The organism is Candidatus Borrelia fainii, assembly GCF_027925085.1.
Classification (GTDB): Bacteria; Spirochaetota; Spirochaetia; order Borreliales; family Borreliaceae; genus Borrelia; species Borrelia turicatae.
This window is the reverse complement of sequence record NZ_AP027070.1, coordinates 288,357-403,699: the sequence shown is the minus strand read 5'-3', so window position 1 is coordinate 403,699 and position 115,343 is coordinate 288,357. Positions and strand designations below refer to the sequence as shown.

89 protein-coding genes, 11 tRNA genes and 3 pseudogenes (2 of these 103 cut by a window edge) are annotated in these 115,343 nt (G+C 28.3%); 62 read left to right on the top strand and 41 right to left on the bottom strand.

Annotated features, from left to right (window positions below; genetic code table 11):
* Nucleotides 1-2,159: the 3' portion of a M16 family metallopeptidase gene (locus QMG63_RS01770; RefSeq protein ID WP_281861157.1), read on the top strand. It extends 664 nt beyond the left edge of the window; 2,159 of the gene's 2,823 nt are visible here — the last part of the coding sequence; its start codon lies beyond the left edge, outside the window; the stop codon is at nt 2,157-2,159.
* Nucleotides 2,160-2,181: 22 nt separating this feature from the next.
* Here QMG63_RS01770 and QMG63_RS01765 read toward each other — a convergent pair whose 3' ends face one another.
* From QMG63_RS01765 to fusA, 8 genes are all read right to left on the bottom strand, one after another.
* On the bottom strand, nt 2,182-3,615 hold the full coding sequence (locus QMG63_RS01765; RefSeq protein ID WP_281861156.1) for a hypothetical protein: 1,434 nt from the start codon (nt 3,613-3,615) through the stop codon (nt 2,182-2,184).
* A 79-nt stretch (nt 3,616-3,694) separates the two neighbouring features.
* Nucleotides 3,695-3,767: transfer RNA gene (locus tag QMG63_RS01760), tRNA-Glu, on the bottom strand.
* Nucleotides 3,768-3,774: 7 nt separating this feature from the next.
* A tRNA-Lys gene (locus QMG63_RS01755) sits at nt 3,775-3,847 on the bottom strand.
* Nucleotides 3,848-3,943: 96 nt separating this feature from the next.
* A tRNA-Lys gene (locus tag QMG63_RS01750) sits at nt 3,944-4,017 on the bottom strand.
* Between the two features lie 51 nt (nt 4,018-4,068).
* Complete coding sequence (locus QMG63_RS01745; protein WP_281861154.1) at nt 4,069-4,704, bottom strand: tetratricopeptide repeat protein; 636 nt, start codon at nt 4,702-4,704, stop codon at nt 4,069-4,071.
* On the bottom strand, nt 4,694-5,053 hold the full coding sequence (locus QMG63_RS01740) for a bactofilin family protein (protein WP_281861152.1): 360 nt from the start codon (nt 5,051-5,053) through the stop codon (nt 4,694-4,696). Before QMG63_RS01740 ends, QMG63_RS01745 begins: the two co-directional genes overlap by 11 nt.
* A gap of 79 nt (nt 5,054-5,132) precedes the next feature.
* Nucleotides 5,133-5,828, bottom strand: coding sequence for a Bax inhibitor-1/YccA family protein (locus QMG63_RS01735; protein ID WP_281861150.1), 696 nt, complete (start codon nt 5,826-5,828; stop codon nt 5,133-5,135).
* A gap of 12 nt (nt 5,829-5,840) precedes the next feature.
* Nucleotides 5,841-7,916 carry an elongation factor G gene (gene fusA / locus QMG63_RS01730; protein WP_281861148.1) on the bottom strand — a complete coding sequence of 692 codons (2,076 nt, stop codon included), beginning with the start codon at nt 7,914-7,916 and terminating at the stop codon, nt 5,841-5,843.
* Between the two features lie 440 nt (nt 7,917-8,356).
* Between fusA and QMG63_RS01725 the strand changes: the two genes are divergently transcribed.
* From QMG63_RS01725 to QMG63_RS01700, 6 genes are all read left to right on the top strand, one after another.
* Nucleotides 8,357-8,584 carry a KTSC domain-containing protein gene (locus QMG63_RS01725; RefSeq protein WP_025375539.1) on the top strand — a complete coding sequence of 76 codons (228 nt, stop codon included), beginning with the start codon at nt 8,357-8,359 and terminating at the stop codon, nt 8,582-8,584.
* 189 nt (nt 8,585-8,773) lie between these two features.
* Nucleotides 8,774-9,853, top strand: a complete 1,080-nt coding sequence (locus QMG63_RS01720) for a hypothetical protein (protein ID WP_281861142.1) — start codon at nt 8,774-8,776, stop codon at nt 9,851-9,853.
* A 62-nt stretch (nt 9,854-9,915) separates the two neighbouring features.
* On the top strand, nt 9,916-10,449 hold the full coding sequence (locus QMG63_RS01715; protein WP_281861140.1) for a tetratricopeptide repeat protein: 534 nt from the start codon (nt 9,916-9,918) through the stop codon (nt 10,447-10,449).
* A 93-nt stretch (nt 10,450-10,542) separates the two neighbouring features.
* Complete coding sequence (locus tag QMG63_RS01710; protein WP_281861138.1) at nt 10,543-11,175, top strand: hypothetical protein; 633 nt, start codon at nt 10,543-10,545, stop codon at nt 11,173-11,175.
* A 177-nt stretch (nt 11,176-11,352) separates the two neighbouring features.
* The gene (locus QMG63_RS01705; RefSeq protein ID WP_281861136.1) at nt 11,353-12,573 is read left to right on the top strand and encodes a ribose-phosphate pyrophosphokinase; all 1,221 of its coding nucleotides are present in this window, start codon (nt 11,353-11,355) and stop codon (nt 12,571-12,573) included.
* Between the two features lie 4 nt (nt 12,574-12,577).
* A complete protein-coding gene (locus tag QMG63_RS01700; protein WP_281861134.1) occupies nt 12,578-13,942 on the top strand; it encodes a xylulokinase in 1,365 nt (454 codons plus the stop codon).
* Here the strand turns inward: QMG63_RS01700 and QMG63_RS01695 are convergent.
* The 6 genes from QMG63_RS01695 to QMG63_RS01670 are packed head-to-tail and all read right to left on the bottom strand — an operon-like array spanning nt 13,925 to nt 19,144.
* On the bottom strand, nt 13,925-14,614 hold the full coding sequence (locus tag QMG63_RS01695) for an SPOR domain-containing protein (protein WP_281861132.1): 690 nt from the start codon (nt 14,612-14,614) through the stop codon (nt 13,925-13,927). The two genes, QMG63_RS01700 and QMG63_RS01695, sit on opposite strands and share 18 nt — an antisense overlap.
* A complete protein-coding gene (gene coaE, locus QMG63_RS01690; protein ID WP_281861131.1) occupies nt 14,615-15,211 on the bottom strand; it encodes a dephospho-CoA kinase in 597 nt (198 codons plus the stop codon).
* Nucleotides 15,190-17,949, bottom strand: a complete 2,760-nt coding sequence (polA, locus tag QMG63_RS01685) for a DNA polymerase I (protein WP_281861129.1) — start codon at nt 17,947-17,949, stop codon at nt 15,190-15,192. Before polA ends, coaE begins: the two co-directional genes overlap by 22 nt.
* Nucleotides 17,946-18,344, bottom strand: coding sequence for a hypothetical protein (locus QMG63_RS01680; protein ID WP_281861127.1), 399 nt, complete (start codon nt 18,342-18,344; stop codon nt 17,946-17,948). The genes polA and QMG63_RS01680 overlap by 4 nt, the downstream gene beginning before the upstream one ends.
* A complete protein-coding gene (fliS, locus tag QMG63_RS01675; RefSeq protein ID WP_281861125.1) occupies nt 18,334-18,753 on the bottom strand; it encodes a flagellar export chaperone FliS in 420 nt (139 codons plus the stop codon). The genes QMG63_RS01680 and fliS overlap by 11 nt, the downstream gene beginning before the upstream one ends.
* Before the next feature lie 10 nt (nt 18,754-18,763).
* Nucleotides 18,764-19,144, bottom strand: coding sequence for a response regulator (locus QMG63_RS01670; protein WP_281861123.1), 381 nt, complete (start codon nt 19,142-19,144; stop codon nt 18,764-18,766).
* 215 nt (nt 19,145-19,359) lie between these two features.
* On the opposite strand from QMG63_RS01670, the gene ligA reads away from it, so the two are divergent.
* Entirely contained in the window at nt 19,360-21,366 is a 2,007-nt protein-coding gene (gene ligA, locus QMG63_RS01665) for an NAD-dependent DNA ligase LigA (RefSeq protein ID WP_281861121.1), read from the top strand.
* Nucleotides 21,367-21,368: 2 nt separating this feature from the next.
* Here the strand turns inward: ligA and QMG63_RS01660 are convergent, their stop codons facing one another.
* The gene (locus QMG63_RS01660; RefSeq protein WP_281861120.1) at nt 21,369-23,504 is read right to left on the bottom strand and encodes a coiled-coil domain-containing protein; all 2,136 of its coding nucleotides are present in this window, start codon (nt 23,502-23,504) and stop codon (nt 21,369-21,371) included.
* 266 nt (nt 23,505-23,770) lie between these two features.
* On the opposite strand from QMG63_RS01660, the gene QMG63_RS01655 reads away from it, so the two are divergent.
* From QMG63_RS01655 to crr, 6 genes are all read left to right on the top strand, one after another.
* Nucleotides 23,771-25,636: a hypothetical protein gene (locus tag QMG63_RS01655; protein ID WP_281861119.1), complete on the top strand. Its 1,866-nt coding sequence runs from the start codon at nt 23,771-23,773 to the stop codon at nt 25,634-25,636.
* On the top strand, nt 25,623-26,093 hold the full coding sequence (locus QMG63_RS01650; RefSeq protein WP_281861117.1) for a hypothetical protein: 471 nt from the start codon (nt 25,623-25,625) through the stop codon (nt 26,091-26,093). The genes QMG63_RS01655 and QMG63_RS01650 overlap by 14 nt, the downstream gene beginning before the upstream one ends.
* Nucleotides 26,090-26,944 (top strand): xanthine dehydrogenase family protein subunit M, encoded by an 855-nt coding sequence (locus QMG63_RS01645; protein ID WP_281861116.1) that lies wholly within the window; start codon nt 26,090-26,092, stop codon nt 26,942-26,944. Before QMG63_RS01650 ends, QMG63_RS01645 begins: the two co-directional genes overlap by 4 nt.
* 160 nt (nt 26,945-27,104) lie before the next feature.
* On the top strand, nt 27,105-27,365 hold the full coding sequence (locus QMG63_RS01640) for an HPr family phosphocarrier protein (protein ID WP_281861114.1): 261 nt from the start codon (nt 27,105-27,107) through the stop codon (nt 27,363-27,365).
* 15 nt (nt 27,366-27,380) lie between these two features.
* Nucleotides 27,381-29,102 carry a phosphoenolpyruvate--protein phosphotransferase gene (ptsP, locus tag QMG63_RS01635; protein WP_281861112.1) on the top strand — a complete coding sequence of 574 codons (1,722 nt, stop codon included), beginning with the start codon at nt 27,381-27,383 and terminating at the stop codon, nt 29,100-29,102.
* A gap of 3 nt (nt 29,103-29,105) precedes the next feature.
* Nucleotides 29,106-29,675 carry a PTS glucose transporter subunit IIA gene (crr, locus tag QMG63_RS01630; RefSeq protein ID WP_281861110.1) on the top strand — a complete coding sequence of 190 codons (570 nt, stop codon included), beginning with the start codon at nt 29,106-29,108 and terminating at the stop codon, nt 29,673-29,675.
* A gap of 33 nt (nt 29,676-29,708) precedes the next feature.
* Here the strand turns inward: crr and htpG are convergent, their stop codons facing one another.
* Entirely contained in the window at nt 29,709-31,556 is a 1,848-nt protein-coding gene (gene htpG, locus QMG63_RS01625) for a molecular chaperone HtpG (protein WP_281861108.1), read from the bottom strand.
* A 119-nt stretch (nt 31,557-31,675) separates the two neighbouring features.
* Between htpG and gnd the strand changes: the two genes are divergently transcribed.
* On the top strand, nt 31,676-33,070 hold the full coding sequence (gnd, locus tag QMG63_RS01620) for a decarboxylating NADP(+)-dependent phosphogluconate dehydrogenase (protein WP_281861107.1): 1,395 nt from the start codon (nt 31,676-31,678) through the stop codon (nt 33,068-33,070).
* Nucleotides 33,071-33,086: 16 nt separating this feature from the next.
* On the opposite strand, the gene QMG63_RS01615 is transcribed toward gnd, so the two are convergent.
* Complete coding sequence (locus QMG63_RS01615; RefSeq protein WP_281861105.1) at nt 33,087-33,626, bottom strand: BAPKO_0422 family outer member beta-barrel protein; 540 nt, start codon at nt 33,624-33,626, stop codon at nt 33,087-33,089.
* A 129-nt stretch (nt 33,627-33,755) separates the two neighbouring features.
* Nucleotides 33,756-34,217, bottom strand: coding sequence for a BAPKO_0422 family outer member beta-barrel protein (locus QMG63_RS01610; RefSeq protein ID WP_425592796.1), 462 nt, complete (start codon nt 34,215-34,217; stop codon nt 33,756-33,758).
* A 498-nt stretch (nt 34,218-34,715) separates the two neighbouring features.
* On the opposite strand from QMG63_RS01610, the gene QMG63_RS01605 reads away from it, so the two are divergent.
* Genes QMG63_RS01605 through QMG63_RS01575 form a run of 7 tightly spaced genes read left to right on the top strand, consistent with a single transcriptional unit; the run spans nt 34,716 to nt 42,516 of the window.
* Nucleotides 34,716-35,252 carry a chemotaxis protein CheW gene (locus QMG63_RS01605; protein ID WP_281861101.1) on the top strand — a complete coding sequence of 179 codons (537 nt, stop codon included), beginning with the start codon at nt 34,716-34,718 and terminating at the stop codon, nt 35,250-35,252.
* A 14-nt stretch (nt 35,253-35,266) separates the two neighbouring features.
* Complete coding sequence (locus QMG63_RS01600; protein WP_281861099.1) at nt 35,267-35,578, top strand: STAS domain-containing protein; 312 nt, start codon at nt 35,267-35,269, stop codon at nt 35,576-35,578.
* Between the two features lie 23 nt (nt 35,579-35,601).
* A complete protein-coding gene (locus QMG63_RS01595) occupies nt 35,602-37,755 on the top strand; it encodes a chemotaxis protein CheA (RefSeq protein WP_281861097.1) in 2,154 nt (717 codons plus the stop codon).
* A 35-nt stretch (nt 37,756-37,790) separates the two neighbouring features.
* A complete protein-coding gene (locus QMG63_RS01590; protein ID WP_281861096.1) occupies nt 37,791-38,942 on the top strand; it encodes a CheB methylesterase domain-containing protein in 1,152 nt (383 codons plus the stop codon).
* Nucleotides 38,942-40,714: a BB0569 family chemotaxis protein gene (locus QMG63_RS01585; RefSeq protein ID WP_281861095.1), complete on the top strand. Its 1,773-nt coding sequence runs from the start codon at nt 38,942-38,944 to the stop codon at nt 40,712-40,714. The genes QMG63_RS01590 and QMG63_RS01585 overlap by 1 nt, the downstream gene beginning before the upstream one ends.
* Nucleotides 40,715-40,751: 37 nt before the next feature.
* On the top strand, nt 40,752-41,126 hold the full coding sequence (locus QMG63_RS01580) for a response regulator (protein ID WP_281861094.1): 375 nt from the start codon (nt 40,752-40,754) through the stop codon (nt 41,124-41,126).
* A gap of 46 nt (nt 41,127-41,172) precedes the next feature.
* Entirely contained in the window at nt 41,173-42,516 is a 1,344-nt protein-coding gene (locus tag QMG63_RS01575; RefSeq protein ID WP_281861092.1) for a Sapep family Mn(2+)-dependent dipeptidase, read from the top strand.
* A gap of 133 nt (nt 42,517-42,649) precedes the next feature.
* Here QMG63_RS01575 and QMG63_RS01570 read toward each other — a convergent pair.
* A tRNA-Leu gene (locus tag QMG63_RS01570) sits at nt 42,650-42,733 on the bottom strand.
* An 8-nt stretch (nt 42,734-42,741) separates the two neighbouring features.
* Nucleotides 42,742-43,431 carry a UMP kinase gene (pyrH, locus tag QMG63_RS01565; protein WP_281861091.1) on the bottom strand — a complete coding sequence of 230 codons (690 nt, stop codon included), beginning with the start codon at nt 43,429-43,431 and terminating at the stop codon, nt 42,742-42,744.
* 229 nt (nt 43,432-43,660) lie between these two features.
* On the opposite strand from pyrH, the gene QMG63_RS01560 reads away from it, so the two are divergent.
* The 9 genes and pseudogenes from QMG63_RS01560 (at nt 43,661) to recG (ending at nt 56,346) form a co-directional block, all read left to right on the top strand.
* Complete coding sequence (locus QMG63_RS01560; protein ID WP_281861090.1) at nt 43,661-44,725, top strand: glycosyltransferase family 2 protein; 1,065 nt, start codon at nt 43,661-43,663, stop codon at nt 44,723-44,725.
* A gap of 61 nt (nt 44,726-44,786) precedes the next feature.
* Nucleotides 44,787-45,567 (top strand): annotated as a pseudogene (locus QMG63_RS05735) (ATP-binding cassette domain-containing protein).
* Between the two features lie 311 nt (nt 45,568-45,878).
* The gene (locus QMG63_RS01545) at nt 45,879-46,163 is read left to right on the top strand and encodes a hypothetical protein (RefSeq protein WP_281861089.1); all 285 of its coding nucleotides are present in this window, start codon (nt 45,879-45,881) and stop codon (nt 46,161-46,163) included.
* A 243-nt stretch (nt 46,164-46,406) separates the two neighbouring features.
* Nucleotides 46,407-48,017 carry a glutamine hydrolyzing CTP synthase gene (gene pyrG / locus QMG63_RS01540; RefSeq protein ID WP_281861088.1) on the top strand — a complete coding sequence of 537 codons (1,611 nt, stop codon included), beginning with the start codon at nt 46,407-46,409 and terminating at the stop codon, nt 48,015-48,017.
* A 101-nt stretch (nt 48,018-48,118) separates the two neighbouring features.
* Nucleotides 48,119-48,706 (top strand): hypothetical protein, encoded by a 588-nt coding sequence (locus QMG63_RS01535; protein WP_281861087.1) that lies wholly within the window; start codon nt 48,119-48,121, stop codon nt 48,704-48,706.
* A gap of 202 nt (nt 48,707-48,908) precedes the next feature.
* Nucleotides 48,909-50,090, top strand: coding sequence for a methyl-accepting chemotaxis protein (locus QMG63_RS01530; protein ID WP_281861086.1), 1,182 nt, complete (start codon nt 48,909-48,911; stop codon nt 50,088-50,090).
* A gap of 146 nt (nt 50,091-50,236) precedes the next feature.
* On the top strand, nt 50,237-53,689 hold the full coding sequence (dnaE, locus tag QMG63_RS01525) for a DNA polymerase III subunit alpha (protein WP_281861085.1): 3,453 nt from the start codon (nt 50,237-50,239) through the stop codon (nt 53,687-53,689).
* An 11-nt stretch (nt 53,690-53,700) separates the two neighbouring features.
* A complete protein-coding gene (locus QMG63_RS01520) occupies nt 53,701-54,273 on the top strand; it encodes a YggT family protein (RefSeq protein ID WP_281861084.1) in 573 nt (190 codons plus the stop codon).
* Between the two features lie 9 nt (nt 54,274-54,282).
* Nucleotides 54,283-56,346 (top strand): ATP-dependent DNA helicase RecG, encoded by a 2,064-nt coding sequence (gene recG / locus QMG63_RS01515; RefSeq protein WP_281861083.1) that lies wholly within the window; start codon nt 54,283-54,285, stop codon nt 56,344-56,346.
* Nucleotides 56,347-56,348: 2 nt separating this feature from the next.
* Here recG and QMG63_RS01510 read toward each other — a convergent pair whose 3' ends face one another.
* On the bottom strand, nt 56,349-57,143 hold the full coding sequence (locus QMG63_RS01510) for a M15 family metallopeptidase (RefSeq protein ID WP_281861082.1): 795 nt from the start codon (nt 57,141-57,143) through the stop codon (nt 56,349-56,351).
* 100 nt (nt 57,144-57,243) lie between these two features.
* Between QMG63_RS01510 and QMG63_RS05730 the strand changes: the two are divergent.
* The 3 genes and pseudogenes from QMG63_RS05730 to murD all read left to right on the top strand — a co-directional run bounded on the left by QMG63_RS05730 (nt 57,244) and on the right by murD (nt 61,527).
* Nucleotides 57,244-58,603 (top strand): annotated as a pseudogene (locus QMG63_RS05730) (MATE family efflux transporter).
* A gap of 200 nt (nt 58,604-58,803) precedes the next feature.
* Entirely contained in the window at nt 58,804-60,147 is a 1,344-nt protein-coding gene (locus QMG63_RS01495) for an MATE family efflux transporter (protein WP_281861079.1), read from the top strand.
* 24 nt (nt 60,148-60,171) lie between these two features.
* Nucleotides 60,172-61,527: a UDP-N-acetylmuramoyl-L-alanine--D-glutamate ligase gene (gene murD, locus QMG63_RS01490; protein WP_281861078.1), complete on the top strand. Its 1,356-nt coding sequence runs from the start codon at nt 60,172-60,174 to the stop codon at nt 61,525-61,527.
* Here murD and QMG63_RS01485 read toward each other — a convergent pair.
* Both QMG63_RS01485 and metG read right to left on the bottom strand, forming a co-directional pair.
* Nucleotides 61,524-62,573: a lipid II:glycine glycyltransferase FemX gene (locus QMG63_RS01485; RefSeq protein ID WP_281861077.1), complete on the bottom strand. Its 1,050-nt coding sequence runs from the start codon at nt 62,571-62,573 to the stop codon at nt 61,524-61,526. The genes murD and QMG63_RS01485 overlap by 4 nt on opposite strands.
* 21 nt (nt 62,574-62,594) lie before the next feature.
* Complete coding sequence (metG, locus tag QMG63_RS01480) at nt 62,595-64,784, bottom strand: methionine--tRNA ligase (RefSeq protein WP_345741254.1); 2,190 nt, start codon at nt 64,782-64,784, stop codon at nt 62,595-62,597.
* Between the two features lie 117 nt (nt 64,785-64,901).
* Here metG and pta point away from each other — a divergent pair, with 117 nt between their 5' ends.
* Nucleotides 64,902-65,948, top strand: a complete 1,047-nt coding sequence (gene pta, locus QMG63_RS01475) for a phosphate acetyltransferase (protein WP_281861076.1) — start codon at nt 64,902-64,904, stop codon at nt 65,946-65,948.
* Here pta and rsmA read toward each other — a convergent pair.
* Both rsmA and QMG63_RS01465 read right to left on the bottom strand, forming a co-directional pair.
* Nucleotides 65,919-66,755, bottom strand: coding sequence for a 16S rRNA (adenine(1518)-N(6)/adenine(1519)-N(6))-dimethyltransferase RsmA (gene rsmA, locus QMG63_RS01470; protein ID WP_281861075.1), 837 nt, complete (start codon nt 66,753-66,755; stop codon nt 65,919-65,921). The genes pta and rsmA overlap by 30 nt on opposite strands.
* A 27-nt stretch (nt 66,756-66,782) precedes the next feature.
* Nucleotides 66,783-68,060 (bottom strand): ComEC/Rec2 family competence protein, encoded by a 1,278-nt coding sequence (locus QMG63_RS01465; RefSeq protein ID WP_281861074.1) that lies wholly within the window; start codon nt 68,058-68,060, stop codon nt 66,783-66,785.
* A gap of 114 nt (nt 68,061-68,174) precedes the next feature.
* Here QMG63_RS01465 and QMG63_RS01460 point away from each other — a divergent pair, with 114 nt between their 5' ends.
* Both QMG63_RS01460 and QMG63_RS01455 read left to right on the top strand, forming a co-directional pair.
* Nucleotides 68,175-68,879, top strand: a complete 705-nt coding sequence (locus QMG63_RS01460; RefSeq protein ID WP_281861072.1) for a CPBP family intramembrane glutamic endopeptidase — start codon at nt 68,175-68,177, stop codon at nt 68,877-68,879.
* Nucleotides 68,880-68,892: 13 nt separating this feature from the next.
* Complete coding sequence (locus QMG63_RS01455) at nt 68,893-70,824, top strand: AMP-binding protein (RefSeq protein WP_281861070.1); 1,932 nt, start codon at nt 68,893-68,895, stop codon at nt 70,822-70,824.
* Between the two features lie 30 nt (nt 70,825-70,854).
* Here the strand turns inward: QMG63_RS01455 and argS are convergent, their stop codons facing one another.
* Genes argS through QMG63_RS01440 form a run of 3 tightly spaced genes read right to left on the bottom strand, consistent with a single transcriptional unit; the run spans nt 70,855 to nt 75,427 of the window.
* Complete coding sequence (gene argS / locus QMG63_RS01450) at nt 70,855-72,609, bottom strand: arginine--tRNA ligase (protein ID WP_281861068.1); 1,755 nt, start codon at nt 72,607-72,609, stop codon at nt 70,855-70,857.
* Nucleotides 72,599-73,192, bottom strand: a complete 594-nt coding sequence (locus QMG63_RS01445; protein WP_281861067.1) for a hypothetical protein — start codon at nt 73,190-73,192, stop codon at nt 72,599-72,601. Before QMG63_RS01445 ends, argS begins: the two co-directional genes overlap by 11 nt.
* Nucleotides 73,193-73,207: 15 nt before the next feature.
* Nucleotides 73,208-75,427: a methyl-accepting chemotaxis protein gene (locus tag QMG63_RS01440; protein ID WP_281861065.1), complete on the bottom strand. Its 2,220-nt coding sequence runs from the start codon at nt 75,425-75,427 to the stop codon at nt 73,208-73,210.
* A gap of 209 nt (nt 75,428-75,636) precedes the next feature.
* Here QMG63_RS01440 and QMG63_RS01435 point away from each other — a divergent pair, with 209 nt between their 5' ends.
* Nucleotides 75,637-77,835 (top strand): methyl-accepting chemotaxis protein, encoded by a 2,199-nt coding sequence (locus QMG63_RS01435; RefSeq protein ID WP_281861063.1) that lies wholly within the window; start codon nt 75,637-75,639, stop codon nt 77,833-77,835.
* A 1-nt stretch (nt 77,836) separates the two neighbouring features.
* On the opposite strand, the gene murB is transcribed toward QMG63_RS01435, so the two are convergent.
* On the bottom strand, nt 77,837-78,754 hold the full coding sequence (gene murB, locus QMG63_RS01430) for a UDP-N-acetylmuramate dehydrogenase (protein WP_281861062.1): 918 nt from the start codon (nt 78,752-78,754) through the stop codon (nt 77,837-77,839).
* 200 nt (nt 78,755-78,954) lie between these two features.
* Here murB and QMG63_RS01425 point away from each other — a divergent pair, with 200 nt between their 5' ends.
* The 4 genes from QMG63_RS01425 to QMG63_RS01410 are packed head-to-tail and all read left to right on the top strand — an operon-like array spanning nt 78,955 to nt 83,973.
* Nucleotides 78,955-80,400 carry a cysteine--tRNA ligase gene (locus QMG63_RS01425; protein ID WP_281861060.1) on the top strand — a complete coding sequence of 482 codons (1,446 nt, stop codon included), beginning with the start codon at nt 78,955-78,957 and terminating at the stop codon, nt 80,398-80,400.
* A gap of 3 nt (nt 80,401-80,403) precedes the next feature.
* Nucleotides 80,404-81,954 (top strand): IPT/TIG domain-containing protein, encoded by a 1,551-nt coding sequence (locus QMG63_RS01420; RefSeq protein WP_281861058.1) that lies wholly within the window; start codon nt 80,404-80,406, stop codon nt 81,952-81,954.
* A complete protein-coding gene (gene glyA, locus QMG63_RS01415) occupies nt 81,944-83,197 on the top strand; it encodes a serine hydroxymethyltransferase (RefSeq protein ID WP_281861056.1) in 1,254 nt (417 codons plus the stop codon). The genes QMG63_RS01420 and glyA overlap by 11 nt, the downstream gene beginning before the upstream one ends.
* 26 nt (nt 83,198-83,223) lie before the next feature.
* Nucleotides 83,224-83,973 (top strand): J domain-containing protein, encoded by a 750-nt coding sequence (locus tag QMG63_RS01410; RefSeq protein WP_281861054.1) that lies wholly within the window; start codon nt 83,224-83,226, stop codon nt 83,971-83,973.
* 103 nt (nt 83,974-84,076) lie between these two features.
* Here the strand turns inward: QMG63_RS01410 and QMG63_RS01405 are convergent, their stop codons facing one another.
* Both QMG63_RS01405 and QMG63_RS01400 read right to left on the bottom strand, forming a co-directional pair.
* Complete coding sequence (locus QMG63_RS01405) at nt 84,077-85,861, bottom strand: integrin-binding adhesin P66 family protein (protein WP_281861052.1); 1,785 nt, start codon at nt 85,859-85,861, stop codon at nt 84,077-84,079.
* Between the two features lie 203 nt (nt 85,862-86,064).
* Entirely contained in the window at nt 86,065-87,567 is a 1,503-nt protein-coding gene (locus QMG63_RS01400) for a lactate permease LctP family transporter (RefSeq protein ID WP_281861050.1), read from the bottom strand.
* 84 nt (nt 87,568-87,651) lie between these two features.
* Here QMG63_RS01400 and QMG63_RS01395 point away from each other — a divergent pair.
* The 12 genes and pseudogenes from QMG63_RS01395 to QMG63_RS01340 form a co-directional block, all read left to right on the top strand.
* A pseudogene (locus tag QMG63_RS01395) lies at nt 87,652-88,597 on the top strand (D-alanyl-D-alanine carboxypeptidase family protein); the annotation flags it as partial.
* 254 nt (nt 88,598-88,851) lie between these two features.
* Nucleotides 88,852-89,343: a chemotaxis protein CheD gene (locus QMG63_RS01390; RefSeq protein WP_281861046.1), complete on the top strand. Its 492-nt coding sequence runs from the start codon at nt 88,852-88,854 to the stop codon at nt 89,341-89,343.
* Between the two features lie 275 nt (nt 89,344-89,618).
* Entirely contained in the window at nt 89,619-91,040 is a 1,422-nt protein-coding gene (gene pepD, locus QMG63_RS01385) for a beta-Ala-His dipeptidase (protein ID WP_281861044.1), read from the top strand.
* A gap of 102 nt (nt 91,041-91,142) precedes the next feature.
* Nucleotides 91,143-91,216: transfer RNA gene (locus QMG63_RS01380), tRNA-His, on the top strand.
* A gap of 18 nt (nt 91,217-91,234) precedes the next feature.
* A tRNA-Arg gene (locus QMG63_RS01375) sits at nt 91,235-91,308 on the top strand.
* Between the two features lie 57 nt (nt 91,309-91,365).
* Nucleotides 91,366-91,446: transfer RNA gene (locus QMG63_RS01370), tRNA-Leu, on the top strand.
* A gap of 6 nt (nt 91,447-91,452) precedes the next feature.
* Nucleotides 91,453-91,524, top strand: a tRNA-Gly gene (locus QMG63_RS01365).
* A 48-nt stretch (nt 91,525-91,572) separates the two neighbouring features.
* Nucleotides 91,573-92,919: a trigger factor gene (tig, locus tag QMG63_RS01360; protein WP_281861041.1), complete on the top strand. Its 1,347-nt coding sequence runs from the start codon at nt 91,573-91,575 to the stop codon at nt 92,917-92,919.
* Between the two features lie 14 nt (nt 92,920-92,933).
* Entirely contained in the window at nt 92,934-93,518 is a 585-nt protein-coding gene (gene clpP, locus QMG63_RS01355) for an ATP-dependent Clp endopeptidase proteolytic subunit ClpP (protein WP_281862074.1), read from the top strand.
* 23 nt (nt 93,519-93,541) lie between these two features.
* Nucleotides 93,542-94,828 (top strand): ATP-dependent protease ATP-binding subunit ClpX, encoded by a 1,287-nt coding sequence (gene clpX / locus QMG63_RS01350; protein ID WP_281861039.1) that lies wholly within the window; start codon nt 93,542-93,544, stop codon nt 94,826-94,828.
* Nucleotides 94,803-97,208 (top strand): endopeptidase La, encoded by a 2,406-nt coding sequence (gene lon / locus QMG63_RS01345; protein ID WP_281862072.1) that lies wholly within the window; start codon nt 94,803-94,805, stop codon nt 97,206-97,208. The genes clpX and lon overlap by 26 nt, the downstream gene beginning before the upstream one ends.
* 34 nt (nt 97,209-97,242) lie before the next feature.
* Entirely contained in the window at nt 97,243-97,392 is a 150-nt protein-coding gene (locus QMG63_RS01340) for a hypothetical protein (protein WP_281861037.1), read from the top strand.
* A 38-nt stretch (nt 97,393-97,430) separates the two neighbouring features.
* On the opposite strand, the gene rpsD is transcribed toward QMG63_RS01340, so the two are convergent.
* The 3 genes from rpsD to QMG63_RS01325 all read right to left on the bottom strand — a co-directional run bounded on the left by rpsD (nt 97,431) and on the right by QMG63_RS01325 (nt 99,505).
* Nucleotides 97,431-98,057: a 30S ribosomal protein S4 gene (gene rpsD, locus QMG63_RS01335; protein ID WP_281861036.1), complete on the bottom strand. Its 627-nt coding sequence runs from the start codon at nt 98,055-98,057 to the stop codon at nt 97,431-97,433.
* Between the two features lie 20 nt (nt 98,058-98,077).
* Nucleotides 98,078-98,151 (bottom strand) — tRNA-Met (locus tag QMG63_RS01330).
* Nucleotides 98,152-98,206: 55 nt separating this feature from the next.
* Entirely contained in the window at nt 98,207-99,505 is a 1,299-nt protein-coding gene (locus QMG63_RS01325; RefSeq protein WP_281861033.1) for a cation diffusion facilitator family transporter, read from the bottom strand.
* Nucleotides 99,506-99,615: 110 nt separating this feature from the next.
* Here QMG63_RS01325 and QMG63_RS01320 point away from each other — a divergent pair, with 110 nt between their 5' ends.
* On the top strand, nt 99,616-99,984 hold the full coding sequence (locus tag QMG63_RS01320) for a hypothetical protein (protein WP_281861031.1): 369 nt from the start codon (nt 99,616-99,618) through the stop codon (nt 99,982-99,984).
* Nucleotides 99,985-100,017: 33 nt separating this feature from the next.
* Here QMG63_RS01320 and cdd read toward each other — a convergent pair whose 3' ends face one another.
* A complete protein-coding gene (gene cdd, locus QMG63_RS01315; RefSeq protein ID WP_281861029.1) occupies nt 100,018-100,473 on the bottom strand; it encodes a cytidine deaminase in 456 nt (151 codons plus the stop codon).
* Nucleotides 100,474-100,603: 130 nt separating this feature from the next.
* Between cdd and QMG63_RS01310 the strand changes: the two genes are divergently transcribed.
* The gene (locus QMG63_RS01310) at nt 100,604-101,563 is read left to right on the top strand and encodes a DHH family phosphoesterase (RefSeq protein ID WP_281861027.1); all 960 of its coding nucleotides are present in this window, start codon (nt 100,604-100,606) and stop codon (nt 101,561-101,563) included.
* On the opposite strand, the gene QMG63_RS01305 is transcribed toward QMG63_RS01310, so the two are convergent.
* A complete protein-coding gene (locus QMG63_RS01305; protein WP_281862071.1) occupies nt 101,553-103,097 on the bottom strand; it encodes a glycoside hydrolase family 3 N-terminal domain-containing protein in 1,545 nt (514 codons plus the stop codon). The two genes, QMG63_RS01310 and QMG63_RS01305, sit on opposite strands and share 11 nt — an antisense overlap.
* A 441-nt stretch (nt 103,098-103,538) precedes the next feature.
* Between QMG63_RS01305 and QMG63_RS01300 the strand changes: the two genes are divergently transcribed.
* Nucleotides 103,539-103,612 (top strand) — tRNA-Met (locus QMG63_RS01300).
* 16 nt (nt 103,613-103,628) lie between these two features.
* Nucleotides 103,629-104,174: a DJ-1 family glyoxalase III gene (locus tag QMG63_RS01295; RefSeq protein ID WP_281861025.1), complete on the top strand. Its 546-nt coding sequence runs from the start codon at nt 103,629-103,631 to the stop codon at nt 104,172-104,174.
* A gap of 147 nt (nt 104,175-104,321) precedes the next feature.
* Here QMG63_RS01295 and QMG63_RS01290 read toward each other — a convergent pair whose 3' ends face one another.
* Together QMG63_RS01290 and mfd are read right to left on the bottom strand one after the other, a co-directional pair.
* The gene (locus QMG63_RS01290) at nt 104,322-105,536 is read right to left on the bottom strand and encodes an acetate kinase (RefSeq protein ID WP_281861023.1); all 1,215 of its coding nucleotides are present in this window, start codon (nt 105,534-105,536) and stop codon (nt 104,322-104,324) included.
* A 16-nt stretch (nt 105,537-105,552) separates the two neighbouring features.
* Nucleotides 105,553-108,921, bottom strand: a complete 3,369-nt coding sequence (gene mfd / locus QMG63_RS01285; RefSeq protein WP_281861021.1) for a transcription-repair coupling factor — start codon at nt 108,919-108,921, stop codon at nt 105,553-105,555.
* Nucleotides 108,922-109,018: 97 nt separating this feature from the next.
* Between mfd and QMG63_RS01280 the strand changes: the two genes are divergently transcribed.
* The 3 genes from QMG63_RS01280 to QMG63_RS01270 all read left to right on the top strand — a co-directional run bounded on the left by QMG63_RS01280 (nt 109,019) and on the right by QMG63_RS01270 (nt 112,134).
* Nucleotides 109,019-109,981, top strand: a complete 963-nt coding sequence (locus QMG63_RS01280) for a hypothetical protein (RefSeq protein ID WP_281861019.1) — start codon at nt 109,019-109,021, stop codon at nt 109,979-109,981.
* Nucleotides 109,938-111,986, top strand: a complete 2,049-nt coding sequence (locus QMG63_RS01275) for a LysM peptidoglycan-binding domain-containing protein (RefSeq protein ID WP_281861018.1) — start codon at nt 109,938-109,940, stop codon at nt 111,984-111,986. Before QMG63_RS01280 ends, QMG63_RS01275 begins: the two co-directional genes overlap by 44 nt.
* Nucleotides 111,987-112,062: 76 nt before the next feature.
* A tRNA-Asn gene (locus tag QMG63_RS01270) sits at nt 112,063-112,134 on the top strand.
* 3 nt (nt 112,135-112,137) lie between these two features.
* On the opposite strand, the gene rnmV is transcribed toward QMG63_RS01270, so the two are convergent.
* Complete coding sequence (gene rnmV, locus QMG63_RS01265) at nt 112,138-112,650, bottom strand: ribonuclease M5 (RefSeq protein WP_281862069.1); 513 nt, start codon at nt 112,648-112,650, stop codon at nt 112,138-112,140.
* A gap of 24 nt (nt 112,651-112,674) precedes the next feature.
* Entirely contained in the window at nt 112,675-113,943 is a 1,269-nt protein-coding gene (locus QMG63_RS01260; RefSeq protein ID WP_281861017.1) for a M18 family aminopeptidase, read from the bottom strand.
* A 100-nt stretch (nt 113,944-114,043) separates the two neighbouring features.
* On the opposite strand from QMG63_RS01260, the gene QMG63_RS01255 reads away from it, so the two are divergent.
* Nucleotides 114,044-114,769 (top strand): hypothetical protein, encoded by a 726-nt coding sequence (locus tag QMG63_RS01255; RefSeq protein WP_281861015.1) that lies wholly within the window; start codon nt 114,044-114,046, stop codon nt 114,767-114,769.
* 33 nt (nt 114,770-114,802) lie between these two features.
* Here the strand turns inward: QMG63_RS01255 and QMG63_RS01250 are convergent, their stop codons facing one another.
* On the bottom strand, nt 114,803-115,343 hold the end of the coding sequence (locus QMG63_RS01250; RefSeq protein WP_281861014.1) for a fructose-specific PTS transporter subunit EIIC. It continues 1,307 nt past the right edge of the window; 541 of the gene's 1,848 nt are visible here — the last part of the coding sequence; the start codon falls outside the window, past its right edge — the gene reads right to left on this strand; it ends in the stop codon at nt 114,803-114,805.

The following is a 115,343-nucleotide window of genomic DNA, read 5'->3' as shown; positions in this document are numbered from 1 at the left end:
AATGGTATAGACCAGATCTTACCAGCATCATTATTGTTGGAGATATTGTCCCTGATGAAATTGAAAAGAAAGTAAGAGAACGATTTGCATCGTTAGAAAAACCAGTAAGTGAGCCTGAAAGGGTTAAAATAAGTTTGGATACTATTATTGATAAAAATTTTGTAAGTATAGAAGATATTGAGACCCCGTTTCCTAGTATGAATTTTGTTGTTAAAAAGAAGATTGAGAATAATTTTAATACCGTTGATGATGTTAAAAGATTGGTTGAAAAAACTTTATTAGACGAACTTTTTGTAAATAGATTTTATGAGTTAAAGATCGCTGGAACAAATTATTTTATGTCCTTTGATAAATTTGATTCACAATTTAAATCAGATGATAATTATATTTTAATTAATGAAATTTCTTTTAAAATTAATCCAGAGCATTTTAAAGAAGCTATTGAAGGGTTTTTTTATGAAATTGAGAGAATTAAGAGATTTGGTTTTACAAAGGGGGAAATCGATAAGGTCAAATCTAAACTTATAAGTTCTGCTAAACTAAATAAGGATAATGTCAATAAGCGATATTCATCTAGCATTGCGCATACTTTAGTAGATGTAGCGTCTCAAGGTTATTTGATGTTTGATATGGATGAGTATTTTGATATTTTTATTGATCATCTAAATAAAATTAGTTTAAAAACAATATCAGATTTTGCAAGAAATGAAGCATCCATAGATGATATGACTATTATTTATTCTTATTCTAAGAAGTCTCATCCTAATTTAACTTTTGAAGAGATGAAAGAATTGCGTAATTTTGCTTTAGATAGAGAAATTAAACCTTATGATGATGTATCGATTCAAGGGGAATTCTTTAAAAAGTCTTTGGAAAGCAAAGATATTATTGATGAGAAAGAATTGTTTGATGGGATTTCATCCTTTATTCTGGAGAATGGAGTTGAAGTTTATTTTAAGTATAATGGGAATAAGCAAAATGTAATCAATTTTAGTGCATCTTCTTGGGGTGGTTTGTTAAGTGAGAATGCTGAGCTTATACCTGTTTTGTCTTTGGCTCCAAGAGTAGTTTCTAGTTCAGGGTATGGAGATTATTCTCAGCTTCAAATTGAAAAATATTTGTCAGACAAAATTGTAAGTTTATCACCAACAGTTGGTGATCAAATGACAAGCATTAATGGTAGTGCTGATATTAAAGATCTTGAAACTCTTTTTAAGCTTATATACTTTACTTTTAATGATCCAAAGATAGATGATGTTGTTTTACAAAGTATCATTGATGATGTAAAAGCAAGAATTAAGAGTAGAGAAAATAGTTCTAAACATCTTTTTTATAGTGCTGTTGAGCGATTTTATAATAATGATGATTATCGTTTGAGAGATATTAAAGAATCTGATTTGAAAAATATATCTAAAGATGTTTTTTTGGATTTTTATAAAAAAAGATTTACTTATGCAAACAATTTTAAATTTGTCTTTGTAGGAGATGTTGATTTAAAGACAATAAAAAATCTTTCAAGTAAGTATTTAGGTAATTTAAGTTCAAAAAAATTGAATGAGTATAGAGATTTGGATTATTCTTATAAAAAAAGCACGGATAGAATAGTTATAAAAAAGGGTGAGGATTCAAGTAGTTTAGTGTACATTTTGTATCCTTTTAAGTTCAATTATACACCTGAAAATATTTTAAATTATGAAGCTTTAGCATCGCTATTAACTGAAGATCTTGTTAAAACCATTAGAAGAGAGATGTCTAGTGTTTATTCAATAGGAGTTTCTTTTGACTATTTACTTAGAAAACATTCTAATTCAGATGGTTTTATGACTGTGTATTTTACGGTTGAACCTAAGGTTTTAGATAGTGTATTGCAGATTGTTAATGAGTATATCTTAGAAAAACAAAAATCAGATTTTGTAGACAAGGATTTTGATTATATTAAGAAAAATATTATTAAAAATAATAACATTCGTTCTGAATCCAATGGGTATTGGCTTTCAAAGATATTAGGTTCAATTCTTTGGTATGATGCTTTAAAAGATACTTTTAGTGCTAAATTTATTGAAAATAATTTAAGTAAAGACATCATAAATATGTTATTTAAGAAAATAGATTTTAAACAAGGGGCAGAGATTATCTTACTGCCAGAAAAGGATAATTAATTTGAAATTTTATTAGCATATATCATATTTTGTCTTCAAAAAGGATTAATAGTTCCCCGGCTATTATTCCTTTTGCTTTCCATAATAATTCTTCTAATTTTATAGCCCATTTTTCATATCTCTTTAGTCCAAATTTGGAAAAATATTTGCTGTTAATTAAATATTTTGCAATATCTTTTTTTGAAATTTGAGTGGTATAGGTGAAGAATTCGTTTATTATTAAATATTGAGATTTAACGTCATAACCTTTATTATCTAAGAATTTGATCCAGGATTTTTTGTCTTTAGATGAGACATTTTTATTCCAGAAATTAAAGATTGCTTTATTGAAATTATTGTCTGTAAAGAAATACATGTGTAAAATTTCATGCATAAATATTGTTATTTGAGCTGTTTTTGACATATTTTCATCTTCCGCATAAGTTGCAAATGCAATATTTCTTGATTTGTCTTTTATTTTAATTGTATTGTTTGCAATATATGCTAATTTGTTGATTATAATTAAGTTTTTTAAAATTATTTCTTCTTTATTTAGTTTGATATTTGATTTTTGTGCTACGTTGAAAAACGTAATTATATCTTTAAGTCTGTAATTGTGACCTTTCCATCCTACTTTATTTTTTAGCTCATTGTTTGATAATAACATTCCTTTAAATCCTTTTTTTTCGATAAAAAATGCAATTCTTTTTAACATTAAAGATTGATCGTTTAAGTTTTTGAATTTTAGTACATATATGTCAGGTTCTGCTATTAGCTTGAATAGCTCAAATGAATCCCTTCTGTAATTTTCTTTTTTATAATTGAAAATGAATTTTAAATCAGAATTTATTGGTTTGTTTATATCATAGTAAGCATTCATATCAATATATCCAATTTCGCTTATTTGAATCATATTGTTGTTTTTAGTAGATTTTATTTCATCATTCTTATTGTTTAGTGATGTGTACTTGATAAAATTAGATAATACTATTTTTTGAGATTCTTTTTCTGAACATAAGTTTGTGATCATGGGGGTTAATATTATTTCTTTTGCTTTAAAGCCTATAATGGGAAACATATTGTTGTTAAGATTAAATTTAATAAAATATTCATTTTGACTGATTAATATTTTAAATTTCTGAGGATTTGATCTTGCTGTTTTACTCTTTGAATTTTTTAGTAAAATGTTATTTAGATTGATGGATTTGATGTTATTCATTTTGATTTCTATTGTTAATATTTTATCTTGATTAATGATTTTTGGAATATTATATGAGTAATTTTTGTCTTGAGTGTTGATTTCTATGCTTGCATTTTCATTGATCTGAAGATTTAGTACAACGTGATTTATTTTGTTTTCATCATAGTATATTTTTTTTTGATTGTTATGGTTGATCGGGAATTTTATTTCTTTGTTGTTTGCGTATATTACATAGAAACTTGTTAATAAAATTAATACCACTAGGATATTTTTCATTATTATATACAATTATTATAAATTACTACAATTGTATATAATAATGAAAAATAGAGAACCTCAAGAAGTTCTCTATTTACATCCTCTAGGGGAATTGAACCCCTGTTGCCAGGATGAAAACCTGGAGTCCTAGGCCACTAGACGAAGAGGACAAAAAATTGAGCTCAGTAGGGCTTGAACCTACGACCCTCGCCTTAAAAGGGCGATGCTCTACCAGCTGAGCTATGAGCCCTTAAATAGTTAAATTTACCAAAGTTAATTATACCATTTATTTCATGGTATGTCAATACCTTGAAATAAGCAAAATTCTTAGCTTCGTCCATGCAAGTGAGCTGCACAGGACTCGAACCTGTGACCTGCGGGTTAAGAATCCGATGCTCTAACCACCTGAGCTAGCAGCCCTATGATTTATTAATAAACTAATAAATAGGATAAATGCTTACAAACATAATGTCAAGGATTATGATTATTTTTTTCTATCTTTTTTAGCAGGTTTTTTGCTTCTAAATGATTGGGATTTAAGATTAGCAGTTTTGTTAAAATTTCTTTTGCTAAGATTGTATTTTTTGCATTCAATCTTGCTTTTGCAAGCTTTAATAATATGTTTTGATTATTTGGCAAAAATCTTAAAGCATTCTCATATGCAAAATCAGCTTCATTATATCTTTCAAGTTTGTAAAAAGAATCTGCAGTTAAAATATATACTTTAGCTATTCTTGCTCCATTGGGTTCAAGACTAATATATTTTTGAAAATTTTTAAGAGCGTTTTTATATTGTCCTTGAAAAAAATAGGCTTCTCCTAATGCTTGGATTATTCTTACATCATGCTTATTTATTTCAAGTCCTTTGATGGATTCTAGTTCTGATCTTTTGTATTCGCCTGTTGCTATTAGACTCCATATAAGTATTACTCTTGCATCTAAATTATTTGGGTTGTATTTTATTTCGTTTTGGGTATTGAGAATAGCTTCTTGAAATTTGCCTTGTCTGTAGAGTAGAAGCGAATCTTCTTTTTCTTGTGCATTTAGGAGGTTTAGACATGAGAATAATATGAGAATTATTTTTGAGTAAAAATTTTTATTTGTCATTTTTTTCCTCCATTTCACAATTTCCGTTAAAGAGTGCCCCTGAATCTATGAAGAGTTCCTTTGTTTTAATGTTTCCAATCAAATTTCCAGTTTTATAAATTTTTATTGTCTCTAAAGCCTCTACATTGCCTTTCATTGTTCCATGATTTAGGAAATTATTACACTTGATTTTTGCTTCTACATTAGCTTTTTCTCTTAGGTATATTGAACTTGTAGAATTTATGATTCCTTTAAGTACTCCTTCAATGATTATTGGTTTATTGCTTTCTATATATCCTTCAAATTCAAAATTACCCTTTATAACATTTTGGGTATTGTTTTCTTCAAATTCTAGAGTATCTATGCTCAATTTGGCTCCTAAAAATGAATGCTTGACTTTAAGCATTCATTTTTACTTTAATTTTAGCTTTAAATTTGTATTTTGGCTTTTAATCTTTTCTTTCTCCTAAAAATCTTATTAAATATAAGAATAAATTTATGAAATCTAGGTAAAGTTTTAAAGAGGCTACAACTGCCATCCTACTTTTAATTTCAGTACCGTCTTCTAACATTCTATTCATTTTAGAAATATTTTGGACATCGTAAGCCGTTAGGCCTGTAAATAATATGACACCTAAAATTGAGATTAAAAAATTGAGACCTGAACTTCTAAAAAATATGTTAAAAATAGATGCAATAATGATGCCCCATAATCCCATAATAAAATAGCTTCCCATTTTTGTAAGATCTGTGCTTGTTGTGTATCCGTAAAAGGACATTGCAAGGAAAGTTAGAGAAGTAATTCCAAATGTATAGAATATTGAACTTTGAGTATATATCATAAATACAGAAGATAGTGTTACTCCTGTTAAAGCTGAATATCCTAGAAAAAGAGCTGTTGCTGTGCCGCTTGATATTTTCTCGATTGCTCCGCTTATTGCATAAACAAGTCCAAATTGTACAAGTATCATTGCCATATATGACATTGGATTTGCAAATATTATAGCTTGCATAGCAGGATTTTCAGATGTTGTGTATGCAAATATTGCAGATATTAAAAGACCAATTGCCATTAATCCAAAAACCTGAGCCAAAAATTTGTTTTTTATCCTTATTTCTTGTTTTTCATGCGTTAATTCAAACATAATGATTCCTCCTTATTTTTGTTCGTTAAATTTTTTGCATAATTCATTAAATGTTGCACTTGGAACTTTCCCATATTTTAGGAATTCCATTGAAAATTCAGCTTTTCCTTGTGTTGAAGACCTTAAAATGGTTGAAAATCCAAACATTTCGCTTAAAGGTACCTCAGCTTCAACTTTTGAAAAATTTCCTTCTTCAACAGATCCCAAAATTATTCCTCTTCTTTGGTTTAAGAGACCAAACATATTGCCTTGAAATTCGGTTGGACCTTCAAGAGTAACTTTCATTATTGGCTCGAGTATTGTAGGTTTTGCCTTATTATAAGCTTCTCTAAATGCTCCTATTGCTGCAAGTTGGAATGCAATATCTGATGAGTCAACAACGTGATATTGACCGTCATTAATTGTGACTTTAAGCCCGACAATTGGGAAGCCGATTAAAGTTCCCTTTTCCATAGCCTTTTGGAATCCTTTGTCACATGATGGAATGTATTCCGTTGGAATTACTCCACCTTTTATAAGATTGACAAATTCATAAGTTTGTCCTTCACTCTCAAGTGGCTCCATAAATCCAGCAACTCTTCCAAATTGACCTGCACCTCCTGATTGCTTTTTGTGAGTATAATTAAATTCGGCTTTGTCTGTAATGGTTTCTCTGTATGCTACTTGAGGCATTCCTGTTTCAACTTCTGCTTTAAATTCTCTTCTCATTCTTTCAATGTAAACTTCTAAGTGTAGCTCACCCATTCCTTGTATTATTGTTTCTTTTGATTCGGCATCTACATAAGTTTTGAATGTAGGGTCTTCTTTAGTAAACCTTGCAAGAGCTTTTGCCATGTTATCAGCTGATTTTTTATCCTTGGGTTTTATTGATAAAGATATTACTGGTTCTGGAATGTACATTGATGTCATTGAATAGTTAATTGAAGGGTCACAAAATGTATCTCCTGATGCACATTCTATCCCAAATAATGCAACGATGTCTCCACTGCTTCCAAATTCAATATCTTCAGTGTTATTAGCATGCATTCTAATAAGTCTTCCAACTTTGAATTTCTTAGAAGTTCTTGAATTTATTAGTTCTTGTCCTTTTTTTAAAATCCCTTGATATATTCTTACATAAGTTAATTGTCCGTATTGCCCATCTTCTAGTTTAAAAGCTAGTGCTACAGTTGGTAAGGTTTCATCAGTTTTAAGTTCAATTTCTTTTTCATCTTCGTTTAAATTAAGAGCCACATTTTTGATGTCATGAGGAGAAGGCAAAAATCTATTTACAGCGTCAAGTAAAAGTTGAACACCTTTGTTTTTATAAGCAGAACCCATAAATACAGGACAAAATTTTAAAGCCAAAGTACCTGTTCTAATGGCATCATATATTGTCTCTACAGCTATATCTTCTCCTTCCATATGAAGTTCCATAAGTTCGTCATTAAAATCAGATAGAGCATCAAGCATTATTTTTCTCTTTTCTTCAGCCTCATTGATTAACTCAGCAGGAATTTCCTTTTCTATAATTTCTGTTCCATCTTTGCCTTCAAAGTAATAGGCTTTCATTAAAACAAGATCCACAACTCCTATATGTTTATCTTCAAGTCCTATTGGAATTTGCATTAAAACTGAGTTTAGACCAAGCTTATCTTTAAGCTGATCTTTTACATTGTTAGGATTTGCTCCGGTTTTGTCACATTTATTTATGAAAGCAAGACGTGGTACATTATATCTTTTTAATTGTCTGTCAACTGTAATTGATTGAGATTGAACCCCTGCAACAGAGTCAAGAACAAGTATAGCGCCATCTAGTACTCTAAGTGAACGTTCGACCTCAATTGTAAAGTCAACGTGACCTGGAGTGTCAATAATATTTATTGGATGGTTTTTCCATTCAACATGAGTTGCAGCGGATGCAATTGTAATACCCCTTTCTCTTTCAAGTTCCATTGAATCCATTGTTGCTCCAACTCCATCTTTTCCCTTTACTTCATGAATAGCGTGAATTTTGTTACAATAAAAAAGAATACGTTCTGTTAGTGTTGTTTTTCCTGAATCAATGTGGGCACTAATACCTATGTTGCGCAATTTTTTATAATCCATGGAATATTTTTCCTCCTGAGTGATGTATACTTAGAACATTAAATATTCTACATGATTTTTTAAAAAAAGTCTATTTTAAACTGTTTTGGTTGATTTTGACTTAAGGGAATTTTATTGTCTAAAAGGTTAAGTAATGTATTTAATTGCTTTTTTAGCAGGGGATTTTTTGTATTAAATTTTAATTTTTTATTTGTGTTATTAAATTTAATTAATTATTTAATTAATTATTTTTTAATTGCAGCTTGTGAGAAAGTCTAGTTATTTATGGACTTGCTTGACTAAATTATATTAAACTTATACAATTAATTATAAGGAATATATCATTTAGTAAATTTTGATTTCATTGATTAAAAATGTTTAATGTTTAATATTTAATGAATTTACTCTTTCTTTACTTTATATTTTATACTCCTAAGAATTAATCATTGGAGGATATAAGTTTGAATACTTTAACAATATCTCATGAATTGAGTAAAATATGTCAGGTTGATTATGATTCTGCTTTGTCTGAACTTTCTGTATTTTTTAAGGACGGAAGAGCCTATAAATATTTTAAGATTGAACCAAGACACTTTAATATAATATCTAAGCTTGTACAAGAGAAGAGGTCAGTTGGTAAATATTTAACGGAACATATATTTAATAAGTATGACCAGGAAAAGCTTTAATTTTAGTTGTTGACTTAGTTATTTAAGAAGGATTCTTAATGAATAGGAATTCTTCTTAATTTTTTTCTTTTAAATTGATAATGGAGTGATAATGGAGGACAATATAATTCGATTTAAAAAATAAAATTATATTGTATTTTTTTGCAATAAATGTTATTATAGCATAATTATTTTGCAAGGGCTTGGGATATGAAAAAATTTTTAATTACTATAATACTATTTTTATCTTTTAGTACATCTTATGCCAAGTTTGTATATTTCTCAGCGGGTTTTAGTACACAAATTAGTCTTGAGTCATTTTCTTTATTTAATAAAAAAACTGGCACAGTTTTAGATAAATTGGTAAGTTTTGAATTGTTTAATATCTTGGCAAATTTTCAAGATAGTTTTTTTAATCGTTTAAGTGAATTTGAGGACAGTACAGCTGCTTTATATAGTTCTTTTCAAAACAATTTAAGTCTTCTCATTAGGCTGTTTGAGAGTAGAAAGGATCCAGATTCACAGGTGAATAATATGGAGGGGGAGGATTTAAATGATTTAGACTCACTTGTGAATAATGCTCATGATTTGAGAAAATTTTTGCGTGAATTGAGTAAGTTTAACAACAAGGTTACGCTTCAAAAATTAGGTGAGACTGGATCAAGTATAAGAAAACTCTTAGTTGATTTAGAAGAAACGGCAAAACGCGCTATTGAGTTAAAAGAAGTAATATTTAGTCAATTAAATGAATTTGGAATTAGTAGTCAAGATGATTTTTTGAGATTATATGAAGAAATTTCTACACCAGGGACTGTTTTAAATGATGTTTTGCGTCAAAAATTGTCACCTTTATTTAGTACTGGTTTTCAGGGTTATTTTCAAATTGGTCTTCCTATTGTTGCCAGTAATTTTTATTATGGATTTGAACTTGGATTTGGTGTAAATCTTGGAAGGATGATTTTTCCTAATTTAAACCTTTTAAAGGCTTCCTATCCTGTTAAGTTGTCTTCAGGGATAGTGCCAAGATTATTCATAAAATATGATATTTATTATTTAGCAGCTACTTTATTTTCAGGTTTTGGTGATAGATCTTTAGTTGTAGATCCTGTTTATGCAGGGAATTTAATTGGTCATGGCAAAGTAACCAATCCTTTTAATGTTATTGAGACAGGTTTTAGATTGAGATTAGCCTTTCTTAGTTTTGAATCATCATTATTATTTTCTATTAATGATTTTAAATATAGAGATTTAAGGGCTGGATTTGGATTTGAGATTCCGGTAGTTATTTAGTTATTGATATTTGATTGAAATTTGTAATGTTTATTTTAGTCTAGTATTTGGATTTTACTTTAATGTATAAGAGTTTATTTTTTTTTCTTTTTTATTTTGTATTGTCCTGTAAAACTCTTGCTAAAGATTATCAAATTATTTCAGGTGAGTATTATAAGCTTGCCAAATTAAATGAGGACCTTGGTAATAATCAGGCATCCGTTGAGCTTTATGAACAAGCTATTAAATTTGATTCTAATGTGAATAGTGCGTCTACTTATAATTTTATTTTGGCTTATATCAATTTGAAAAAATATGATGAGGCTGGATTAAAGCTTGAATCTTTATTGGAAAATGATCAGGATAATATTTTGTTGATTAATTTAAAAGCTTATTTATATTTTAGAAAGGAAAATTTAGAAGAGGCTTTAAAATTTTATTTAAAAACTTTGGAAATAGCACCTGCTAATCAAGAAGCGTTATTTAATGTTTTTTATATTTATCATTTAAAGAAGGACATGGAAACCGCAAAGAAATATATTTTAAAATATAAGGAATTCAAATATTCAGTTCCTTCTAATGCAAGTGAGATAGTCTCGTCCGTTTTGGAGGATTGAAGGTTAAAGATTGTTTTATGCTACTTTTGGTATTCATTTTTTAATGATTTTGATGTGTAAATTCATTTTAATATTTAGAGGGATTTAAGTGTTGTGCAGATAAAGATTTTATTTTTAAGTCTATTGATATTTATTACAAGTAATGCTTTCTCGGATGTTGATTTTGAACTTAATTTGGGGGTTGGTCTGGATTTTCCGGTTAGTACTATTTCAAACTTTTATAATACAGCTTTATATATTGGTGAAAAACTTGAGAATAATATATCTGATTTGGCTAGAGAAAGAATCGTTACAGATTTTGCAGATATGGTTAACATTGCTAAGACCGGTTTAACTTATGGAGGATATGCTCAAATGGGAGCAAAATTTGATGATTTTTTTTCACTTGGTTTTGAACTTGGATTTAGTTTTAATGTATTGAGGTATGTTAATCGTAAGGGACGGTTGAGTGATATTTTTTCATTCATTGCAGCTATTGAATCTAGAATTTATACAAGGTTAGATTTTTTTATTGGAGCTATTGCATTATTTACTGGGCCTAGAGTTAATATGGCTACCCCTTTTAGGGATTCCATCATGGATGAATATGATGTTTTTGGTTGGGATCTTGGTGCAAGATCTACATTTACCTTTTTGGTACTTGAGGGATATTATTGTTGGAATATTCAGAATAATAGATTTTCTGATTTTAAGTTTGGCATAGGTTTTGAGTTTGAAGTTATTTAGGTGGATAATAAATAAATTTTTGCATTTTTAAGTTTATTGCATTGACTAGTTTTAATTTGCTCATGATTAAAATTGTTACTGTTTTAATTTTATAGATTTTCCTTAATCTTGTGTGAATTATTTGTATTGATGTACAATAAAGTAAAGAGTTTCTCTTTGAAGTAGGGAGTTTGAAAATTGGGTTTGCTTATTAAGAAATCAATAGGAATTATTGCTTGTCCTGGTGGAAGGGTATTTGCAAATAAAATAATGGAAGAACTTAAAAAAATATTTTTAGATAGTGAGAGTGAAGTTATTGAAAAAATTTCGCAAACTTCTAGTTGTTTCAAAGAAGATGTCTTGAAGCTTGAAGAAGTTTTGTCTCCTTTTTTAGAAGGATTTGAATTTTCTAACTTAAGATTTGATGAGTCGGTGGAAATTCCTGTAAACTTTGTTAAGTTTGCTAATGGTGAATTTAAGGCAGAAATTTTAGAAACCATAAGAAATAAAGATATTTTTATTGTGCAAGATGTTTCTAATACTTATCCAGTTAATGTAAATAATAATGAAAAAGTAGTAATGACGATTAATGATCATTTAATGAATTTGATGACCACAATAGATGCATGCATGCAGGCTAAGGCTAATTCTGTTAGTGTTATCATTCCTTCTTATCCTTACTCGAGGCAAGATAAAAAGCATTCAAGAGAAGGTTTAACAGCAAGTCTTTTTGGGAGATTTTTAGAAGAATTGAGAGTTAAACATATTTTAACACTAGACATTCATTCAAAAGCGATTGAAAATGTTTTTAGAAAAACGTATTTTGAAAATTTAAATGCATCTTATGAAATTTTTGATGCTTTAGCTGAATTAATAGATATTAGAGATTCAAGTTTGGTAGTTGTTTCTCCTGATACAGGTGCTGTTAATAGGAACAAATTTTTTGCATCTAATCTTAAAAGGCCTTTAGCTTTGCTTTATAAGGAAAGAGATTATTCAAAAGTAACGCATAATGTTAACGATTCTAATATTTCTGTTACTAAACTTTTGGGAGATGTTGAGGGTAAAAATGTTTTTATGAGTGATGATATTTTGGCTACTGGTGGAACTTTAATTAAGGCTGTGAAACTTTTAAAAAGTATGGGAGCTAAGAAGATTATATGTGCAATAAGTCTTCCATTTTTTAATGGAGATGCAATTAGATATTTTGATAAAGCTTATGAGGAAGGCTATTTTTATAAAATAATTGGGACAAATGCTGTGTATCATGATGATAGACTTATAAGTAAACCTTGGTATTATGAAGCTAATGTTGCACATCTTTTTGCAGGTGCAATTTTTGCCATTTACAATAGGGTTAGTTTGCAAAAAATTCTTGATAGAAGTCATGACATTCAAAATTTGATTTCTAAGAGTTAATTTTATGGATGTACTCAGTATTGATATTGGTACTAGTACTTTAAAATCTGCTTTAATTAATTCTCATCATGGGGTTTTAGAGAGTTTTGATGTAAATTATTTTGATCATTTCAATATTGATTTTGAAAACTTTGATTATAAAATATGGCTTTTTGCTTTCAAGAGAGTAATTTCTAATTTTAGGCATAAAAAAATAGATTGTATTTCTATTAGTGGTATTTCTCCATGTCTAATAGCTCTTGATTCAAATTTGGTTCCTTTGGAAGTTTTACATTGGAATTCTTCTAAGATGGTTGGTAACTTTAAAGGGAAATCATCTTTCTTACCCTTTGTGCTTAGCACAGTTGAGAGGGGAGTTTATGATAAGGTTAAATATTTTGTATCTTGTTTTGAATATTTTATTTATTTACTTACAGGTAATTTGATTACAAGCTATCCAAGTTTGTCTTATATCCCTTTTATTTGGAATGATATTGAAATAAGAGAACATAATCTTGACACAAATAAATTTCCCCCTTTCTTAAGGATGGGAGAGGTTGCTGGTCGTGTTACTAATAGTGCTAGTATTGAATTTGGCATTGATAGTGGGATAGAAGTAATTAATGCTGGAATAGATTATTTAAGCGTGCTTATTGGAAGTGGGGCATTCTTTTCTGGAATTGTGTCAAATAGAACAGGTACAAGCGAGGGTTTTAATTTTATCTCAGATGCATATTTGTCAGACTTTTCTTTGGTGTATCCTTATTTTTTAGATAATTTATTTGTTATTGGAAGAATAGTTCCTTCTGGATATTTATTGCAATTGTTTAAAGATAGATTCTTTAAAAAGAAAAAATCATTTGAGGAATTTTTTGAAGAGATTTTTAGAGTATATGATTCAGGTAATGTTTATTTTTATTTAAGCAAGAGGAAGCTTTTTTCTGAGCATATTTTAATAGATTCGCAAATAAGAGATAATTTGAGTAAAGGTATTTTTGGAAAAGTAGATAATCCTTTACAGATAGGAATTGCAATTCTTGAAGCCGCTTATTTTTCCTTTTACAATAAAATACTTTTGCTTAAATCTTTTAAAAGGGATGTTTTAGACATTTTTGTTAGTGGTTCTAATTCAGATAATTTATTTTTAAATAAACTAAAAGCGAATATTCTTGGTAAAGATTTAAAGATTTTTGAATTTAAACATGCCGAGATTATCGGTAATGCAATCTTGGCTTTTTATTGCTTAGGAGAGTTCAATAGTTTGGATAAGGCATTTAAAAAGCTTGCTAAATTTAAACAGGTTATATCCTTTAGTGCCAGTATGCATGATGTTTATTTAGAGAAATATCATAAGTATGTTTCTAATTTTAATTTATTTGTTAATAGTTAATATGTAAGCATCCTTAAACTTGCTTGAGCCTGATATTTTATTGAGATCGAGTTTTGCCTCTGATATGGTTTTGTAAGGTCCAGATCTGACTCTATAGGCGTCTTTATCGTTTATTGTTGCTGAATAAATTTTTGCATTTATTTTATATTTCATCAATTCTTGAATATTGTTATCAGCAGAGATTGGATCTGAGAGTGATGCAAATTGTATGTAGTATTCTTTTCGAGGGTCATATTTGTTTTCAAAGTTATTGTGTTTTTGTTCTTTTTTGTTTTCTTGCTTTATCTTTTCAATTGTTTGTGTTTTTTGCAATTTTTCTTCTTTTGTGTGTATTTTTGTAGTTTTGTGTTGATTTATGATTTGTGGTTTTTTTTTATTATTTTGGTTTATGCTACTATTGAAACTTTTATCTTGTTTGATATCTTGTGTAAGGTCAATTATGATTTCATTTGGTTTATCAGTTATTGCTAAAGTATCTTCATTATTTTCACTTTCTATAACTTTTTCATCTTTTGTTTCTTGTAAAATAATATTTTTACCCGCGATTTCGGAGGCTAAGTTTTTATTTGGAAAGAAAATAATTATTCCAAGAAATATAATTGTACAAACAGTTACAATTGAAGTTAATGCTACTAAAAATCCTTTGTTATTATTTTCATTAAAATCTCTCATCTATGTTACCTCTTTCATCTTTATCCTAATCTCATTTTTTAGATATTCATAGCTCTTATTGTTAATTATATTTATTATTTTTGAATTTAGAATATTTTTATTTGAAAAAATATCTTTTTGACACTTAAGAATATTTATAATCAAATTTTCATCAATATTGCGACTTGATCTGAGTCTTTTTTTTATTATCTCATTATTTGCTTTTGTTATAAATATATGCCCACAGAATTTTGCAAGATCTAATTTAAAAAGTAGTGCAGCATTAATTATAATTTTATCAAATTTTTTCTTTAATATTACTTGTTCTACTTCTTTATATATAAGGGGATGTGTTATTGCTTCTAATTTTTCTAGTTTTTTCCTGTCATTAAATACAATATTTCTCAGTTTTGTTCTTTCTATTTCATTTTTATTATTTAATATTTGTTTCCCAAATATCTTGACTACTGTGTCTTGTTTTGCTTGTAGGGCTATGTGTCCAATTTTATCTACATTTATTTCGTGAAAACCATATTCACTGCTAATGATTTTTGAAACGGTATCTTTGCCAGTTGATATTCTACCAGTTATGCCAATTATCGATGAATTTCTCCCCATGATTTTCCAGTCTCAATATTTACTTTTAGAGGAAGTTTTAAAGGATAGGCATTTTCCATCATTTCTTTGATTATTTTGTTTACTTCTTCACATTCTTGTTCGGGCGATTCGATTAGCATTTCATCGTGTACTTGTAAGAGTATTTTTGACTTTAAGTTTTTACTTTTAAGTTCATTATATACTTTAATCATTGCGATTTTCATTATATCAGATGCACTGCCTTGAATTGTACTATTTATTGCTATTCGTTCAGCTCCTGAGCGTTCTGAGTAATTTTGACTATTAATTTCTTTTATATATCTCCTTCTTTTAAGAAGAGTTTCACTGTATCCATTTCTTTTGACAAAATCTATTTGATTTTGTATAAAAGTTTTTATTTTAGAATAAAGATTGAAGTATGAATCGATGAACTTTTGAGCTTCTTCTCTTTTAATAGACAGTTCTTTTGAGAGCCTAAAGGCTGACATTCTATAAATTATTCCAAAATTAATTGATTTTGCTATTCTTCTCATGGAAGATGTTACTTTTTCTTCATCTACTTTAAAGAGTTTCGATGCTGTTTTTATGTGAATGTCTTTTTTATTTTTAAATGCTTCAATTAGTGATTCGTCTTCTGAGAGGTGGGCTAGTATGACAAGTTCAATTTGTGAATAGTCAGCAGAAATAAAAATATTGCCTTTCTTAGGTTTAAATGCTTCTCTTATTTTACGTCCTTTTTCATCTTTGATTGGAATATTTTGGAGGTTAGGGGAGGTGCTTGAAATGCGACCCGTTGCTGTTTTTGTTTGTATGAAATTTGTATGTATTTTGTTTGTTTTTGCATTTACAAACTCTATTAAATTATCTGTATATGTATTTTTTAGTTTTGCGATTTGTCTATATTGTATGAGTTTTGGTATAGATTCATGTTGCTCTTTTATTGTCTCTAGTACCTTAATGTTTGTTGAATCTCGCTTGAAATTTTGGGGTAGTACTAGATTTAATCTTTCAAATAAGACCGTATGTAGTTGTTTTGTTGAATTTAGATTAAATTCAATACCTATACTTTTTATTATCTCATTTTCAATTAATTTTAATTCTTTGTCAAGTTCATAGCCATATTGTCTTAGATAATCTTTATCGAGATAAATTCCATTTTCTTCCATTTCTGTAATGACATTGTTAAATGGCATTTCTATATCTGTCATTAGATTTTCAAGGTTGTCTTCTTTGAGTTTTTTTGTAAAAATTTTAAATAACCTGAAAGTAATATCAGCATCTTCAGCAGCGTAATTGGAGACCATCTCAAGTGGTATGTCTTTTAAAGTGCCATTTTGTGCTACTATTTCTTCATACTTGATATTTTTATGCATTAAATGTTTTTCTGCTAAAAAATCAAGAGATACTTTTGTGTTTGGATCGATAACATATGCTGCTATCATTGTATCAAAGTAAGGTGGAATTGCATTAAATTCATGTTTTTTAAGTATTTTATAATCGAATTTGTAGTTTTGACCAATTAACTTAGGTTTTGTTTTAAAAAATTCATTGAATTTTTGGATTATGTATTCTTTTTCAATAGTTTTTTTTTCTTTAGTTTCTATAGGAATGTAGTAGCTTTCAAATTCTTTAAATGAAACCGAAATTCCTATGATTTGTGCTTCATGGACATTAAGCGAAGTTGTTTCTGTATCTATTGCTACATAGTTTGCTTGTTTTAGTTTTTCTATTAGTAAGTCAAGTTGTTCTTTTTTTAATATTGTTTCATATTTGATATTTTCTTCATATATTGTTTTAAGAGCATTTGAATGTGATTTTGTTGTTTGTAAAATCTTTGTGTCTGTTTGATTTATATTGGTTTTAAAGAGCGACTTTTGTGTTTGATTTGTAGCATATCTTTTTTTTAATATAGTCTTGTAAGATTTAATTAGGGTTTTTGCAGAATATTCTTCGAATAATGAAAGGATGTCTTCTTTTAAATTTTCCAGTTTAAATTCTTCAAGTGCTGGCAATTCTAGATCTTCTACAAGACTGATAAGTTCATAACTTAAAAAGGCATTTTCTCTCTCTTTTAGTAATATTTCTCTATATTTATTGTTGATAGAAGCTAAATTATCGTATATTCCATTTAATGTTTGAAATTCATTTAGTAGCTTAGCAGCTCCCTTTTCCCCAATTCCTTTGATGCCTGGTATATTATCTGCTCTGTCTCCAACAATGGATAAATAATCTTTGATTTGGGATTTATTTACTCCAAATTTTTTCATCACATAATCATTATCCATTTCCACAAAGCTACTATTCTCGATTTTAAGTATTTTGGTTTTAGCCGACATCAGTTGTAGCAAATCTTTGTCTGGAGAAATAATATAAGTTAAGTAATTGTTGCTTTCTGCTTTTTTTGCAAAGCTGGCTATAAGATCATCAGCTTCGTATCCTTGTATTTCGAACATTGGGATGTTTGCTTTTATTAAACTTTCTTTGATCCAGTAAATTTGTGGAATTAAATTATCTGGAGGAGCATCTCTTGTTGCTTTGTAACTTGGATACTTTTGTTGTCTAAATGTTTGTGTTTCTGAGTCAAAAGTTACAATTAGATTTTCTGGATTTTTTTCTTTTATTATGAAAAAAAGAGTTTTGAAAAATCCAATAAATGCATTAACATTTTCCCCTTTGTTATTTGTTAAAGGATTGTTTTTCATTACATGATAGTTTCTAAATATTATATTTAAAGCATCAATTAGGTAAATTTCTTTCATATTTTTATATCTACTAAAATTGGGTTATTATATTTAAAGAGAGTTTTAGAAAATTGTATCTTTGGTATTGTTATCTTTTGAGCAAATAGCTTTTTTAAAGTTTTGTGTGTATTGTGATATTGAATGCATATTGTTTCTTTTAACAAGCAAGTGTCCCCAATTAATTTTTTGATTTCTTCTTGAATTTGTTTTTGTCCCTCTAGCCATGAATTTATGGTTATATAATAATTATTGATTGAATTTAAGATTAAATCCTTTGCAGGATTTGTAATATTTAATGTATTTAGCATTCCTTTATTGATTTCTTCATTTTCAAATTCTAGAATAGCTTTTAATTTTTTTAGTTCAAGTATTAAATCTTTTAAATATATTTTTAATATTCTATTAGTTGACAATATTGATTCCTAATTTCTTGTTAATAATATTATTATCTTTTTTAAGTAATGCTTTCCAAGCTGTATGCAGATTTTTAAGGTGTTTTAAAACTTCTTGAATATTATCCCTATTCTTTTCTAATGTAACATTTTCTAATGTTTTGTTTAAAAAAGAATATATTGAGAATAAGTTATTTGAAATATCTCCACCATCTTCAAAATTTAGTGTAGACATTAATTCAATGATGATATCTTGTGCATGGTAAACTTTTTCATCTGCTTTTGCTGTACTAGTTGGCTCTTTACTTTTATAAAATTCTTTGGCAATCTCTAAATCTTGTATTGCTTTCTCGTAAAGCATTACCAATATTGATATAGGACTTGATGTATTGATTTGTGTCTTTTTATAGATTTCTTCTTTTGCTATCAAGGATTTTCTCCTAGTTTAATTTTTTTATTTGTTCTGCTATTTGCTCTTCTTTGAAAGGTTTTGTAATGTATCCTTTTGCTCCAAGTTCTAAAGCTTTTGCAATGAGTTCTTGTTTTCCAAGTGCTGTAACCATCAATACATTCATTTTTCGTTCAAGTTTTTTGTTAACTTCATTTATTTTTTCAAGGGCTGTAATGCCATCCATGTTCATCATTGTTATATCAAGAGTTATTAGATGAATTTTTTCCTGTTTTTCGAATTCTTTAATAGCCTGTATTCCATCTTCTGCTTCAAAAAATTCGTCAAAGCCCAGTTTTTTCAATATCTTGATTAAGTTTTTTCGCATAAAAATAGAATCATCAACTATCAAGGCCTTTTTATTTTTTTCCAAACCCCACTCCTTACTTAATTTTAACATGATAACATATTAAATATCATTTAATCTAAATAAAGATATCATGTATAATTATCTGTTTTTTATTTTACTTTAAATTTTAAAATGAATGAGTTTATTACTCAATAACTTATCCTTGAAAATTTATATTTTTATTTACATTATTTTGTTAAAATATAATGTGAATTCTGGGTAGATTTAATATTAAATTTATGATCAAAGATATAGAAGATGAAATTTTACGTTTAAAAGATAATATCAAAAAATGGAATAAAGAGTATTATGTTGATTCTTCACCCAGTGTGAGTGATTTGATTTATGATAGAGCTCTTTTAAGACTTCAAAATTTGGAAAGTAAGTATCCTGAATATAAAACTTTGGATTCTCCCACTCTTAAGTTTGGAAGCGATCTTTTAAATAATTTTGAAGAGGTTACACATCCTTTACCTATATTAAGTTTGGATAAGGTTTATGATATTGAGAAATTATCGTTGTGGGTTGAGAAAATGGTCTTAGAAGGTTCTAGTTTGGGAGCTTATACTGGCATCTCAGTTGAACCCAAAATTGATGGTTGTTCAATTGTTCTCTATTATAAAGATGGGATACTGCGGAGAGCTTTGACTAGGGGAGATGGAAAGGTTGGTAATGATGTTACTGAGAATGTTAGAACAATCAAAAATATTCCTTTGTCTATTGATGAAAAGATTGAATTGGTATTGAGGGGTGAAATTTATATTACTAAGGAAAATTTTTTGAAAATGAATAACACATTAAAGAATCCTTATCTTAATGCTAGAAATTTAGCCTCAGGTATACTAAGAAGAATAAATAGTAGAGAAGTTGCTAATTTTCCTTTAGATATTTTTGTTTATGATGTTTTAAATTCTAGTTTGGGATTGACTACTAACCATGATGCGTTTGATAAACTTAAGAAATTTGGATTTAAAATTAATCCTTTTTGTAAATTTTTTGATGGCAAAAACTTAAAAAAAATTATTAATCATGTTAAAGAGATAGAGATGCAAAGAAATTCTTTGGAATATGAAATTGATGGTGTTGTGTTGAAAGTTGATAGTTTTATTTTAAGAGAGAATTTAGGATGTACTTCTCATCATCCGAAGTGGTCAATAGCTTATAAATTTGAATCTTGCACAGGCATAAGTAAAATTGTTGACATAGTCGTTCAGGTTGGCCGCAGTGGCAAAATTACTCCTGTTGTACATGTGGAGAAGGTATTTGTTGCGGGGGCTTTTATTACTAATGCAAATCTGCATAATCAAGATTATATAGACTCTATTGGCTTAAATGTTGGAGATATTGTTGCGATTTCAAGACGTGGAGATGTAATTCCTTCTGTTGAATTGGTGGTAGAAAAGCTTGCGATTGGTAGTTTTAAAATTTCTAGTAATTGTCCTTCATGTAAAAGGGCTTTAATTAAAGAGGGTGCACATCTTTTTTGTGTAAATAAACATTGTTCTTATCGAATAATTGAACAGATAAAATATTTTTGTAGTAAGAAATGCATGAATATTGTAGGACTTTCAGTGAAAACAATAGAGTTCCTTTTTGAAATGAAGTTTATATCTTCGGAGATTGATCTTTATACTTTTAATTTTGATAAACTTATTAATTTAAGGGGTTTTGATCTTAAGAGAATAGATAATTTAAAGCGTTCAATTAGCGATAGTAAAAGTAGGCCATTTAGAAAGTTGCTTCTTGGTATGGGAATTAAAGAGCTTGGAGAAAATACAATATTGGTTTTAATTAATAACAATTTAAACTCGTTTGATATAATTAGTACTCTTTGCAAAAATAAAGAGGCTGCTCTTGCCAAACTTTTAAAGATTAAGGGAATAGGTGAGAGGATAGCTTTAAATATTATTGAAGCGTTTAATGATAAAACTATTCTTGATAAGTTTAATTTTTTTAAAGAATTAGGGTTTAAATTGGAAGAATGTAATACTAATTGTGCTGTGGATGATTCTTTTTTATTTGGCAAAAAATTTTGTATTACAGGTTCTTTTGAAGGGTGTTCTAGAAATGTTCTTATTGAAAAGATTACTAAAAAAGGTGCTATTTTCAATAGAGCAGTTACTAAGCGTTTAGATTTTTTACTTGTTGGAGAGAAACCTGGAATAAAATTGAAAAAAGCCAATAATTTGGGAATTAAAACCTTTGGTCTTTCTGATATTAAAGATTTTGTGGATTTAGATAATTAAATTTATTTTATTATTCTTATCTTTTTAAATTCAGATGCTAAGTTTTTATATAGAGTTCCTATCTCATTTGTATGTTCTACTTTTATTAAGTTCCTGAAAAATTTTTCTTTATATTTGAGTGATGGGTTAATAAAATGGGTTTTAACATTATATTTTGGGATTAATTTGTAAATTTCTTGTGCTCTATATAAATTTTTTGTTGGTTCTATTTCAATGTAATATCCGTTAGATTTTTTAAAATCAAACTCATTGCTTTGATCTTTAAAATTATAATTGTTTGAATGTGTATCTGGATATATTGTAAATTCAGCAGTTTTTATTACAGTGCTTTTATTTGTTGTTTTTTCATTGTTAGGATAAAATTCCTTTTTTGTATATTGTGATTCCCTGTTGTCGTGTGTAAAGAGGTCTTTATTTTTGTATTTTGCAAATTCTTCTTTAAGTGTTAAAATAACATTTTTATTATTCGTTAATTTTTCATCTAATATATTTATTTTGTCTTGCTTTTGTTGAATTTTATCTTTATTTTCTTCATATAATTCTGTATTTTTATCAATCTTGTCTTTTAGTGCATTGATTATTTTTTCTATTGAAGATAAATTATTTTCGATATTTTCTAAGCTAGTATCATGATTATTTTTTAAGTCTATTAATTCTTTTTGAAATGCTAATAAGGTATCTTTGTTGATATTGATTTTATCATCCAGTTCACTTAATTTATGAGTATTATTGTTAATAGTGTCTTTGTTGATATTGATTTTATCGTCCAGTTCACTTAATTTGTGAATATTATTGTTAATAGTGTCTTTGTTGATATTAATTTTATCGTCCAGTTCACTTAATTTATGAGTATTATTGTTAATAGTGTCTTTGTTGATATTGATTTTATCGACCAGTTCACTTAATTTATGAATATTATTGTTAATAGTGTCTTTGTTGATATTGATTTTATCGTCCAGTTCACTTAATTTGTGAATATTATTGTTAAGAGTATCTTTGTTGATATTGATTTTATCGTCCAGTTCACTTAATTTGTGAATATTATTGTTAATAGTGTCTTTGTTGATGTTGATTTTATCGTCCAGTTCACTTAATTTATGAGTATTATTGTTAATAGTGTCTTTGTTGATATTGATTTTATCAACCAGTTCACTTAATTTGTGAATATTATTGTTAATAGTGTCTTTGTTGATATTGATTTTATCGTCCAGTTCACTTAATTTATGAGTATTATTGTTAAGAGTATTTTTGTTGTTATTGATTTTATCGTCCAGTTCACTTAATTTATGAGTATTATTGTTAATAGTGTCTTTGTTGATATTGATTTTATAATCCAGTTCACTTAATTTGTGAGTATTATTGTTAATAGTGTCTTTGTTGTTATTGATTTTATAATCCAGGTCACTTAGGATTTGGGTTTCTGAATTGAAATATTCCTGTTCTTGAGCATGTATATCATATGTGTTTTTTTCAGGTGGATAATTGTATTCTTCATTTGATATATATTCATTTTGATTTTCTTCATATTCTTGATCATTGTTGTAATGATTGTTTTTTGATTGAAGGGCATGATTCAATAAATTTTCTTTTATGTTAATTAGATTTTTTATCTTTTCAATGATTTCTTTTAAACTTTTTGTTAAAATTTCGTATTCTTCATTCTTTTTTTTTATTGATTTTATATTTTTGTGACTTAAAAGGTTTTCTATTTTTTTCTCATAGTTTTCAATTCTAAGTTTTAAGTTATCTATGTCTTTTATGAACCAATCATCTATATTTTCTTGTTCTGAGTAAAAATTTTTTGTGTTTAAACTTTGTGGATATTGTAACTCTTCATTTGTTAAAATATTATTTCTTGCTTTTCTGTTATCTGATACTTGAAGTTTTTCTGAAACTTGAAATTTATCTGATTTTTTACTTGGTGAATTTAAGTTGTTATCTTTTAAAATTTCATTTTTCTTATGATAAATTATTTCTTCTTCATTGTCAAAATCTTCACTTAAGTCTTCTTTGGGAATATAAACCTTTGAGTGATTCATTATATAGTGAGTTATATTTTTTTTAGACTCTCCAAAAAGTAATGTCCAAGAGAGCAACATAAAAGTTTTAGAGAGCATTGAAAGTATCTTTTTACCCATAAACACCCTATTAATATTATTTGATATTCATTATTAATTTTGATATTATCATACTTTGTAAAATTTATCAAAAAAATATATATAATAACATTAAAGTAATATAAAGTTGAGCTTTATACTTTAATCTTTAAGATATCATTAATTAGGTAAATTTAATTGTTACATCATATTTTGGTTTTAATAGTAATTCTATTGGTATTATGCCATAATGATATAAATAGAAAATAAATTATTAATTTTTGACTCCTTATTTTATTTAATTGTTTATGAAGCTAAAGAATATGGAAGAAGTTTGGGCTTTGCCAGTTTGTTGTAATATCAAGAATTCTATTATTGAAGATTTTAAGATTTTAGATAAATATAAAGATCAGGTTTTTAATATAAGTTATAAAGATGATATTACCTTAAAATTCATCGATGTTGTTGATTTTAATGAATTTGATTTAAAACTTTTTGATAATAAAATAAATTTTGAAGGACAAATTCCTTTGGTTTTATATTCTGATAACTTAAACTCTTTAGTAGAAGCAGAAGCAAGTGTTATTTTTGAATTAAAAACCATTGAGCAAAACGATGTTTGTTCTGATTCAGGATTAAAAGAATTGGGTGAGTTTAAAACTTATAATTCTTATTATGAGTTTTCAGACTTTTTGAGTTATTGCAGTGATGTTATTTTAGTTAAAGTGTACTTTAAGGATGATAGTTTAGTCATTGATGCAGACCTTGATAATATTGCACTTGTAAAGCAAATTATTAGTGATAATTTTTGTATTGCTAAAGATAAAATTATTATCAATCCTATTAATAATAGTTGTGTTAGTGTTTTGTTTTCAGTTTCTTTTAATGCTATCTTACAAGGTATAATAATTGCTAAAAAACTTGGTCTGAAGGTTAATGTTCTTTATTATAGGAGACATTTTTTAATGGCACAATCCTTAAGCTTAAAGTTTTCAGCTGTTAATTGTTTATCATCAGAAAATAAGCTTGATAAGATTATATTAGATCTTGAAATCAACAGACCTTTAAACTTTTTATATAAATTTTATTTTAATTACCTCAGGCGTATTTTTGATAATTTATTTTTTAATGTGTGTGTACATTTTAATTTTATATCGACTACAAGTAATGCTGTGTTTTTTTATGATAATTATTTTTTATTTGGAATCGCTGTTTATAATTTTATTTATTCAAATTTTTATAATCTTGCAGTCAGTTTGTCAATTGAACCTCTTAGTTATTTACTCAGCTATGTTAAGAGTGAATATAATATTTTTTTCAAGTTTTTTAAAGAGATGGATTTAAAAAATTCTATCATGCGCAAGTCATCTTCTATAAGTTTAAAGAATGAATATAATATTTTTGATGTAAGAAGAAAAGGTATAGGATTTGCTTTTTTGAATTTGGACTTTAATCTAGATTTTGATCTCTTAGGTGGCAATCAAACTGTTTCTATGAGTTTACATAAGGATAAATTAGATGTGTTTATTCCTTATAAAATTATGGATATCAATTTAATGAACTATTTAAGGAATACTTTGGCTAGGACCTTTAAATTATCTTATAATAATGTAAATTTTATTGTTAGTGATGTTTTTATAGATGATGTTGGATTTTATAGTACGTTGATTAAAGAATCTTACATTATTGAAAGAAAAGTTTTGGCTATTAAGGATGTACTTATCATGATGATCGGTGAAAATTTTAAGGGAGAGTATCCTGTTATAGCTGGTCAAGATTTTGTTATAGATATAGATAAAAAATTTAATGTTGCTTGTTCTCTTGAGATTGATATAGAAGTATATTCTTTTAATATTGTGTTTAGTAGGGTGAATTTTTTTGTTGAAAACGGTAAATTTGATAAACTTAGGATAAATAATAAGCGTATATTTTCAATTTTTAGCTTGGCAGTTGATTATGTTTTTGGAAATATTACTTGTGATATTGTTGATTCTGTGGATCTTGAGTTTATTGAAGATGGTGAATTTGTTTTTTCTTTTAGAATATTATTTATTGCATCTGTTTCTGCAATAAGAACAGCTTTAATCCAGGCTTTTGACTTCAATATCTGTAAGACCCCTATTGATCTTAAGGATATTCTAGATAATTGGAGTGTACGAGTTGATACTAATTAGCTTTAATTTAAATGGAGAGACTCTTTCAAAAAGTATTAAGCTTCCTTTAAGCACTAAAGAGCTTTTGATAAGTATTTTTTATTCAGGCAATCGAAGTTTTAATGAAAATATGAATAGAAATTTTTCATTAGTGCTCTTAGACTTAAAGCCTGTATATTCGTCTTTAGTTTCAGCCTTTATGTTAAATGGGCGTAGCATCATTACTGTTGAGGGATTGCAAAATACAGCTTTTTATGAAACCTTAGTTAAGGTTTTATTAGAAAGTGATTTTGGATTTTGTACAAATTGTTTTTCATCTAATGCATTATTATTTTATTATCTTTTAAAACGTAAAGTTATAATTAGGGCTGATATTTTAGGGTATTATAATACATTAAAGTGTAATTGTCTTGATGTTAATACTTTTTTAGATATTTATTTGAGATTGGAAGAGTTAGAGAGGAAAGGAGAGGTGTGAAGGTATATTATCCAGAAAATTTTAATACACTTGTTAATTTATTTAATGAAGATTCAAACAATTATATAGTTTATAATGAGATTGATTTTCATAAAAATGCTGAAATTTTTATGAAAAATGAAATTTCTGATAATTTTTTTATAATTAATAACTTTGAAAGATTTAATAAAGTTTTTCTTAAGAGTAATTTTTTGGAAATGGGACCATGTGTTACTTATGATACAATATTGCAATTTGGAGAGAGAAATATTCCAAGGTTGTTTTATGAATTTATTTCGAAACTAAATGATAGGATATATCTAAATAGTATTAATATTGCTAATGGATTTTATTATAAAAACACAGTATTTGATTTATATCCTTTATTATTAAGTCTTGATGCTCAGCTTGAATTTAAAAATATTTTAACCAAAAAAACTTATACTTATAATGCTTACAGTATTAACAGGGATGATTATATACAAAATCGCCATACTTTATTTTTAAGCAAATTAAAATTTCCAATTACAAATTTATGGAATAAGAGTTTTTGTAGCAGAATATTTGTTGATACTTTTTCATTTGATATTTTAAAGGAGGCAAACATTATTTTTATTTGCGTTCTTTTAAATATTAAAAGAGATATTATAAGTGATTTTTTGATGAAGATATTTTATAATGACAAGGTTATTACTTTAAGGGATTTTCAAGTTTTGCTTCTTAGTAAATCTTTACCTTTATCTTTAGTTGAAATTGAAGAATCTCTTAAGATGCTGGATAAAAATATTAAAGACGTTAAAAATTTTAGTTTGAGGGAGAGAAGTTTAAAACTTATAAAAAATTTTTATTTCGATATATTATCTAGTTTTTAGTCTTGTAAAATTTAGTATTATTAAATAATTGTTGATTTTTTGGCATAGTTTTAATAGAAAAGCGATATAATTAATTTATCAATTTGTTTTTATGCATTATAATATTTATTTGTTAATAACTTAATCAAAAAATAATTATTCAAATAAGGGGCTTAAGTTTATGGTAAAAAAAGAAGCTACAATTAACGCTATTAATGGCTTGCATGTTAGACCGGCGTCAACATTTGTCAAAAAAGCTAAGGAGTATGCTAGTGATATAACTATTGAAGCTGATGGAAAATCTGTTAGTGGAAAGAGTTTATTTCGATTACAAACCCTAGAATTATCTTCTGGTAAGAAGCTTGTGGTTTGTGCTAATGGTGATGATGAGGAAAAGGCTGTTACTGAACTTGTTGAGCTCATTGAATCTTTTAAAGAATAGGTATGGAAGGTTTATATGACTTTATCGGGAAAAAGAATATCTAAGGGGATAGGTATAGGAGAGGCTCTTTTTATTAAAAAGGATTTTGATAAATTTATTGATAAATCAAAAATTGCTTCTTTACAAATTGATGATGAGATAAAAAAATTTAATGATGCTAAATTAAAAGCTATATCTGCACTTAAAGAGCTTACAAAAAAGGCTGTGGCTCAACTTGGTGTTGATAAGGAAGGAATTTTTGAAGGACAGATATTAGTAATTGATGATGATGAACTTTCTGATTCTGTTACAAGTTTTATTAAGAATGAAAATTATTGTGCTGCTTATGCTGTTTATCTGTCTTTTAAAGAATTAATTGCGAGTGTAGAAGAATATACAGATGCTTATTTAAAAGAGAGAGCTTCTGATTTTAAAGATATTAGAAATAGGCTTATTTCAAATATTTTAGATCAGGTGACTGATCTCTCTGAGGTTAAAAGAGATGTAGTTCTGATTACTGAAGAATTAACGCCTTCTGATACAATGCAGGTTGATTTAAGTTATGTTAAAGGATTTGTTACTACAGTTGGTGGTGAGACTTCTCATGCTGCTATTTTGGCAAGAACAATGGGTCTTCCTGCTCTTGTGATGACACCTTTAGATATTGCTAAAATTAAAGAAGGTGAGCAGTTGGTAATTGATGGTTTGTCTTCAATAATTATTTGTGATCCTTCATCTAGTGAACTAGATAAATATGCACATAAGATATTAGAGTATAATGAGTACGAAAGAGAGCTTTTTGCATTAAAAAACCAACATGCAAAGACAAAAGATGGTATTAAAATATCTTTGAAGGCTAATATTGGAACTCCTACAGATGTTTTTTATGTTAATAAATATGGACTTGATGGTATAGGACTTTTTAGGACAGAATTTTTATATATGGAGTCTGTAAAGCCTCCAACAGAGGATGAACAGTTTGAGGCCTATAAGAGAGTTATAGATACTATTGAGAAAAAAGGTGTTGTTACTATTCGTACTCTTGATATTGGAGGAGATAAGGATATTCCATATTTTAAATTCCCAAAGGAAGATAATCCTTTTCTAGGGTATCGTGCTCTTAGGATGTATATGGACTATGAGGATTTAATACAAAGTCAATTTAATGCGATTTTTAGGGCTAGTCATTATGGCAAGATAAGAATCATGGTTCCTATGCTTACTAGATATGATGAACTTGAGATAGTGAATTATTTTGTAAATAAAGCTAAAACAAATTTAAAGTCTAGGAATTTGCCTTTTGATGAAAATTTGGAAGTCGGGTGTATGATAGAAGTTCCTTCAGCTGCTTTAATGGCATCTGACTTTGCTGACAAATTGGATTTCTTTAGTATTGGTACTAATGATTTAACCCAATATACTTTAGCTGTAGATCGGGGTAATCAAAAGATATCAAATTTATACGATAAATATAATCCTGCTGTATTAAGGCTGATTAAGAACGTTCTTGATGTTGGTAATAATTTTGACATTGATGTTTCTGTTTGTGGTGAGCTTGGGGGAGATGAGGCTGGAGCTTTAATTCTTATTGGACTTGGATTTAGATCTTTAAGTATGGTTCCTAGTGCTTCACTTAGAATTAAATATTTGTTAAACAAATATACAATGTCTGACTTAAGTGAATTGGCAAGTAAAGTTTTAAATAGTAAGTCAGAATCAGAGACTTTAAAATTTTTAGATGAATATATAGGAGATTAGTTTATGGGTTTTTTGGGTTTTTTTAAAAAGTCCGCTACTTTGGATTTAATAGCGCCTGTTAGTGGAAAAGTTGTTTCAATTGATAAAGTGCCAGATGAAGCTTTTGCTGAGAAGATAGTTGGCGACGGAATTGCAATTATGCCAACTGGAAGTGAATTAGTTGCGCCTTGTGATGGAAATATTGGTAAAATTTTCAAAACTAACCATGCTTTTAGCCTTGAAACTAAAGAGGGTGTTGAAATTTTTGTTCATTTTGGTATTAATACTCTTAATTTGAATGGTAAGGGTTTTACAAGAGTTGCCGAGGAGGGTATGAACGTCAAACGAGGTGATGTTATTATTAGACTAGACCTTGAGTATTTAAAGGCGCATGCAGAGTCAGTAGTTACACCTGTTGTTATTGCAAATTCTGATGAAGTTTCAAGCATTGAGTATGTGTTTGGAAAGCTTGATGATGGTTCTGAATATATTGTACCTTCTTCTACTACTTTAACTGAAGACATTAAAACTAAGATATCTCAAACTAAACCTGTTGAGGCAGGCAAAGATTTGATTCTTAGAGTTAAAAAGTAAGTTTGCAAGCATAAGCTTGCAAACTTACTCTCATTATATGTTTTGCTCTAATATTTCATTTATTATGTTTATAAATTGACGTGGGTTTTTGCTTTGTAGGCCGGAAGTTATCATTGCTTCTTCAAAGAGAATAATGCTTATTTTTTCCAAGTCTGCATCATTTAGATTTTTTAAATTTTGAATGATTTTATTGTTTGGATTGAGTTCGAGAATAGGTTTTATTTCTTTAACCTCTTGTCCCATTGATATCATAATTTTTTGCATTTGATAAGTGGGGTCAGCACTATCAATTATTATTGCTGATGGTTCTTGTGTTAACGTTGCTGATAGTGACACATCTTTGACATTATTTTCAAGTATTTTTTTTACTTTAAGTAGGATATCTTTGAATTCTTCTTCCATTTGTTTGAAATTTTCATCTTTTAGTTCGTCACTTGTTTCGTTTTTATTGATTGCTTTTAACTTTATACCATCATATTCTGTGATGAAATTTAAAATTGCCTCATCAAGTTCATCATCCATAATGAGAGTTTCGTATCCTCTTTCTTTGTAGGCAGCTACAATTGGATTGATTTTAAGTATATTTTCTCTCCCTCCAGTTATATAGTATATGCTTTTTTGTTCCTCAGGCATTCTCTCTTTGTATTCTCTTAAAGATACAAGTCCATCTACGTGAGAAGACTTAAATCTAATTAAGGATATAAGTTTGTTTCTGTTGTCAAAGTCAGAATAAACCCCTTCTTTTAAACATCTTCCAAATTCTTTGGAAAATTCATTAAATTTAGAATTATCTGATGCACTTAGCTTTTCAAGCTCACTAAGTATTTTCTTTACAGAAGATGCCTTTATTTTGGCCAATATTTTATTTTGCTGTAAAATTTCTCTACTTACATTTAGGGGCAAATCTTGACAATCTATTATTCCCTTTATGAATCTTAAGTAATTTGGAAGTAGACTGTCTGCAGAATCTGTGATAAAAATTCTATTTATGAATAATTTTACACCAGGTTTAGTGTTTGGGTAGTATAGATCATAGGGAGCTTTGCTTGGGACATAAAAAAGATTTGTATATTCAATACTTCCCTCTGCTTTTGTATGAATATGAATTAATGGATTTTCATAATCAAAGGTTAGATTTTTATAAAATTCATTGTATTCTTCATCAGTTATTTCATTTTTATTTTTTATCCAAATTGCTGTTGTATCATTTAATTTATCTTCCTTCTCTTCAAATCCTTCTTGTTTGCCATCCTTCATCAAGGGTTCTTTGTACTTGATGAAGATAGGATAGCTTATGTGATTTGAATATTTTTTGATAATTTCTTGAATTTTCCATTTGTTGGTATACTCAATTCCTTCTTCGTTAAGATAAAGGGTTATTTCAGTTCCATTTTCATCTTTTTCTGTTTTATTTATTTCATATCCTGTTTTTCCGTCACTAGACCAGAGATATGCAGTATCTTCCAATGCTTTTTTTGTTACAAGTTCAACTTTGTCAGCGACAATAAAAGCACTGTAAAATCCAACTCCAAACTGCCCAATTAAGTTTGCAGCATTTTTCTCATCTTTTTTTAGGTTATTTATAAATTCTTTAGTTCCTGATTTTGCAATTGTTCCAAGATGATTAATCAGGTCTTCTCTGTTCATCCCAATACCATTGTCTTTTATTTTAATGAGTTTTTCTTCAAAGCTTATTTCTATTTTTGGATCTAGTTTTATATCCTTGAATTTTTCGTTTGTTAAGTTTAAAAATTTAAGCTTATCAATGGCATCAGAGGCATTTGATATTAATTCTCGTAAAAATATTTCTTTATGAGAATAAAGAGAATGTATGATTAAATAAAGTAAATCATTAACCTCTGTATCAAATTGTTTTTTCATAGAATTCTCCTATCTTGCATTTGTTTTAATCTTTACTTTTTTTATAATATAACATAATCTAAAAATAATGAATAAAGTAAATTTGTCTGTAATAAAAAATTAGGGTAGAGGATAGTGCAATGGATATTGGTATTTATGGACTAGGAGTTATGGGAAGTAATTTGGCGTTAAATATTGCTGATAGCGGTTTTAATGTTTCTGTTTATAATAGAGATAATGATAAAACAGAAGTTTTCCTTGTAAACAATCCTCATAAAAAGATTAATGGATTTAAAAATGTTGAAGATTTTATTGGAAGCTTAAAAAAACCTAAAAAAATCATTTTAATAATATCAAGTTCAGCTGTTGATGAAGTCATTGAACAAATTTTACCTTTAGTTGAAAAATTCGATATCATTATTGATGGTGGAAATTCTCATTATAAAGATACAATAAAAAGAGAGAAAAAATTATCTTCTAAGGATGTTTATTTTGTTGGACTTGGAATTTCAGGTGGTGAAAAGGGTGCAAGATTTGGACCTTCGTTGATGTATGGTGGGAACAAAAAAGCTTATGGATTAATTGAGCCTATTTTAAATAAAGTAGCTGCTAAGACAAATATGGGAGATATTTGTTCTGCTTATGTTGGTGAGAGTGGAGCTGGACATTATGTAAAGATGGTTCACAATGGAATTGAATATGCAGATATGCAACTTATTGGTGAAGCATATTTTTTTATGAAGAGAGCTTTTAATTTAGATAATTTAAAAATTTCCGAAGTATTTGACAAGTGGGGAGAAGGTGATCTTTCTAGTTATTTAATAGAAATAACATCTAAAATTTTAAAATATAAGGAAAATAATGAATATTTACTTGATAAAATTTTAGATGTTGCAAATCAAAAAGGTACTGGGAAGTGGGTATCAATTGAAGCTTTGCAATTAAATGTACCAGCAAATTTAATTTTTGAGTCTGTGTTTGCAAGGTTTTTGTCGGGATTAAAACATGAACGAGTAATTGCTAGTGACATCCTCAAGATGGACGTGGATTCTGTTGAATTTGATTTGAGTGATTGGATTTTAGACCTCTATTATGCTCTTTTAGTTTCCAAAATACTAGCTTATGCTCAAGGTTTTATGATGCTTAAGAGTGGATCTGTTAATTATTCTTGGGACTTGAACTTAGGAAAAATTTCTTTGATTTGGAGAGAAGGTTGTATAATTAAAAGTGTTTTCTTGGAGAAGATTAAATTGGCTTATGATAAGAATCCACATCTTATTAATTTAATTTTTGATGATTATTTTTTAGATATAATAAGAAATCATCATAAATCTTTAAGGAGAATAGTCTCAAAAGCTAGTGAAATTGGGATACCTTTGCCAACATTTTATGCAAGTCTGTCTTTTTTAGATTCTTATTCTACTAATTATTTACCAGCCAATTTAATTCAGGCTCAAAGAGATTTCTTTGGTGCACATAGTTTTGAAAGAATTGATTCAAATAGAGGTGAATTTTTCCATAGTACTTGGGAATGATTTGAGATTGGTGTTTTTAAATATAATATTTAATGAATATTCCACCCATTATATTTGTTTTAAGTCCTGCATAGAGATAGTGATATGCAATGGATTTTGCGTTTGATACAAATTCTATTGAAGGTGCTATTTTAAGACCTAATTCTATTTGTTCTGTTAAATCATAAAAAATAGCTATTGGAATTCTAAATCCAAATCCTATTTCCATGTTTATGAAATTTGATTTGTTAGATGATATGTGTATGTTTCCCCCAATTCCTGTTCCAATAGATAATTTTTCTATTAATGGTATTGTTAATATTAGATCTAAGGTTGAGAGTACAAATACGTTAAAATCATATTTTTTTGATTTGAGTTTGCCTTCTGACATATTAATACCATTAGTTCCCCCATAACCTATTTCAAGATCTATAAATGGGAATGACATAATGTAATTAAATATTGGGTTTCCAATGCTTCCTCCAAATCCTATTTTTCTATCTGAATATGAGCTTTTTCCAAATGCACTAACCCATATGTTTAGTGTTAGTATTGCTATTAGCACTAATTTTTGCATTAAATCCCCAGTAATTAATATTTCTATATCATTATATTTGATTTTTGATTATTAATAAAATTTTATAGGATGAATTTTGTTGATTTAATTTTTATTTAAAATTTGAAATGTTTATAATTCTGTTTATTTTTATGCGAACCAAAATCTCATACCAAAACTCCAAATATTTAATCCAAAATCAGGTGCTACTTTTAAGAATATATCAAATTTTCTGGCTATTGCAAGATTTAGGCTCAGTGGTAATCTTGCTCTTAAGCTCATTGGTCCACTATTTATTTTATTGTTGATCCATCTTGAAAACCATATTGTTCCATTTCCACCGCCTCCAACAGTAAAATCTAGTATGTTATCTGCTCCTGCAAAGGTATGTGTGTAAAAGATGTAGTCTATTGCAAGGAATAAAATTTTCCAATCCTTAAAAAAGTTGTTTGTCTTACTGTATGCACCTAAGTCTATGTCAAAATTTCTAATATTGAATTCTAATGTAATTGGAAATGTCAGTAAAATTTCCATACCAAATTTGTTTCTTGCTGTTGATATTGAATTTGCAAAAGCAGATATTGATACTAACATAAACATTAAAGCAATCATGTTCTTTTTTCATAAGTTTTTTTCCTTTATTATAAAATTTAATGTAAATTTTAATTCTGGATTGATATAATTTAATAGGTTTATAATAAAGAGAAAGTATTTCTTATTATTTATTGTTTATCCAATTGTTGTCCATATTCAAGTCTTCCTTTTATGGAAAAATTGCTATTATTGACTAATAAGAGTGAATTTTAGTTTTAATAATTTATAATCATTGTGAAAGCTTGATGATGGTTTTACTTGGATTGTTTTAAATGTTCTTTTGTGAGTATTGTTTATATAAACCAAGTTATCAGGTATTATTGTTGCTAGTAACTTAAAGTGATAAATATTTTTATTTATATTATGTATGATGTTTGAACATTGTTTTATATTTGTTTAGTATTGAAATTTTTGATTTATAATTAATACATGAGAATATGTGAGATATATGAAGTTTGAATAGAACTTATGGAGTGTTCTATTTATATTTGTTAGTTATATTATTAAGAGGTATTTATGGAATTAAAAACTGATTTACAGGGTACATTAAATCAGTATCTTTTGTTTAGTTTAGATGAACTTTATGCTATTGAAATTAAATATGTTGTTGAAGTCTTAGAGTATACTAAAATTTCAAAAATACCAAGAACCCCTGATTATATGGCAGGGATAATCAATAATAGGGGAAAAATAGTTCCAGTAATTGATATTAGAAAGCAATTTGGTATGCAAGATCGTAAGGTTAGTGATGATGGGCTTAAGAAAAAAGACGTTGATATTTCAAATATCATCATATTGAATTTGATATATGAAGGTGATGAATTGAATCTTGGAATTTTGGTAGATTATGTTAATGAGGTTCTTGAGCTAAATTTATCTGATATTGATGAAGCTCCAAAGATTGGTACGGGATTTAATTCGAGGTTTATATCTGGAATTGGTAAGCGTAATAATAAATTTATTATTATTCTTGATGTAGAAAATCTATTTGATATTAAAGAACTTTCCAGTTTTAAAAACACTACAATATATGATCCTGATTGTGATCAATAGGAGTTTTACGTGTTATGATTTATAATCCAGAAGGAGAACTTGTAGTAAACAGCATCTTTAAAGTTAAAGAAGATCTTTTAAATATTCTTAAAGAGATGAAAAAAAACGAGACGCTGATAATAAATCTTTCAAATGTAGAGAAAATAGATGTTACTTTTATACAAATTTTGTATGCTGCCAATAAATATGCTAAAGATAAAAACTTATTTATAAAGATAGAATATCCATCTGATGAGGTTTTAAGTTCATTGATATATGGTGGATTTTTAAATGATATTGAGGATATTGATCACTTAGATTTAGGCCTTAGTTTAATTGAATTTTAGTTTTATGTATTTAAGGGCAATTTATGAATAGTAGTGATATGATAGATAAATTTAAAGATTCTTTTAAAGAGGAATCTGTAGAAAATATTTCAGATATTGAGCATGCACTTCTTAATATTGAGTTTGGATCGGGAAAAGAGGTTATTAATTCTATTTTTAGAAATTTTCATACAATCAAGGGTAGTGCAGGAATGTTTGGTTTTAATTTAACAGCTTCTCTTGTGCATGAAATAGAAACAGTTCTTGATCCTATAAAGGAAGGTTCTGATGAATTTAATCAGGATACTATTGATGCTACTTTAATGGCAGTTGATTTTATTCGTGAACTAATAGAAGGAGATGAAGCTATTGATGAGAGTGCATATAAAAATCGTGAAAGAATTTTGATAGATACAATCAAAAAAGGATTTGGATTTTGTGTTGATGTTGGGTTAAATACCGATTCAGTTTTAAGCTCTACTGGGAAAGAGCAGATGAGTTTATCTAATGATTTGGATTCACAAGGAGCTCTCTTGGATGCGTCTTTAGAGCAAGATAAATTTGAGAATGAGGCTTTAAATGTTGAGACTAAAATTTATAAAATTCTTTTTTCGCCTTCAAGGGGAATTTTATTTCATGGGCATAAGCCAATCAATTTTTTAAAAAAATTATTAAATTTAGGAAATGGACAAGTTAGAGCTAGAGTAAAAAATATTCCTGATTTGGAATTAATGTCTCCTGATAATGTTTATGTTGAGTGGGAAGTCAAACTAGAGACAGAAGAGAGTAAAAGTTCTATAGAAGACATTTTTATATTTTTGGATGGACAGTCAAAATTTGTTGTTGAAGAAGTTGATTCATCTTATGATATACCTGAGGCCTTTGAGCTTGATTCCTTAGTAAATAATTTGGATAAAGGTGTTGATGAAGTCTGCTCTACAGAAAAACAGAATTCATCAAAAACAGAAGAGATATGTAATAAAACGGCTCTTAAGGGTGGAGCTAATTTGAATGATGATACTGCTAAGAGTAAAGTAAACATTGCAAGTATTAAGGTTGATTCAAAAAAATTGGATCATTTGGTCAATCTTGTTGGTGAACTTGTTACGATTCAGTCTAAGCTTGCAAAGGAAGCTGAGAGTAGTAATAATAATATTTTAAATTTAATTTCAGCTGAATTTTCTTTGCTTATTAATGAGCTTAGAGATTATACTACAGGACTTAGAACAGTTCCTATTGAGATTTTATTTGTAAAATTTCAAAGAATAGTTAAAGATTTATCTGTTCAGCTTGGCAAATCAATTCGTTATCATGCACAAGGTGGTGATACTGTTCTTGATAAAAGTATTATTGAAAGATTAAATGAACCTTTAGTGCATTTAATAAGGAATGCAATTGATCATGGAATTGAACCGTCCGAAGAGAGAATAGAGGTCGGAAAAGATCCTCAAGGTGTTATTAAGCTTTCTGCGCATCAATCAGGTGATTCTGTGATTATTATTATTGAAGATGATGGTAGAGGACTTAATAAGCGTAAAATAATTAAGAGAGCTATAGAGAGATATATAATATCTGAGGCTGTTTCAAGAACTTTATCAGATGTGGATATTTATAATTTAATTTTTGAACCAGGATTTTCAACAGCTGATGTTGTAACAAATGTATCAGGGCGTGGTGTTGGAATGGATGTTGTTAAAAAACAGGTAGAGTCTCTTAGAGGAAATGTGATTCTTGAGAGTGAATTTGGCAAATATACTCGCATAAAGTTAATTTTTCCTTTGACCTTGGCAATTATTGAAGGGTGGCTTGTTAGAGTAAAAGATGAACATTTTATTGTGCCTCTCTCTAGTGTTGAGTCTTGTCTTGAAGCTGATAAATTGATTTCTAAGGTGTGTAGGTTTGAAAATAATAGTAATGTTATGAATTATAGAGGAAGCATGATTAGCTTTATACGTTTGCGAGAGTTTTTTGAAATATCTGATGAAGAAAGTGATAGTGAGCATGTTGTTGTTGTTAATACAAATAGTGGTAAAATAGGAATTGTGGTGGATGAGGTATTAGGACAACATCAGACCGTTATAAAAACTTTAGGTAAAATTTATTCTAAAGTAGAAGGGGTTTCTGGAGCTACAATACTTGGAGATGGTAGTCTCGCCTTGGTAGTTGATATTGATACAATAACTAAGGTTATAAGATAATATGCTTTAACATAAATATATTTTGGGCTTTTATAATGAAAATATTGATAATTGATATTCAAGGTCTTATAAGACAGGTTTTTGTTAGGGCTTTTTCTAAGGATGTGAATGTTGAAATATTAAATCCAGGTTCTAATTCTTTAAACCTTATTAATGTTTTTTTACAAAAATTTCCCGATTTAGTTATTGTTGATGAAAATGCTGCCAAGTCTCATTTTGGAAATGCGCTTAATAATGTTCTTAATAATATCTCACTTCCTATTATTTTTATAGCAGAAGATGAAGTTTATCCAAAATTTGGTTTTCTTGAATCTAAGAGAGATAAAATTAAACTAATAATAAATAAACTTAACTTTAAACTTACAGTTAATTTATTTAGAAGTGATTATTTGGATTTAATAAAATCTGAGATCAAGAAACTTGCTGGTAATAAATTTATTGCTTCTTTTGAGACTAAGAGAATAAAAGCCCCTGATTCTTTTGTTAAGTTTGAGAATAAAAAATCTGAAGGCAGTATTTCTGGTGTAACAAAAAGCTATAAGGTTGCCGATGTTATTAATGTTGCTCCTAAGAATGATCCAGATGTTATTTTGAAATATCAAGGTGTTATTAATAGAAATAAAACCGGAAAAGTTATTTTTGTTGGTTCTTCAACTGGTGGTACTGAGGCCTTAAGAGTATTTTTAAAGTTTTTTAAAAGAGACTCTCCTCCAATTGTTATTGTTCAGCATATGCCAGGGGGTTTTACAACATCTTTTGCAAAGAGTTTGAATAATGAGCTTGAAATTGATGTAAAAGAGGCTGAAGATGGGGATATTTTAAGGCCTGGTCTTGTAATAATTGCTAATGGTCATTATCATTTAATTGTGAAGTATGCTAATGGGAATTATTTTGTTAATTTGTTAGATGGTCCTTTAGTTAGTAGACATAAACCTTCTGTTAATGTTTTGTTTCGTTCCGCTGCTATGTATGCTGGGGAAAATGCTATTGGAGTTATGCTTACGGGAATGGGAGATGATGGTGCTTGTTGTATGCTTGAGATGAAGAAAAGTGGTGCATATAACATTGCGCAAGATCAGGTAACGTCTGTGGTATTTGGAATGCCTATGGAGGCAATAAAAATAGGTGCTGTAGATAAAGTTCTTCCTTTAAATAAAATATCTGAATATATTTTAAGGAGATCTTAATGGAAGATGATTGTAAATTTCTAGATATTGATTCACATATTAATAAATTATTTGTTGAACTTGAGGCTTTTGATAGTTGTTCAAGGCAAGTTTATGCCAGTTTAAGTAAATCAATTCCTAAATTAATAGAAAAACTTTCCAAAGATATTAAAGATTTATCTTTTAATATTGGATTTATTTCTAATCTTGATATTGATAATGATTATTCTTTGAATAATTTTATCTCTAAAGTAATAAGGGTATTGAATGATTTTGTATCTTATTTTAATTCTTCAACCGAATTGCTTGAATCACAGTTTAGCGTGATAAGAGATAAGGTTAAAGATATCGAGATTCTTGAAGATGTAATTGAGAAGATGAAAAAAAGTTCTATTGATATGGAAATAATGTCGATTAATACATTGACTGTTGCCATGAGGGCTGGGAGAGCTGGAGGTGCTTTTTCTTATATTACAAATGAGATTAAGACTTTAACTCAATCTATGATTAAGCAAGCAGATCAGCTAACTAGTAGGGGTAGAGATATTAAAGTTGGACTTGATCGTGCTAAGGATCAGGTGCTTGAAAATAATACGGCTGAGAATAAAATTCTTGAAGAATTTAAAAATAATTTGATTAAAAATATAGATGAGTTTTCAGGGGGTATTGGCGAAGTCATTGCTTTTTATGATAATATATTAAGTATACTTAGTGAGTTTAAATTTAAGTTTGTAAATGCTGTGTCTTATCTACAATTTCAAGATAGACTTACTCAGTCTTTGTATCATCTAAATATTATGTATTCAAGCATTGATGTTTTTAAGTTTAGAGATATAAGTGAGGTTCAGAAGTTAAAAGTTTTATCTGTTTTTACAAATTCATCCAAAATGATAGTTGGAGATGTTATTGCTAAGTTGGATGAAAATTTGATGGCTTTTGAAGAATTTATTGACACATCGATTTCTTCTATTCGGGACATTAATGATTTAAAGTCAGATAATTTTTTATATATTGATATTTCAAGATCAGTTGAATCTTTTTCCGTGATTTTATCAAATTTACTTAAAAGGATTGATGATGTTGAAAAAAATAATTCTAATTTTTTAAATCTTTATTATGAACAAATTAAGCTTGTTAAATCTTTGGAATTAATGTTTTCAAATATTTCAGCTATCTCTTCTAGGTTCCAAAATATTAATATAGCTTCCAAAATAGAGGTTGTAAAGAGAGTTGAACTTGAGGATATGGAAGGTAATATTTCTGAAATGTCAAAAATTATTAGTGATATTGAGTTAAATATTACCAAAGGACGAGAATTTTTGTCCCAAATAATATTTTTCTTTGAAAAAGTTGTGAAAGATTGCGATAATAGATTTTATCTTGAAAAAAATTATTTTAACAAATTTAAAAAGCTTTTTATGGAGATAAAAAATAATATTTTTGAGATAAAAAAGATTGCTCTTGATCAGGTATTGTCCTATGAAATCTTTCCAGTTGATTTTTTAGAAATATTTGAAGAAATAAAGTTAGGTATTCATAATATTAAAAATTTGAGAATGGATCTTTTAAATCTTGAAAAGACTTTAATGAAAATGGACAATGATATTAATAGTACTCTTGATTTAGAGTTATTGAAAAATGGTCTTAAGTGTGTTGAAATTGAAGATAAGGAATTTATTCGCAGAATTGCTAATAGGTTTACTTTGTTTATTCATAAAAAATATTTATTGTCTCTTATCGAGGATGAAAAGGACGTTCATTCATTTGATGAGGGTAGTATAATTTTATTCTAACTTTTGTATACTTTTTATGTGGTTTTAGGAGCGTTACATGCAAAAAAGGATTTTGGTTATAGATGATAATAGAGCCATTAGGCAAAGTGTTGCTTACATTTTAGAACAGAATGGTTTTGGAGTTTCTGAGGCTCAAGATGGGTTAGAGGGTGTCTCTAAGTTTAAGGAATCCGTTGGACAGAGTGATAAAGATTTTGATCTAATTATTACGGATATCAATATGCCTAACTTGGATGGAATAGGAGTGATTAAACAGATAAGAGAGTTTGGAAGTTTTGTTCCAATACTTGTTTTAACTACTGAATCTGAGCAGTCAAAAGTTGATGAGGGGCGTAAAGCTGGTGCTACTGGTTGGCTTGTTAAACCTTTCAATCCTGACACTCTTATGCAAACAATATCAAAAATATTTTAGCTTTTATTTTTAAATTATCTTAAAGTTATATTCAAGGTTTAGTTTTATGGATTTTAAGTTGAAAAAACAATTTTATTTCCATTTAGGAGAGTTGGTAAAATTTAATAGTGTTAACGCTTCTGCTTTGAAAAATAGGCCTTTTGGGGAACAAATTGATTTATGTTTAGATAAAGTTTTGGAAATAGCTAAAGATATTGGTTTTAAAGTTTATAGGGATCGGGATGGATATTATGGTTTTGCTGATATAGGTCAGGGTGATGAACTTATAGGTATTTTGGCCCATATTGATATTGTTGATGCTGGCAATGTGTCTAATTGGCATTCAAATCCTTTTAAACTTGATTTTAGAGATGGCAAAATATATGCTAGGGGTGTTTTAGATGATAAGGGGCCTTTGATGGCTGTTCTTTATGCTTTTAAATTATTAGTCTTAGAGGGGATTTTTTTTAATAAAAGATTTAGGGTAATTTTTGGAACAGATGAAGAGGTGGCATGGCGTTGTATTGAGCAATATAAAATTAAGGAAGAGATTCCTGATTTTGCTTTTACACCTGATGGTGATTTTCCTGTTGTTAATGCTGAGAAAGGGTTATTGCAATTCGATGTTATTAGTAATGAGAAATTTTTTATGGATTTTGATATTGGAACTGGATATAATGTGATTCCTGATGAGTGTTCTTTTGAGCTTGGTGATTTTAATAAAGATGATTTTAGGATTTTACTTGACAGTTTTGGTGGTAAGGTTAGATATAAATTTTTTGATAACAATATTTTAATTCATGGAATTTCTGCCCATGCTTCATTACCTGAACTTGGTGTTAATGTTGCTCCTTATGCACTAAAGATTATTAAATCTTTAGGTGTAAAAGCCAATTTTGTTAACTTTTTTGAAGATAAGATCAGTTTTACTATTAATGGTGAGAAACTATTCGGTAAAGTTTTAGGAGATTCGAAATCTGGACAACTTACTCTTTGCTTGACAAAGGTTAAATTGTCTAAGACATCTAATCAAATTTTATCTTTTGATATGAGATATCCTGTAAGTTGTAGACGAGAAGAACTAGTGAATTTGATAAAAAAAACTTTAAATTTATATTCTTTAGATTATCATGAAGTTTCTTTTCTTGATCCTCTTTATGTTGATTCTGATTCAAAGTTTATTGAGTCTTTAATTGAAGTTTATAGAGCCTTTACAGGAGAGAGTAATGTTACTCCTATTGCTATTGGCGGTGCAACTTATTCTAGAGCTTTAAAAAATTGCGTTGCTTTTGGTCCATTATTTAAAGGCTCAGATAATACAGCTCATAAAACCAATGAGTATATTGATGAGAATGAACTTATAAGTCTTGTTTTAATTTATAAGGATGCTATTAAGAAACTTAATACTTAAAATTTCATCTTTAAAAGATTTAGTATCAATAATTCCGATTCATTTTTATTAAATTTATTAATATTATTTAGCAGACGGTGTTTATTTATAGTCTTTTCTTTGATAAATATTGTTTCTTATTTAAATAAATTAATACCGGTAGTCGGAGTCGAACCGACACAAGGTTACCCTCATCAGATTTTGAGTCTGACGCGTCTACCAATTCCGCCATACCGGCAATGATTTTTATTTTACTACAATAGTTCCTAAAAAATCATCATTTTTATCAAAAACTTTCTTTAAGTTTTGAAGATCAGTTCCATTTAATATATAAGCTTTGATGCCAAGCTTTAGTGCTAGTTTTGTTGCTATTGGGTCAAACGGTAAATTTGAACCAGGCTCCCAGTTTTTTCCAACAATATTTTGTAATTCATTCCAAGTAATATTGCTTAATCCTTTTGCATCATTAAATTTTTTTGGATCTTTATCGTAAATTTGATTTACATTGGTTAAATTAATTATTTCATCTGTTTTAAACTTTTCGGCAAACTTTACAGTAATATAATCTGTTGAAAATCCTGCTTTCCATCCTGATGCAATTATTATTTGTCCTTTAAAATGAAAATCTTGAGTTGGATCGCTTATAATATTGTCAATGCATAGTGGTTGCATTGCTTTGCTGATAAGTTTGGCATTTAGTTTGGTTGCCATTATTCCAATCTCATCAAGTTCATGATTTTTAAACTTAGGATTAATTTGTTTATAAGCATCTTGATATTCTCTTGCTGTTTTTCCTCCTCCTGTAATTAAGATAATTTTTCTCCTATTATCTTCTTGTACCCATTTGAAAATAAGGTTTTTAAGATTTTTAATATATTCTATGTTAATTTTGTCAGGATTGATTATTCCACCCCCAAGGCTAATTATTTTTAGCATTTAAACCCCTTATTCTTTGAGTCAATTATCTGTTTCTTTAATTTATATTTTGTATTATATAGTATTTATATCTAATTTGTTGGAAAATATATTTAAAATCATGTAAGCTTATTAACTATACTATGCAATGTTTCCTTATATCTTATAATTAAGAATATTTAGTATATTTATTATATTTAGTTGTTAATCCAGGCTTTTTGTTAAGATTGGTATTTATTTGGAGGGTTTTATGTGTAAGTACAAGGTCTCTGTGATTATTTGTTTTTTTAATTCTGATAGTACCCTTGAAGCTATTATAAAGAGTGCTCTTAATCAAACATTAAGAGATAAAGAAATTATACTTGTGAATGATGGTTCTTACGATAATAGTTTAAAGATAGCTCAAAAATATGCTGATCAGTATGATTGTGTGAAAATTATTAATCAAAAAAATTTAGGAATAGCTGTCTCTAGGAATAATGGCCTTGAAGAGGCAAAAGGAGAATATATAATTTACTGGGATAGTGATGATTCTGTTGAGAATACTATGCTTGAGGTATTATATAATAGGGCAAAGGCCGATAATTCAGATGTTGTTTGTTCTCAATTTTACATTTACTTTATTGCAAGAAATATTAAAAGAAAATCCGCTCTTCCTTTTCCAAATTATCCAATAACTGGGGAAGAGGCTTTTAAAAATTTATTATTAACTGTTTTTGCTAGCTTTTGTAAAAAAAATTTTGTTGTGGGTACATTGTGGGATAAACTGATTCGAAGAGATTTAATTGTAAAAAATGATATCGTAGTAAATAATGTAATATTAGAAGATATAGTGTTCATGCTTCATGTTTTTTTAAAGGCAGATAAAGTTTCTTTTGTAAATAATTATTTTTATACTAACTTTCAATGGATGGGAAGTGCTAGTTCATCAATTAATGTAATTAGTAAGGTTTCTTTATCCCTTAAGGTTGTGGAAAGTTTTTTAAAGGAAGAAGGACTTTTTGAGAAGTATTTTGAATATTATAAAAAATTTTATTTGCAGCTTTATTATTATATTTCTTTTAAGCAGATTTATATTATAGGTTGGCACATTAAAGATCGACTTGTTTATAAGGCGCATAAAGCAAAACTTATTTCTGTTCTTAATGAGATTCAAAATTCTAAGGAGTTTCAAATTTATTATGCAAGTCTTAAGGGAGCCAGGTTTAATGAGATTCAGATTTTGCCAAAAATTATGTTAAAAGTTTGGCATCTTAGCTCGAGACTTTATGTTAATCTTTCTCTATTTATTTATAAATATTTTTTGAAAAATTAGTGTTTTATTATTGTATGTATTATGGACTCTTTTTACAATTTAACATAAAGGAGAATTTTTATTGAAAATAAAATTTATAGATGCCTCATTTTTTTATTGTAAGATCATAAGTTTATTTAGACTTGCATTTAGATTTTTCAAAGCCACAGACTTACTTGATTCTTGGCAGAAATGGAATGGGAAAAACTACTTTACTTAAGTTTGTTAGTAGGCTTTTAAACCCATGAAAAGGAGAAGTTTTATTTAATTCTTTAAAAGTTTTTCCAAGAAATCCTCTAAATTTAGTGAATTTGTTTTTTGTGCTTAAAGAATTTGATTTATTCAGTATTTCTTTAAATGATTATTATAGGTCTTTGTATAAGTTTTATCCAAATTTGAGTGAAAAAGATTTTAAAGAGTACTTGTTGAAATTTGAAATAGATATTAACCTAAAGTTTGGCTCCTCTTCTTATGGCCGAAGAGAAAGCAATAATACTCTTTTTCTTTGGCTACAGATATTCCTATTTTGATATTTGATGAACTAACAAATGGTCTTGATATTGCTTCAAGAGATGTTTTTAGATATGTTATAAGTAATTTAAAAAAATAAAATAGTTTTTATTACAGGGCATAATGTTAGAGATTTAGTAAATATTGTAGATCCTTTAACCATTATTGGTAATAATAATATTCTTTTTTCGAATTCAGTTTCTTATATTAATAATAACTATAAAGTTAAGATTGTAGATAAATTAGAAGGAGAAGAGCTTTATTATGAAAAAGTAAAAGATAGATTAAAGGCGCTTTATTTTGAGAGTGGTTTTTGTGATGATAAGTTTAAAAAGATTTTTTTTGTTATTTAATTTTGATTTTTTCTGTCGTTTCAATTTTTTTAGTTTTTCCTTTAATTTATATTTTTTTTAAAATTTATGGATTTACTAATTTAATTGATTTTCTCTTTATTAATAGCGAATTGTTTTGTTTTGTGTATATTATCATTAGCTAAATCCTTTAATTTACTGCTAGTGACATATAAAAAGAAAAACTCAAGGTCAACATTATGTCAATATGCAATATGTTTGATCATTATAAGTCGATTCATGATTTGCTTAAAAGATGTATTTTATTTATCTCTGTCTGTTTCTACTCTAGAGAGATATTTGTTTTTTTTATTTTGTTATATTATTTTGTTAGTACCTATTTATTTAAAATTGGGAACGATTTTGGTGGTTGGGGAGAGTATTATTTTATTGAATTTATTTGTATGCTTTTTGCAGGATTGATTTATTTTTATGCATATTTCATTCTTAAAAATTTGGGAAATTTGAATACTAAAATTAATTTGAGCATTTTAGTGGGATTCATATCTTTTTTTGTTGGCATTTTTAACTATTTTTGTGTACGTATTTCATTTTTAAAATTTGGTAGTTATTATTTATTTGGATTGAGTGAATGTTGATTTTTATAGCTATTATTTTTTATTAAAATGATATTTTAAGAGTAATGTTTGTTTATGCATAAATTGTATTATGTGGAAAATTTATTTTTGTAAGGATAAAGAGAATATTATTCTTAAATTTATAAATTTTTTTGTAATTATATATTAGCCTTACAAGATTGTTGTGGTGTTAAAGATTTTGATTAAGGTGATTTTTAATCGTTGGTATTGGTTGTTTGAACTTATTTTTTTGGGAGGATTTTAATGATAGATAACTTAAAAATTTTGGTGGTAACGGGTGGTGTGATTTCTGGAATAGGTAAAGGAGTTACATCTGCAAGTATCGCACGGTTATTTAAGGATAATTTGAAGATAACACCAATTAAATGCGATGGTTATCTAAATACTGACCCTGGTACTATAAATCCTGTTGAGCATGGAGAGGTTTTTGTTCTTGATGATGGTGGAGAAGTTGACATGGATTTTGGTCATTATGAGAGATTTTTAAATCTGAATTCTAAGTCTAATTGGAATATTACTATGGGAAAAATATATAAGAATATTCTTGAAAATGAGAGACATGGGAAATATTTAGGGAGAACTGTACAGCTTATTCCTCATGTTACTGATGAGATTAGGGAGACGATTTTTAAAATTGCCAAAGAAGAGAGCAGTGAACTTCTAGTAATTGAGATTGGTGGTACTGTAGGAGATATGGAAAATATTTTGTTTATTGAAACAATGAGACAGATAAGATATGAAATTGGGAGTGATAATATTGCTTTTGTACACTTAACTTATATTCCAAGTCCTGTTGGAATAAATGAGCAAAAGTCTAAGCCTACTCAGCAAAGTGTAAAAACTTTAAATAAAGCTGGAATTTTCCCAGATTTAATTATCGCAAGAAGTTCTCAACTTTTAACAAAACAGATGAGACAAAAAATAGCAATGTTTTGTAATGTCGATACTTCATCTATTATTGATAATACTGATGTTTCAACTATTTATGAAATACCCATTTCTTTTTATAAACAGGGATTACACGAAATTTTGGGTTCAAAGTTAAAAATAAATGTTAAGCCCAAGGTGAATGGGCTTGAGCGATTAGTAGGCATAATAAAGAGAAATCTTGTCTCTCCTCAAAGGATTGTAAATATTGCTATTTGTGGTAAATATACTGAGCTTGGTGATTCTTATGCATCAATATTTGAGTCTTTAATCCATGTGTCTGCTAATTTAGATATTTTAGTTAAAACAACTGTAATTGATAGTACTAATTTTGATGAAGGGATGTTAAAGGGTATAGATGGTATAATAGTGCCTGGTGGATTTGGGGGAAGAGGATATGCAGGTAAGATTCGTGCAATTAAATATGCTCGTGAGAATAATATTCCTTTTCTTGGTATTTGTCTTGGCATGCAACTTGCAGTAATTGAGTTTGCGCGTAATGTTTGTGGAATATTTGATGCTGATACTGAAGAGATTTTATCTGAAGGTAATTTTATATGCAGTTCTATAACTCCTGTTATTCATTTATTGCCTGAGCAAAAGGAACTTAAAGATAAGGGTGCTACAATGCGGCTTGGAGGCTACCCTGTTTTATTAAAGAAAGATACACTTGCTTTTAAACTTTATGGAAGTGAGATGATCGTTGAAAGATTTAGGCATAGGTATGAAGTTAATAATGATTATCTTGATTCGTTTAATAATCATGGATTTATTGTATCTGGATTTTCTGATGATTTTCGGATAGTAAAAATAATGGAAATACCAAAGAATAAGTTTTTTGTGGCTTGTCAATTTCATCCTGAGCTTGTTACAAGACTGGAAAATCCGTCTAAGCTTTTTGTGGGTTTAGTAAAAGCATGTCTTTGATTTGTAAGTCATTTTATTTTGATTGGTTTATTTAATGTATCTCATATATTTAGTATAGTTGGTATGTGAATTCTTTTAAGATATTTTGTTAGGGGGATAATATGAAGGAAAGTGATATTAAAAAGACAATTTCGATGAAAAGGTTAGTTAAATATTTCTTTGATGAGCTTAAATATAGAATGAAAATACCTTGTTTTAGACCAAATAGTAGAAGTATGAGTAAAAAGTATATACTTCTTAATCTTTTAAGAAAAATAGCTAATCTGCCATTTAATAAACAATATGAAATTGAAGAACAATTTCCTCTTGATATTTCAGGAAAAGGCATACTTACAGATGCAGTGCTTATTAAGAGATTAGATTATAAGAGGTGTGTTATTACTGGTATTATTGAGGCAAGAGCAGAGCATGTTGATCTTGAGTATGAACTTAAGCGGTTTATGATTCGAAGTGGTAAGATTAATGTTCTTTTTTGGCAACCCAAAAGAACTATTTTAAAGCAAGATGAAGACTTAATCATATTAGATGCAGATGATATTTTTAAACTTGATAATGATTTTTATTTGCCAGTGATTAAAGAAAAGTTAGAAAATTTTATTAATATTTTTATGAAATTTTTCTCTTATGAAGATGTTTTATTTGAGTATAATGAACTATATAGTAGGTATTCTTTAGTTAAAAATAAGTAAAATTTGTTATTTTTAATATATGCAATTTTATTGAGGATATGGATAATCTAATTTGGATATTTTATATTAAATTTAATTTTAAAAGTTCGTGTTAAAATATTTTTTGTAAGTGTTTTTTCTTAATTTATTATCTTTTAAAGGAGCATTAAATTAAGTTATTTTTATGTTGTTAGAAAATTATTTTTTGTGGTAAAATTTTTTCATGTATAAATTTTCATTTTTTGGTAAGAAAAAAGCTGATATGTCTAATTCATCTAAGGACGAATCTTTGAAAAATATAGAAGATGATAATCAATCTTTAAATGTGTGTGAATATAAAGTGCTTGTTAAAGAGATGATACAAGGATTTTATCATGCTAGGTCTTCTATTAGTAATATATTAGTTCGTATTGAATTTTTATATAAAAACTTGTTCTTTAACTTTGGAAATATTGATAAGATCTTTGAATCGCTTATTGAGAAGACAAATAATACCCGTAATCAAGTGAGTGTTATTTTTGAAGATATTGAGAAGAATAATGAAGAAAAATTGAAAAGGGTTAGTGCTGTTATTGTAGGTGTGCAAGGAAGTTTGGAGACTATCAATAGTTTTTTAGGTGCAACTAATATGATTTCTCTTAATGCTAAGCTTGAAGCAGCAAGAGCAAAAGAGTATGGAAAAGGGTTTTCTGTTGTTGCTGATGAGATTAAACGACTCTCAGATCAGGCAAAGAGTGTTATGAGTATGATTTCTGTTAAGGAAATTGAACAAGTATCTAAGGATTTAATTTCTAAAAATATTAAGGAATTGCAATTAGATATTGATAATTTTTTCTCAAATTTGATTGTAGAACTTATCTCTCTTGGAGATTTATTTAAACATTTTGTTAGTCAGCAAAATGAATTTTCAACGTTAGTTAGTGAGCTTGAAAATGTTGAAGCTAGTGTTTCTTATTTAGCAAGGAATTGTGATTCTTTGTCTAGTTTTGAAATTTTTATGTATTCTAATGATGAATTTTTAAAAGAATTAGAATTTAGCATTTCAGAACAAATGTCTTGGATGAGTATCGTAAGAGCAATTGTTGAAAATCAAAAGAGCATGCCCATTCAAACTGATCCTATGAAACATGGATTTGGGTTATTTTATAAGGGACTTATTCCAAGGGTTTTAAAAGTTAGAGCAGTTTGGGAAGATATTTATTCTTGTTATTTAAATATTCATAAACTTGTTGTTGAGATAGTCAAAGTATTTGTACAAGATAGTTTTGATGATGTCGATTTGAGGCGCGCAAAGGATTTGTTGGTACAAGCTGAAGGTTTATCAGATGAAATTGTTAGCAAACTTGAATCTGTTAAAAAAATAGTGGTTGAATGTGAAAATCAGGGTATTAGTATTTTTGCATAATTTTGTAATTCATTATTCTTTTTAGTCTTATTTTTTTTAAGTGGTTTAAGTTTAATATTTAAAGGTTTATTATATTTAGTATTTTGCTTTAGGTTAAAGTATATCTATTAAAAATCAAGTTTTATTGTGGTAAAATAAGTGTAGGTATGGATTTAAAAGTTAAGTTTGTTCATTTGCATGTACATTCAGATTATTCTCTTTTAGATGGAGCAGCCAAGATTACAGATATTGTGGCAAAGGCGAAAAAATGCAATATGTCCCATATTGCATTAACAGATCATGGCAATCTTTTTGGTGCTGTGAAGTTTTATAGAGAAGCAAAAGGGGCAGGAATAAAACCCATCATTGGTATGGAAGCTTACATGTCAAGTACTTCAAAGCATGTAAAAAAAAATGATGAGCTTGGAAGACCTTATTATCATTTAATTTTTCTTGCAAAGAATGAATTAGGCTATAAGAATTTATTGAAATTGACAAGTGTTTCTTATCTTGAGGGATTCTATTATCGCCCAAGGATTGATAAGAAAGATATTGAAAAATATTCAGAAGGACTTATTTGTACGTCTGCATGTATTGGTGGGATCATTCCTCAATTAATTCTTGCAAATAAATTTGATGATGCAAAGAATGAAATTCTTTGGTTTAAGAGTGTTTTTGGTGATGATTTTTATCTTGAACTTCAGCGTCATGGGATTAAACAACAGGATATAGTTAATGAAAAATTAGTCGCTTATTCTAGAGAGTTTAATGTTTCACTAACTGTGTCTAATGATTCTCACTATGTAAATAAAGAAGATGCAACAGCTCAAGATATTATTGTCTGCATTGGAACGGGTGCTAAGAGAAGTGATCCTAATAGACTTAAAATGGAGACTGATGAGTTTTATCTTAAAACCCAAGAGGAGATGTGTAAACTCTTTAGGGATTTGCCAGAAGCTTTAGCAAATACTTTAAAAATTGCTGAAAAATGTAATGAGTTTGAGATTAAATTTCCAGGTCCTATTTTTCCTGAATATCAAGTACCTAGTGAGTTTGATACTCTTAGTCAATATTTAGAGCATTTAACACTTGAAGGTTTAAAGTTTAGATATGCAAATGTAACTGATAGCATTAAAGAGCGTGCTTTTTATGAGCTTTCAACAATCATCAAGATGGGATTTGAGGCGTATTTTTTAATTGTTTGGGATTTTATTAAATTTGCACATGATAGAGGTATTCCTGTTGGCCCTGGGCGTGGCTCTGGGGCTGGTTCTATTGTTGCGTATGCTCTTAGAATTACTGATATTGATCCTTTGAAATATAGTCTACTTTTTGAGAGATTTTTAAATCCTGAACGTGTATCCATGCCTGATTTTGATATTGATTTTTGCTTTGAAGGTAGAGATGAAGTTATAAAGTATGTTACAGAAAAATATGGTGAGGATAAGGTTGCACAGATAATTACTTTTGGAACCTTAAAGCCTAAGGCTGTATTTAAAGATGTGGGCAGAGTGCTAGATATTCCTTTTGCAGAGTCTAATGAACTAACTAAGCTTATTCCCGATGGTCCAAAAGTTTCCTTGAGAGAAGTTTTCAAAGATAAAGCTTTAAAGGCATATTTAAATAAGGGATCTGTTTATAATGAGTTGATGGAAGCAGCTCTTGTTCTTGAAGGCATGAATCGATATGTCTCAACTCATGCGGCAGGTATTGTGATTTCTAGAACTCCTTTAACAGATTATGTTCCACTTTATAAGGATTATAAGCAAAACACGGTTTCTACACAGTATAGCATGGACTTGTTAGAGGATTGTGGTCTTGTAAAGATGGATTTTCTTGGACTTAAGACATTGACTTTAATAAAGAATGCAGAAAATCTTATTAGGATTACTAATCCTAATTTTAGCATTGCTAATATTTCTGATAGTGATGTTAAGACTTTCAAAATGCTTTCTGAGGGACGTAGTGCATCTGTTTTTCAATTTGAATCTGAAGGTATGCAGCAAGTTTTAAAAGAAGCAAAACCTGACAGTATTGAAGATTTAATTGCTTTAAATGCACTCTATCGACCAGGTCCTATGCAGTTTATACCTCAATTTATTGCAGCTAAGACAGGAACTAAGCGGATTAGATATCCTCATCCAGATTTAAAAGAAGTTTTAAAGCCAACTTATGGAGTTATTGTTTATCAAGAACAGGTAATGGAAGTTGCAAGGATTATTGGTGGGTTTTCTCTTGGTAAAGCAGATATCTTAAGACGTGCAATGGGGAAGAAGAAAGAAGATGAGATGAATAAAATGAAGGTCGATTTTATAAAAGGAGCTCTTAGTAAAGGTTATGATGAAACTCTTGCAAATGACATATTTGAGCTTTTAAAACCTTTCGCTGGTTATGGCTTTAATAAATCTCATGCAGCTGCGTATTCTTTAATAGCTTATCAAACAGCATATCTTAAGGCTAATTACCCTGAGAATTTTATGGCGGCCAACTTGACTAATGAGATTAATAATACTGAAAAGCTGTCTTATTATATTGAAGAAGCGAAGTCGATGGAGATCAATGTTTTAAAACCCGATATAAATCAGTCTTTTAAAGAGTTTAGTGTAGTGGGGTTGAATATTTCTTATGGTCTTAATGGGATTAAGAATATCGGGGGGTTGATAGTTGATCTTATAATTACTGAGAGGCAAAAAAATGGGAAATATAAATCTTTTGAAGACTTTATTAGAAGAGTAGATGATAAGGTTATAAATAAAAAATTTCTTGAGGCCGCAATAAAATCTGGACTTTTTGACAGTCTTGGTCAAAATAGAAAAACACTTTTTCAAAATCTTGATAAATTAATAGATTTTGTAGTAAAAGATAGGAGTGATAAAAAACTTGGCCAGAATAGTTTATTTGGCTCTATTGACTCTCAAGACGCTATTCAGCAAAGTTTTAATTATCATGTATTTGAGGAATATTCTTATCCTGAACTTTTAAGATTTGAGAGAGAGCTTTTAGGTTTTTATGTATCTGGGCATCCTCTTGACCATTATAAATCCGAACTAGAACGTTTTACGAATTTTAATGTTTTAAAAGATCTTGCTGTTAAAAAAGATACTACTGTTAAATTTGCTGGTAGTCTAAATGTGGTAAGAGTTATTCGTACTAAGAAAAATAATGCTAGGATGGCCTTTGGAGTTATTGAAGATTTTAAAGGTGAGATGGAGATTATAGTTTTTGCTGAAAATTATGAAAAATATAATCATTTATTGATTGAAGGTGATGTGATTGGTGTTATAGGGAAGCTTAAATTTGAGAGAGATAAATTTTCAATAATTGTTGAAAAAGTTTTAAGTATTGAAGAAATTTCTGTAAATAATGTGAATAAGATTAATAATCTTCATATTAAATTTTCTAATGAGAGACTGGGTGATTCTCATCTTCTTTATTCTTTAAAAGATAAAATCTTTAATTTTGAAGATAATACCGGGTTTTCACATGTTTATCTTTATTTAAAAAATGATGATAGGAGCTTGAAACTTAAAATGGATTTAACTTTAAATTTTAAGCCTGATAAGTTTAAACTTAATGAGTTAAGATGTCATAAAATAGTGGAGGATATTTGGTTTGATTAGGAGGATTAGTTGTGATAATAGAGACTTTAATTGTGTTTTTAAACATTTATAGAATTTTAATTTTGATTAGAATTTTTCTTAGTTGGCTTGTATCCTCAGGAATTAATACTAGTGCTTTTTTTAGATTTATATATAATTCAACAGAGCCGTTTTTATCTATTTTTAGAATGATTCGATTTTTTCGGTTTGGTATATATGATTTTTCACCAATTGCAGCTTTAATTACTCTTTCAATAGTTGAAAAAATGTTATCTTACGGTGATTATAAACTTTCTACATTTGTTATGTTGTTTATTATTGAAGTTTGGGGGATATTGAGAAGTATTTTTTTTGCTCTTATCTTTTTCTTTGTTTTAAGATTAATATTTTTATTTTTACACTTATTTGATGGTACTGATTTCATGAGAAGCGTTGATTCATTTTTAATTCCCTTGTCTTTTAAGATAAGCAATATGGTTACAGATAAAAATATGTCTTATACTATTAATTTAATTGTAGCAGGAGCATTGTTGTTGGCATTTATAATCATTTGTGAGCAAATTATATGGGCTATTAGTATTTTAGGTTTTTATTTACCTTTTTAGGGATTATTCATGTTTTTACATGAATTTCAATATGATTTACAAGGTATAAGTGGTCTTGGTAATAGGGGAATTGATAGATTACATAATCTTAACATTACAAATATCAAAGAACTTATAGAATATTTTCCTAAAAAATATGAAGATCGTCAAAATATAAAAACTTTTCCAGATCCACTTGAGGTGAGAATTTGTGAACTCATGACAGTTTTTGTTGTTTTGGAACATAGAAATTTTGGGAGTAATTCTAAGAAAAATTTAAAAATTATAGCTCAAAGTGAAAATGATGAAATATTTGAAATTCTTCTTTTTAATAGAGGTTTTTTAGAAGGGGTTTTTAAGATAGGTCAAAAATTCTATATTTATTCTAAATTTAACTACAATGATTATACTCAAATGTGGAGTTGTTCTAATTTTGATAGTGAAGTGTTTAGTTATAATCCTGAAAGGTTTAAAAAAATTATGCCAGTTTATTCTCTTGGTGAAGGACTGACTTTTAAAAAGATGTCATCTTATGTAAAAGAAGCTCTTATTTATTTTTTAAAGTTTGGGAAGTCAGATATTCCTGGTTTTTTGATAAATAAGTATTCATTATTGTCCCTTCATGAAGCTTTAAATGAAATTCATTTTCCAACTTCCCTTGAAATGCTTAAGAGAGCAAAAAAGACTTTGATTTATAGAGAAATTTTTTTGCTTCAGTTTTTTTCAAGAGGGAAAAATTCTTTGGTTTTTTTAAGGAAAGAGAAGCATCTACCTATGAATTTGCTTGATCAAGTTGTTTTGAAATTGCCATTTAGGCTTACAAAAGATCAGGAAGTTGTAATTAATGAAATAATTGATGATCTTAAAAGTAATAAACCAATGAATAGATTATTGCAAGGTGATGTTGGAAGTGGCAAGACCCTTGTTGCGTTTCTCTCTAGTGTTCCTCTAATTGAAGCTGGGTATCAAGTTGCATTGATGGCACCTACTGATCTTTTGGCACGGCAACATTATAATAATATATCAAATGTGTTAAAAGATTTTAATGTTTCAATAGCTCTTTTAACTGGTAGTTTGAAAACGAAAGATAGAAATGATGTTTTAGAAAAAATTCAAAATGGTACTTATAGTTTAGTAATTGGGACTCATGCTATCTTTTCTCAAAGAACAAAATTTAAAAAATTAGCTTATGTTATTATTGATGAACAGCATAAATTTGGCGTTGAACAAAGAGAAAAGCTTAAAAATAAGGGGGAAGAAGTTGATATGCTTTTAATGTCAGCAACTCCTATTCCTAGAAGCTTAGCTTTGACTCTATTTGGTGATCTTGAGGTATCTTTAATTAAGAGAGGTCCTGCAGGTCGAAGACCTGTTGTTACTTATTTAGCAAAGCATGGCAATGAGGATAAGGTATATGAATTTTTAAAAAATGAGCTTGGAAAAGGACATCAGGTTTATTTTGTTTATCCTTTAATATCATCTTCAGAGAAGTTTAATTTAAAAGATGTTACTAGTATGTGTTTAAATCTTAAGAATATTTTTGTTGAATATTCTGTTGCAATGATTCATTCTAAGCTTGAATCTCATGTTAAAGAAGAAATTATGCGTGATTTTTATTTGAAAAAAATAGATATTTTAGTTTCAACAAGTGTTATTGAAGTTGGTATTGATTGCTTAAATGCAACTTGCATCGTAGTAGAGCATGCTGAGCGTTTTGGACTTTCTGCTTTGCATCAAATTAGAGGGCGTGTTGGTAGGGGTGACTTAAAGTCTTTTTTATTCTTACTTTATAAGGAACCTTTAACAGAAGCTGGAAAATTTAGACTTAAAACTATAAAGGAGAATCTGGATGGTTTTAAAATAGCAGAAGAAGATCTTAAATTAAGAGGTCCTGGAAATTTATTTGGTCTTGAGCAAACTGGTTATTTGAAACTTAAGATAGCTGATTTTGTTGAAGATAAAGAAGTCATAAGTTTGATTAGAGAAGAACTTAATATGTATTTTTTTAATAAAGTTTTTTATGATAAAGCAGATATTAAATTATTAGATAATCTTTTAGCCTCATATTTAAGATTTGTTGGTAAAGAAAATTAATATTAGTTTGTATATTTTTGAATTAACTTTGAAAGTTCTTTTTTATGTTCATGCCAAAACTTGAAAAGTTTATACTGTAAATTGTTGAAGTATTTTTTTTGCAAAATGCATGCTTGTTTACCAATATACATGTAATGCCAAGGCTCTGATTTATAACCAGTTTCTATTTCATGATCTTTAGGATATGATAATGAGAATCCATGCTTGAATGAATTTTCATAAAGCCATTTACCCGCTTTTGTATTTAGTAAATTATCATCTATTTGGATGAAATCTATGGTTGTTCCTAGTTGGTGTTGTGAGTGATCAGGAGTTGCTGATTGGATTTTTGCTAGCTTAAGTCCGTAAGTTTTTACATTATGTTCAAATAAAAATTTTTGATATTCTCTTGTTCTGTATGCTGACACTATTTTTATTTGTAAGCCATTTTTTCTTCCTGCCTTTACAAGATTAGTTAAGTCGTCTATTAATATTTTTCTTAATTTTAAGCTTTTTTTTCCAATGTTTTTTAATTCTTTGAAATCTTTCAAATAAACTAAATCAGTTAAATTATATCCTTTAGGAATTGGGATTTCTTTGTTTACAAGTATTAAGAGATCATTCTTTTCTGCTTCAAGTAGTGGTTTAAGTTCTTTTATAAATTGAATAGGTTTTTCTTTTATTTGTTTTTGATAAGATTTATCTAAAATTTTTATAATTTTAAATAAACTTTTTAAGTCTTCTTTTGATATTGTGTTTGCTTGTAAAGTTAAGTTATTAATTAATAGTATTAGTGAAAATATATTTAATGCTCTCATAAAAATATAATTATATTATATATATAATTAATATATATAATTAATTTGTTTTCGTTGTGTTAGTAATTTTTATTTATAAAAGTGATAATCTAGATAAGATATGCTTACAAAGTTTAACAATTATTGTTCAATACTAGGAAAATTATTGGTATTGGCTATTTTTATAGTTTTTGAGTCTTTTTTATTTCAACTGGTAACATTTTTTTGATAATTATATGATTGCTTATTTAGGATTTGCGCAAATGACAGGAACTTTTTTTGCTAATAGGATAACTTTTCTTTATTTTATTGTTATATTTGCATTGGGTACTACATTTAGCGTGTATGCGCTTCTCAATCATTTTCTAAGGGAAAATTTACACATGTTAAGCAGGTGTTTGCTTATGCTTTGATAATTGGAATTACTATTGAAATTATTTTTTTTGTATGTCCTTTGTTTTTTCAAAGGAGTTTATTAAGTTATTCATAGAAAAAAACGAGTCTTTAAATTTTGGAATGGATTATTTAAAAATTATTTCTGTTTCTTACATTTTTATGTTTTATTCTTTTTTATTTACCATGGGTTTTAAGAGTGTTAAGGATATAAACATACTTTTAGTTGTTACTATGTTTGTTGTACTGATGAATATTATTTTAAATTATATCTTAATTTTTGGGTTTAATATGGGTATTAAGAGGGGCTGCTTATGCTACTTTGCTTGCTAGGATTAGTGAATTTATTTTTTATTTTTTTATAATCTTTTGAATGTAAAATTCTTATTATCATCTTAAAGTAAGTGATTTCTTTGTTTCAAAGAGTGTTAAAGTGGCTTATTTAAAGATACTGATTCCTGTTTTTTTATATGACATTTGTTGAGTTTTAAGAATAACTATTTTGCATGCTTTTTATGCTTGGCTTGGAAGTAGTGAAAATATGCATTTTTTTCAGTAGCATCTAATATTTTAGATTTATACTTTGTTGTGATGCATGGGATGAGAGTTGCAACTGGTGTTATTATTGGTCATTTGATGGTAAATTATAAGGACTAGGTTAAAGCATTGAGAATATTTTTTTTCAGTTATTTGAGTTATTTTGGGATTTTTTGTAGCCTTGATTTTTTGTTTAACATCTAAAATTGTTCCTATTATTTTTAGTAATTTGGATTTTTCTGAACTTGTTAACACTTTTATCTCTATTTTTGCAAGTATTGTTGTTTTTAAGAGTTTTGCAGTTCAGACACTTGTTGGTATTTTTAGGGCCAGTGTGGTATTTTTAGAGCCAGTGGAATTCCTAATATTTATTTTTATATTGAGGTAGTAGTTGTTGTTTTTTATACATTGCCAGTTGCTTATTTTTTATTTTTTTTACAAATTTTAGATTGCTATTAATAGTTTTTATTGTCAATCTTGAAGAGAGCTTTAAAAAGATATTTATTTTAATAGAGTTTTTAAAAAATAATTGGATAAAGGACATTCATTAGGAGAACTGACTTAATTTTATAAAATATATTATAATGACAATTAGGATATTGTATGAGCAATGTGGATTTAAAATTCATTTTGATTTTATTTAATAAAGGAATTCCCGCTACTTTTTTATAGTGTATTTGTTTAAGTTGAATTTGTCTGTTTTTTGTTTGATAATTTGCAAAATTGCTGTTTTTATGTTTAGGAGGAAGGTATGTATTCATTAAGCAAATCCAAGAAAAGCAGTGTGTATCAAGATATTTTAAATATTGCAGTTCCAACAGCCATTGAATTCTTTTTGTTTAATGTTGTTGCATTGACAGATAATATTATGGTATCTTACCTTGGTGATTATCCCGTTGTTGGAGTTTCTCTTGCAAATAAATTATTTGAACTCTTTAGTACTATTGCCTTTACCGTAATGGGAGCTTATAATATATTGGCAACAAGGCAATATGCCCAGGGTGATATTGATAATTTTAAAAATACGTTTTTTATTAGCATTTTAATTCTTCTATTTTTTTCCTTTTTATTTATAGTAATTTCATTATTTTATTCATATTTTTTTCTCGGATTGTTGTCTAATGACCCAGTAGCTATCTCTTATGGAATATCTTATCTTAATATTGCTGTTTATTCTTTTATATTTGCAGTTGTTAAAGGAATTATTGCTAATTCATTAAAAATTGTTAAAATAACCAAAATTCAAATTGCTACTTCTGTTATTTCAGTTATTTTAAATGTGTCTTTTAACTATTTATTTATTTTTGTGCTTAGTATGGGGGTAATTGGTGCTGCTATTGCAACTACATTGGTTAGATTAATTGAGCTTGTTTTTTATCTTCTTTATACTGTTTTCAATATAAATTCACATTTTTATCTTAAGATTAAAAATCTAAAAATCAATCCTTTGATATTTTCTGAGCTCATTAAGGTTTTTGTTCCAATTTTCGTAAATGATTTTATTTGGTATTTGGGATATTTTGGTTTAACTGCAATCTTTTCAAGAATTGATACGGCTAAATATGCAGCTTATAGTATAACTTTTTCTACTTATTTTATCGGGCTTAATATAACTTATGCTTTTTGTTTTGCTGTTAATATTGTGATGGGATATGAGATGAATAATAATAAAAGGGAAATAATGTCTGTTGCAGCATATTTAGGAAAAATAGGTTTTGTTTTGGCTTTTTTAACTTCTCTTATAATATTTGCTTTATCATTTATAGTTCCCCATATTTTTTATAAATTAGAGTATGCAGATCTTATGGGAGTCATGCTAAGATATTATGCTATTTCATCTTTTTTTACATCCCTTGCATTTCAATATTTATTTGGGTTTTTTCGAGCAGGTGCAGCTCCAAACTTTGGAGCTATTGTGGAATGTTCTGTGACTTTCATTTATACAATTCCTGTTGCATATTTTTTGGCAAATTATACTCAAACTCCATTTGAACTTATTGTTTTTATTCCAACTCTTGAAGATATAATTAAATTTGGTATTTCTCTGCCTTATTTTTATAGTACTAAGTGGATTAAATCTATTAAAACAGGTTAATTATTTTGTTATAATACTTGTGCTGTGTATTTAGATGATATAAGGGGTAAAAATTTTTTGATTATGGGCTTAGGGCTTCATGGAGGAGGTCTGGCTGTTGCGAAGTTTTTGTTAAAACATGGTGGTAATTTGGTAATTACTGATTTAAAGAATGAATTAGAATTAATCCCAAGCATTGAGGCCTTGAAACAATTTAGAGATAAAATTCGATATGTTTTAGGATATCATGATGAGGATGATTTTAAGAGGGCAGATATTGTTATTAAAAATCCTGGTGTAAGTTTTGATAATAAATATTTAAAACTTGCAAAAAGGGTTGAGACTGATATTAGTTTATTTTTAATGTTTAATCAAAATCCAATAATTGCTATTACAGGAACTAAGGGAAAATCAACACTTGCATCTCTTTTGCACAAGGTTTTGATTATTAAATATCCAAATTCTAAGCTTGGAGGTAATATTGGGGTATCTCCTTTAAGCTTTTTAGATGATCTTGATGGAGTATCTCCTATTATTTTGGAACTTTCTTCTTGGCAATTGCATGATCTTAGGAATTTATGTCCTATAATTAGCATTATTACAAATATTTACTTTGATCATCAAAATTATTATTCAAATTTTGATAGCTATATAGAAGATAAGTCAAGAGTTTTTGTAAATCAAAATTCGGGAATTTTGATCTCTCAAGAACAAGCTTATTATAATTATTTTTTTAGATTTAAATCTAAGCTTAAGATCATTTTATTCTCAGAATCTGTGCCTTTAAATTTTGAAAATGATATTTTTTATTTTAAAAAAGGCAAAATTTATTTAAATAACAAAGTAGTCGATACTCTTAGTGAGTCAAGGGTTGTGCTATTGATCTCTAAAATGATTACTGTTTTTATTGCAAGTTATTTAGGCTTAGATTTAAGTGTTGTATCTAAAATTGTGACTGATTTTGATGGCATTGAGCATAGATTAGAATTTGTAAGAGAATTTGAAGGTGTTAAATATTATAATGATACGGCGTCAACAATTCCTGATTCTACAGTTTTGTCTGTTAAAAGTTTAAGAGCTTACGGAGGATTGATTAATCTTATTACTGGTGGAACTGATAAAGAGCTTAATTTTACAATTTTTGGTGAGATTTTAAACATGGTTAAAACCTGGATTTTGTTAAGAGGAAGTGCTACTTTAGCAATTATTAAATTTTTAGAAGATAATAATATTAATTATTTTATCTTCTCTTCTTTAGAAGAATGTGTTTGTTATGCTAAAAAAATTTCTATTCAAAATGATATAGTTTTATTTTCGCCAGCCAGTGCTTCTTTTGAACTTTTTAAGAATGAATTTGATAGAGGACTTCAATTTAAAAATTTAGTGAGCATTATGGCTTAAAATCTTTTTTTAATAATTTTATAGTAAATGTATCTTAATATTTCAAGAATACTATAGACTTTATATAAAAATTTTTTGTATACAAAGTCATAACATCCAATTCTGTGGATAAGTTTTCCTCCAAATCCGGTTTTGAATTGAAAGAGACCAAATAAAGGGTGTTTTGTATCAGCATTTGGAGGAATTCCTAAAAGATCATATTCTTTTATTGAAAGACTTTGCAGTATTTGTATTGTCTTAAATTGCACTGCATAATTTGGCATTAAATGCCTATTTTCTTTGCTTGAAGCACCATAAAGATATGTGGCCTTATCTTTATATATACCAACAATGATTCCAGATATTAGTTGTTCATTATATAGTGCAATTATTAGTTTGATTTTGGAATTTTTATCTTCTGTGAATGCTTTTATTAGATTTCTTATATAGTCTTTTGAGTGAATGGTAAATTTGTCCCTTTGGGCTGTCTCTTTATGAAGTTTGTAAAATTCATCAAAATATTTAAAGTCATCATCTATTATAACTTTGATATTTTTTTTGCTACTAAGGTTTATGTTATATCTAGTTTTCTTTTTCATTTTAGCTTTAATGGCATCTAATGAGTCATTCAAATTTAGTATTGTTGTATTTGCTGGCTGTATTTCATCGAATGATTTTTGTAGGTTTTTAAATTTAATTTTTAGTGGGATATAATCTTCTTTTAAGCCCCTTGAAGTATAAAACATTAAATCATATCGTACAAATATGGTATTTTTATGTAAATATTGTTTTATATTTTCACTAAATTTTTTAATTTGGGTATCGATCTCGTCTACATTAATTTCTTCGATTTTCTTATTTGAAAATTCTGGATGAGCGATGTAGCTTAAGTAAAATTTTCCAAAGATTTTTCTTTGCATCACAAGAATTTTGTTGAAATGATTATTACTAAATGCTATGGCTTTCCATGGACTTTTATTGCTTGAAACTTTTTTTACAGTTGTCCATAGTTTGCTTTGAAGGTAATTTTCATTTAAGTTTTCTATTTCAATTTTTTTAATATTCATTGATTTTTCTTGATTTGATACTTAATATACTTTTCCATTTGGAATTTCTCTAGATAGTATTTTTTCTTTAGAATGTTCTAGTATAAGGTTGATACCGCTTACTTTAAGTTCCCCATTTTCTGCTACAATTTGAGTTTTAAGGAATTTATCTATGCTGATTTTTGATGGTAATTTTAATTTTTTATCACTATCACTTTCAAGTATTATTCGCTCTCCAGGAATGGGATTATCTTTAAAATCTTCTACAATTATTACTTTAAAATTTTTATCCTCATCTTCAGTTGCAATTAACATTCCTTCAGATTTGATCCCTCTAAATTTGGCAGGTTTTAAATTGTCAACTATTATTATGTGTTTTTCAATTAATTCTTCTTCTTTGTAATAATCTGCCAAACTGCTTACAATTTGTTTTCCATCAGGAGTCCCGTCATCAAGTTTTAAAATGAATAACTTTTCTGCATCTGAATTTCTCTCTATTGTTTTTATTTGTACAACTTTTAAGCATACTTTTTCGCTAAATAAATTTATTGGATTTTCTGTTTGTTCATCTTGCATATTTTTACCCCCTGAATATTTTAATTTTAAACCATCAATTAATTCCTTTTCTAGCTTTGTAAATAATACTTCTGTAAACTGAATTGTATTTAAACCTAAATTTGTTCCTAAAAATTTGTTAGAAATTTCATAACTTTCTCCAAAGAATCTTCTTATTTTGTCACTTGTGTGTGGTATAAATGGTGAGATTAAGATGGATAGATCCCTTATTAAATATATTAAATTTAATAATAGCTCTTTTGTTTTTTTAGGTATACTGTCCTTTGTTTTCCACGGTTCTTTATCTTGGAATATTTTATTGCCTATTCTTGAGATATTAAGAATCTCTTTTAGAGCTGATTTTAGTTCTATTTGTTTGAAGAAATTTAAAGTTTTATTATATTTAAGATTGATTTCTTTCCAGAAATCTTCTTTTATCTCTATTGTGTCTATTTTGTCTCCAAAGAATTTTTTATAAAATGTTAATACTCGATTAACAAAGTTTGAGAAATTTCCAATAAGTTCACTGTTCACCCTTTCCATAAAGTCGTCCCACGTAAATTGAAAATCAGATTTTTCAGGTCTGTTGTAATATATGTAAAATCGCCAAATGTCAGCAGATATGCCAGTAGTAATGACGTCGTTTCCAAATATTCCAATTCCTGCAGATTTTGAAAATTTTAAGTGTTCATAGTTTAAATATTCGCTTGAAGCTAGTTTGTCTAACATTGTCCAGTTTTCTTTGCTTCCAAGCTTGATGGCAGGAAATATTACTGTGTGAAATAAGATATTGTCTTTCCCAATAAATTGTACTAAATTAGTCTCTTCGTTATTTTTCCACCAAGATTCCCAGTCTTTTGAAATTTCTTTTGTAATTGAGATATATCCGATTGGTGCATCAAACCATACATAAAATACTTTGTTTGCATATTCTTCTTTTGGTACTGGTATGCCCCATTTTAAATCTCTTGTTATTGCTCTTTCTTTAAGACCATCTCTTAAGAATGCATTTGTTGTTTTAATGGCATTGGTATTCCAGTTTTTATTGTGATCGGTTGTTTGCATCCAGTGTATAAGTTCATTTTTTATCTTTGGTAGATCAATGTAGAGATGCTTAGTTGTTTTTATAATGGGAATATTTTTACAAATTATACATTTTGGGTTTATTAAGTCGATTGGAGTTAATAATTTAGAACAATTTTCACACTGATCTCCTTTTGCATTATTTCCACAATTTGGGCATTCTCCTGTTACATATCTATCGGCTAAAAACATTTGATCTTGTTGGCAAAAAAATTGTTCACTTTCTTTATCTGTGATATAGCCATTTCTTTCTAGTTTTAAGAATAAATCTTGTACAGTTTCTTTATGGTATTTGTTAGTTGTGCGTCCAAAAATGTCAAATTTAATGTTAAACCATTCATAAATTGATTTGTGTATTTCATAATATCTGTTGCAGAGTTCTTCAGGAGTAGTTTTTTCAATTAAGGCTTTAGTTTCTGTGGCTGTACCGTATTCATCTGTTCCACAGACATAAAGCGTATCTATGTTCATCATTCTTGAATATCGTGCAAAAGCATCTGCTGATAATACTTGTACTAAGTTGCCAAGGTGAGGTATGTTATTAACATATGGCAATGCAGCTGTAATTAAGTTCTTTTTTTTCACTTGATTTATTTTTTCCTTTTTTGTTGTATTATATTCATATTTTAATACTAATATGGGTTATTTTGTTCATTTTGTTTATTGAATAATTTATGTTTTTATTAATGATAAATGTGATATGGGGGATATGTGGGTTCTTTTAATTTTAAAAATTATGTATGTGATAGAGCAAAAAAAATTGTGAGGGAAAAGGGAGATAAGGCCAGTATAGTTTTTCCTGAAAGTACTGATGTTAGGATTTTAGAAGCAGCTATTGAGCTTTTAAAGAAAGAACTTGCAGGACTTGTGGTGCTTATTGGGCGTAGAGATAATGTTTTTAGAAGATTGAAAGAACTTTCAGGTTCTAGAGATGATATCTTAGAAATGGTAAGAGTTGTAGATCCCAATTCTTTTAAAGATTTTAATAGATATTTAGATGAGTATTTTAGTTTACAACATAATAGGGCATTAACTTTAAAGCAAGCTAGAGAAGAACTTTTAGATGAAATTGCTTTTTCTATGATGATGGTTAGACTTGGTGAAGTTAAAACTTGTGTCTGTGGTGCTTTAGTGTCTTCAGCTAAAGTTTTAAGGAGCGTGTTTAAAATACTTCCTAATCTTAAAGAGACTAATTTTATATCTTCTTTTATGATTATGGATACTGGCAATGATCTTAGTCGGTTTGAAACTTGTTTTGGGTATAAGGGAATTTTAATGTTTGCTGATTGTGCTGTAATAATCAATCCTAATGCTCTTCAGCTTGCAGAAATTGCAATACAGAGTGCAAATTCATTTAAGAATATTTTTAATGCAGAGCCAAAAGTAGCCCTCCTAAGCTTTTCTACAAAGGGGTCTGCTAATTCCGTAGAAGTTGAAAAGGTGAAAGGTGCTTTAAAGCTTGTTAAAAGCAAGTGCTCAGACTTACTTATTGATGGAGAACTTCAAATTGATGCAGCTTTGGTTAAAGGTGTTGCAGAGAAAAAGTGCAGTGATTCTTTGGTTGCTGGTTCTGCGAATGTGCTTATTTTCCCTAGTTTGGAGTCTGGTAATATTGGGTATAAACTTGTTGAAAGATTGGCTTTTGCTAATGCCTATGGACCTTTTTTGCAGGGACTTAAAAACCCTGTTAGTGATCTTTCAAGGGGGTGTTCTCTAGATGATATCGTATTAACGAGTGCCTTGATGATTGGTAGTTAGTTTGTTTGAAATTGTAATAAACTCTTTGACAGAAATTTCTTCAGGTCTTTTATCTAAAAATTTTTTTAAGAAGCCTTCTTCAAGAATGCTCTCGTCTTTGATAAAGTTAATGATTGTATTTTTTAATTTTTTTCGGCGACTTATAAATACTGTTCTGACTAACTTGTTGAATGCTTGAAAGTCTTCAATTACTCTTTTGTAAGGAATGAGTTTAAGAGTTGTTGATTTTACTTTAGGAATTGGATAAAAATTTTTTTTATCAATGTCCATTATTTTAATTACATTAAAGTGTGATTGAACTAGTACTGTAAATGATGAGTAATTTTTGTTTCCCTCTTTTGCAAGCATTCTGTCTGCCAGTTCTTTTTGTACTGTAAATACCATGTGCGTTAGGATTCCATCTTCAATAAGCATTGATATTACTTTTGATGCAATGTTATAAGGTAAATTTGAAAATATTTTGTTAATATTTTGTTTTTCTTGTTTATATGTTTTTAAAAAATCACCTTTTATTAGCTTGAAATTTTTAAATTGTCCAAATTGTTCATTTAAAATTTCTGAGTACTTAGGATCAATTTCAAAAACTGTCAGAAAATTTGTTTTTTTCAGTAAAATAATTGTCATTGCTCCAAGACCTGGCCCTATTTCCCAAATTTTTTCATTTTCTTTAATTTCAAGCATATCTACTATTTTTTCTCTTATATGCTCATTAATTAAGTAATTCTGTCCCCATATTTTTCGTGGAGCTATATTTTTGCTTGCAAGTGCACGTTTTATGCTGTTTATGCTGTTATAATTTATGTTCATAGATAGTAAAAATATAGCATATTACTATCATTGGTGTTTTATGTTTTTGTTGAGATATCTCTTTTCTTGTTCTAATTTATAGCTTATATAAAGTATTGTTAAAATACTTAAGACTAGAAATATTTTCACGTTATAATTTTGAATTACTGGAAATTTGCTAAAGATAATGGCTGTTTCTTTTATTGCCTTAAAGATATAAGTGTTCATTAGATCAAGTAATAAAAATAAGTGTGTGTTAACTATGTAGCTTCCTAAGCTTAATATCGTTATTATTAAAAATGCTAGCATTAGGGGAGTAACTATTAGATTTGATAGTATTGAGATTGGTTGAAGGTTGAGATCATTAACATAAAAAATGGGAGCTGTTAAAATTTGAATCAGAAGGGTTGTAAAAATTGGATGTATGAGTTTATTTAAATTATATCTTTGATTAAGAGCAAGGGAGATTGATATTCCAAGTACTGCAAGATAGGATAACTTGAATCCTATTGAATTTAGTGTGTGTGGTAAGATTATGGCATTTATTATAAAGCTAATTGCTAATGTACTAAGCAAATTGATTTTTCCATATGTTAATTTGTAAATTATAAGCGTTTTTATCATGATAAATGCCCTTAGAGTAGATGGTGAAAAGCCTGTTAGAATTAGATAATTGAGTAGTATTGCGCTTAAAATTAAATATTTTAGTTTTTCATTTTTGATTATAAAGAGTAAATAATAAAAAATAATATAAATTAGGTAAAAATGTAGTCCAGATACCACTAATATATGTGATATACCTGCTTTTTGAAATAAATTACTCTCATATTTTGTTATATCTGATTTATTGTTCGTTAAAATCGCTTTTGAAAAGTGAGAATATTTGGTACTAATTGAGTTTAAAAACCGGTTTATTAGTTTGTTATATTTTTCTCTAATATTTACTAGCAGGGGTCTTTTGATAAGTTGCATTTTATTATTTTGAATTTTGACGATATCTCCGATTTTATATTTATTTTCAATATTTTTGAATATAAATTTATATTTTTTACCAAATCCATCTATTGATTCAATCTTGGTATTTGAATATTTTGCAAAATAGGTAATATTTGTTATTTGATAAAAATTATCCTCAAGTCTTTTAAAGTTTAGGCTAATTTCAAAGATGACTAGAAAACTTGTGCTAATCATGAATGTAAGTGATAAATGGGCATTTCTTTTTATTAGAAAAATTGACATTAAGATTAAATTTAAATATATTGGATTTAGTCTTAAGTAATATCTTGTTAATAAATTTAATGCACTTACTATAAACAATAGAATCACTGAAAATCTCTTTTTAAGAAGTATATTTTAAATATATCAAAAATGTATCGAATCAGTTTTGGATCAATTATCATAAAATTTGACAATCTTACATTTATATATCTATAATTTATTATGACATTATCAAATAAATACCCTTTAAGGTATGTTTTTTTGGAGATTTTATTATCCTATTTTATAGTTACCCGTATCTCTCCTTTTGACAGTATTGATATTGATCTTTGGAATTTTGATAAAAACCATTATTATTATTGGTTGTATAGTACTTTTTTAATTCTTTTTATTGTATATTTTTCTAAATTAACAAGTTCTTATAATTTTAAAGATGAGTTTTTTATTCCTAAATTTAATCCTATTTTTATTTGGCAAGCATTTTTAATTTTTGTTAAGTTGCTTATTTGTATTTTTTTGCTATTAATTATTTTTTGTTTTATTTTGTATTGTCTTCCAGAATCAGTTCGAGTGTGGATTGAAGTAGGTAACTCTGGTTTTATGTGGAATATAGGCAGTAAGCAATCGCTTTATTTCATGGTTATTACTTCTCTTTTTACAGGAGGAGTTGAAGAATTGTTTTACAGAGCTTTTATTATTACCAAACTTAAGCAGGTAGGGATTACTTCATTGATTGCAGCTTTGCTTAGTAGTTTTATCTTTGCTTATGGACATTTTTATTATGGATTTATTGGATTTTTATTTGCATTAATTTTTGGGGGAATTTTGTCTTATATATATTTAATACATAAAAATATATATTATTCGATTTTTGTTCATAGTTTTTATAATATCTTTGTTAGTGTTTTGCTCTTTTTGTTAAATTAGTTAAGGAGGATCTATGCTGGATACTATACCTAAGCGTTTCAGTGAAGTTGTGGGACTTTATGGTGATCTTGATATTTTTATTTATAAAGAGAATGAGTCTAAAGATTTTAAGAGACAGATATATTCTGATTTTTGGAATGAAGTTAAGAGTATTGGTTCTGGTCTTTTGCATTATGGAATTAAGAAAGGTGATAGGGTCGCTCTTATTTCTGATTCAAGAAAAGAGTGGATAATTATTGATATTGCTGTTATGAGTTTAGGATGTATTGATGTTCCAAGGGGTAATGATTCGTCTGAGGATGAGTTGGTTTATATTATTAATCATTCTGAGTCTATTTTTGTCTTTGTGGAAAATGCTAAACAGCTTCAAAAAATCATTTCTAAAAAACATGAGCTTAAATTTGTTAAATATGTTGTTGTTATTGATGATGATAAACTTTATGAGGATAAATTGGGAGATATTACAATAATCTCTTATAAAAAATTATTGAGTTTGGGGTATGATTATTTAAAAGATAATCCTAAGATGTTTGATTCTAAACTTGAAAAAGTTTCTGGCAAGGATATTGCTACTATAATATACACTTCAGGAACAACAGGATTGCCAAAAGGTGTTGTACTTTGTCATGAATCTTTTATTTTTCAAGTAGATAGGATTGGTGATTATTTGCCGGCAATTGAACCAGGGAAAATAATGATATCTATTCTTCCTTTGTGGCATTCATTTGAGAGAACTTGTGAATATATAGTTGCTCTTAATGGTATGGCGATTGCTTATTCAAAGCCTATTGGGCCCGTTTTACTTAAAGATTTTGCAGCTTTAAATCCCCATGCAATTATTTCTGTTCCAAGAATTTGGGAAGGAATAAGGATTGGCATTATGAAAAGAGTATCGGAGTCTTTTTTAAAGAGATTTTTATTTAATTTTTTCCTAAAAATAGGAATTCTTTATATAAAGCTTAAGGAAAAATTTTTAGGACTTGTTCCTGTTTACAAGAGGTCCAATTTTTTAATTTCAATTTTTGTAAAGGTTGCTTGTCTTATTGGATTAATTTTGATTTTGCCTTTTAAATTTTTAGGATATATTTTAGTCTTTAGAAAGATAAAGAAAGCACTTGGGAAAAGATTTGAGTTTGGTGTTTCTGGTGGGGGAGCGTTGGTAAATTATGTTGATTATTTTTTCAAAGCTGTAGGTATTGTAGTGCTTGAAGGTTATGGTCTTACAGAAACGGGACCTGTTTTAAGTGTAAGACGCCTTAAGAGTCCTGTTGCAAACACTGTTGGGCCTTTGTTTCCAGATATTGAATATAGAGTAGTCGGTAATGATGGTAATTCTTTATCTCCTGGTGAAAAGGGTGAGCTTTGGGTCAGATCTCCTCAAGTTATGAGTTGTTATTTTAAAGATGATACTACAACAAGAGAAGTTTTAACAAGAGATGGTTGGTTTAAGACAGGCGATTTAGTGTGTGCAACAATTAATAATGAGATTTCAATTGTTGGAAGAAGTAAAGATACGATTGTGTTAAGGGGTGGAGAAAACATTGAGCCTGAATTTATCGAGAGAGCTTTATCAAAGTCTTTATTTATTGAAAATGTTGTAGTTGTCGGTCAAGATCAAAAGTTTTTAGGAGCTATTATTGTACCTAATTTTGAAGTTCTTGAGAAATGGGCTGGTTCTAATGAAATAATATTTGCTTCTCATGATGATTTATTATCTAATGAATCTGTTAACAAGCTCTATTCTAAATGTATTTCAGATATAGTTAATCTTAAGTCTGGATTTAAGAGCTTTGAGAAGATTGTTGGATTTGTTTTATTAAAAGATAGTTTTGTTGTGGGCGAAGAACTTACTAATACTCTTAAGCTTAAGAGGTATTACATATTTGAAAAATATCATAAGAAGATAATATCGATATTTAATAAGGATGACTGTGAATTATTATGATTATGGACTTGAAATATGAATTTGAAAAGTTCACATCTTTTTCATATAGGGAATGTTAAGTAAATGCATACAATTTTTTATTGTTTGTAAAACTGCTTTTGATAAATCAATTCTTGTATGTGTAAGTTCAGGGTTATCTTTATCTATTATTTTTGTGTCTTGATAATATGCACTAAAACTTTTTGCAAGTAAGTAAGAATAGTTGGCTATTATTGAAGGATTACGATCTTTTGCAGCCTTAATTATATATTCTTCAAATTCAGAGATAATTTTGATTATTTCCCATTCGTTTTCATTGATTAAGAGGTCGAAATTAATATTTTTTCTGGGTAAATTTAATTCATCATATTTTTCAAGTACGCTGTTAATTCTTGCACCTACATATTGAATATATGGACCTGAATTTCCAGTAAATGATAAGCTTTCTTCTTTATTAAATAATATATCTTTGTGTATTGCTGTTTTGAGTAAATAGTAGTGAATAGCTCCTAGTGATATATTTAATGCAATTTTTTTGGAATCTTTCTCATTTGAATATCTCTTTTTTATCTCTGTCATAGTTGATTCGCTTAAATCATGAATTAGGTTGTCAGCATCAATTATATGACCTTCTCTTGATTTCATTTTACCTGTAGGTAAGTTTACCATGCCGTATGATAAGTGTACTAGATTATTTTCTTTTGTAATCCCTAATTTATCTGCAACGTAAAATAAAGTTTTAAAATGATGAATTTGTTCACTTCCAACTACATAAATCATTTCATCGAAATCAAATTCATTTTTTCTAGTTAATATATTTCCTAGATCTTGTGTTAAATAAATGGATGTTCCATTAGCTCTTAGGAGTACTTTTTGTTTAAATTTGTGTTCGGTCATTTCATTTGCTTTTATAGGTATATTGATACATATAGCCCCATCTTCTCGTTTATAACATAAACCTTTTTTTAATCCTTGAAGTATAATTTCTCGTCCGATCTTAAATATTTCACTTTCAAGATAAATTTTGTCGAATTTAATGTTTGTAAGTTTGTAAGTTTCTTTGATTCCTTCAATTGCCCATTTATTTAATTTTTTCCAAAGTTGAACAGCTTCTTCATCTCCTTCTTCCCATTTACATAGTAACTGTTGTATTTCATCTTCTGCCATTTTGTTATTTTTAGCATATTCGTTGTATTTTACATAAAAATCACCGATTAGATGATCTCCCTTTTTTAGGGAAAGTTCAGGGGTTGTATTATTTCCAAATTTTTTGTAAGCGAGCATGGATTTGCAGATATGTGTTCCTCTATCATTTATCAAATTTATTTTTGTTACCTGACCACCAGAAGCTTTTAGTATTCTTGATAAGCTTTCCCCAATAATGTCATTTCTAAGGTGTCCTACATGCAATGGTTTGTTTGTATTTGGTGATGAGAATTCTATTATTATCCTTTTGTTTTTAAGTACATTATTTATTCCATATTTTTCTTTCTGTTCATTGACTCTTTTGATTGTATTTTTAATATATTCTTTTCTGTTGAATTTTATGTTTAAATAAGCTCCCATTGATTTGGTTGTGTATTTCTTTCCAATCTGTTTAATTATCTCTTCAATAATTACAGATGTACTGAGTTTTAAGATTTTACTAAATTCGAATATTAGTATTGATAAATCTCCCAGTTCACTTTTTGGAGGTTTTTGCATGATTATATTTATTTTGTCTAATGTGATATTTTGTTTTAATGCAAGCTCTTTTATTGTTTTGTTAATTTTATTTTCTAAATTTTTTTTTATTTTACTGATCATTATTTTTCCCTTTAATATTTATTAGTATGTTAATCAAGAGAAAGATTAGGGATGCTGCTAGAAAAATATTTGAGCTATAAACAGGTGTTTTTATTATATTACTATCTTTAATTATCGATAATTTAATATTGAAAAGTTGTAAGCCTCCAGTATTTAGTATTTCTCTAAATAGTGAAATTATTGTGCTTAGTGATATGAATGTTATTATCGGTAATTTGGAGTATTGTAATATGCTTAATGAATCTTTTACACTTTTAAAAGGTTCATTTTTGTGAAATGAGATTATTATCACTGTTAAAATAGGGATTGAAAATCTTAAATTTTCATAAAGAATAGGAGTTATGTAGTACATGAATAGGTAAGTTAAACTAACAACAATTCCTATTATTAATAGGTAAATTCCTAATATTTGATTTCTTAATTCTATTTGTTTAATAATTATTGCTGGAAGTAAAATACACAATGAAATCCAAATTGATATTATGGTTCCTTCTAAAAAATTTTTTGTATAGGCAAAAATTGGAAATAGCATTAAGGATGTTTTTAGATATTTATCTGTGATATAAAACGTTTTATTCTTCATAAGATTTACCTTTAGCTATTTTGTTTTAAATTGATTTGTATCTGTGTTAATTTCTGTAATGTGATTTGAATTTGTTGTTCCAAAAGTTTTGATGCTTTCAACAGCTTCTATTAGTTTTTTGATTTCTTCTTTTAGTCCTTTCATTGAATTTGAAACTGTGACATTAATTTCTTCTAAAACAAAAACTGTATTAATTATCTCTTTATTTCCTCTAAACATTTCATTTGAACCTATTTTTACTTCATATGTTATTTCTCTCATTGTATTTAAAGCTTTTAAAATTTCTTGGCTACCAATTGATTGTTCTTGCATAGTGTGATTGATTTCTTCTATGACTTGAACTACGAGGTTAATTGAGTTGAATATTTGATTGAAAGTTTTATTTGTTAATTCTGATGTTTTTACTGTTTTATTGATTGAATCCATTATTTCATTTATTGATGCTGCAACTGATTCTGATTGTGAAGTAACTTGTTCTGCAAGATCTTTAATCTCTTCTGCAACGATTGCAAAACCTTTTCCAGCTTCTCCTGCATGAGAAGCCTCTATAGCAGCATTCATTGATAGTAAATTGGTTTGGCTAGCAATGGATGATATTAGTGCATTAGCTTCTTGTAGTCTTGTTGAATTTTTGTAAATATCTTTAATTTGCATGATAATCTCTTCTTGTTTTTTTCTACCATCGTCGGAAAATATTTTAAGTTCTTCTGTGCTTTTTGCAGCTTTTTGTGTTATTTCTGTGACTGATTGTATACTTCCTATCATCTCTTCAATAGCTGAGGATGATTCTTCGACGCTTGCAGCTTGAGTTTCAATTGAATTGTCAAGTGATGCGATGTTTTTAGATAAATTCTCAATTGTATTTGTTGTGTTTGAAATAAACTCAACTTGTTTTTCTATTTCCCCTTGTGTTTTTTCTATGTACTTATTTGAGTTTGTTATTGTATCATAAGCTTTATTTATTTCATTAAAGAGTAGATCACCGTTTTCTTTTAATAGTTTTACTCTGCCTTGTAGTGAGTTTATTACGTTCTTTAAATTTTCAATGAAATACCCGAAATAATTTATTGTTGCACTTATTGAATCTTTTCCTTTTGATTCAATCTTGATTGTAAGATCTCCTTCTTTGATTTTTGGAATGATCTTATTAAGTTTTTCTATCTTTGATATGATTAGTTGTTTAATTGTAATTATCATGATTAATATAAATATTATTACGAGTAATATTATTGTTGATATTGACATCAATTTAATATTGTTAAGTTCATTTGAAAATATATTGTTATAATTCATTTGTATTGCTAAATACCAAGATGAAGATATAAGTCTTGTTAATGAGATTATTTTATTGTTGTAGCTAGTATTGTAATTACTTTTTCTTTGAGCTATTGCATTGAGTAATGTATTTGTTATTTTTGAATTGTTTTCAAACAGGCTGTTTAAGGATAATTTTATAGGTTTAAGTGTTTCTTCGTCTTGTTCACCAAAAATATCTCCTTGACTGTTAATAGCATATATCTTGAAGTAATGGGAGCTGTTGTGTTTATTTCCTTTTTCTAATAAAGATCTTTCTAAAAGCATAAATATGTTTTTTCTTAGTTGTTTTATCTGTTCTAATATGTCTGCATATAAAACAACATATCCATCATAATTTATACTCATATTTTTTTCTGACTTTATGTTTGCATTACTTGTATTATACAAATCGTTTTGATCTTGTTGGGGGGAGATCTTGTAAAGCATTGGTATATAGGATTTATTGTTTATTATTGTTAAATTTTGGTTTAGTGTAATTGTGTGATAGTTATCTATATTATTATCCGTTTTCATTTCTTGTAAATTTATGTAGGTATTTAGTCTTCTCTCATCATTTGAATACAATATTTTGCCGTCTTTGTTTGTGTATTCTATTATTTTTATATAGGATGGGAATAAGCTTAACTGATCGATAGATATTACATTATTTAAATGTTCACTTTTTTGTGTATTAAGATTTTGGTTATAACTTTTAACAAAGTCATCAATAGCGATTAACATATTTCTTGTATCCCTAGAGAAGCTTTTTATCATGATATTATTGACGAATTTTGTAAAACTTTGAAGTTCTTTTGTTATTATTTTCCTATATCCGTGATCTAGTAGTAAAAAAATGGTTGTAGCAATAATCATTGTATAAATTACAATAACAATATTAAATTTATAAAAAAGAGTGGAACTAGAATGATTTTTTTTCATTTGAATCCTCACAAAAGTTTTTACAAAACATTATAATTAACTAGCATTATATATGTTTTATTATATAATTATATACATATATTGGAATAATAAAAATGTATATTTTATTGAATATTTGTTGGTTATTTATATATTACAATTAATATTGTAATATTTTAACACAGCTTGAAAATTTGTTTTTATGGGTTTAATTTTGGAGAAATTTTTTTATGAATGAGGATTTACTAAATATTAAATTAAAAAATATGAGTTTTCTGCTTTATCTTATACTTTTCGTTTTTATTTGCTTTGGTTTATTGTTTTTAGGTCAGGCTTATTTAAACTATAAAAATGGGTATTTAGAGCGTGTTGAGTCTGATTTTAAACTCTTTTCAAATAATGTAGCTTTTAAGATAAAAAATAAATATGATGGTGCTGTTGGTGTTTTAAAAAATTTAATTGAGAATGATAAGATTTTAAGTGTCTTACATAATATTTCAAATAGTTTTATTGCAAGTGTTGATTTAAGGTTCATAGATTTAGATACAAGTATTGCTTTGTTTTTAAGTTCCAAGGGATTTAATGAGGTAAGTAAAATTTTTCAGCATATACCCCTTGAGGAGAATTCTTTAGAAGGAATTTTTTATATTCCTGTTGGGCAAAATGTTTTGATTTCAAATAAAAACTTTTCGTTTTTAGGTATAAAGAATATTATTGAAGATCCGATTTATTTTGTTCCTAAAAAGAAGAATATTGCGTATTATTCAAGTTATAGGAGAATAAGAAATAGACTCTATTCTGTTGTAAGTATTCCGGTTATGAATGATACTTCTACAATCTTAGGTGTAATCTGTTTTTTAGTTTGTTTTGATAATTTATTTATTGATATTGCAAATCAATTTGATTCTTATCTTAAGTTTAGTAATAAAAATTATGAGTTTTTTGTGGTTGATAGGGAGTTTAATCCTTTATTGTTGAGTCTTAATGATTTAAGTACTGAAAATTTTGCGAAAGATTATGCAAATAGTGTTTTAAGCAGTGTCATATCTCATGTTAAGGACAATCCTAATATTTCTAGGGATATTTTAAAACATAAGAAGAAGTCTTATGTTTTAAGTACTGCTCAGATTGATGGAAATGTGGTTCAAGGTATTATTTTTAATATGGATTATCTTCCTTTTAAATTTCAATCAAATGCAATATTTTTCTTAGGATTTATATTTTTTGCTTATCTTATTATATTTTATCTTTATAATAGATTCATTTTGCCTTTTATTGGAGACTTTAAAATGTTTCTTAAATATAAAAAGGAAAGAGAGGATATTTTAAGTCTTGATCCTATTTTAGAGGTTCAATATAAGTCTTTTATTTTTTCTTATATTGGTGCTGAATTTGATAATTTTTTTTCAAAAACTACTAATATTGTCGATAGCATTAAGGGTTATGTACAAAACTTAAAAAAATGTTTAACTGAGATAAATATTCCTGAAGAAAATATAGATAAAGTGCATAATAGTCTTGCTACTTATGATAAAATAGGAGATGCTTTTTCTAAATTTGAAAAGTCAATTGTGAATATTTTAAAGGATTTTGAATCAATATCTAATCCAATTAGTGAGCACAATAAGAATATATTGGATATTGCTGTTCAATTTGAAGAAAATGCCAACGCTTTTTATGGAATAGGTAAAAATTTAGAGATTTTTAATAAAGTTGTTGCATCAAATTTTACAAGTATTGATGATGCAAAAAATAAAATTTTTGAATTGAATTCTATTTTTGAGCATGTTAATAAAAATTTTTCGGAGCTCTTATCTCAAATTAATAGTCTTCAAAGTGCAAATAAGCTTTTAGTGTTAATATCGGCTCAAACTAATATGCTTGCAATGAATGCAGCCATTGAGGCGGCCAAGGCAGGAGATGCTGGTAAGAGTTTTGCTGTTGTTGCAGAGGAGATTAGAAAACTTGCTATTAATTCTGGAAAATATTCGACAACTATTAAAGATGAGCTTAAAATGGTTAATAATACTGTTTCAGTTGTAAGTTCAGAGATTGATGCTATTTATAAAGATTTTATTGACATCCAGGAAAATATTCATAATAATGCTGTACAGCATGAGAGAATTAATATTACCCTTGCTAAACATGTAAAAGAAATTGAAGAATTTAAAGATAAATATTTATCTTATGATATTAAGATTAAAGATACTAAGAACATGTGTAAGGAGATATTTAATAGTTATTTTGTTATTAGTGGAAAGTTTAATAATTTAAATAATGATTTAAGTGAATTTGAAGTTTCTAAGATGAGTTTAGATGCATTAGAACCTTTACGTGAACATGTATCATTGGTTAATGAATGTAGAGAAAAAATTGCTAAAATGAAAGATGATGTTGAAAACATTAATAATGAATTTTGGGATATATAATTTAATTTTTGTCGTTAAATCCTATATAAATCACTTCTTCTTCAAGTAAAAACCCTGTTTTTATTTGAACCTCAGTTTTTACTTTTTCAATTAGTGTTTTAATGTCTTTAGAGCTGGCATTATTTTTATTGATAATAAAATTACCGTGGTAGTGTGATACTGCCGCCCCTCCAATGTTTAATCCTTTTAAGTTGCATTCTTCAATGATTTGTCCAGTAGGTTTTAAAAATTGTTTATTATTTTTAAATGTACTCCCGCTACTTGGAGAGAGATAATGTCCTTTATCTATTCTTTTTTGTTTGTTTTGCTTCATAATTTCTTCAATATGTTTTTTATTGCCTTTTGTTAAGTTTAAGGTTGCTTTTAGTATTACAGTGTTTTTGTTTTGAAAAGGAGAAGTTTTATATGAAAATTCACTTTTTTCAAGTTTTTTGCAGATAGTTTGTCCATTTTTATCTACAAAAGTGACCCGATCTAATATTTCAGAGATTTCATTTCCAAAACACTTGGCATTCATCCAAATCGCACCTCCAAGAGTTCCAGGAAGTCCGTATATGAATTCTAATCCGCTTAATTCATTTTGCAATGCAAAATGACATAGTTCGTCAAAATTTGTTCCGCATTCAGCAGTAATTTGATTTTTTTGAAGTTCAATTTTATTTAGGTGTCCAGTATATATTATAGGAAAATCAATTTCTACTTCGTCGTTTATTAGCAGATTGGAGCCCCCTCCTAAAATAAATATTTTAACTTTTTCTTTTATTGCTACTTTAAATATATGTTCTGCGTCTTTTATTGTTTTAGGTGTTAAAAATAGTTTGGAAATTCCCCCTATTTTATAGGTTGTGTGGTTTGCAAGATTTTCTGTTTTAGGTTTAATATTAATCTTTTCAAGAAAATTATTTATGTTTTTTAACATGTTTTCTAATTGTATATTGGATTATTATTTTTTTCAAATTTGAAGTAAACTTTTTAAGTTAGATGTAGTTTTAATTATTATTAAATTTGTCAGATTGTTTTAAATATAATAAACTTGTATAATAAGTTATATAGAAATTATGTTAATTGTAATTTATTGTGACATTTTTAATTTCTAGAGTTAATTTTTTCACGGGGTGTATGCTTCTTAGATTATATAATACAAAAACGAAAAGTTTATCTGAAGTAAGAAATTTTAGTGATACTAAGGTCTATGCTTGTGGACCTACTGTTTATAATTATGCCCATATAGGTAATCTTAGAACATATATTTTTGAAGATCTGCTTATTAAGTCCTTAAGGTTATTAAAATATAATGTTAATTATGCAATGAATATTACTGATATTGGTCATTTAACAGGTGAAGTTGATGAGGGAGAAGATAAGGTTGTTAAGGCTGCAAGAGAGAGAGGCCTTACGGTTTATGAAATTAGCAGGTTTTTTACAGAAGCTTTTTTTTGTGATTGTGAAAAATTGAATATAGTGCGTCCTGATAAAGTGCTTATTGCAAGTGAATATATTACAAGTATGATAGAGGTGATTAAAGTTCTTGAGCAAAATGGGTTTACTTATTTTGTTAATGGTAATGTTTATTTTGATACTTCTCTTTTTAAAAGTTATGGCCAGATGGCTGGTATTAATCTAAATGGTTTTGAGGTTTCTTCTGTTTCTAGAGTCGAGGTAGATCCTTCAAAAAAGAATAAGTCAGATTTTGTTTTGTGGTTTACGAATTCAAAATATCAAGATCAGGAAATGAAATGGAATTCACCTTGGGGATTTGGTTATCCAAGTTGGCATTTAGAATGTGCGGCAATGAATTTAGATTGTTTTAGGAGTACTCTTGATATCCATTTGGGAGGAGTTGATCATATTGGAGTTCATCACATAAATGAAATAGCGATAGCAGAATGTTATTTAAATAGAGTGTGGTGTGACATTTTTGTTCATGGTGAGTTTTTGATTATGGAAGATGAAAAGATGTCAAAATCAAATAATAATTTTATTACTATTAAAGACTTAGAAATTGATGGATTTTCGCCTTTAGATTTTAGATATTTTTGTTTAACTGCACATTATAGAACTCAACTTAAGTTTACATTTAGTAATTTGAGAGCTTGCAAGGTTGCTAGAAAAAATATGCTTAATAGATTAACAGCTGTTTGTTCTTCATTAAATCAATTTGATCTAGTATTACTTAGTAAGAATTGTGAGAATATTGAATCTGTTTTAGAGAAAAGATATTATGATAGTTTTTTGGAAAAAATAGCTTTTGATTTAAGTATTCCTCAGGCATTAGCCTTGTTATGGGATATTGTTAAAGATGATAATTTAAGTGCTTTATCAAAACTTAGACTTACATTCAAATTTGATGAAGTTTTATCTCTTGGTTTAAAAGAAGGAGTGTTTAGAGAAATTGAGAAGGATAGGATAGATATTGATGATACTATGAGTTCTTTGCTAGAAGAGAGACAGTTAGCCAAGATAAGAAAAGATTTTAATCGTGCTGATGAGATTAGAGAATATTTTTATTCTAAAGGTTTTGTATTAATTGATACTGAAGAAGGGACTAAGGTTAAAAGAGGATAATTTTTGGCAGTATTTTTTAAGAATCAATATTTTGTTCTAAGCTTAGTGTTTTTAATCTTTTTAAGTTTATTTATTTTTTCTGGATTTTTGTTTTATTTAAAGCCTGTAATTTATGAAATATCACCAATGCCTGCTTCGCATGAAAATGTAATTGTGATTGAAGGACGTAATTTAGGTGATAAGATTGGAGAGATTAATATTAATGATCATTATTTAATGAAGAGTAGTATTGTTAGCTGGAGTAATGAAAAGATAGTTTTTAGAATTACAGATGAAATCAATTCAGGTCTTGTTTTTATAAAAAGTGACAGAGGGATTAGTAATGAACTTTTTCTTGTAATTAGTAGACAAGTTCCAATTAAACTTGAAAAAAAAAATAAACCTTTTCTTTTTACTACTGATGAGTTGGTTCTAATGACAAATGTTCCTGTTATGTTAAGAGGCAAAAATTTAGTGTCAAATTTTGCTGATGTTGAAATATTTATTCAAACGAAACATGAACTTTATAAGGTCCTTCCTAGAGATATATTGAAATTGAGTGAAGAAGAAATAAAATTTATTCCACCAAAGACTTTGCATATTAATGGTGAGATTTTTTTGCTGGTTGACGGAGTTGAAAGCAATAAAATTCCTTTTAATTTTAATACAAGTTTTTTTAGATGGAATTTAAAGAGAACTAGAAATTTTAAAATATCTCATGAAATTTATTCCGTTCAGGCTTATAGTAAGGAGCTTAGTTTGACATCAGATGACATTAATTTTAATGTTTTTTATTTAAATCCAATTGAAAATGAGAGACAAAAAATTAAGTTTGCAGATAATAATGGGGCTATATTGGATTTAGGTAATTTATTTTTTAAAAGCCTAAAATCAAATACATATCATTTCAAATTTGAAGTTGAGACTTGTAAATTGGATTTGGATATTTTTGATAGAAAAGCTTTGGAGAATATTAAAGTAAATATGGATAGTAATATGTATGAATTTAAAACATATGTTTTAAATAAGAGAGATCGTTATTTATCTTATGATTCACTTGATTTAAGTTCAATTAATTTTAATGTAAACAACAAAGATTCGGCTTATGAATTGGCAAAATCTATTATTGATGCTTTAGTTTTGCATTTTACGGTTATAGATAATGATTTAACTTTGGATGAGTCTATTAAAATGAGGGAGATTTCGGCTGGTAATTTAATCTTACTTACGAATTTGTTGTTTTTACGAAACAATATACCTTTAAGAAATGCTGTTGGACTATATTTTGATACTAGGTCGTCTAGTCTTAAAGAACATACTTGGTGTGAATTTTTTTTAGAGCATATTGGATTTATTTATTTTGATATAATAAATGCGGTATTATTTAGAGATAGCTCTAATTATTTTTTGAATATGTCAGAGAATTATATCCAGTATGGATATAAGGAAGATTATGATGATTTGCTGTTTAATGATTATTTTGATTTAGTACTGTTGAAATATAAAATCTTGACAAATAGTAATTATTCTCTGAATCATAGGATTACTTTGGAGGAAAATATTGATGATAGATAGTATTTTATTTAATTTAATTGAAAAGGAAGCTAGAAGGGAGAGAGAAAATATTGACTTAATTGCTTCAGAAAATTTTGTGTCATTAGGAGTAAGACAGGCTGTTGGAAGTATTTTGACTAATAAATATGCCGAAGGTTACCCTTCAAAGAGATATTATGGTGGATGTTTTGTTGTTGATGATATTGAAAATTTAGCTATATCTCGAGCAAAAGAGCTTTTTGGTGCAAGTTATGCAAATGTTCAACCTCATAGTGGTTCTCAAGCTAATATGGCTGCTATAATGGCACTTATTAAGCCTGGGGATAAAATTCTTGGAATGGAGTTGTCTCATGGTGGTCATTTAACTCATGGTAGTAAGGTCAGTTTTTCTGGAATGTTCTTTGATGCATATTCTTATGGTGTATCAAGGGATTCTGAGATAATTGATTATGATGATGTTAGGAGGATAGCTAGAGAATGTAGACCTAATTTAATAATTGCTGGTGCTTCTTCTTATTCAAGGGAAATTGATTTTAAAAAATTTCGTGAAATAGCGGATGAGGTTTCAGCTTATCTTTTGTGTGATATTGCTCATACGGCAGGTCTTGTTGCTACAGGTTTTCATAACTCTCCTATTGATGTTGCACATTTAACTACAAGTACTACTCACAAGACTTTAAGGGGCCCTAGAGGAGGATTAATTCTTGCAGGTAAGGAATCTGGTATGATAGTGAATTTAAATAGTAAAGAGAGAACACTAGAGAATTCTGTTAATTCTTGTGTTTTCCCAGGAACCCAAGGTGGGCCTTTAATGCATGTTATTGCAGGTAAAGCAGTGGCTTTTGGAGAAGCTTTAATGAGTGAATTTAAGGATTATATTTCTAGGGTAATAGAGAATACTAAAGCTATGGCTGAGTATTTTGTTTCAGAAGGTTTTAGAATAGTTAGTGGTGGAACGGATAATCATTTATTTTTAGTTGATCTTGGTATTTTAGGTATTACAGGGGCTGATGCTGAGAAAGTTCTTGAGGGCGTAAACATTATTCTTAATAAAAACACAATTCCTTTTGATTCAAAAAATCCTTCTGTAGCTTCGGGTATGCGAATTGGTGGTGCTGCTATTACTTCAAGAGGTTTAAATAGAGATGATTCTATTGAGGTTGCTCGTTTTATTATTAGGGCTTTAAAGACTAAGTCTTATGATGAGCATAAAAAAATAAAATGTGAAGTCATAGAATTTATTAGTAGTTTTAATATGCCCTAATTTTGATTTGCAGTTTATTTATTTAGGTGTTTAATTTGTTTCAAATTTTCTTTTTATTATTGTTATTTAGTTTAATTTTTAGTCCTTTTATTTTAAGTATATTTTTCATATTTTTTATTTTTTTTATAATCACCAGTATTTTAGGTGGATTTAGAACGTACACAACAAGAGATTACTTTTATTCTAAGTCAAGGGAACTTGAATTTTATAAGTTATCTTGTTTATTGATGGCCAAATTGATTTCTATTTTGGGGTCAATGACTGGCGAGCAATTAAATTATATTAATTTTATAATTAATTCTTTAAATTTATCCGAAAAACATAAGACGGAACTTTATAATGTATTTCATTTTTCTGTTACTCAAAATAGAAATGCAGACAAAATATTATATACGCTGAAGCTTGGGTACTTTCAGCATAGAGATCTTTTTGTGTGGCTTGTTTCAGTTCTTAAAGAGATTAATAATTTAGCTAGGTATGGGAACTTGGAAGGGGATAAATTTATTCGTTATGTTAGTACATTTCTTGAGCTTGATTTTGAAAATCATGGTGCTTACAAAAATATTAATATAGAGATTATTAATCCTTATGAAGTATTGGGTTTAAGATATAATGCTAGTGATGATGACATAAAGAAGGCTTATAAAAAATTGGTTATACAATACCATCCAGATAGATTTGCAAGTGAACCTATTAAACAAAGAGAGGCAAATGAAAAATTTATTAAGATTCAAGATGCTTATGAAAAGATCTGCAAAGAGCGAAATTTAAAATAGCTAACTATTAAGTTGTATTTGATTAATAGGATTTTATTATTTGAAGTAAATTTGGTAAATCGTTTAAAGAGTAGAAATCTATCCTTTAAACGATTTTTTTTGTTTATTCATTAAAAGCCACTGCAAATTGTAAGAAAACACTTCCCACTTGGTCTTTTGTTGCGAAAATATTGTTTGAATCCCATCCAAGTGATATTTTGGTCAATTTGATTAAATTGTCTAATTCTATCCCAGCTTTTAGATATATGCTTTTATCTGGACCTTTAAGTGAGCCTAAAATATGGGTACCTACATATGGGATTATATGTGTTGTTGGTGATATGGATTCTACAGGTATTGCGTAATCTATGTATAACGCACTCCCAATCTTAGTAGCATCAGTAAATGCAACTGTTTGAGTATTAGTAGTATTTGCTGCAAGAGTAGTTATTATATCATTTGATTGAGGTTGTTCTTTTAATAGATCATAAATTCCAAGTGAAGCTATCCATCCAAGACCAGGAATAATTCCTTTTGTGTTATCTTCGTAAGTTGAAATTTCGGCATTAAAAGTTTGGAATGATTTTGCAGCGATATCCTGTATTATTTTGTTTGAAGATATAGGTTTATATAGGTTTTTTCCATAGGTAATTCCAAGTCCAATTCCGGATTTTTTGTCTTGTGCACCAAATATTCTTGTATTATAGGAATTACCACCGCTAATTGCCCATGATTCTTGTTCACCGTCATCTGTATTCCAAGCTAAACCGATACCTGTTCCTACAGAAAATGCAAAGTTGGTATTTCTTTTTTTATCAAATTGAAGTTTGTTTCCTGTTGGATTAAACTGGTTTTGGTTGTCTGTATTTGCCTTTTTGGAGATGTGTCCAAGTATAGAAAAATCGCTGGCAAATGGATCTATTCCTATATCAGAGCCGGTTTGTATTAAAAGATAGGTATTTTTGTCATTGATTTTTGTAAGCCCAAGCTTGTACGTAAATCCAAGAGAGGCCATTATAGATGCATTTGATAAAGTTGGACTGACAAGATCTGAGCCTACAATAGATTTGTCTTTAAGTCCGTATGTTATTGATGAATGATTAAATGTTGCGTTTCCAATTGCCCCTGAGAGTCCAAAGTGTAATTCAAATGGAATGTTTGCAATGACATCTGAGCTGTATTGTGCTAATTCATTTTTCATTGGTGTCCATTTTACTTTTGTTCCGTAAAGTATACCTTGATATGTATTGTTGTAAGGAGTTTCGTCTTTTTTCTTTTTATCTTCTTCGGAATCGTTAGCATTTTTTTTGTAGTTTCTGTTTCCTGTCCCTGTTGCCCCAATTGCAAGCACAAGTTCTAATTGTGGAAAAGTGTATCCAAACTGAAGTGTTCCTATTGTTTTTGCTGTACTTCTTGCAAGGATTGTTCTTCTTGTAGCGCAATCATCGCTTGGAAAACCGTAATATTTGCTTTGAATACTAGTCATTGGTGCGAAACTAAATAATGATTCTTGGTTAAAATCAAAATCAGTCATTGATTCCATTTTAAGGTAAAAGTCATATATGTTGATTTGTGTTGTAATGGTTCCTACATCGAGTTTGAGTATGGCATCCTTTTTACCCTTAGCTTTTAATACGAGATTCTCTACTTTGATGTAAGCTGAGAAAGGATCATGTTTTCCTATTTCGTTATGTTTTTCATATGGTACAAATTTAATTCCTAGCTGACTTTTATTTTCCAAACCAGGAATTGACTCATCCATATCGAATCTAAATTCGCTACTATTTTCAAATGTTAGTTTAGGACTCCATGGGTTTGACTTAGATATATCTTTATCTGTATCAACGGCAAAAACTGTAACAGTGGTTAATAAAAACATAAATATACATAATAATATTGTTTTATTCACTTTTATATCTCCTTTATTGTGAAATTTAGGGCTTCGTTAGAAGTTTTAAATAACATGTATTTTGTCTTTGGGTGTTAATGATATTAATTCTTAGATAAAAATTCAAGTATTTTATAGTTATTATTTTAAAATAAGACTAACATAGTAACTTTGTTAGTCTTATTTATTAAATTTAAATATTTAAATTTATCATTTCTTTATATTTATAATAGGAAGTAAACTAAAATTCCCGATATAAAAATATAGCCAATAGCGTATGTTATAGTTTTTGATAGTAATTTTCCTTCTTGTCCAATGAGTCCTGCTGTTGTTGTTGCTATTGTAATATTTTGAGGTGAGATCATTTTTCCCCCTGTTGCTCCTGTTGTGTTTGCGGCTGAAAGCCAGTAAGGATTAACATCAATATTTGCTGCGATTTGTGTTTGCAATGGTCCAAATAAAACATTTGAAACAGTATCGCTTCCTGTAAGGAAAGTGCCCAGAGCCCCAATTAATGGGCTAAATAATGGGTATAATCTGCCTGTTAATGTTGATATGCCATCTGCAAGGTCTTTTATCATGCCGTTATGTGTCATTAATCTTGATATTGATACTATGCAGATAATTACAAAAGAAGATAATGCCATTTTTTTTATTGTGAGTACGAATGTTTTTAATTGTTCAATTATAGGAACCCCTCTAATTGAGTAAGATATTACTGTTGCAAGAATAATTAATGGTCCTGGTGAGGTTAGCCATTTAAATTGTAGTGGATTTGCTCCTGGATAAATTGAAAGAGTGGTTTTAAAGTTTGATAGATATTTATTTATTCCATAAAAAAGTGGTGAGACAATTATTATGAGTGAAACTATTAAAATATAGGGCAGACATGCAAGGAATCCTTGCATTGCTGATACTTTTATATTGTTATTAATTGTATCTTTGTTTTCAAAAAGCTTTGAATAAATTATTGTTATTGCCATTGCAGGTATACTTCCAAGTATTGCGGGAAGTTCTGGGCCTAAGGTTTTTGAAACATAAACTTGAGATATTGCTATTGATGCTCCTGAGAGGAGTGTGAGGATAAACATTCCTCCCTTAAGACCTTTAATTCCTCCTCCTACAAGCATAACTAGTACAAATGGTATAATAAGAGTTGGCAGGATGAGTTGTAAAGAGACATCATATGATAACATATTAACATCTAATCCTGTTGCTTGAGAGAGAGATATTATAGGGATTCCTACTGAACCATAGGCAGTTGAGGATGTATCCATGATTAAACATATAAGACAGGCAAAGAATGGTTCAAATCCCATTGCCATTAGTATTGATACGGGAATGGCGACTGCAGTTCCGTATCCCGCAACTCCTTCTAAGAAGTTACCAAATCCCCATACTACAAGTAAAACTATTATTCGTTTATCGGAGGATATGTTTGATAACATGGCTTTTATAATTTTCATATCATTTTGACTTTCAGCCATTTTATATGTGAAAATAGCAGCTATAATTACAATAATTATTGGCCATATTCCCATTATTGTTCCCTCAAATATTGCAAGACTTGTATTAATTATTCCTAACTTATTATCAAATAAGCTTATTGCAATGGTAACTATTAAGCATATTGGTATCACATAATATGCTGGTTTTTTTATTATCCCAAGTCCAATGATTATAAGTGTTATTGGTGCTAAGGCTTTAATGAAATCATAAAAATTCATAATAAGATGTGTGCTCCTTTTTAGATTTACCATTTAATTTTATAACAAATTCTTATGCAATAATATATGATATAATGTTACTTTATGAAAATTATCTCTGTTATTCTAAACGTTTTAATTTTAATTTTATCAGGTGTATTTAGTGAACTTTTTTCAATTGATTTGCTTGAGATCAAAAAAATAACGGAAGATGCTAAATCAGTTGTTTTGCTTGATTATGATACCAAATGTATTCTTTATTCCAAAAATCCAAGTTTAGTTTTTCCACCAGCATCGCTTACTAAACTCGTTACTATTTATACTGCTTTAGTTGAGGCAAGGAAAAAAAATATAGATTTAAATACTACTGTTCCTATTAGTAGTGCTGCATCGTATTATAATCTGCCTTTAGATTCTTCCTTGATGTTTTTAGAAGAGGGTCACAAAGTGAATTTCGAGGAATTGCTTAAAGGTCTTATAATTTCTTCAGGTAATGATGCCGCTATTGCGATTGCTGAATTTATAGTTGGTAAAAATTTAAGTGATTTTATTGATTTAATGAATATTAATGTTTCAAACTTGGGACTTATAAATATGAGTTTTGTTGATACATCTGGTTATAGCAGTGATAATAAGATTACAGCGTTAGAAATGGCATTGTTTGCAAGAACCTATATAGAAGAATTTGAATTTATACTTGATATACATTCCCTTAAAGATTTTATTTATCCAAGGTCTGAAAATTTGGGTAATACTTCTTCTTTAAAGATGTTAAATTTAAAACAAAAAAATAAAAATGTTTTAATATTTAATTATCCTTATGCTGATGGATTAAAGACTGGTTATATTAAAACGTCAGGTTTAAATTTAGTTGCTACGGCTAAAAAAGATGATATAAGATTAATAGCAGTTGTCTTGGGAGTTAATAAGGGAGTTAACAATGTTGGAGATAGGAAGCGTGCCTTAATTGCACAAAAATTATTTGAATATGGATTTGGTAACTATGCTCAATTTTCTTTTATTGGCAAAATTAGAAGAGAAGAGCTATAATGAGGTATGTTCGGTATTTTTTTTTAAAGAGTTTTTGAATATGTCTTTTGAAAGAGATACACTTTGGTAAGTTAGGTTTAGTATAGAAGCGTTAGTTGCTTCACTTAGAAATGATGAAGTAGTGGGAAGATTGATTTTTGGATATTTTTAAGTTAGAGGTGCTAAACTTGTTTGTTTATTTACGTTTAAGAATTAAAAATTTTGATAGTATTTATAGGTGTTTTATAAAAATTTTTTAAGAGAGTAATTAGTTTTATGTTAAATCATTTTAATTTTAAATTGAAAAGAGATGTTACAATAATAGTGCCAGGTGAAGCTTTTGTGTCAAATGATAGAGTTATTTCTACAATACTTGGTTCTTGTGTGTCTGTTGTGCTTTATGATGGGGTGCGTAGGCTTATAGGAGTAAATCATTATGTGCTAGTGAAATCTGATTCAGTGGTGAACGTTTTACAGAAAGGTAGGTATGGAGTTTATGCTATTCCTATGTTAATTGATGCTATGATAGAGAATGGGGCATCAAAAAGTAATCTTAAGGCTAAACTTTTTGGAGGTGCTAATTTTATGGCCAAAGGAACAATAAGAGTTGGTGTTGAGAATTCAGAGTTTGCCGTTAATTCGTTAACCAAATATGGTATTCCAGTTATAGCACAAGATTTTGATCAGTCTAAGTCCAGAAAGATTTTTGTTTTTCCTGAAAATTTTAAAGTTGTTGTGGAATATCCAGATGGTGCTAAGATTTTTTAATCTTTCCTTAAATTAATTTAGCAAATAATTTCATGAGTTTCAGTATGAGACTGTTATTTTTGTTGATAAGATTTTTTAATTGTTTCAGGTGTTAGGCGTAAAAAAGCCATAGCTGTTAAGTGGTTTTTTCTATATAGAGTTAAGATTTAAGAGAAGGTATGTTTTATATTAATTCTTAGTTTATGAAAGATTAATTTTTTGAGATATGCTATGTGTAGCATATAATCAATATATTTGATTATTAATTGTAAATTTAGTTTTATTAGGGGAATAGGATGGAAAATGTTGTAATTCGTTATTTTAGAGAAATATCTCAAATTCCTAGATGTTCACAAAATTTAAAGGGCATTAGTAATTTTATTAAAGAAGAAGCTAAAAAATTTGGATATCCTTTTAAGGAAGATAGTATTGGTAATATTGTAGTTGAGATTAAGGCTAATGGCTGTAGCAATATGTTGCCTATTATTTTGCAAGCTCATACAGATATGGTTTGTGAAAAAAATGAATCTGTTGTGCATGATTTTGAAAAAGATCCTATTAACATAATTGAAAATAATGGATATTTTATTGCATCAGGCACTACTCTTGGTGCTGATGATGGGATTGGGGTTGCTATGATGCTTGCCATTATGAGTGAGTCTTTGACTTTTAAACATCCTGCTTTGGAACTTCTCTTTACTGTTGATGAAGAAATAGGGTTAATAGGTGCTATTGGACTTGATCCTAATTTATGTAGTGGAAAGATGTTAATTAACCTTGATGGAGAAGAAGAGGGTTATTTTTTAGTTGGTTGCGCTGGTTCTCGACTTGTTCATATTAACTTTGAGCCACAATATAGACAAAATAGAAAAAAAACAGGTGTTGAAATTTTGTTTACAGGTCTTAAGGGAGGCCATTCTGGTGCTGATATTCATATTGATTTAGCAAATTCTTTGAAGTTGATGTTTTTTGCTTTAAGTACACTTAGGGCAAATATGGAATTTGAGATTGGTTATATATCTGGTGGGGATAAGAGTAATGCAATTCCTAGAGAGTCAAAGGCATTAATATTAATTGAAGCTGAACATTATGTTTTATTAGAAAAAGAATTAAAATCATTTAAACGTCATATGCAAGAGATGTATACTTTTGATTCTGATTTTGAAATTATTTTAAGAAGAGTAAATTTTTCTGGGGATGTTTTGGATGATATGGATCAAGATAAGCTTTTAAATATGGGTATGGCATTTTTGCATGGAGTTCAAAAGGTTGAAAATTATAGTGAAAAACTTATTAGAACCTCTCTAAATTTTGCTAGTCTTTTAAAGGTTGGTAATGAATATCAGTTTATATTTACAATAAGGTCTTTGTTGGATATTGAGAAAGAATATATTTTTAATCATTTAAAGGCTATTAGTAGTCTCTCAGGTGCTAATTTTAAAATAGTTTATGATTATTCTTCTTGGAAACCGGCTGAGAATAGTAAACTTTTAAACCATCTTAAGAATGTGTATAAAAATATGTATTTGGAAGAGGCTAAAATCGTAGTGATTCATGCTGGTCTTGAGACTGGAATAATATCTGCAAAATTTGGAGGAATAGATTCAGTTACAATTGGACCTTGGATCAATTCTCCCCATACACCAAGAGAGCAGGTTGATATTGCTTCAACTATTAGAGTTTATAATTTTTTGAAGAAAAGTTTAGAGACTTTATAAAATTTTGTATTTTGTTTTGCTTGATTTTGAGTATATATTTCATCAGTTGACTTATTATTTGAATGTTTATAAAATAAGTTTACATGTAATTGAGTATAAGTGGTGGTTGTAGCTCAGTTGGTTAGAGCACCGGATTGTGGTTCCGGATAGCGCGGGTTCAAATCCCGTCAACCACCTTTGATTTTGATTAAACTGCACCCATAACTCAATTGGATAGAGTAATGGACTTCGAATCCAAAGGTTGCAGGTTCGAATCCTGCTGGGTGTAAAACGTTAGTTTTATACTTGAAAAAGCTTTTTAAGTTTTGTATACTACCTAGGGTATGCAGAAGTGGTGGAATTGGCAGACACGCTAGACTTAGGATCTAGTGCCCTAGGCATGTGGGTTCGAGTCCCATCTTCTGCAAGAAATGCGAAAGTAACTCAGGGGTAGAGTGCCACCTTGCCAAGGTGGAAGTCGCGGGTTCGAATCCCGTCTTTCGCTTGAATTTAGCAATTATTAGTATTAATGCATTTGAATTAGAGGAATAGTGTGATATTAAATAATGATGTAAAATTGATTTCCGGTTCTAAGGTTGAGGCTGTTATTAGAATTTCAAAAAAATTTGTTAAAAGTAAATACAACGAGATTTTACAAGATTATTCTTCTCGTCTTAAGGTTAAAGGTTTTCGTATGGGAAAAGTTCCTTTTAGTATTATTGAAGGTAAATATTCTGATAATATAAAAGCTCTTACTATAGAGAAGCTTATTCAGAAATCCTTAGAAGAATTTTTTAAAAGTGCAACTTATAAACCATTAGGTTATGCTGTTCCTAAAATATTAGATGAGAAATTAGAGATAGATTTTAGTAAAGATTTTGAATTTACTGTTGTTTATGAGGTTTATCCTGAATTTGAGCTATCTGATATATCTAATGTTGAGGTAGAAATCCCAGAAGTTTTTGTATCTGATTCTGATGTGGAGGAAGAGCTTAAATTGTTACAACATGAAAATGCAATGGTTGTTGAAGATAGTGGTGATATTAAGAAAGGCAGTATTGTTAGAGTAGATTTTGTGGAACTTGATGATTCCTTAAGTGAAATTTTAACAACTAAAAGGCAAGATTTTGTTTTTACTGTTGGCGAGTCTAATAATTATTATGGATTTGATAATGATATTATTGGTATGAAAAAGGATGAAGAGAAAATAGTAGAAAAAAATTATGGTATGGATTATAAATTTAGTGAACTTGCTAATTCTTTTAGGAGATTAAAGATCACTATTAAGGATATAAAGAGGCGTGATATTCCTAAGCTTGATGATGATTTTGCAAAGGATATTAAGGATAGTTTTAATACATTAGAGGATCTTAAAAAGCATATAAGAGAGAATATGTTGAGGCTTATTAAAGAAAAAAGTGACTCTCTTAAACTTTCAAAATTGTTATCTGATATTGCAGAGAAACTAAACATAGAGATTCCATCTTCTATGTTTGAGGCTGAATTTAAAAATTTTTTAAATGAATTTGCACATCAAAATAAGATTAGTCTTGATCAATTAAACAATTCTTCTACAGGGTTAGAAGGTATTAATGATGTTTTTAAGGATAATGTACTTAAGAATTTAAAGTCTAAGTTAGTTTTCCAAAAAATAGTAGATAATGATTTGACAGAGGTTACAGACTCTGATTTAGAGGATGAGCTTGTTAAACAGGCTAAAAATGCGAAGATAGAACTTGCAGAGATTAAAAAATTTTATCAAGAGAAAAATTTGCTTGAAATTTTAAAAGATGAAATTAAAAGACAAAAGGTTAAAGATAAAATTTTAAAAAATGTGAAGGAAATTAATCTTAAAAAAGTTGCCTTTAGAGATTTTATTAATTATAAAACAGGTGAATAATGATAAGAGAATATATGCATAATTTAGTTCCTACTGTTGTGGAGCATACTGGAAATTATGAGCGTGTTTTTGATATATATTCAAGATTGTTAAGGGATAGAATAATTTTTTTGAGTGGTGAAATTAATGATATAAGGGCAGACACAGTTATTGCTCAACTTCTTTTCTTAGAGTCTGAAGATTCTAAAAAGGATATTTATATTTATATAAATTCTCCTGGAGGTAGTATTACCGCAGGACTTGCGATCTATGATACTATGCAGTATATCAAACCAGATGTAAGAACGATCTGTATTGGTCAAGCAGCTTCAATGGCTGCATTTTTGCTTGCAGGAGGTGCTATAGGCAAACGAGAGTCATTATCGTATTCAAGAATAATGATTCATCAACCTTGGGGTGGAATAGGTGGTCAAGCTAGTGATATTAGTATACAAGCAAATGAGATTATAAGGCTTAAGAGATTAATAATAGACATTATGTCTGATAAGATAGGAGTATCTAAGGAAAAATTGTCTCTTGATATTGAGCGGGATTATTTTATGACACCAAAAGATGCTCTTGATTATGGAATTATTGATGCTATCTTGGTAAGAAATTAGTTTTATTGTGGGTGAGATTTAATATGGCAAAAAGCAAAAGTCAAAAAATTGAAGGGTGTTCTTTTTGTGGGCGTACTAATGCTGAGGCTGAAGGGCGAATTATTTCAGCAAAATCTGTTGCTATTTGTTTTGAATGTTCTAAAATATGTCATAATCTTTTTAAAGAAGAAACAGAAAAGTCTGTAAGGCCTAAATCTTCAAAGGGTTTTCCAACTCCTAAACAACTTAAAAGTCATTTAGATAAGTATATTATTGGACAAGAAGATGCAAAAAAAGTATTATCCGTTGCTGTTTATAATCATTATAAGAGGATATTTAAATGTAATAAGAGTAATGATATTGAACTTGAAAAATCTAATATATTGCTTGTAGGTCCTACTGGTAGTGGTAAAACTTTGCTTGCAAAAAAGTTAGCAGCTGAGATGAATGTTCCATTCGCAATGGCGGATGCTACAACGCTTACTGAGGCTGGATATGTGGGAGAAGATGTTGAGAATATTTTACTTAAGCTAATTCATGCTGCTGATGGAGATGTGAGTTTTGCAGAAAAGGGTATCATTTATATAGATGAAATAGATAAGATTGCAAAAAAAGGTGAAAATGTTTCAATTACAAGGGATGTATCTGGAGAAGGTGTTCAACAATCTTTATTAAAAATAATTGAAGGCACTATTGCAAATGTACCGCCAAAAGGTGGTAGAAAGCATCCTTATGAGGGTACTATTGAAATCAATACACAAAACATACTATTTATATGTGGTGGGGCTTTTGTAGGACTTGAAAATATTATTAAAAAAAGAATTAATAAAAGTTCTATTGGATTTTCATCTGCTGGTAGAAAAGATTTTGGAGAGGTTAATTCTTTAAAATATTTGGAAATGGAAGATTTGGTTAAATTTGGACTCATCCCGGAGTTTTTAGGTAGGCTTCCTGTACATTCTTATCTTGAAAAGTTAGAAAAGGAAGACTTGATTAAAATATTAATTGAACCTGAAAATTCTATCGTGAAACAATATTGTCATATGTTTAAGATGGATAATGTTGATCTATTATTTGAAAGAGATGCGCTTGATGCAATTGCAGAAGAAGCCATACTTAAAAATACAGGTGCTAGAGGTTTGCGTTCTATTTTAGAAGAATTACTTAAAGATGTAATGTTTGAAATACCTTCAACTAAGCAAATTAAAAAAGTTATTGTTACTAAAGAGTCTGTTTTAAGTAGCAATATTGAGCCCTTAATTTTGACAGGGAGGCATGTTAATAATCCTTGGGCAAAAGAACTTTATGAAATCAATTCTCAATCTAATTAATTCTAAAAAAGATGATCTTCCAGTTATTGTTTTAAGGCAGAATGTTTTTTTTCCAAATGTAACTTTATGGGTTAATTGTGAGGATAGTATTTCGATTAATGCAATATATCAATCTATGTTAGAGGGTAGATTGATCTTATTTTTTTGTGCTAATGATCTTAACTCGTATGATAGTAGCAAAATTAGTTTAGAAAATTTATATTCTATTGGTGTTTATGCAAAGATTATTCAAGTTGTAAAGGTTACTGAAATTTTGATAAAAATTTTAGTAACCTTTCAGGACAGAGTTATTATCAAAAGCATTTTAAAAAAGAATGATTACTTTAGAGCAAAGGTTGATTTTATATCTAATAAATGTGAATTTAATAATGAGCTTTTTACTTATTCTAAATTCTTAAAAGAAGCGTATGATATTTATAGATCTTATTTGCCCGTTAAAAAATTAGACAATGATGAAAATAACGATTTTTTTGATAGTCCAGCTAAGCTTGTTGATGTTATAGCCTCTAATGTGAATTTGGAATATAAAGTTAAAGTAGAACTTTTACAAGAATTAGATGTTAAGCTTAGAATAGAAAAATTGATCATAAATCTAAATATTGAGATTGAGCTTTTAATTCTTAAGAAAGATATTAAGGCTAAGGTTAAGACTAAACTTGATAAGGGTCAAAAGGAATATTTTTTAAATGAACAAATTAAGGAAATTCAGAAAAGATTAGGGAGTGATGAGACTGATTATCTTGAAAGATTAAACTTGAAAAATATTCCTGAAAATATTAAATCTAGAATTGAAAAGGAAATATCCAGATTGACTCGTATGAATATGAATTCGCCAGATGCTAATATTCTTAGGAATTATGTTGAATTGTTACTTGATCTTCCTTGGAATGAAAATACTTTGATGAAGAATTCTTTAAGAGAGATTGAACTTATTTTAAAAAATTCTCATTATGGTATGTATGAAACTAAAGAAAAAATAATGAATTTTTTAGCCGTCTATCATATTAATTCTAAAGTTCAAGCACCTATCTTGTGTCTTGTGGGTCCACCTGGTACTGGAAAAACTTCTGTTGCTTTATCTATTGCTAAGTCTCTTTCTAGGAAATTTACAAAAATTTCCCTTGGTGGGTTAAGAGATGAAACAGAAATTAGAGGTCATAGAAGGTCTTATGTTGGAGCTCTTCCTGGTGTTTTTATTAATGCAATCAAAGTGGCTGGAAAATCTAATCCCGTAATTCTTCTTGACGAAATAGATAAGATTAACAGTACTTATAAGGGAAATCCGGAAGCAGCACTTTTAGAAGTTTTAGATTCTGAGCAAAATTCTAGATTTGTTGATCATTATTTAGAAATTCCTTATGATCTTTCTAATGTGTTATTTGTGGCAACAGCCAATTCTCTTCATGAGATTTCTAGACCTCTTCTTGACAGAATGGAGATCATTAAGATAGAAGGATATTCTTGTGTTGAAAAATTAGAAATTGCGAAAAATTTTTTAATACCAAATATAATTGAAGATAGTTATTTAAATAATATCTATATAAAAATAGAAGATAATGTTATTTTACATATAATTAGGAACTGTACTATGGAGTCTGGAGTTAGGAATTTAAAGAGAGTTTTGACTAATTTGTTTAGAATGATTGTAAGAGAATTACTTTATGTTTACTCAAGGGAGGAAGTAATTAAAGGAAATTTTTATTTTCCAAGTTCCTTAATGCATGGTAATAATTTACTCTTTACTCATGATCCTGATGTTCCTGGTATTTACAAAATAATTAATATGAATAATTTTCATTTTTATGTAAATTGTAAATATAAGTTTAATTTAATTAGGATTGACTCTCCTGGATTTGTTTATGGTCTTGCTTGGACAAGTTATGGGGGCTCTGTACTTCCTGTCGAAGCTATTAAGTTTGATAAGAAAGGTGATATTATTTTAACAGGTAGTCTTGGGAATGTTATGAAGGAAAGTGCACAATTGGCTTATTCTGTTGTAAAAACTTATTCTTATGAGCTTAATTTTGATATAAATGAAATTCCTGAAATTCATCTTCATTTTCCAGAAGGAGCTACACCGAAAGATGGGCCTTCTGCTGGAATTACTATTGCAACAGCCATAGCTTCTGTGCTATCTGATAAGAGAGTGCCTTTAGATCTTGCTATGACGGGGGAGGTTACTCTTAAAGGTTCAATTCTTCCTGTGGGAGGCATTAAGGAGAAGGTGCTTGCAGCTTATAGGAATGGTATAAATAAAATTATTATTCCAAAGGATAATGAGAAAGATTATGTTAATCTTCCAGAAGATATTAAGGCCAATATTGATGTTAAATATGTGTCTAATTTGGGAGAGGTATTTAACTATTTAAATATTATTTAGAGTTTTATGTGTTAGAATTTATTAAGGAGGAAACATGAAAGATGGAGTTAGAAAACCCTCAGGTAACAGGGCATCATTTAATTCTCAAGGTTATGTTAAAAATAAAATTAACAATAACTTTTCATCTTTTGCAAATGGCAATTTTGGGAAAAATTTTACTAAGAAGAAAAAGAAAAGTAAGTAGTAAGTGGCATGGTTATTATCCATACCACTCTTATTGATTTATGCTCTCTTGGAATAGTATTCGACAATCATTTGTTCATTTGCAAGGGTAGGTATTTCATCTCTTGATGGCGGTCGAGTTATTTTTACATTTAAATTATCGGCATTTACTTCTATCCAAGTTGGTAATTTTCTAAGAGTTGATGTTTTTTCTATGTTGGATCTAACTAGTTTTTTTAGGCTATCTTTTTCTTTTACTTGTATCATATCGTTTGCTCTTAGAGTAATGGATGGAATTGTCACTCTTCTTCCATTAAGTATAATAATTCCATGTGAAACTATTTGCCTTGCGTGAGCTCTTGAAATAGCAAATCCAGCTCTGTATACAACATTGTCAATTCTTCTCTCAAGTAATGCTAAAAGATTATCCCCTGTAACTCCATTTTGTTTTCTTGCTTCTTTGAAAATATTAGTAAGTTGTCTTTCACTTACACCATAAGTAAATTTTACCTTTTGTTTTTCTATTAGTTGTTTTCCATATTCTGTGATTTTGACTCTCCTAGATCGTCCGTGCATTCCAGGTGCGTTAGGTTTCTTTTTAAGCAATTTATCATATTTAGGTTGTTCGAAGATGTTAATACCAAATCGTCTTACCAATTTTCCTTTAGCTACGTTTTTTCTATTCATTTACTCCTCGCATCTTTAAATAGCAGGGGCAGGACTCGAACCTACGGCCTTCGGGTTATGAGCCCGACGAGCTACCAAACTGCTCCACCCTGCGTCTTGTAACACATTTTAACACAATTATATTTAAGGTGTCAATTAATTTTATTTGGTTATATTAATATGTATATTTCACATATTTCTTTATGGTATTTTTTTATGGTATATTTTATTTTTTCTGTTTTTTGTATCAAACTTTTTAAGTCATTTTCATGGCTTAAATCTAGTTTGACATGGAGACTTAAGTCATTTCCTTGATGAGAAAAGTTGAGTTCTTTAAAATTTACATTAATATTTTTTAATGTGTTTTTTATTTTTCTTTTTAAGTCTATGTCTTGTTTTGAAAGGAGTTTATTAGCATTATTTATGATTACGTGTAGTCCTTCTTTGATCATTATAAAACTAATACATATAGATATTATTTTATCAAATCCTGTCCATACATAATTTGCAAGTAATAAGCTTAGTGTGGTTCCTCCATGAGAGAATATGCAATTCTTATCAGATGATGATAATGCTAAAAGCAAATAGTTGTTATACCTTTTGCCGATTTGGAATTTTACCAAATATTCGATTATCTTGACTAAGAAAAATATAAAGGGTATTAATGGTATCCAAATGCTTTTTTTTAAAGAATTATTTGAAAATATTTCTAATATATTTTTTTTATCTTCGTGATAATGATCATACTCCTGATGATCATATCCATGATTATGAATATGTAATCCAGATTCACTTCTGAAGTTCATTAATTTGTTTAGTCCTGTTGTGCTTAAAAATATTGTAAATCCTGAGATTATGATGATTAATCCTATGATAAATGCTATCAGGTTTTCCATTTTTTTATATCCATAAGGATAATAAATTGTTTCAGGCCGATTTGTAATTTTTAAACTAAAATAAGTAATTGTAGATAGGATAAGATCGGATGTAACGTGAAGTGCATCTGCTATGAGTGCAAACGAGTTAAAAATAATTCCAACAGTAAGTTTAGATGTTATTGATGTTACTTCTGCTAATACGGAGATAAGTCCTATTCTTATTATAAGTGTATTTTTTTTTGTTTCATAACTTAAGTCTTTTTCATATATATTATTATTATTTTCAAATCCTAGGTTTTTAAGTTCTTCTTTTATGTCATTAATTTTGCATAAGATTTTTTGTATTTTGTTTTTTTTACCATAATAAATTAGGTTATGAATGAGTACTCTTTCTATTCTTTCTGCTTTAAAATTTGGATCAATATAGAAATTATTAATTTTAATCTCTTTATTTTGTATTTTAGCTTTCAGGTATGAAACCATTTCAACATTATTTTCTGTGTAAACTATGTAAATTTCATCTTTTTTTAAGCTTGCAAGTTTTAAGTTAGTGCATTTATTGATGTTTTTATTGTTGATTATCTTGATCATGTTTGCACTTTCTCTTTTTTTTATTGCATAATCCTATTATAGGATAACATTATTTTTTTTAATGTTCAATTAATTTTGTTAATATCTTAAATGAGGTGGGAGGGATTTTTATGTTACAATCTCAATTTTTTGTTAAAAAATGTAAAAGAGCCATTTCTAAAGATGGAGTTTTGATAAATAATGTGAACAGTGTTGAACATATTTTTTATGATTTTTTTAAAATTTTTGATGAAAAAGCTTTAAAGAGTGTATTCGACCATTATCATGAGAATTTTGACTTTGATAAGGGAATATACGCTTTTATTGATAAATTTATTCCAATTATTAACTTTTTATCATTAGAAGTTTTAGATTATGAATTTAGCATTGATGAGAAAAAGCTCATATTAGAAGTGTTTGATTCTTCAGCGTGCACTCTTAAGGATGCCACATTGAGTGAGTTTGCTAGGGCTATTGTTTCTTTTGGTATTTTAGATTAATACTTAAATTTGTTCTTTACACAAATTTTTAATTTATGTTTCTTGATTTGCCTTAAATATTTTTGATAACTCTTCTTTGTTGAATGGAATTTTAAGTAAATCTTTAAGTGTATAAGTTTGTGAAATTGTTTTAGTGGCATTAAATTGGTTAGGATCTGTCATTAATATTTTAGTATTTTCTTCGAAAAATTCTGACATTACTTGACGACATATTGCACATGGGACACTTGCTGGAATTGTTGTGACCAATATAAAATCTATTTTTTGTATACCAACAGATGATATCATGTTCATTATTGCGGCTTGTTCTGCACAACGAGTTGCTCCAAAACTTGCATTTTCAACATTTGAACCTTGAAAAAATAAATTGGCTTTAGTTTTAATACAAGCTCCTACTTTAAATTTTGAATATGGTGAATATGCATTATTTCTTGCAGTTTCCGCCAATTGAAATGCTTTTACAATTGCATTTTGTTCATTATCTTTCATTTAATACCTCTTAGTTTATGGCATTGTTAATTATAGCACAATGATTATAATTTTTTATGAAAATATTGTAAAATATTTAATTATAAGATGTAATTGTTGATGTATATGAAAGGTTTGTTAATATTTTTTTATGATAGATGTTATTGAATTTATTAAAAAATATAATAATTTTATTATTATTGGACATAAAGATCCTGATTTTGATTGTATTGGTTCGTCTTTAGCTTTAGCTTCTTTTTTGTCTAGAATAGGTAAAAAGGTCATCATGTTAAATGAAGGTCCTTTTGTGAGAAAGGAAATAATTCCTTTTAAAGATAAGTTTTTATCTAAATGGCCAGATGTTGATTCTTCAGATTATGCTGTTATTATTTTGGATTGCTCCATATTTGATCGAATTGGAGATGAGTTTGGTTTTTATGTAAAAGATATGCCTATTCTTGTTATTGATCATCATGCATCGGGTGATAAGTTGGATGTTCCGGGGTATATTGATCCTTTTGCTCCTTCAACTACTTTTTTGATTGAGAAATTAATTAGAAAATTTGGGTATGAGGTTACTAAAGAGGAAGCATGGTATATTTTGGTTGGATTTTGCACAGATACAGGATTTTTTAGATTTATTTCAAGAAGTGATCCTGAACCTTTTGAAATGGTGGCTAGACTTGTCTCTAAAGGTTTAAGTCTTAAGGATGTTTATAATTATATTGAATCTGTTAAGAGTTTAACTTCAATAGATATGCTTAGTATGATGTTAAACAATCTTAAAGCTTATTTCGATGGAAAGGTATTGCTTACTATTTTGCCTTTCAATTCTAATAAGGATAATAATATTAGTGGTGTTAATGAACTTTTTTATGCGCTTCTTTCTAATGTTGAAAATAATGAAATATTAATTGTTTTAAAAGAGACGGAAGATGGTTCTATTTTGGTGGGGCTTCGTTCTAGAGAATATTTTGATGTGGGTGAGCTTGCAAAGTATTTTGGGGGAGGGGGACATAAGCATGCTAGTGGATTTAAGATTAAAAATAGTTCTTTAAATCTTTTAGAGAGTCAAATAATCGCATATATCAAGGACGCTATTAAGGCTTAAAGTTTATTAAGGGGCTTTTTCCTTTTGGATTAAAATCCTCTGTTAAAGTGAGGAATCCAGATTTAAAAGACAGTCTTGTTGTTCCGTATACTATTACTATATTTTGTATCCAGTCTAGGTTTTTAATATGTTGGGGTGTAAGCGATACAATTATACTTATTTTGTCTTTATATTCTTTTAAGTTTTCTATGTATTGTTGACTAGCGGGTGTTGAGATATTAAAGATAACTTGTTCGTGTTTTTCAATCAACTTTTTTATCTCTTTCAGTTTTGTGGGATTCATGTTGTTTAAAGGATAATAATCATAGTAATATCCGGAACTGTTTTGAAATATTGTTTTTCCTTCTTTAATCATTGTGTGATAAGGTGATATTAAAAGTGTTTTTTTGTGCTTTGATACTTGTTTTGATAACTTTATTTTAGTTATTCCTCTTAATGTACTTTGTTCAAAAAAATTTTTAGCTTCTTTAGTAGGTACTGCTTGAATCTTTTTATGATTTGAATAAATTTCAGTTTCATTTTTTCTTTCTTTTAAGTATTCTAACTTTATTCTAAGTATTCTCTTGTTAGATTTAATGATATTTTCTCTTATTTCACTATCTTTTTGCATGAGATTTAATAGTTTATTGTATGCGTTGTTTTGTATGTTTTCGTTTAATGATATTAATAAGATATCAGTTTCAGTTCTGATAATTCTTTCAATTATGTCATAAATGCTTTCATTGTTATATTTTACTGCATTCATTAATAAATCATCTGTTATTATTAAATTATCATATTTCAATTTTTTTCTAAGTAGTTCCTTTATGATTTTAATTGAAGATGATGCAGGTATTTCTTTGCCATTTGTAAGCATTGGGTATGCTAGATGTCCGCTCATAATCATTGGGATATTTTCTTGTATTAATATTTTATATGGCAATAATTCATTTGATTGCATTTCTCTTAAATTTGAGTTTATTATTGGCATTTTTATATGAGAATCAACAACAGTATTTCCATGTCCGGGGAAGTGTTTTGCTGTTGAAATTATTCCTGCTTGTTTTTGTCCTTTGTAAAAGGCTAGAGCAAAAAGAGAAACGATTTGTGGATTATTTGAATATGTCCTTGGTCCTATTGTAAAATTTTCCTCATTGCTGTAAATGTCTGTTATGGGTGCGAAATTTAGATTGATTCCAAGTTGTCTTAGCTCATTTGCTATGTGATATCCTGTAAGGTAAGAATCGTTTGGTGATAGAGTAGCTGTGATTCCAAGATTTCCTATTGTCTTTGATGTTTTGAGTTTTATATGTTGTGTCCATCCACCTTCTTGATCCGTTGCTATAAATAAAGGTATTTTAAATTTATTGTTTTGGGATATCGATTGTGCTTTATTTATGCTTTCTATTAGCATGTGTAAGTTTTTGGCATTCCATCCAAAGATTTTAATTCCCCCTAAGTTTCTTTCTTTGATGAAGTTTAGTGCAAATTTTGTTATTTGTTCTCCCGGGTAACTTATCATGAACATTTGTCCCAATAATTCTTTATCATTCATTTGACTTACTATGTTATCTATTAATTTTTCTTTATCTTCTGTAGTCCAAAAGTTGTAGGCGAAACAATTATTATGGATAAAAAAGATAGCTATACAAACAATTTTTTTCATTTAAACCATACCAATCTTTTGTTTTTTTTAGATTCATAAGTATATCATATTGTTTTAAAATTACTCATTCCAAATCCTCTATTGTTTTTAAACCTACTTCAATAAATGAACATAATTTAAGTTATAAAATTTTTATTTATATTAAGATATATAACTTATTTTCAGTAATAGTTTTATTTTTCTTTTAAAAGAAATATAAAGTACTTATCTTGTAAGTTGAATTTCTTGTTATATTGATTGTAATCATTTTAATGCAATAAGTGTGTGTTTTAAGAGTATGATTTTATATTGACAAAATATCTTTGAATTTATACACTTTAATGGCTACAAGCTGATGTAGCTCAGTTGGTTAGAGCACTCGGCTCATATCCGAGTTGTCGTGGGTTCAAGTCCCTCCATCAGCATTAAGGAGTTTTTATTGTGAGAGTGGCAATTGTGCTTGCGAATGGTTTTGAAGAAATTGAAGCTATAATTCCTATGGATATTTTAAAAAGAGGTGATGTTGATCTAAGGGTTATCAGTTTGAATGATGATAAGGTTGTTTCAAGTTCTAGAGGGTTTACTTTTTATGCTGATGAAAAAATATCAGATTATAGTGAGGATCATTTTGATTTAATAATACTCCCTGGAGGAATGCCTGGTGCTATCAATCTTTTTGAATCTAAAGATTTAGATAAGATTTTAAGAAATATGAACTTACAAGGCAAGTTAATTGCAGCTATTTGTGCATCTCCAGCAGTTGTGCTTTCTGCAAAGGGACTCTTAGGTGCAAATAAATTTACGTGTTATCCTGGATTTGAAAATAATATTACTGATGGCGAATTTGTGGATGAGGATGTTGTTATTAGTAATAATTTTATTACTTCTAAGGGTGTTGGTACAGCTTTTGAATTTGCTTTTACTTTGCTTAAGATTGTTAAGGGAGAAAGGGTGTTTGAAGATATCAAGAAGCAAGTTTTACTTTAATATGAATTTGTGCTACTAAAATATGTTGATTAATTTAGTAAGTCTATTTTTAAAAATAAGATCATTTTGTGATTAATTTTTAAACTTTTTTTATGATTTATTTGTTAAATATGCTGAAGATTGAATCTTATATCTTTGTTTTAAACCTTATGGAGACTTTATAATTAAATTGTAGGTATCTTCAAGTATGGTTAATTCTTCATTTGTTGGTATTACAAATATTTTTGTCTTACTTTTTTCACTTGAGATGTCGGATTCTGTATGTTTGTCTATTGCTAAATTATTCTTTTGGGGATCAATTTTTATTCCAATTTTTTCAAAGCCTTTTAGTGATAACTCTCTTATTCCATAATCTGTAACACCAATGCCAGCTGTGAAAATTATTGCATCAATATTGAAATCAAGTATTGCAAGGTAAGATCCAATGTATTTTTTTATTCTATAAGCCATTATTTCAACTGCAAGTTTAGAGTTATATTCATTATTTTTTACTCCTTCCCAAATCTCTCTTAGATCATTTGACTTAAGAGATATGCCAAGCATACCACTTTGCTTGTTAAGAATTTCTTCGATTTTTTTTGGAGTTTTATTTAGAAGTTTGCTCATTAAAGGAATAATTGTAGGATCTATATCCCCACTTCTTGTGCCCATTACAAGTCCTTCAAGAGGGGTAAGACCCATACTTGTGTCGTAAGATAGTCCTTTTTTAACTGCATTGATGCTTGAGCCATTGCCTAGGTGTAGTATTATTAAGTTTAGATTTTCTTTAGGTTTGTTAAGTATTGTTGCAACTCGTTTTGTTATATATGAGTATGATAAACCGTGAAATCCATATTTTCTGATATTATGGTCTTTATACCAAGAATATGGTGTGGCGTATAAAAATGCATTTTCATTCATGGTTTTGTGCCATGATGTGTCAAAACATAAAACTTGTTTTGCATTTGGAAATATTTTAAGTGTTATTTCTATGACTTTTATTGCAGTTGGATTGTGAAGAGGTGCAAGCTTGGATATCTTCTTTAGTTCGTTTAAGCTATTTGTGTTAAGTATTGTTGAATTTTTGAAATTTGGACCTCCATGTACAATTCTGTGTCCTATCCCTTGAATTTCGTCTAGATTTTCTATGATTTTTAATTTCTTGTTTGTTAATATTTTAATTAATTGTTTTAATGCTTCTTTGTGTGATTTGATGTGTGTATCTGTTTTTTCTAGTAAGTCATTTTTGGTCTTAATTTTAATTATTGATTTTTTTGTTTTTATTTTTTCGATTGTTCCAGATATTAGTATTTGTGTATTTTTATGTTTATAAAGTGTAAATTTTAATGAAGAACTTCCTGTGTTAATTGTTAATATTTTCATATCTTTTGTTCTCTTATTATAATAATAGATTCAAATTTTTATATATGCAGTTTATTTTTTCTGTTTTTTTAACATGTTTTAGGTTTAAGAAAACGGAATTTTTATATTCTGGATTTATTTTCAGTATATTAGGGTTGTCTTTTATGATTTGCATTATTTTTTCGACAGGAATACTTTTTGTATTTAAATATTCGATTTCAAGTAACTCATTTTTTTCTTTAAGGCTGGTAATATTGAGTTTTTTTGCAAGTAATTTGAGTTCTGATAATATAAGCAGGTTGTTAAGTTCTTTTGGGATTGGTCCAAATTGGTCATAAATGTCAGCCCTTATTTTGTTATTTTCTTCCTCGTTTTGAACCCTTGAGATTTTTTTATAAATTGATATTTTGTCTTGTTCATTGTTTATATAGCTATCGGGTATGAATCCATTGTAATTGATTTCAATAATGATTTCTTCTTCATTAGAACTTTTTCCCATTCGTTTTTCAATTGCTTTGTTTAACATTGTTAAGTAGTAATTTAGTCCAATAGATTCGATCTCTCCATGTTGTTCGTGTCCAAGTAAGTTCCCAACACCTCTTATTTCCATATCTTTTATTGCAATTTGAAATCCTGTTCCAAGTTCTGAAAATTCAGATATTGCCCTTAGTCTTTCAATGGCACTTTCGTTTAAAATTGAATTTTCTTTATATAAGAAATAAGCGAAGGCTTTCTGCGAACTTCTGCCAACTCTGCCCCTTAGCTGGTATAATTGTGCAAGTCCGAATCTATTCGCATTGTTAATTATTATTGTATTTGCATTTTCAATATTTATTCCATTTTCAATGATTGTTGTTGCTAGTAATATCTGATATGATTTATTTATAAAATCATGCATAATATTTTCAATTTGGTCACCTTGAAGTCTTGCATGAATGGTTGCAATTCTTGCATAAGGAACCATTTTTTCTAGCATTGCTTTTATTAAATCTAGTTCTTGAATATTGTGATGTACAAAAAAAACTTGTCCATCTCGAGAAAGTTCATTTTCTATTGCGTGTTTAATTAGTAGCTCGCTAAATTCTTCTACGTAAGTTTCTATTTTTATTCTATTTTGGGGTGGAGTTTTTAAGACAGAGATATCTCTTAATTTGATTAATGACATATGAAGGGATCTCGGTATTGGAGTTGCTGATAGGACAAGACAATCAACAGAGATTTTTATTTCCTTTAGTTTTTCTTTTTCTTTTACCCCGAATCTTTGTTCTTCATCGATTATAATGAGTCCTAAATTTTTATATATTATTTTCTTAGAGAGTATTTTATGTGTGCCAATTATTATGTCAATTTCTCCTGTTTCTAGTTTCTTTATAATGTCTCTTTCTTTTGATTTTTTTATAAATCTGCTCATCATTGCAATGTTGATTGGGAAGTTTTTAAATCTTTGTTTAAATGTATTAAAGTGTTGTTCTGTAAGAATTGTTGTTGGGGAGAGTATTGCTACCTGTTTTTTGCCCATGACAGCTTTGAATGCAGCTCTCATTGCGACTTCAGTTTTACCAAATCCAACATCTCCGCATAAAAGTCTATCCATTACTTTTAAACTCATCATGTCTTGTTTGATTTCTGATATTGCTGTTAATTGATCCGGAGTTTCATCGTATGGAAATTCTGATTCAAATAATAATTGCCATTCATTGTCTTGAGGATATTGAAATCCCTTAGTACTTTCTCTTTTTACGTAAAGTTCAACAAGTTTATCGGCAATTGTGTCGATTCTTTTCTTTGCATAAGCTTTTTTCTTTTCCCAAGTTTTTGAACTGATTTTATCTAATTTTATATTTTGAGTTTCATTTCCAATATACCTTTGAATGAGATGTGTTTGTTCGATTGGAATAAATAATTTTTCGTTATCTGCGTATTCAATTTCAATGTAATCTTTTTCAAGAAGACTCGTTTTAATTCTTTTTATCTGCCGAAATATTCCAATTCCATGGTTTATGTGAACAACATGACTGTTTTTTTCCACTTCAGTAAATGAATCAATAGTTTTTGTTTTTGATGATTCGAAAGCTTTATTTATTTTTTGTCTTCTATTAAAGATATCTGATTCAAGGATAATGGCTATTTTTTCTTTGTTTATTATAAGTGAGCTTGATATTTTTAAAACTTCAATTTTGATTTTTGTCAGATCTTTGAAGATATATTTTAATTTTTCTTTTTGTGAATTAGATTCTGCTGCAATGATTACTTTAAATCCATTGTTTAGCCAGTTTTGTATTTCTTCTTTTGCAAGTGTGATGTTTGAGAAAAATTTACGCTCACTTTCGATGTTAAATTCTATTAGTTCTTTTGTTTTTATATTTACAGGGGTTTTTACGATAAAAATATTAGTTTTTAATTTAAAATCGTTCAAATTTATGAAAATTTCTTTTGGTGCAATTGTTTTTTTTCCAGACTCTATTGCTTGGTTATAAAGTTTTTCATACTCTTTATAGATCTTTTTGATCTCTTCTTGTAAATTTGGTATTTCTAAATTTATAATAGGTGTATCTTCATTTATTTCTTGACTTAGGTATATGTCTCCTATTAGTGGATAAAATATTTCTTCTGCTCTTGCATTATATTTTGTTTCAATTTGTTCAAATAATTTTTTATATTCATTTTCTTTTAAGTGGTGTTTTAGTTTATTTATGTTTTCGTTATTCCAAATGATTTCCTTTTTTGGAATTATATCAAATTCGGAAATTGAATTTCCTTTTTTTAATTGAGTTAAGGGATTAAAATATTTGATTTCTTTTATTTTATCAAGCTCCACTGAAATTCTTATTGATTCTGTCTTATTAAATGAATGTATGTCTATTATTTCATTCTTTATTGTAAATTCTCCAGGTAATGTAACTCTCATTGTTTTTTCATATCCTAGTTTTATAAGTTTACTTTCAAGATTTTCTATGTTTATTGTGGTGTCTGTCTGAATTTTATAAATGTTTTTAAATAAATTTTCTTTTGTGGGGATTTTGCTAAGTAGGGATTTTAGTGAAACAATGTAGATCCCAGGATTATTTTCATAAAAATTGATTAAAAATTTTACTCGTTTTATAAAGACTTTACTTTTTGAACCGATATCTTTATATATAAGGGGACTGAAATAGTTAAGTTCATATATGTTGTCTGTAATTTGCATTAAATCATCTTTGAGTTCATCGGAGATATTTTCGTTTTTAACTATTAATATAATTTTATTACTATTGCTGTATTCCTTTATTTTGTTGATTAAGAAAGCTTTAAAAAATCCTTCATGTCCTACTATTGTAAAGGGTAGATTTTTTTCAATAAGTTGTTGTATTTTTTTTAGATTTTGATTGTCATTTAATCTGGCAGTTAGTTCTTTTTCTATATTCATTTTTTACCTTTTTGTTTCTGTAGTTTAGTATAATATTATATATTAATGGATATGTTCTGTTTCGTTATGTATAATATAATTAGATTTTGAGGAGTTTATGAAATTTAGGAATTTATTGTTTGTTATATCTCTTATGGTTGTTCCTTTTATACTTTTTCCTAGAGATTATAAGGGTCTTGATTTTAAGATAAAGTTTTTCAATCAATCAATTTATCGTGTTAATAGTAATGTTTCTGTTGAAGTTTCGCTTAGTAACTCGTCTGATGATTTACTTATTCTTGAAATAGGAGATGTTAATACTTTCGGTTTTGATTTTGATGTTACAGATACTACTAACATAAAAGTTAAAAGGTCTCTTGAATATGTTAAGGATAGGGCAAAAAATGTTGCGATTCCTGTAAGAACTCTTAGTTTAAGACCTAATGAGAGATTTTCTGTGGTAATGAGCTTAAATCAATTTGTACAATTTGATAAAGATGGAGTTTATTTTGTCAAAGGTATGTTTTTCCCAGATATCTCAGATCCACAAAAGCATGTAGAGTCTAATGTTATTACTTTGTTTTTAAAACCTAAAATGGATGATGTTGCAGGAAAATTTGACTTTTCTAATTTATCTTCCAATCATGAAATTCAAAGTGTTTTGAAAAGAGAAAATTTGTCCCCTGATAAAGTTGTTGAATATTTATTTTCAGCGTTGAGACTTGGGGAGAGAGAAAAATTCTTTCTATATATTGATATTGAGAGTCTTATTTTAAGTGATCAAAATAAATCATATCTTTATAAGCAAGAACTTAAATCAGGTTCTAATAATATGCTAGAAGAGTATAAAGATTATCTATGGAATGATAGTAATTCTGCTATTTCAAAAGTTCCAAGTAAATTTTCTATTATTGAAACAACTTATACGGATTCTGCAGGAAAAGTTGTATCTGATGTGTATTTTGAAGATGGTCATTTTTATGTAGCCAAACGATATACCTTTTTTTTAAAAAAGTATGATTATTATTGGATCATTTATGATTATACTGTTCAAAATACTGGGATTAAGGAGAAATATTAGGCCTTTTATTTTTAAGATTAAAGGATTTAGTATTGTTTTATGGATAGTAAGTTACTTTAGTTTATATGCTGATTTTAAACATGAAGTTGTTAAAGGTGATACTTTATATTCGATTTCTCTTAAATATAAAATTCCAATAAAAGAACTTAAAAGTGCAAATAATTTGAAGTCTGAGCATATTAGAGTTGGGCGTATATTAGTTATTCCAAGTTCTTCTAAGGTCAACAAAATTATTACTAAAAAGAATAATAGGAACCTTAAGTTAAGCAATCTTGATGCCAAAATTCATGTTGTTAAAGTCGGCGATACTATTGAAGATATATCTAAACAATATGGCATTAAGGAAAAAGAATTGCTTGCTTGGAATAATTTAAGTTCTAAACTTCTTAAAGTTGGTTCTAAGTTGAATTTGGATGAGCCTAATTTTTTAAAGCCATATATAGTTAAAAAGGGTGATTCACTCTCCAAGCTTTCTGTGGATTTTGATATTAGTATTGAGGATATTATACGATTTAATTCTCTAAAGAATAAGAGCTTAATAATTGGTCAAAAATTATATTTAAAAAGGACTTCTGGGAATGTCAATTTTCATTATGTAAAGCGAGGAGAGACTCTTGGAAAAATTGCATATATTTATGGTGTTACTGCAAAACATCTTGTCCGTCTTAATGGAGGTAAGGCAATAAATTTAAAGGCAGATTCAATTTTAGATGTTTCAAAAGTTATTGAAGAAGATTTACCAAGTTCTGAATCTTTACAATTAAAGAGTGAAAATCGAAGTAGTGAAACGTTTATATCCCACAAAGTATCTGTTGGTGAGACATTATATAGTATTGCTCGTAAGTATGGGGTTTTGCTTGAAGATCTTAAAATTTGGAATAATTTAAATGGGAATAGTATTTTTCATAATCAGGAACTTAAGATTTATGATAAAAGCAAAGGACCAGTTGTTGCAAATAACGAGCTAAAAGAATTTGTGGATAAAACTTCTAAAACTACAGTTAAAGCTATTGCAAATATTGTTTCTGCTAAAAGTAAAAAATTAAATTTAAATTTTTCCAATGTTTTAGACAATAGAGATGTTTTTGATATTAGTGCTTTAGTTGTATTGGAGCCTAAAATACCTATATTTGAGGCTAATGGAGTTTTTTATTATTGGTATAAGCCTAAAAAAGGGAGTCAACCAAGTGAGTTTTATTCAGAAGATTGGTATTCGCCTCTGAATGCCTATAAGAAAGCAAGTCAACTTTTTAAGAGTTTTGAAAGTCTTGTGCAATCTCGGCCAGTTAAAAATAATAGCCTAAAAAATAAGTTAATCATTGTTGATCCTGGACATGGAGGCCTTGATCCTGGTGCTATTGTTAAAGCAAGAGACGGACTTAAGAATGAAATTTTTGTTGTTGAGGATGAATATGTTTATGATATTGCTTTAAGGCTTTATGTGTATCTTAAGGAATATGGAGCTAATGTTGAGCTTACTATTTTATCCCCTGATCATTTAATCAGAGATAGTGTGTCTGCTAATAATACATTTGTTAATGTTAAGAATGAAGTTTATAATGATTATGATTTAAATAAAACTGATACGGTCGATTCTTGGATAAACGGTACTCAAGAAGGTTTGAGGAAAAGATTATCTGTTGTGAAGAAATTTATAAATAAGTATAAAAATGTTAAGGAACAAGATGTTCTTTATATTAGTTTGCATTCTGATAATAGTGTTGGTGCGCCTCGGTGTATGGGATTTTATTACCAGTTTGAGGATGGAAAGGACTTTGATGCTCATTCTAAGAGTATGATTGAGAAAATGACAAAAAGTTTTAAGAGAACCCCTTATATTAAGGGCCAAAACCTTTATGTGCTAAAAAATAACGTTGTTAAGACTAAATTTTTGGTTGAGGTTAGGAATTTAGCATTTGACGAGGAAGCTTGGGCTATTAGATCTTCTAAGCTTAGGGACCGGGATTCTAAAATCCTTGCTGATGCTATTTTGAAAATCTTATAGGATAAGTAGATTATTTTTTATGGATTGTATGACTTGACAAAATAGTTTCAATTTAGCATAATACTTAGATAGTGAGTCCCCTATAGCTCAGCGGTAGAGCAGGTGGCTGTTAACCACTTGGTCGGAGGTTCAATTCCTTCTGGGGGAGTTTTTATTCTTTTGTTAATATTTTTTTTATGTCTTCTCGTTTTATTTTAAAATAATTGAGTCTCTCAAGTAGTTTTTTGTTATTACCATTTCCCAAGCTGAAGTGTTTTTGTATTTGTTCTCTTTTTTTCTTGGATTGAGCTCCTGTGATGCCAAGTTCTATTAAATCATTTAAACTTAGACCCTCTTTTTGTTTTTCGTTATAAAAAGTACCTATTTTTTTTAAAATAGTTGTTATTTCAAGTTTAGAAGACATTTCTACCTCTTGATTTTTATTTTTAAGGTGAGCATGTTTAATTTTGTCTTGGTTTAAATAGCCCACTTTTTTAAGTATTTGTCTTCTAATTAGATCCCCTGTTTTGTCGCTATCAGTGAAAATAATAATTCCATTTGTTTCTATTGCTTTTTTTAAAACATTAATGGTTGATTGTTTAAGATATAATCCACCAGTTTCAACTATAGTGCACTTAAATAGTTCTTTTATTCTCTTAGCATCATCTTTGCCTTCGACTACAATTATTTCTTTTATTTGTTCCAGTTTTTAATTCCAATTTTCAAAAAATGCTCTAAGAAGTTTGATTGCTTCTATGTGATCTGATATTGCAATAGTTTCTCTTAAAGAGTGCATTCCCCACATTGGGGTTCCAATATCTATAGTTTCAATTCCTGTTTGAGAGTTTGAAATTGGACCAATTGTGGTTCCGGCATTTGTATTTGCTTTCATTATTATTTCTTGAATTTTAATGTTATTTTTCATGGCTAAGGCTTTAAGTTTTGCACATCCATGTGCTGTTGTTGCATATTTGAAATTAGCATTGCTTTTAATGGTTATCCCTTTCCCTAGACTTATTTGATAGTTTGGGTCATGTTTACATATGTAGCCTGGATGAACTCCATGTGCGCCGTCCATTGAAATATTGAATGATTTGTTTAGTTTGATTAGATGTTCTTCTTTTCCTAGATTTAAAACATGATCAATTCTTTCTAAGACTTCTGTTAATAGTGTTGAGTTAGCTCCTCTGGAAGTTAAAGATCCAATTTCTTCATTGTCAAAAAATACAGCTACTTTATTTTTATTGTTATTTGTATGAACAAATGCATTCATGATGGCATGACATCCCGATTTGTTATCTAGGTTTTTGGATGCCAAAAATTCACCTTCGCTGCCTATAATTTTAGCAGGTTCTGATGCTGTAAATATTAAATCGCATGATAGGAAATCTTTTTCAGATATTTGCAGTTTTTCTAGAATTTTTTCTTTAATGCTTTTTTTAAAACTTGTGATGATGACTATGTTCTCATGAGTATCATATGCAAATCCTTCATTTACATTTCGGTTTAAATGAATGGCAAGGTTTGGTATGATCCCAATATTTTCAATTGTTATTAATTCTAAGTTAATTATTTCATCTTTATTAAAGTATACAACTCCTGATAAGCTTAAGTCTCTGTCAGTCCAGGTTGAAATTATTGGACTACCGTAAGTTTCAATGTGATGAGAGAATACATTGTCTTTGTATTTCCTAGATTCTATTTTGAGTTTTAATCCAGGGCTGTCAGAGTGTGCTGCTGCTATTAGGAATGGTTCATATATTTTATTAGTGTTAATGTTAAATGTAATAAGACTTGTTCCTTCTTTTTTTACATAATAATATCCCGTTTCTAATGTCCATTTATCGTCAAGTTTTAATTCCTTTGCATTAAGATAATATACCAGTTTTTGTTCAATGTAGTTTATTAAATGGTATGGTGTTAAGCTTTTATCTAGTAATTTCTGGAAATGTGATATATCTAATGTTTGGTCATGCATGTTTTTTTCTCCTGTGGTTTTATTGTTTTGATACTTAATATTTTATTATAATACTTAGTGTATGTATATATGTTTGTTGTATATACAAGGAGATTGTTAAATGGATAGATTTTATAATTTGATGCTTGTGCCTTTAATATTTATTGCTTGTACTACGATTTCAGAGGTTAATTTACAAGATGATACGAGCGGAACAGTTTCATTAATATTTAATGTTAATAAAGAATTTGAAAAGATCAAAAAAGAACTTGTGACAACTCTTGTAGGAGAGGAAATAGCTAAAATGCCCCTTTTCCCCATTGATAAGATAAAACAATATTTTGGTGATGAAGGGAAAAAATTAGGTCTAAAGCTTTTAAATATTAAATTTAATGGTGATTCTCTTAATTTGATTGTTCAATTTGATAATCTGGTTAAGGTTTTCAAAGATTATCTTGCAAAGGAGACAATGCCTATATTTAAGATAGCAAATAAGAATGGGAAAAATATTCTTGATATTGATTTTAATTTAAAAACTGTTACCAAGATTATTAATGAAAATAAGGATCAGGTGAATGATGCTCTTGCGGTACTTTTGCCATCAGAAGAAATACCAATGTCTGAGAAGGAATATAAGGATGTATTAGTTTACTTTTTATCAGACTTTACTTCGCGTGCAAATGAGCTTATTGACAATTCTAATGTTACACTCAAGATCAAGACTTCGAGAAAAATTCAAGAACAGTTTGGATTTAAACAGCTTAACTCCAATAATTTAAAACTTAAGCTAGATATGATTAGGGCTTTAAGTCTTTCAACACCAATAAAATTGAGATTGGTTTATTAGACTTTGTATAAATATTATTTTAAGAGATAAGAATTATTTCTTATCTCTTAAAATAAATCCTATTAATAGACCTGTTATTAAAGCACCTACGAGGATAGATATTATCCACATTAATGGGTTGGTTATTATTGGAAGAATAAATATACCACCATGTGGGGCCATAAGCTCTACTTTAAATAATGCAGACAAAAAACCCCCGATAGATGACCCTATTATGCAAGCAGGTATTACCTTTAAAGGGTCTGATGCTGCAAAAGGGATCACTCCTTCCGTTATGAAACATGCACCTAAAAAGTAACAAACTTTACCGGCTTCACGTTCTTCTTGTGAAAATTTATTATTGAAAATGCTAGTTGCAAGTGCGATTCCAAGTGGAGGAGTCATTCCTCCTACCATTACGCTTGCATGGGGTATATAATTTCCAGCAGTTATCATTGCAATTCCAAATGCATAGGCAGCTTTGTTTACAGGACCACCCATGTCTATTGCCATCATTCCACCAAGTAGTGCACCCAGTAATGCCATATTCGTTCCGCTTAGTGAATTTAACATGTTTGTTATAGATGTATTAATA

Excerpts from the sequence above, each read along its gene's own strand:
- QMG63_RS01595 (WP_281861097.1), top strand. The coding sequence starts at position 35,602 with ATGAATAGTAGTGATATGATAGATAAATTTAAAGATTCTTTTAAAGAG.
- dnaE (WP_281861085.1), top strand. The coding sequence starts at position 50,237 with ATGGATTTAAAAGTTAAGTTTGTTCATTTGCATGTACATTCAGATTAT.
- QMG63_RS01745 (WP_281861154.1), bottom strand. The coding sequence starts at position 4,704 with ATGACAAATAAAAATTTTTACTCAAAAATAATTCTCATATTATTCTCA.
- QMG63_RS01735 (WP_281861150.1), bottom strand. The coding sequence starts at position 5,828 with ATGTTTGAATTAACGCATGAAAAACAAGAAATAAGGATAAAAAACAAA.
- QMG63_RS01260 (WP_281861017.1), bottom strand. The coding sequence starts at position 113,943 with ATGCATGACCAAACATTAGATATATCACATTTCCAGAAATTACTAGAT.
- QMG63_RS01765 (WP_281861156.1), bottom strand. The coding sequence starts at position 3,615 with ATGAAAAATATCCTAGTGGTATTAATTTTATTAACAAGTTTCTATGTA.
- QMG63_RS01610 (WP_425592796.1), bottom strand. The coding sequence starts at position 34,217 with ATGATTGCTTTAATGTTTATGTTAGTATCAATATCTGCTTTTGCAAAT.
- pepD (WP_281861044.1), top strand. The coding sequence starts at position 89,619 with ATGGAAAATGTTGTAATTCGTTATTTTAGAGAAATATCTCAAATTCCT.
- ligA (WP_281861121.1), top strand. The coding sequence starts at position 19,360 with ATGATCAAAGATATAGAAGATGAAATTTTACGTTTAAAAGATAATATC.
- QMG63_RS01485 (WP_281861077.1), bottom strand. The coding sequence starts at position 62,573 with ATGAATATTAAAAAAATTGAAATAGAAAACTTAAATGAAAATTACCTT.
- QMG63_RS01425 (WP_281861060.1), top strand. The coding sequence starts at position 78,955 with ATGCTTCTTAGATTATATAATACAAAAACGAAAAGTTTATCTGAAGTA.
- QMG63_RS01445 (WP_281861067.1), bottom strand. The coding sequence starts at position 73,192 with ATGAAGAATAAAACGTTTTATATCACAGATAAATATCTAAAAACATCC.
- QMG63_RS01290 (WP_281861023.1), bottom strand. The coding sequence starts at position 105,536 with ATGAAAATATTAACAATTAACACAGGAAGTTCTTCATTAAAATTTACA.
- QMG63_RS01600 (WP_281861099.1), top strand. The coding sequence starts at position 35,267 with ATGATTTATAATCCAGAAGGAGAACTTGTAGTAAACAGCATCTTTAAA.
- QMG63_RS01495 (WP_281861079.1), top strand. The coding sequence starts at position 58,804 with ATGTATTCATTAAGCAAATCCAAGAAAAGCAGTGTGTATCAAGATATT.
- cdd (WP_281861029.1), bottom strand. The coding sequence starts at position 100,473 with ATGAAAGATAATGAACAAAATGCAATTGTAAAAGCATTTCAATTGGCG.
- lon (WP_281862072.1), top strand. The coding sequence starts at position 94,803 with ATGAAATCAATTCTCAATCTAATTAATTCTAAAAAAGATGATCTTCCA.
- QMG63_RS01455 (WP_281861070.1), top strand. The coding sequence starts at position 68,893 with ATGCTGGATACTATACCTAAGCGTTTCAGTGAAGTTGTGGGACTTTAT.
- QMG63_RS01700 (WP_281861134.1), top strand. The coding sequence starts at position 12,578 with ATGGATGTACTCAGTATTGATATTGGTACTAGTACTTTAAAATCTGCT.
- pyrG (WP_281861088.1), top strand. The coding sequence starts at position 46,407 with ATGATAGATAACTTAAAAATTTTGGTGGTAACGGGTGGTGTGATTTCT.
- QMG63_RS01340 (WP_281861037.1), top strand. The coding sequence starts at position 97,243 with ATGAAAGATGGAGTTAGAAAACCCTCAGGTAACAGGGCATCATTTAAT.
- QMG63_RS01255 (WP_281861015.1), top strand. The coding sequence starts at position 114,044 with ATGGATAGATTTTATAATTTGATGCTTGTGCCTTTAATATTTATTGCT.
- QMG63_RS01590 (WP_281861096.1), top strand. The coding sequence starts at position 37,791 with ATGAAAATATTGATAATTGATATTCAAGGTCTTATAAGACAGGTTTTT.
- clpP (WP_281862074.1), top strand. The coding sequence starts at position 92,934 with ATGCATAATTTAGTTCCTACTGTTGTGGAGCATACTGGAAATTATGAG.
- QMG63_RS01390 (WP_281861046.1), top strand. The coding sequence starts at position 88,852 with ATGTTAAATCATTTTAATTTTAAATTGAAAAGAGATGTTACAATAATA.
- QMG63_RS01715 (WP_281861140.1), top strand. The coding sequence starts at position 9,916 with ATGTATAAGAGTTTATTTTTTTTTCTTTTTTATTTTGTATTGTCCTGT.
- QMG63_RS01530 (WP_281861086.1), top strand. The coding sequence starts at position 48,909 with ATGTATAAATTTTCATTTTTTGGTAAGAAAAAAGCTGATATGTCTAAT.
- QMG63_RS01325 (WP_281861033.1), bottom strand. The coding sequence starts at position 99,505 with ATGATCAAGATAATCAACAATAAAAACATCAATAAATGCACTAACTTA.
- QMG63_RS01275 (WP_281861018.1), top strand. The coding sequence starts at position 109,938 with ATGATTATACTGTTCAAAATACTGGGATTAAGGAGAAATATTAGGCCT.
- murB (WP_281861062.1), bottom strand. The coding sequence starts at position 78,754 with ATGTTAAAAAACATAAATAATTTTCTTGAAAAGATTAATATTAAACCT.
- polA (WP_281861129.1), bottom strand. The coding sequence starts at position 17,949 with ATGAAAGAAATTTACCTAATTGATGCTTTAAATATAATATTTAGAAAC.
- htpG (WP_281861108.1), bottom strand. The coding sequence starts at position 31,556 with ATGAAAAAACAATTTGATACAGAGGTTAATGATTTACTTTATTTAATC.
- QMG63_RS01400 (WP_281861050.1), bottom strand. The coding sequence starts at position 87,567 with ATGAATTTTTATGATTTCATTAAAGCCTTAGCACCAATAACACTTATA.
- QMG63_RS01510 (WP_281861082.1), bottom strand. The coding sequence starts at position 57,143 with ATGAGAGCATTAAATATATTTTCACTAATACTATTAATTAATAACTTA.
- QMG63_RS01460 (WP_281861072.1), top strand. The coding sequence starts at position 68,175 with ATGACATTATCAAATAAATACCCTTTAAGGTATGTTTTTTTGGAGATT.
- QMG63_RS01560 (WP_281861090.1), top strand. The coding sequence starts at position 43,661 with ATGTGTAAGTACAAGGTCTCTGTGATTATTTGTTTTTTTAATTCTGAT.
- clpX (WP_281861039.1), top strand. The coding sequence starts at position 93,542 with ATGGCAAAAAGCAAAAGTCAAAAAATTGAAGGGTGTTCTTTTTGTGGG.
- pyrH (WP_281861091.1), bottom strand. The coding sequence starts at position 43,431 with ATGCTAAAAATAATTAGCCTTGGGGGTGGAATAATCAATCCTGACAAA.
- ptsP (WP_281861112.1), top strand. The coding sequence starts at position 27,381 with ATGACTTTATCGGGAAAAAGAATATCTAAGGGGATAGGTATAGGAGAG.
- gnd (WP_281861107.1), top strand. The coding sequence starts at position 31,676 with ATGGATATTGGTATTTATGGACTAGGAGTTATGGGAAGTAATTTGGCG.
- QMG63_RS01535 (WP_281861087.1), top strand. The coding sequence starts at position 48,119 with ATGAAGGAAAGTGATATTAAAAAGACAATTTCGATGAAAAGGTTAGTT.
- QMG63_RS01580 (WP_281861094.1), top strand. The coding sequence starts at position 40,752 with ATGCAAAAAAGGATTTTGGTTATAGATGATAATAGAGCCATTAGGCAA.
- rsmA (WP_281861075.1), bottom strand. The coding sequence starts at position 66,755 with ATGAACATAAATTATAACAGCATAAACAGCATAAAACGTGCACTTGCA.
- QMG63_RS01655 (WP_281861119.1), top strand. The coding sequence starts at position 23,771 with ATGAAGCTAAAGAATATGGAAGAAGTTTGGGCTTTGCCAGTTTGTTGT.
- QMG63_RS01305 (WP_281862071.1), bottom strand. The coding sequence starts at position 103,097 with ATGAATGATAAAGAATTATTGGGACAAATGTTCATGATAAGTTACCCG.
- QMG63_RS01280 (WP_281861019.1), top strand. The coding sequence starts at position 109,019 with ATGAAATTTAGGAATTTATTGTTTGTTATATCTCTTATGGTTGTTCCT.
- QMG63_RS01660 (WP_281861120.1), bottom strand. The coding sequence starts at position 23,504 with ATGGGTAAAAAGATACTTTCAATGCTCTCTAAAACTTTTATGTTGCTC.
- QMG63_RS01440 (WP_281861065.1), bottom strand. The coding sequence starts at position 75,427 with ATGAAAAAAAATCATTCTAGTTCCACTCTTTTTTATAAATTTAATATT.
- QMG63_RS01615 (WP_281861105.1), bottom strand. The coding sequence starts at position 33,626 with ATGCAAAAATTAGTGCTAATAGCAATACTAACACTAAACATATGGGTT.
- QMG63_RS01320 (WP_281861031.1), top strand. The coding sequence starts at position 99,616 with ATGTTACAATCTCAATTTTTTGTTAAAAAATGTAAAAGAGCCATTTCT.
- QMG63_RS01640 (WP_281861114.1), top strand. The coding sequence starts at position 27,105 with ATGGTAAAAAAAGAAGCTACAATTAACGCTATTAATGGCTTGCATGTT.
- crr (WP_281861110.1), top strand. The coding sequence starts at position 29,106 with ATGGGTTTTTTGGGTTTTTTTAAAAAGTCCGCTACTTTGGATTTAATA.
- QMG63_RS01720 (WP_281861142.1), top strand. The coding sequence starts at position 8,774 with ATGAAAAAATTTTTAATTACTATAATACTATTTTTATCTTTTAGTACA.
- fusA (WP_281861148.1), bottom strand. The coding sequence starts at position 7,916 with ATGGATTATAAAAAATTGCGCAACATAGGTATTAGTGCCCACATTGAT.
- coaE (WP_281861131.1), bottom strand. The coding sequence starts at position 15,211 with ATGGGGAGAAATTCATCGATAATTGGCATAACTGGTAGAATATCAACT.
- QMG63_RS01310 (WP_281861027.1), top strand. The coding sequence starts at position 100,604 with ATGATAGATGTTATTGAATTTATTAAAAAATATAATAATTTTATTATT.
- QMG63_RS01435 (WP_281861063.1), top strand. The coding sequence starts at position 75,637 with ATGAATGAGGATTTACTAAATATTAAATTAAAAAATATGAGTTTTCTG.
- QMG63_RS01695 (WP_281861132.1), bottom strand. The coding sequence starts at position 14,614 with ATGAGAGATTTTAATGAAAATAATAACAAAGGATTTTTAGTAGCATTA.
- QMG63_RS01585 (WP_281861095.1), top strand. The coding sequence starts at position 38,942 with ATGGAAGATGATTGTAAATTTCTAGATATTGATTCACATATTAATAAA.
- rpsD (WP_281861036.1), bottom strand. The coding sequence starts at position 98,057 with ATGAATAGAAAAAACGTAGCTAAAGGAAAATTGGTAAGACGATTTGGT.
- QMG63_RS01605 (WP_281861101.1), top strand. The coding sequence starts at position 34,716 with ATGGAATTAAAAACTGATTTACAGGGTACATTAAATCAGTATCTTTTG.
- QMG63_RS01575 (WP_281861092.1), top strand. The coding sequence starts at position 41,173 with ATGGATTTTAAGTTGAAAAAACAATTTTATTTCCATTTAGGAGAGTTG.
- mfd (WP_281861021.1), bottom strand. The coding sequence starts at position 108,921 with ATGAATATAGAAAAAGAACTAACTGCCAGATTAAATGACAATCAAAAT.
- argS (WP_281861068.1), bottom strand. The coding sequence starts at position 72,609 with ATGATCAGTAAAATAAAAAAAAATTTAGAAAATAAAATTAACAAAACA.
- glyA (WP_281861056.1), top strand. The coding sequence starts at position 81,944 with ATGATAGATAGTATTTTATTTAATTTAATTGAAAAGGAAGCTAGAAGG.
- recG (WP_281861083.1), top strand. The coding sequence starts at position 54,283 with ATGTTTTTACATGAATTTCAATATGATTTACAAGGTATAAGTGGTCTT.